The sequence below is a fragment of the Citrobacter europaeus genome (genome assembly GCF_037482245.1).
Classification (GTDB): Bacteria; Pseudomonadota; Gammaproteobacteria; order Enterobacterales; family Enterobacteriaceae; genus Citrobacter; species Citrobacter europaeus.
This window is the reverse complement of sequence record NZ_CP148084.1, coordinates 4431071-4546413: the sequence shown is the minus strand read 5'-3', so window position 1 is coordinate 4546413 and position 115343 is coordinate 4431071. Positions and strand designations below refer to the sequence as shown.

The window sequence follows — 115343 nt, the reverse complement described above, 5'->3', positions numbered from 1 at the left end:
AAACTTATGAGCGGAAGCAATCATCGGCAGCAGCAGACACGACAGCGCCAGCAGTTTTTGTAAGGTCATAGGTTTTCCTTCTTTCTTTATTTTGCAGGTGATCCGACCACTTGGGTCTGGAGTTTAATCATATGTGCGATTGCTGCTTTTTCCCGCAAGCGCGATGCCAGTTTGCGGACGGGCGCACAAATCCTGCGAAAATTGAAGGCTTATACTGAAGACAGCGAAGCGTTGAAAAGATAATTCTGAATAATTGTAACCTGAAGGTAAATAAACTTATACACGCTGGAAACATCAACGAGATAGTCTATAGTCATAGGGCATTAAAATTTGCGCCTGAGGATTGTCGGACCGATTGTGGTACCGCAAAGGCGTAATACTCAGCAGGAGACAACAATGAAAATTTTCCAACGATACAACCCGCTGCAGGTGGCGAAGTACGTGAAGATCCTGTTTCGTGGACGGTTATATATCAAGGATGTAGGCGCTTTTGAATTTGATAAGGGTAAGATTCTTATCCCAAAAGTGAAGGACAAGCTGCATTTTTCTGTGATGTCCGAAGTTAACCGTCAGGTCTTGCGTCTGCAAACTGAGATGGCTTGATCAAGTGCTATGCGGTAGTTAAAAAAACGGCTCCTGGACAGGAGCCGTTGATGTTTCTGTAAGGCGTTACGACGCCTTTGCCTCTTCTTTTGCATCTGGCAGCTTTGGTACCAGAACGGTAGGTTTACTGTCCAGACGCGTCACCAGCAGCTGATCGATCTTGTAGTTATCGATATCCACTACTTCAAATTTATAGCCTGAATACTTCACCGAGTCGGTGCGTTTCGGGATTTTACGCAGCATGAACATCATAAAGCCGCCGATGGTTTCATAGTTGCCGGACTGTGGGAACTCGTCGATATCCAGGACGCGCATTACGTCATCAATCGGTGTACCGCCGTCGACCAACCATGAGTTTTCATCGCGCGCCACAATCTGCTCTTCCAGACCCTGGCCTACCAGATCGCCCATCAGCGTCGTCATAACGTCGTTGAGCGTGATAATCCCCACCACCAGCGCGTACTCGTTCATGATGACGGCAAAGTCTTCGCCTGCGGTTTTGAAGCTTTCCAGCGCTTCAGAGAGCGTCAGCGTGTCCGGGACGATCAGCGTATTGCGGATCTGTACACCGCTGTTCAACGCCATACTTTGGTTTGCCAGTACGCGGTTGAGGAGATCCTTTGAATCGACATAGCCAATGATGTGGTCGATATCTTCGTTACACACCAGGAATTTGGAGTGCGGATGTTCCGCCACCTTATTCTTCAGGCTTTGTTCATCTTCGTGGAGATCGAACCAGATAATATTCTCGCGCGAGGTCATTGAAGACGGTACGGTCCGCGATTCCAGTTCGAACACATTTTCAATCAGCTCATGCTCCTGCTTACGCAGAACCCCCGCCAGCGCACCGGCTTCGACCACGGCGTAAATGTCGTCCGAGGTGATGTCGTCTTTACGTACCATTGGGATCTTAAACAGACGGAAAATGTTGTTTGCCAGACCGTTAAAGAACCACACCAGCGGGCGGAAGACCAGCAGGCAGAAGCGCATCGGGTTGATGATACGCAAAGCGACAGCTTCTGGCGCAATCATACCGATGCGTTTCGGGGTTAAATCCGCGAACAGGATGAACAGGCCAGTAACCAGTGAGAACGACAAAATAAAGCTTAACTGTTCAGAGAGCTCTGGAGCGAAGTACTTCGAGAAAAGGCTGTAAAACGCCGGGGAGAATGCTGCATCACCGACGATACCGCCGAGAATGGCGACCGCGTTAAGGCCGATTTGCACGACGGTAAAAAACATGCCGGGGTTTTCCTGCATCTTCAAAACTCGTTGTGCGTTTACGTTGCCTTCATCGGCAAGCAGTTTAAGTTTTATTTTGCGTGATGCAGCAAGCGAGATCTCGGATATCGAGAAAAACGCACTCACGGCGATCAGGCAGAGAATGACTAAAATACTGTTTAACATATCTTATCCGGCGCTGTGCCAGATCCTCGGAAGGGAGAAATTGATAAATCCATGCGAAAACCGGCTCGTGGAGTTGAGCCGGTAAATTCAGAAGCTAGTATAGCGTAAGGTACTGTAAAGTCGCCAGAGGAGCTTTTTTGGCCTTATTCTGTGGGATTCAGCCTGCGCACCATCTGCATCTCTTTTTCGCTATAGGGCGAACCATCTGGCTTTAGCACATCATGAAACCATAGTTGCGCCGTCGTTTCGTCAAGCGGGATATCCGGCCACGGCAGCCAGGTTTGCGTTTTCCCCTGCACCAATCCCCAGTGAAAGCTGGAAACGCGCTGGGCGCTAAACAGCGGCAGTTGTTCTTCTATTCGGCTATCGACATGGCGTGCCAGCCACTCGGTACAAAAGAGCGGCCTGCCAAATTCAGCCAACTGCGACAGAAGAGACAACTGGCCAGGGGTATCGACATACGCATGGTAGCTAATCACGTCGGAAAGCCGCAGCGCGGCTATATCAACAGGATGCGTAAACGCATTCTCGCATGCCGCGCGATCGTCAATATGCCAGGCCGCTACGGTTAATGGTTGAGATGGTGACTCCTGTCGCGCCCAGCTAAACAGGTGGGTCATCAGGGTTAAGGCGTAAATTTCCAGTCTGTCGTCATAGCGGGCAAATTCGCCGGTATGACAAAAAATCCCGCCGTTGCCTGGCTCATTATATAAATCCCAGACGCTGATACGCGAGTCATGGCGAAAGTAACGGATGATATCTCTGACGTAGGCTTCAATTTGCGGCCAACAGCGTCGGTCCAGCACGCAGGCACGGCCTGGGCTACCCGCAGCCTGGCTGTTGTGAATCCCTGGAACCGGGGATTTTTGCTGACCGATAACGGGTTCATCACCGGAAAACGCGCAGTCGTCGAGCAGCGTCAGCATCACTTTTATGCCGTGGCTATGGGCAATGCTCAGGAAGAGGTCGATGCGCTCGAGCAGCCCATCGCGATCATGCTGCCAGACGGTAAACGGTAAATTTGTTCGCAACTGGTTATAGCCATACTGGCTGGCCCAGCCGAGTTCCTGATCGATAGTGCTGCTATCGAAACTCTCTGCTTGCCACATTTCGAGCCAGTTAACCGCGGTGCGCGGCAAGTAGTTAAAACCGCAGCCCCAGGCTTGCTGTTGATACCAGCTTTGCGCCCGTGCTTTGCTCCATGGGTTATACATGATGCGCTCCTTATTCTGTATCTGAGAGACTGACGCGTCCCGTTGCACGCTGCGTGGCGCTGCCACCCCAAACCTCATCGTACTCGTAGCCGGTGAGCTGTTTGATCACCACCCGGGTTTCTTCATCGCAGTCGCGATAGTTGCCACCCAGTTTGCGGCGGGCGATCTCTTTGAGCAGGATTTTGTGGGTTTCGCGAGTCAGTTTGAATTTGTAGGTGGCGTAGAAACTCACCGCCAGCAGCGCCGCGGTAGCAAAGATCATCAATCCGATAATAGCGTGGAGCGCGCTTTCCGGTTGCGCGCCGCTGCCTTTTACAAAGCCTGATTCTTCCAGCACCATGCCGATAAGCAAAATAGCGATTGCCACCGTACTTTTACGCGTGAGTACCATAACGCCGGCAAAAATCCCTTCGCGGCGCTGCTGGGTCACCATTTCATCGATATCAGGAATAAAGCTGTAGATATTCCATGGGATATAGTAAAGGCCAGAACGCGCCATGCCGAGCAGAATAAAGATCGCAGAGAACAGAATATTGGATACCTGAGTTTCGGTATAATAAATAACAAATAAAAATACCAATACGCTAAATATACAAGTGTAAGAGAGGCGTAGTGCTGCTGATGGGGTTATATTGAGTTTATTCAGTAATAGCATAAATCCATAGGTGCCAAAAACTGAAGCAAAAGCGGCAATGCTTAACCAGCCAGAAACGGAGGCGGCATCCTGGCTCAAACAATAAACCACGTAATAGGTAAATACTGAACCGAATACATCCATAGCGGTAAAAGAGAAAATATAAATAATGATATGCAGGCGAAATGCCCGGATCCTGAAAGACGAGAACAGATCGAGTATCAAATATTTAAGGTGATTCAGTATCCCGCTATTGCGTTGCAGGTCAGCCTGGAATGTCTCTTCCTGAACGTCTTTAGCCTCCCACGTGCAGCGCCAGGTTATGAACACCGCGATGCAAAACACGACGGAAAAGATAAGCCCGGTTAGCGTATAGGTAAACGGATTATCTTTGCCGGTAAACTGCATCAGGATGCCGGGTACCGATACGGCCAGAAATCCGCCCAGCTGCGAGCAGATCATGCGCACGCCGGAGAGGCGGCTGCGCTCTTCGTAGCGGTTGGTCATTTCTGCGGCCAGGGTTTCCCACGGCACCAGCACCATCGCTGAAAGCAGCTCAATCGACAAATAGGTTCCCAGGTAATACCAGTAACCCATGTCGGTCAGCCACAGCAGGGCATAGAGAAACATTAAAGGAGAACTGAGTAATAAAAAGAAGCGGCGACGGCCAAATCTGCGGCCCAGCCACGTGTCGCCAAAGTTATCGGTGATATAACCCATAATTGGGCTAAGTACAGCATCAATCACGCGGGCAATGGCAAATATTGAGCCTGCTTCCAGCACGCTTAAACCGCAGTAGGTGGTGTAAAAAAATAAAAGCCATGTTCCGATAATGGCGAAAGCACCGCCGCCAAATAAATCAGTAATGCCATAGCCGATCGCTACACCATAACTGACTCTGCGTTCAGTTGGTTTGACCATAATATTTTTCCAGTATGTAGGGTATGCGTATTCCGGTATTATCCGGCTGGTGTTATTTAATTCTGCAGCGTTAAATTAATTTTAATTATTAATGGTTATCCATTGTCGGGTTTTAGATGAGTGATAAATAGCCTCAACCATCGCCAATGATTTGCGGGCTTCATTAATGTTGATATATTCTGTCTGACCTCCATGAGTAATTGCATGATAAAACTGACGAATAGCCTGCTGGTGGCCCAGACCCCAGTAACTTTTGGCGTGACCGTCCGGTGAACCATCGCAGTCCAGTTTCAGGCGTCGGTCCGCTGTAACGCGCCACAGGGTATTGTCCGTGAGCTGGAGCATGCCTTGCTCACAATGGATCTCCAGCAGCAGCGGTGAATCGAGGGTGTTGCAGTTGCTGGCGTAAAACAGACCGCGAGCGCCGTTGGCAAAGTGCAGGGTCGCCATCGCGCTGTCTTCGGCTTCGGTGACATCTGCCAGTTCACCGCTGTCCACCACGCCTTTCAAACGCGTCACGCCGCCGGCGAACCACTGCATCAGATCGAGAGTATGAATAGCCTGGTTGATCAGTAAACTGCCGCCTTCGCTGGCGAAACGCCCGCGCCACGGGCTTTCGCTGTAATAAGCCCTGGAGCGTGACCAGGTCAAAACAGCTTTAACGCTTAGCATTTTGCCAAGCGTATTTTTCGCCAGTTCATCGCGGATACGTAAACTGGTTGGATTAAGCCGGTTTTGATAGCACACGCCCAGAAGGCCCTGGGCGGATGCCGCTGCGTTAGCGATGTCTGCCACCTCTGTACAATTCAAGCCCACCGGTTTTTCGCAAAACACATGTTTCCCTGCGGCAAGCGCGGCGGTAATCATGTTTTTGTGTTCGAAATGAGGCGTGCAGATATGGACGACGTCGATGTCATTATCCAGCAGCATCTCACGGTAATTCTGGTAATAGCGGCAGTTATAAGCCATGGCCTGTTGCAAACCGGTGGCACTATCAATATCGACCAGCGCACGCAGCGTGACCCCCGGCAAAAGCCGGAGGGCGTTAACGTGACTGCGGTGAATAGCGCCCGCGCCGATGATGGCGGCATTTAGCGTTGTCATGTCACCTCCGGTTATGCGCGGGCATTCGCCAGCATTTGCGCCTTCACGCACAGTTCTGCGGCTTTAAAGGCGTGGGCCTGAGTCATGGCGTTTTCCGTGCGATTCAGACAATCGAGAATGAATTCGCCGAAGAAAGGAAAGCCGACTTTGCCCGCAACCGGGTAGCGGAATTCCCCGTCTTTATTCACCAGATACACCACGTCCTGTTCACCCCGGGTGATATCCACATACTTGCGGATCTCAATGTAACCTTCGGTACCCAGCAACGTCAGGCGTCCATCCCCCCAGCTACTGAGCCCCTGCGGCGTGAACCAGTCGCAGCGGAAATAGCCGGTCGCCCCGTTATCGCCCGCCAGCATGGCATCGCCAAAGTCTTCGAACTGCGGGTACTGTGGATGATTGACGTTACGCACCTGGCTGGCGACGATATGCGCCTCGCTGTTGCCGGTATAAAACAGAAATTGTTCGATTTGATGGCTGCCGATGTCGCACAGAATGCCGCCAAAATAGCGTTTGTCATAAAACCAGTCCGGGCGCCCGTGACCTTCGCGGTGCGGACCGGTGCCGAGGGTTTGCATCACGCGCCCAATTGCCCCCTGGTGGACAAGCTGACCGGCAAAAACAGCGCTTTCAACGTGCAGACGCTCGCTGTAATAGACTGCGTATTTGCGCCCGGTTTTCGCCACCATCGCTTTGGCGTCTTCAAGCTGTGCGAGGGTGGTTAACGGAGCCTTGTCGGTGAAGTAGTCTTTTCCGGCCGCCATGACCTTTAGTCCCAGCGGATAGCGCTCGGAAGGAATTGCCGCTCCGGCAACCAGTTGGACCTCGCGATCGTTGAGGATTGTCTCGAGCGAATCGGCCACCTGCGCCTGCGGATACTGCTGCAGAAATTGATCGATTTTGTGCGGGTCGGGATCGTAAACCCATTTCAGCGTGGCGCCTGCTTCAATCAACCCGTTACACATGCCGTAGATATGACCATGATCGAGTGAGGCCGCGGCAATGACAAACTCGCCAGGTTTCACGACCGGCTGAGGCTTCCCGGTAGGGGCGTAGTGCATTCCATCTTGCTTGTTCATTCTTTAACTCCTGAATCTAAGTCTTTACCCAGAGGGATGGCGCCCACTTCCGTGAAATTGCTTACGGAGGCGGATTTCTCATAGAAATGCGGGGCGATGTCAATCAGGCCGCCGGTGCGATAAAACGCATCGGTGTGGTGAATGGGCAGCGTCACCACCGTGCGGGTGATGGCGGATTTATAGATAGCGGTAATCAACTCCAGCGAGCGCTTGCCCTGTTCGCCATCGACCAGGGGACGGAGCTGTTGTTCGATGGCATTAAGCAGGTTATCGATTTGCCCAGTATGTAGCGTCCATTGCAGCGGTGGCGTAGTGCGAAAAAGTGTCTCCAGATGCTGTTCCAGCTCGCCGTTATTGTCAGTTTGCGGGAAGCCGTTATCCGCCGACTGGCTGGCATGAACCTGCCACGGCGCGGAAATACGCGCTTTTTCACCCTGAATGACAATCTTTTGATCTTCACCGTGATGCACCACGGAGGCGGTCAACTGCGTCAGTGCCCCGTTCGGGTATTTGAAGATAGCCGCGCTAAGATCCTCGACTTCGGCGTTGTCATGGGCGACGTTGGTCATCATCGCCACCACTTCAGTTGGGAAACCCAGCATCCATTGAATGGCGTCAATGTGGTGTACCGCGTGATTCAGCGTGCAGCCGCCGCCTTCTTTCTGCCACGTGCCGCGCCACCATAGATCGTAATAGCAGTGTCCGCGCCACCAGAATGAATCCACCTGTGCATGGCAAATCTTGCCCGCCAGCCCGGAATCAACAACGGTTTTCAGCCGCCAGAAGGCATCGGTAAAGCGGTTTTGCGCGATGATCGATAAGGTTTTCCCGCTGGCCTTTTGCGCGGCGATCATCGCATCGCACTCTTCGAGCGAAGAGGCCATTGGTTTTTCGCACAACACATGTTTTCCGGCCTGCAGCGCATCAATGCTGATGGCTGCGTGCACGTACGGCGGGGTGCAGACATCTACCACATCGATCTCAATGTCCGCGTCCAGCATCGCCTGATGACTGCGGTAGACTCGCGCTTCGCTCAGGCCGTAGCGTGATTTCTTTTCTTCCGCTTTCTCCGGGTAGATATCAACCAACGCGACAATCCGGCAACGATCGGCAAACTGTAAATACCCCTGAATGTGGTTGTGGGAGATATTCCCGGTTCCGACAATGGCAATGTTGAGCATGATTTTCTCCTGCGCGTTACCAGCTACCGGAAGCGTCCAGCGTGCGGCTGGTCGCGGTTTTTTCAACTGAGGAGGCGATACGTTGCTGGAGCAACTGGAAGTAGCGCTGCTCATCGATTGGTAGCTCAACCCAGTCATCGGTCCAGGTAGAAAGGTGCATCGCATTGGAAAGCGTCAGGCCGCGAATGCCTTCCAGACCGGGGGCGATCAGCGGTTCGCCGTGCAGAATTGCGGCGGTGAAATTGCGGGTAATGACATAGTGCTCGCTGCATTCTGGTTCGGTAGGGATTATCACCTCCCAGCATTCAGGCTCACCAAAACCGTTTTGCCAGCGCGCATTAAAGTCGGTTTCGGATTCCCGTAGTCTCCAGAAGCGCAATCGGCCTTCTTCCACCACGACTTTTCCCCGACTGCCGACAATTTCCAGGCGGTTTGTGCCGGGCGTTTCGGCGACGGTGGTGATAAACACGCCGGTCGCACCGTTGGCGTATTCCGCGTAGGCCGTGACGTCATCTTCAACTTCAATCTGGCGGTGCTTGCCAAACTGGCAAAAAGCGCGCAAGCGTACCGGCATGCCGACCAGCCATTGCCATAAATCGAGCTGGTGCGGATCCTGATTAAGCAGTACGCCGCCGCCTTCACCTTTCCAGGTCGCGCGCCAGCCGCCGGAGTTGTAATAGCTCTGCGAACGATACCAGTTGGTAATGATCCAGTTAGAGCGACGCAGTTCGCCGAGTTCGCCGCTGTCGATCAGATCTTTAACTTTCTGATACAGCGGATTGGGGCGCTGGTTGTACATCATGCTGAACACCACATCGCATTCGCGCGCGCAGGCATTCATCTCTTGTACCTGCGCGGTATAGACCCCGGCAGGCTTCTCGCACAGCGTATGGATGCCAAGTCGCATGGCCATCATCGATAAACCCGGATGGTCATAGTGCGGAGTGGCGACGATAACGGCGTCAATAAGCCCACTTTCCAGCATCTCACGCGCGTCGCTGAATAACGTCACCTCTTCACCGACCAGCCGTTGGATAGCCGCATGTTTATCAGGATTGTTATCACACACTGCGGTAAGCACTGCTTCGTGTACCGTTCCGGCCAGCAGGTAGCGCGCATGGACGGTACCAATGTTGCCAACCCCAATAATGCCAAAGCGTATTTTTTTCATGTCGTGCCTTTTTCATGAGAAATAAGGGATATGCGGAACATAAGAAACGCCTGGAATATCGACAATGTGATTTTGTGAGAACGGTTGCAGGATGAAAAAGAAGTTCATCCGGTCATTGAAAAAGTGTTTTAGAGTCAATGAACTACGTTTGCAAAAAATTGCAAAGATTGATTGCGAGTGAGGTCACAGAATGTCTGGCAAGCTAAAAATGGATGAAATTGCTGCCCTGACGGGGTACTCGGTGAGTACAGTGTCGAGGGTGCTTAGCGGGAAGTCATATACCAGCGATAAAGCGCGTGAGGCGATCGTCAGCTGCGCGCGCAGGCTGGGTGTTCTGGACTCGCTGTCCAGTGGACTACTGTTGATCAACGGCATTGCCGTTTTCGCTCCGTTGCGCACTTTCACCGCCCGTGGCGATGCGTTTTATCTTGAAGTCACGCGCGGAATTGCGGAGGCGATAGCGCCGCATGATGTCTATCTGAGTTACTGCGGGCTGGATGAGCAACGCGCGGACATCAAGGTCTTTCAGGAAAAGGCCAACAATAAGAATATCAATGCCATTATTCTTATCGGCATTGATGACCCGACCGTGCATAAACTGGCGCAACTGCTGGATAAACCCTGCGTGTTGATTAACTCGCAGGACAAAGAAGGGTTACTGGATGCGGTATCTCCCGATCATCGGGCGATTGGCAACCGTGCTGTGCAATACCTTTTTGATCAGGGGCATCGGCGTATTCTCCATGTCACCAGCCTGCGCCGGGAAACGATGTACTGGCGTCTGGAGGGCATTAAGGAGGTCTACAGACAGTATCAGATACCGTTTGATACCGGGCGCGATCTGCTGGTGACGGAAGGGTTTTCTGAGGATGAATCAGAGCGGGCTATAGGCAACTGGCTACGTGAAACGCCGCGTGAAGCATGGCCAGAGGTGATTTTCTGCGCCGGGGCGTCAATGTCGACGGGCATTCGGCGGATCCTGGAAAACGTTGGCGTGGAGATACCCGGTGAGCTGTCGCTGATGACGACGGATGTTCAGGAACTGGACGCGCATATCGTTGCCGCGGTAACCAGTATCACTATCCCCTGTCGGGCGCTGGGTGTGGAAGCGGTGCATTTGCTGCAGAACCGTCTTAATCGCCCCTCTGCGCCGGTATTTAACCTGTTGCTGAAGGGAAAGGTGACGGATCGGGGAACCGTCACCCACGCAACGCGCCATGCCGCGCGGGTGACGGTCGCTCGTTAATTGCGGATTAACGTTCTGGCGGCAGGCAAACGCCGATGCCACCAATTCCACAGTAGCCATATGGATTTTTGTGCAGGTACTGCTGGTGATCGTCCTCGGCATAGTAGAACGGGGTTGCCGTAGTGATTTCCGTTGTAATGGCGCGCTCGTCGCCTGCGGCGGTCATTGCTGCCTGAAAACGCGCAAGGCTCGCCTGTGCCGCGGCGGTTTGCTCTGGCGTTAACGGGTAAATGGCGGAGCGATACTGCGTACCCTGGTCGTTCCCCTGACGCATGCCCTGCGCCGGGTCGTGATTTTCCCAGAACACCTGCAGCAGTTGTTCGTAGCTGATAACATGCGGGTCATAGACAACGCGTACCGCTTCGGCGTGCCCGGTATCGCCGGAACAGACTTCGCGGTAGGTTGGATTAGGGGTGTAGCCGCCGGTGTATCCGGCTGCCGTGCTGTATACCCCGGGTAATGACCAGAATAAACGTTCAACGCCCCAGAAGCATCCCATGGCGAAATACGCTATTTCCATACCGTCGGGCACGTTGGTCATCGAATGTTGGTTAACCGCATGCAGCGTTGCCACTGGCATCGGGGTGTTGCGTCCAGGTAGGGCATCTGCTTGAGTAACAAGATGCTTTCTATCAAATAAACTCATGGCCGTTCTCCCGAAATCAGTCATTTGGGTTAAGGTTGTAACGAGACGCGTCTTTGCCCACAATAAACGGCGTGAATACGTCTAGAGTTAAACATAAGAAATATTTGGGTTGTCGTCTGTTTTTCAACTCTTATTGTTGATTTTTTGTTAAGCCGAGGAACGGCATAGTATTTTTTTCCAGGGGTGGGAAAAAAGGATATTCAGGAGAAAATGTGCCACATATCCGTCAGTTATGTTGGGTGGGATTACTGTGCTTAAGTGGCTCCGCCGCCGCCGCGAATGTTCGCTTACAGGTCGAAGGATTATCAGGACCGCTGGAGAAAAACGTCCGTGCGCAGCTGTCCACGATTCAAAGTGATGAAGTCACTCCGGACCGACGCTTTCGTGCGCGCGTTGATGATGCCATCCGCGAAGGGCTAAAGGCGCTGGGCTACTTTGAGCCAACCATTGATTTCGAACTGCGTCCGCCGCCGGCGAAAGGACGTCAGGTGCTGATTGCCAAAGTGAATGCTGGCGAGCCGGTGCTGATTGGCGGCACCGAGGTGATTCTGCGCGGTGGCGCGCGTACGGACAAAGATTATCTCGATCTGCTGAAAACGCGGCCGGCAATCGGCACCGTGCTGAATCAGGGGGACTATGACAACTTCAAAAAGTCACTCACCAGCGTGGCGCTGCGCAAAGGCTATTTCGACAGTGAATTTAATAAAAGCCAGCTTGGCATAGCGCTTGAGCGCCGCCAGGCGTTCTGGGATATCGATTACAACAGCGGCGAACGCTATCGCTTTGGACATGTCACCTTTGAAGGTTCGCAAATTCGCGACGAGTACCTGCAAAATCTGGTGCCTTTTAAAGAAGGTGAAGAGTACGAGTCGAAAGATCTGGGCGAACTGAACCGTCGTCTGTCGGCGACCGGCTGGTTTAATTCTGTGGTCGTCGCGCCGGAATTTGATAAAGCCCGCAAAACCAAAGTACTGCCGCTAAAAGGCGTGGTCTCGCCACGAACCGAAAACACCATCGAAACCGGGGTCGGTTATTCAACTGACGTCGGGCCACGGGTAAAAACCTCGTGGAAAAAGCCGTGGATGAACTCCTACGGCCACAGCCTGACCACCAGCGCCAGTATCTCGGCGCCAGAGCAGGTTCTTGATTTCAGCTATAAAATGCCGCTGTTAAAGAACCCGCTGGAGCAGTATTACCTGGTGCAAGGGGGCTTTAAGCGTACCGATTTAAACGATACCGAGCAGGACTCCACGACGCTTGCGGTTTCCCGCTACTGGGATCTCTCCAGCGGCTGGCAGCGAGCGATTAACCTGCGCTGGAGCCTTGACCACTTTACCCAGGGTAACGTCACCAATACCACCATGCTGCTCTATCCAGGCGTGATGATTAGCCGGACGCGCTCGCGCGGTGGCCTGATGCCTGTGTGGGGCGATTCTCAGCGTTATTCTATTGATTACTCCAACACGGCCTGGGGTTCAGACGTTGATTTCTCCGTCTTCCAGGCGCAAAACGTCTGGATCCGCACGCTGTACGACAGGCACCGCTTTGTGATGCGCGGCAACCTCGGCTGGATCGAAACCGGCGACTTCGACAAAGTGCCGCCGGATCTGCGTTTCTTCGCCGGGGGCGATCGCAGCATTCGTGGTTACAAATACAAATCTATTTCGCCTGAAGGCAGCGACGGCAAGCTGAAAGGGGCCTCGAAGCTGGCGACCGGCTCGCTGGAATATCAGTACAACGTGACCGGAAAATGGTGGGGCGCAATGTTTGTCGATAGCGGTGAAGCGGTCAGCGATATCCGCAAAAGCGATTTCAAAACCGGCGCCGGGGTCGGCGTACGCTGGCAATCGCCGGTCGGTCCCATCAAGCTCGACTTTGCCGTTCCTGTCGGCGACAAAGATGAACATGGTTTACAGTTTTACATCGGTCTGGGGCCTGAATTATGAGTTTATGGAAGAAGATAAGCCTCGGCGTGCTGATTTTTATCCTGCTGCTGTTAGGCACGGTGGCGTTCCTCGTTGGCACCACCTCGGGCCTGCATCTGATCTTCAAAGCGGCTAATCGTTGGGTTCCGGGTCTGGAAATTGGTCAGGTCACCGGCGGCTGGCGAGATCTATCGCTTAAAAATATTCGTTACGACCAGCCTGGCGTGGCGGTGAATGCTGGTGAAGTGCATCTGGCCGTGGGGCTTAACTGCCTGTGGAACAGCAGCCTGTGCGTCAACGATCTGGCGCTGAAAAACATCAACGTGGCGATCGACAGCAAAAAGATGCCGCCCTCAGAGCCGGTTGAAGAAGAAGAGAGTGGTCCGCTCAACCTTTCCACGCCTTACCCAATCACGCTTTCGCGCGTGGCGCTTAACAACATCAACATCAAAATCGATGACACCACGGTTTCGGTGCTGGATTTTACCTCCGGCCTGAACTGGCAGGAAAAAACGCTGACGCTGAAGCCAACGTCATTACAGGGGCTGCTGATTGCCCTGCCTAAAGTGGCCGAAGTGGCGCAGGAAGAGGTCGTCGAACCGAAGATTCAAAACCCGCAGCCGGATGAAAAACCGCTCGGCGAAACGCTAAAAGATCTGTTCTCAAAACCGGTGCTGCCGGAAATGACCGATGTCCATCTGCCGCTCAATCTCAACATTGAAGAGTTTCGTGGCGAGCAGTTGCGCGTGACCGGGGATACAGATTTAACGGTACATAACATGCTGCTGAAAGTGAGCAGCATTGACGGCAACATGAAGCTTGATGCGCTGGATATCGACTCGAATCAGGGAACGGTAAAAGCCAGCGGCACGGCGCAACTCACCGACACATGGCCGGTTGATATTACGTTAAACAGCACACTCAACATCGACCCGTTAAAAGGTGAAAAGGTGAAGCTGAAGGTCGGCGGCGCGCTGCGTGAACAGCTGGAAGTCGGCGTCAATTTGTCTGGTCCGGTGGATATGGACCTGCGGGCGCAGACGCGTCTGGCAGAAGCCGGATTGCCGCTCAACATTGAGGTGGTGAGTAAGCAGATTTACTGGCCGTTTACCGGCGACAAACAGTTCCAGGCCGATGACATCAAGCTCAAACTAACCGGCAAGATGACAGACTATACGCTGTCGATGCGTACCGCCGTGAAAGGGCAGGATATTCCTCCGGCTACCATCACGCTGGACGCCAAAGGCAACGAACAGCAGATCAATCTCGACAAACTCAGCATTGCGGCGCTGGAAGGAAAAACCGAGCTGAAAGCGCTGGTGGACTGGCAGCAGGCGATCAGCTGGCGCGGCGAGTTAACGCTGGATGGGATCAATACCGCGAAAGCGATCCCGGACTGGCCGTCAAAACTGAATGGCCTGGTGAAAACGCGCGGCAGTCTGTACGGCGGAAGCTGGCAGATGGAGGTTCCGGAGCTGAAGCTGACCGGCAACGTGAAGCAGAACAAGGTCAATGTGAACGGTTCGCTGAAGGGGAACAGCTACCTGCAGTGGACGATCCCTGGCCTGCATCTGGAACTGGGACGCAACAGTGCGGACGTGAAAGGGGAACTGGGGGTCAAAGACCTCAATCTCGACGCGACGATTGATGCACCGAGCCTGGATAACGCGCTACCGGGATTAGGCGGGACGGCGAAAGGGCTGGTAAAAGTTCGCGGTACGGTTGAAGCGCCACAGCTGCTGGCGGATATCACCGCCCGCGGTCTGCGCTGGCAGGCGCTTTCCGTCGCTCAGGTACGTGTCGAAGGCGACGTGAAATCGGCCGAGCAAATCGCGGGTAATCTCAACGTTCGCGTAGAGCGGATTGTACAACCTGACGTGAATATTGGTCTGGTGACGCTCAACGCCAAAGGCAGTGAAAAGCAGCATGAGCTGCAGTTGCGCATTCAGGGTGAGCCGGTTTCCGGTCAACTGGACCTTGCCGGGAGCTTTGATCGCAAAGAACAGCGCTGGAAAGGGGCGTTAAGCAATACTCGCTTCCAGACGCCGGTCGGTCCGTGGTCGCTCAACCGTTCTGTCGCGTTGGATTATCGCAACCAGGAACAGAAAATCAGCATTGGGCCGCACTGCTGGAACAACCCGAATGCGGAACTGTGCGTACCGCAAACCATTGATGCCGGCGCATCGGGACGCGCGGTGGTGAACCTTAACCGCTTCGACCTGGCGATGTTAAAACCGTTCATGCCGGATACAACCCAGGCCAGCGGCGTGTTCACCGGCAAAGCTGATGTGAGCTGGGACACCACTAAAGAAGGGCTGCCACAGGGGCAGGTCACGCTGAGCGGACGTAACGTGAAGGTCACGCAAAGCGTAAACGATGCGCCGCTCCCTGTGGCGTTTGAAACGCTGAATCTGACCGCCGACCTGCACAATAACCGTGCCGAGCTGGGCTGGCTGATTCGCCTGACCAACAACGGGCAGTTTGACGGTCAGGTGCAGGTAACGGATCCGCAAGGACGTCGTAGCCTGGGCGGTAACGTCAATATCCGCAACTTCAATCTGGCGATGGTGAACCCCATTTTCTCGCGCGGCGAAAAAGCGGCTGGGACGATCAACGCCAACCTGCGTCTGGGCGGCGATGTGCAAAGCCCGCAACTGCTCGGACAGCTGCAACTGAGCGGTCTGGATATCGACGGTAACTTTATGCCGTTTGACATGCAGCCAAGCCAGTTAGCCGTTAACTTCACCGGAACACGCTCCACGCTGGCGGGCGTGGTGCGCACGCAGCAGGGAGAAATCAATCTGAGCGGTGACGCCGACTGGAGTCAAATAGACAACTGGCGGGCGCGCGTCGCGGCTAAAGGCAGCAGGGTACGTATTACCGTACCGCCGATGGTCCGCCTGGACGTATCGCCGGACGTGGTCTTTGAAGCCACGCCAAGCCTGTTTACCCTCGATGGCAACGTGGATGTGCCGTGGGCGCGTATCGTCGTACACGACCTGCCGGAGAGCGCGGTTGGGGTTTCCAGCGATATGGTCATGCTTAACAACAATCTGCAGCCGGAGAAACCGCAGACAGCCGGCATTCCGATCAACAGTAACCTGAACATCCACGTTGGCAACAACGTGCGTATTGACGCCTTTGGTCTGAAAGCGCGTCTGACGGGCGATCTGAAAGTGGTGCAGGATAAGCAAGGGCTGGGGCTGAACGGACAGATAAATATTCCGAGCGGGCGCTTCCATGCCTATGGTCAGGATCTGATTGTGCGTAAGGGCGAGCTGTTGTTCTCCGGTCCGCCGGATCAGCCGTTACTCAATATCGAGGCAATTCGTAACCCGGATGCCACCGAAGACGACGTGATCGCTGGCGTTCGCGTCACCGGTACAGCCGATGAACCGAAGGCGGAGATCTTCTCTGACCCGGCAATGTCGCAGCAAATGGCGCTTTCCTACCTGTTACGCGGACAAGGACTTGATAGCGAACAGAGCGACAGCGCGGCGATGACCTCAATGCTTATTGGTCTGGGGGTTGCACAAAGTGGTCAGGTTGTGGGTAAAATCGGGGAGACATTTGGCGTAAGCAATCTGGCACTGGACACGCAAGGGGTGGGCGACTCATCTCAGGTGGTTGTCAGCGGATACGTACTGCCAGGTCTGCAGGTGAAATATGGTGTGGGTATATTTGACTCCTTAGCGACACTCACGCTACGTTATCGCCTGATGCCTAAGCTATATCTGGAAGCAGTGTCTGGCGTAGATCAGGCACTTGATTTGCTCTATCAGTTCGAGTTTTAGCAATGCGAATATTTGTTTACGGCAGTTTACGAACCAAACAAGGCAACAGCCACTGGATGACCAATGCCCTGTTGCTGGGAAATTTCAGTATCGACAACTACCAGTTGTACAGCCTGGGCCACTATCCAGGCGCCGTTCCGGGAAATGGGACAGTACACGGGGAAGTTTATCGTATTGATAACGCCACGCTGGCAGAGCTTGACGCTCTGCGTACCCGCGGCGGTGAATACGCACGCCAGTTAATTCAAACGCCGTACGGAAGTGCATGGATGTACGTGTACCAACGTCCGGTTGATGGCTTAACGCTGATTGAAAGCGGTAACTGGTTAGACAGAGACCAGTACTGATATATCGCCTACGAGAATAAACAACGCCGCCTTCGGGTGGCGTTGTTTATTAAAGGCTTAAAACTCCACGCGCGCGCCGAGGTTATAGCGGCGTCCTTCTACCTGCGCGGATTCATTCCACGCGGTTGTCAGTTTCGGATCCTCATCCAGCACGTTGTAGACCCCTGCCATCAGTTGCGTGTGCTTATTGAGCTTATAACGTACGCCTACGTCGACCATCGTGTAGTCATCGTACTTATAGTTATTGCCGCTGTTGCGGTTACTGCTGCGATAATTCACCGTACTCCATACGTCCAGGCTCTGCGTTGCCGCCCAGTTCAGCGACAGGTTCGCCATATGGCGCGGATAATCATTGAGCGCGTAGCCTTTGTTCACGCCGCTTTTCTGTTCGCTGTGGTTCCAGGTGTAGTTAGCGTTGGCTTTCACATCGGCGCTAATCTGCCAGTCGGCATTAAGTTCTATGCCGTAAACGTCCGCCTTGCTAACGTTGAAGTATTTACTGACGGAATCGGCTTTGTAGCCATTCACGGAGCACTGATTCGTCGACGTGGTTTCGCAAATAGTTTGTTCGGCAATTTTGTCTTTGAACTGGGTGTAGAAGACGGTGCTATCCAGCGACAGCGCATCCCCCGTCCAGTAGAGGCCCAGCTCAGAGTTAACGCTTTGTTCAGGTTTCAGGTCGTCGTTACCGACTGTCAGGAAGGGATAAGGTACGGTCGAGCCATATGGGGTGACGAAGTTACTGGATGTCGCACGCAGCTCTGGTTTTTTATAGCCTGCGGAAACGCCGCCCTTCAGCGCCCAGTCATTGCTGAAGGCCCAGTTACCGTACATTTTTGGCGTGATATGCGTGCCAAAGTTATCATCCTGATCCATACGGGCTGAAGTGGTCAGGATAAAATCGTCAATGCTCCAGCCGTCTTCAGCAAACAATGCCCAACCGTTACGGCTGATTTTGGTCACGGGCTCAGATCCGGGCAGCGTTTTGTTGGCCACATCAAATCTGTCATTCAGCTCTTCACGGGTAAAATTCGCCCCAACGGTCAGTTTATGGTTGTCGAGTGTGAAGGTGGTTTGCGAATTGGCGACGTAGTTCTCCATCTGCACATACTGCGGCGACTGTCCGTCATAAACGTACTTCGAACGGCCTTTTTCATAATTTATGTAGTTGGTCGTCGCGATGGTATCGTCTGCATACCAGCCGGTATGCGTCAGAGTGGCGGCATTACGATCGAACAGCCATGACCACGGTGCGCCGCGTTTCTGAGTACGGTTTTTCTCCTGCTCACCGGTGACCACGTTGAGATCAAACAGGTTATTTTCGCTGGCGGCCAGGCCCAGCGTCATATCAACGGATTTACGGTTGTGTTTGCCGAAATAGTTATTGCGATCGTCATCGCGACGGTCGAGCCAGTCGGCCGCCACGCTAAGGCCCAGAACATCGGGCACAATCGGCCCCATGGTGAACAGATTCATCTGGCTGGTATTACCCAAATACTGGTGTTCCTGAAGCCAGGTATTGGCGGCGATTGCCGTTGTCCACTCTTTTGCGCCGTACGGTTTTTTGGTAATAACGTTGACCACACCGCCGATGGCATCTGAGCCGTACAGCGAGGACATTGGCCCGCGGATAACTTCGATACGCTCAATGGCCTCCATTGGCGGTAAGAAGTTGGCTTCAGTACCGATATCATGTCCGTAAGGACGAGATTCACCGGTATTTTGTTTGACGCTGTTGACCATAAAAGCGGTATAAGAAGGGTCCATGCCGCGGATCATAATGCTGCCAGCGTTCATGCCGCTGCTGTTGGTAACCGAGACGCCGGGAAGATTTTTAATCGCTTCACCAATGCTACGGTCCGGCTGAATATCCAGCGTTTTACGATCGATAACTGAAATGGTGGCCGGCGCTTCGCGCTTTTGCTGCGAGAACCCGGATGCGGTGATCACCATTTCATCTTCATTATTGCGTGAGGTTTCGGTGAGTTCTTCTGCCTGAGTGGGGAAAATAACACCACCTGAGAATGCAACGATCCCTGTCAGCGTAATAAGTTGACGCGTTTTCATAATATAAGACACCTGAAAAGTAAAAAAAAAGCATCACCTTGCAACCCGGAAAAGCTGCAAGGTGTAAGAAGCGTTTTTAATTATTAATATTTAGAGAGATCGATTTTCAGTACGTAGTCGGGCTTCACACCGGTCATTTTTTCCGGCTGTTTGACGCTGACATACAGGGTGTTGGCATCAGCCGAGAGCGCCAGGCTGTTAGGTAGGGCATTAGTTTCAATGCTTTGTTTTACCTGATAAGTCTTGCTGTCCACAATGCTGATGCGCTTTGCATTACGGTGGGTGATATAAACTTCCTGGCGTTTTTCGTTATATATCACCGCCAGCGAATTGATAACTTTAATGGGTGCAATAACCTTACCGTTATTAATATCAACAACCAGTACATCCGCTAAATCAGGATCGGTCAGGAATGCGCGATTATTTTTTGCATCCAAAGCAATATTCAGGAAAAAATGTTTTTTGCCTGGCTCAATGCTGAAGCGACTAATAATTTGATGGTTGGTGGTATCCAGTGTAATAAGTTCGTTACGGCCATTTACGACATACAGGCGGTTCTTATTTGCATCGACGGCCATGCCTGTCGGGTACTGGCCCATGTTTTCAAGGGTGGCGATTTTCTCACGCTTTTGCGTATCCACTACCCAGACAATCCCCTTTTCAGCCACGCCGGAAACGTAAAGGCGGTGATGCTGTTTATCGAGCACCATTTCACGGGTATGGATAATATCTTTCGGATTTTTGGCTTCGCTCAGTTGCAGTATCGCCAGCTCTTTACCGCTGCGGGTGTCGATTAGCGTGACTGAACCTTCCAGCGTGTTGCCCACGTACAGCACCTGGCTTTCTTCATCCAGGGCAGTGGCAAAGGCACGACGGCTGGTTTCGATGACTTCAGTCGTCGTGAGCTTCTCCAGGTCAAGTTTGTAGATAAGCCCGCGGGTTTTATCTTTATCGAACGACGGCGAGGAGGCGGCAAAAAGCGCATTCTGCTGACTATCAACCGCCAGTTCATACACGCCGTTACCGACGTCGCGGGTCAGAAAATCTTTCTCAGGTAGCGTCTCCGCCACACTGGACAGGCTGGTAAATAACAGTGCTGTGGCGAGCGCCACACAGGAATAGCGTTTCAGGGACTTCACATTGTGGAGGTTCATTGACTTTTATTCACATTTATTTACATGCTGAAGATGATAATGAGATCTAATCTCATTCGCAATTAAGATAAATGAAATGTGACTACCCAATCTGGTAGGTCAAAAAGAAAACAGCGAAGGGGAGGTGAAAAGAAAGTAGGAATTAAAAAACCCTTACTAACCAGAGGCTGGCGTTCAGGGCTATACGCTAACGCGAACTTACTTCTTCGCGCGCTCGAAGGAAGCAACGATTTCAGCTTTAGCAGCTTCAGCGTTGTCCCAACCGTCAACTTTTACCCATTTGCCCGCTTCGAGATCTTTGTAGTGCTCAAAGAAGTGGGTGATCTGCGCTTTCAGCAGGTCCGGCAGGTCGTTCACATCTTTGATGTGATCGTATTCTTTGCTCAGCTTGGTGTGCGGTACCGCAACCAGTTTCGCATCTTCACCGGATTCGTCAGTCATTTTCAGTACGCCAACCGGACGGCAGCGGATCACTGAACCTGGCTCCAGCGGGTACGGAGTCGGGACCAGAACGTCAACCGGGTCACCGTCCAGAGACAGGGTGTGGTTGATGTAACCGTAGTTGCACGGATAGAACATCGCGGTGGACATGAAGCGGTCAACGAACAGGGCGCCGCTCTCTTTGTCAACTTCGTATTTGATCGGATCTGCGTTGGCAGGGATCTCGATAACAACGTAGATATCTTCCGGCAGGTCTTTACCGGCAGGGACGTTGAGTAAGCTCATGTCTGTTTCCTTTAAATAAGCTATGGCAAACAAGTGGCGGGTATTATAGCCAACTCGCGCTGAATGTCTCCGCTTGTTTTCGCTTTCTCTGCGCGCATTTTCTTCTTTTTACTTCTCTGTAGTGACAGAAAAATCCATATCTTCAGCCGCATTTTTCATAGCTAGATGAAAGCGATTACAAAGTTGTGATTAACGTTTTATTTACTTTTTTGAAGTGTGATGTAACGCAATCCGTTACATGCTCAATTGTCTATAGTTTTTTCGCAACGGTTAATTAACCAACAATAATCACCCTACGAGGATGCACTTATGTGGAAGCGCTTACTTTTAGTCACAGCAGTTTCGGCAGCCATGTCGTCTATGGCAATGGCAGCCCCTTTAACCGTAGGATTTTCGCAGGTTGGCTCTGAATCCGGCTGGCGCGCCGCAGAAACCAACGTCGCGAAAAGCGAGGCCGAAAAGCGTGGTATTACGCTGAAAATCGCTGACGGCCAGCAAAAGCAGGAAAACCAGATTAAAGCAGTCCGCTCATTTGTTGCGCAGGGCGTCGACGCCATCTTTATTGCGCCGGTCGTGGCAACGGGTTGGGAGCCGGTTTTAAAAGAAGCTAAAGATGCCGACATTCCGGTCTTTTTGCTCGATCGTTCCATCGATGTAAAAGACAAATCTCTCTATATGACCACCGTCACCGCCGACAACGTGCTGGAAGGTAAATTGATCGGTGACTGGCTGATTAAACAAGTGGACGGCAAGCCGTGTAACGTCGTTGAGCTGCAAGGGACCGTCGGGGCCAGCGTGGCTATCGATCGTAAAAAAGGGTTTGCTGAAGCTATCGCTAATGCGCCAAACATCAAAATTATCCGCTCTCAGTCCGGCGACTTTACCCGCAGTAAAGGGAAAGAAGTGATGGAGAGCTTTATCAAAGCGGAAAACAACGGCAAGAACATCTGCATGGTTTACGCCCACAATGATGACATGGTGATCGGTGCGATTCAGGCGATCAAAGAAGCGGGCCTGAAACCTGGCAAAGATATTCTCACCGGTTCCATCGATGGCGTACCGGATATCTACAAAGCGATGATTGACGGCGAAGCCAACGCCAGCGTCGAGCTGACGCCGAATATGGCTGGTCCGGCATTCGACGCGCTGGAGAAATTCAAAAAAGACGGCACGATGCCTGAGAAGCTGACCATTACCAAGTCGATCCTCTATTTGCCGGATACGGCGAAAGAAGAGTTAGAGAAGAAGAAAAACATGGGCTACTAAGCCTTCATGAAAATGCCGGGTGCGCTGCGCTTGCCCGGCCTACATTACGCTCTTTTGTAGGCCGGATAAGCGTAGCGCCATCCGGCGTGATGCAGGGGGAACCATGACCACCGACCAATATCAGGAAATCCTCCGCACCGAAGGATTAAGCAAATTCTTTCCCGGCGTCAAAGCGTTGGATAACGTGGATTTCAGCTTGCGTCGTGGCGAGATTATGGCGCTGCTGGGAGAAAACGGAGCCGGCAAATCGACGCTCATCAAAGCGCTGACCGGTGTTTACCATGCCGATCGCGGTACTATCTGGCTCGAAGGCCAACCGATCTCCCCCAAAAACACCGCCCATGCCCAGCAACTGGGGATTGGCACCGTGTACCAGGAAGTGAACCTGCTGCCCAATATGTCGGTAGCGGATAACTTATTTATTGGCCGTGAGCCGCGGCGTTTTGGCCTGCTTCAGCGCAAGCAGATGGAAAAACGCGCGACGGAGCTGATGGCGTCATACGGTTTTTCCCTCGACGTACGCGAACCGCTGAACCGTTTTTCCGTGGCGATGCAACAGATCGTCGCCATCTGCCGGGCGATCGATCTCTCCGCGAAAGTGCTGATCCTCGATGAACCTACCGCCAGCCTCGATACCCAGGAAGTTGAAATGCTGTTCGGCCTGATGCGACATCTGCGCGATCGGGGCGTCAGTCTGATCTTCGTCACCCACTTCCTCGATCAGGTTTATCAGGTCAGCGATCGCATTACCGTTCTGCGTAACGGCGGCTTCGTTGGCTGCCGTGAAACCCGGGAATTACCGCAAATCGAACTGGTCAAAATGATGCTGGGCCGCGAACTGGACACCCATGCGCTACAGCGTGCGGGACGCACCTTGCTGAGTGATAAACCGGTGGCGGCATTTAGCGGCTTTGGCAAGAAAGGCACCATCGCGCCGTTTGATTTGCAGGTGCGTCCCGGTGAGATCGTCGGTCTCGCCGGACTACTGGGATCCGGGCGAACGGAAACGGCGGAGGTGATCTTCGGTATTAAACCCGCCGACAGCGGCACTGCGCTGATCAAAGGCAAACCTCAGACCTTACGATCGCCGCATCAGGCTTCGTGTCTGGGGATCGGTTTCTGTCCGGAGGATCGTAAAACGGATGGCATTATCGCCGCCGCTTCGGTGCGGGAAAACATTATTCTGGCGTTGCAGGCGCAGCGCGGCTGGCTGCGACCTGTATCACGGAAAGAACAAAACGAGATTGCAGAGCGTTTTATTCGCCAGCTTGGTATTCGCACCCCCAACGCTGAACAGCCGATCGAATTTCTCTCCGGCGGCAATCAGCAAAAAGTATTGCTCTCGCGCTGGTTATTGACCAAACCGCAGTTCCTGATCCTCGATGAACCCACGCGCGGGATCGACGTTGGCGCGCATGCGGAGATCATCCGCCTGATCGAAACGCTGTGCGCGGATGGTCTGGCGCTGCTGGTGATTTCATCCGAACTGGAAGAGTTAGTGGGCTATGCCGATCGGGTCATTATTATGCGCGACCGCAAACAGGTGGCTGAGATCCCACTGGCTGAACTGTCCGTACCGGCGATCATGAATGCCATTGCGGCCTAAGGAGACTATGGTGATGCCTCAATCTCTCCCTCAATCCAATCCACCTAAACGGCGGTTCCGTTGGCCAAAGGGGATGCCGCAACTGGTGGCGTTGCTGCTGGTGCTGCTGGTGGATAGCCTGGTCGCGCCGCACTTCTACCAGGTGATTTTGCAGGATGGTCGGCTGTTCGGCAGCCCGATTGATATTCTCAACCGCGCCGCGCCCGTGGCGCTGTTGGCGATTGGTATGACGCTGGTGATTGCCACCGGCGGTATCGACCTTTCCGTGGGCGCCGTCATGGCTATTGCCGGCGCGACGACTGCGGCGATGACGGTGGCCGGGCACAGTCTACCTGTGGTGCTGCTTGCCGCCTTAGGCTCCGGCATTCTGGCGGGATTGTGGAACGGAATTCTGGTGGCCATCCTCAAGATCCAACCCTTCGTCGCTACGCTTATTCTGATGGTGGCCGGGCGTGGAGTGGCGCAGCTCATCACTTCCGGGCAGATCGTCACCTTCAACTCGCCAGAACTTTCATGGTTTGGCAGCGGCTCGCTGTTACTGTTCCCCACGCCGGTAATTATTGCACTGCTCACGCTGGTGGTGTTCTGGCTGCTGACGCGGAAAACGGCGCTGGGTATGTTTATAGAAGCGGTGGGCATCAACATTCGTGCGGCAAAAAATGCCGGGGTGAACACTCGCATTATCGTGATGCTCACCTATGTGCTGAGCGGCCTGTGCGCGGCTATCGCTGGCATTATCGTCACGGCGGATATCCGCGGGGCAGACGCCAATAACGCCGGATTGTGGCTGGAGCTGGATGCCATTCTCGCGGTGGTTATCGGCGGCGGCTCGCTGATGGGCGGGCGCTTTAACCTGCTGCTGTCGGTGATCGGCGCGTTGATTATTCAGGGCATGAACACCGGGATTTTACTGTCGGGCTTCCAGCCGGAACTGAATCAGGTGGTCAAAGCCGTGGTGGTGTTGTGTGTGCTGGTCGTGCAATCACAACGCTTTATCAGCCTGATAAAAGGAGTGCGTGGTCATGATAAAACGTAATTTACCGCTGATGATCACCCTCGGCGTGTTTGTGTTGGGCTACCTTTACTGCCTGACGCAGTTTCCCGCTTTTGCTTCCACCCGGGTAATCTGCAATATTCTGACCGATAACGCTTTTTTAGGCATTATCGCCGTCGGCATGACCTTCGTGATTCTCTCTGGCGGGATCGACCTTTCCGTTGGCTCGGTGATCGCGTTTACCGGCGTATTTCTGGCGAAAGCCATCGGCTACTGGGGCATTTCCCCGCTGCTGGCGTTCCCTTTGGTTTTGCTGATGGGCTGCGCGTTTGGCGCGTTTATGGGGTTACTGATTGATGCGCTGAAGATCCCAGCATTCATCATTACTCTGGCGGGAATGTTCTTCCTGCGCGGCGTCAGTTATCTGGTCTCAGAAGAATCCATCCCGATTAACCATCCGGTTTATGACACGCTCTCAAGCCTGGCATGGAAAATTCCCGGCGGTGGTCGCCTGAGCGCGATGGGATTGCTGATGCTGGCGGTTGTCGTCATTGGCATATTCCTGGCGCACCGTACGCGCTTTGGTAATCAGGTTTACGCGATTGGCGGCAACGCCACCTCTGCCAACCTGATGGGCATCTCAACCCGCAGCACCACCATTCGTATCTATATGCTGTCTACCGGGCTTGCCACACTTGCCGGCATTGTTTTTTCCATTTATACCCAGGCGGGCTATGCGCTGGCGGGCGTTGGCGTCGAGCTGGATGCGATTGCCTCGGTGGTGATTGGCGGAACGCTGCTGAGTGGCGGGGTCGGGACGGTATTAGGCACGTTGTTTGGCGTCGCCATTCAAGGACTGATTCAGACCTACATTAATTTTGACGGCACATTAAGTTCCTGGTGGACGAAGATCGCGATTGGTATTTTGTTGTTTATTTTTATTGCCTTACAGCGCGGCCTGACGGTGCTTTGGGAAAACCGTCAAAGCTCGCCAGTTACCCGAATAGGTACGGCGGCAACACCAAAGTAACATCCTGATTTTTCACAAAACATTTAAATATCTAAACTTTTTCCGGTTGTAGTCGATAGGTTCTGTACAGGTCTGTTTTAACCCTACAACCGGAAATATAACAATGCCAAAATCCCTTTCAATTCGATCAAGTTTGTTGGTGTTATTGTCTCTGCTGACGTTCCTTCTGTTACTGACCGGCGGAATGGGGCTATATGCCTCTACTCGTATCATTACTTCATTGATTTACCACGGTATTATGAGCGCAGCGATGCTGGCGGCTATCGCATTGCTGGCGGTTATTTGGTTTATGCTGCGAAATAAGTTCCTCAAACCGCTGGATAACATAGTTGAGCAACTGGAACGTCTGGCGACGGGAGATTTATCGTCGGTTGCTGCGCTGTCGGCCAGCGCCGAATTCAACCGCCTGAACGCAGCGATGGATGAAATGCGCCATGCGCTGGGCGACTCGGTACAACGCGTACGTGATGCCAGCTCGCAAATTGATATTGGCAGTCGTGAACTGACGGCCGGGAACCAGCATCTGGCACAACGCACTGAATCGACAGCCACTTCGCTGGAGCAAACCGCCGCCAGTATGGAAGAACTCACGGCGACCGTGAAACAGAATGCGCAGAACGCGGAACAGGCGCATCAGCTGGCAAAATCGGTGTCGGATACCGCCGATCGCGGTAGCGAAATGGTGTGTTATGTGATCGAGAAAATGCGCGATATTTCCGGTAGTTCCAGCCGAATCGCCGACATCCTCAGCGTAATCGACGGTATTGCTTTCCAGACCAATATCCTGGCGCTCAATGCTTCCGTTGAAGCGGCGCGCGCCGGTGAGCAGGGGCGGGGCTTTGCGGTCGTCGCTGGTGAAGTGCGTAATCTGGCCAGCCGCAGCGCCGAGGCGGCCAAAGAGATCCGCACGTTAATCAGCGATTCGCACACCCACGTGGGGGAAGGCAGCGAGCTGGCGCAGCAGGCGGGGGAAACCATGGATGAGATCGCCAATGAAGTGATGCGCATGACCAAACTGATGCGTGAAATTGCCAGCGCCTCCCAGGAACAGAGTCGCGGTATTGAGCAGGTAAATATTGCGGTAATTCAGATGGATGAAACGGCGCAGCAAAATGCGGCGCTGGTACAGCAGTCTTCTGCGGCTACCCGTTCGCTGGAAGAACAGTCTTCAGCGCTAATCGAAGCCATGGCCGTATTTAAACTACAAACAGCCTAACCGAACGATGGATTTTGTAGGCCGGATAAAGGCGTTTACGCCGCCATCCGGCAATATCACCGCATCGTGCCGGATGGCGCTTCGCTTATCCGGCCTACAACGTGCAGTAGACCGGGATATGGCGTTTACGCGTCCGGGAACTCGCGGATAAAGCGTTCTACATCTTCAACCATGTGGTCGTTACCCACGAAGAAGGAGCGGCGCTGGTGCAGGCTTTCCGGGGTGATATCCAGAATGCGTTCTTTACCATCGCTGGCTTTGCCGCCCGCCTGCTCGGCCAGGAAGGCCATCGGGTTGCATTCGTACAGCAGACGCAGCTTGCCTTGCGGGTGGCTGGCGGTGCTTGGGTACAGGTAGATCCCGCCTTTGAGCAGATTGCGATGGAAATCCGCAACCAGAGAGCCAATGTAGCGCGAGGTGTACGGGCGCTGGGTTGACTTATCTTCTTCCTGACAGAATTTAATGTACTTCTTCACACCGTTCGGGAATTTGATGTAGTTGCCTTCGTTAATGGAGTACGTGCTGCCTTTCGCCGGGAAGCGCATACGTTCCTGGCTGAGGCAGAATACGCCCAGAGAAGGATCGTAGGTGAAGGCGTGTACACCACAGCCGGTGGTATACACCAGCATGGTGGAAGAACCATAAACAACGTAGCCCGCAGCAACCTGCTTGTTGCCCGGCTGCAGGAAATCCTCTTCCGTGACCGGCGTGCCGACTGGGGTTACGCGGCGATAAATAGAGAAAATCGTACCCACAGAGACGTTAACATCGATGTTGGATGAGCCATCCAGCGGATCCATCAGCACAACATATTTTGCGTGTTCACAGCCTTCGAAGACGACGATTTCATCTTCTTCTTCCGAGGCAATGCCCGCCACAATGTCGCGCGCCTTCAGTGCAGCTTTCAGTTTTTCGTTCGCGAACAGATCGAGTTTTTGCTGAACCTCTCCCTGCACGTTCTCAGCACCGCTGGCACCCAGGATATCGACCAGACCGGCCTTGTTGATATCGCGGTGGATGATCTTGGCGCCCAGCTTTATTGCCGACAACAAAGCAGTGAGTTCACCGGTAGCATGAGAAAACTCGTGCTGCTTTTCGACAATAAATTCACCTAACGTTTTCATAACACTTTCCCTGCAATTTATGTGGAGTAAAGCGACCGCAACAATATTAACAAATATTTCCATTGTTGCGCTTAGGTGAATCGCGCCAGCAAACTACGGAATATCCTGAAATGCGTTTCTCACTTGCCGGACATGTGCGTAAAATGGCCCCCAGATTAAAAAAGGATAGTGACGTATGCGCATTCATATTTTGGGAATTTGTGGCACTTTCATGGGCGGTCTGGCGATGCTGGCGCGCTCGCTCGGTCATGAAGTAACCGGTTCGGACGCCAATGTGTATCCGCCGATGAGTACCTTACTTGAGAAGCAAGGCATTGATTTAATTCAGGGTTATGACGCCAGTCAGCTCGACCCGCAGCCGGACCTGGTGATCATCGGTAATGCCATGACCCGTGGTAATCCGTGCGTGGAAGCGGTGCTGGAAAAGAACATTCCGTACATGTCTGGCCCGCAGTGGCTGCATGACTTTGTATTGCGCGATCGCTGGGTTCTGGCGGTTGCGGGGACGCACGGCAAAACCACCACCGCAGGAATGGCGACCTGGATCCTCGAAGCGTGCGGCTATAAGCCTGGCTTTGTGATCGGCGGCGTTCCGGGCAACTTTGAGGTTTCCGCGCGCCTGGGCGAAAGCGACTTCTTCGTGATTGAAGCGGATGAGTACGACTGCGCGTTCTTCGATAAGCGTTCTAAATTCGTGCATTACTGCCCGCGCACGCTGATCCTCAACAATCTTGAGTTCGATCACGCGGACATCTTTGACGATCTGAAAGCTATTCAGAAACAGTTCCATCACCTGGTGCGCATCGTGCCGGGCCAGGGACGCATCATCTACCCGGAAAACGACATCAATCTGAAACAGACGATGGCGATGGGCTGCTGGAGCGAACAAGAGCTGGTGGGCGAACAAGGTCACTGGCAGGCGAAAAAGCTCACTACCGATGCCTCCGAGTGGGAAGTGTGGCTGGACGGTGAAAAAGTCGGCGAAGTGAAGTGGGGCCTGGTGGGCGAGCACAACATGCACAACGGTTTGATGGCGATTGCAGCCGCGCGTCATGTTGGCGTTGTGCCTGCGGATGCGGCCAATGCGCTGGGCTCGTTCATCAACGCCCGTCGTCGTCTTGAGCTTCGCGGCGAAGCCAATGGCGTGACGGTGTATGACGATTTTGCCCATCACCCGACGGCCATTCTGGCAACGCTTGCGGCGCTGCGCGGTAAAGTGGGTGGCACGGCGCGCATCATCGCGGTGCTGGAACCTCGCTCGAACACCATGAAAATGGGGCTGTGCAAAGATGATCTCGCGCCGTCGTTAGGGCGTGCGGACGAAGTGTTCCTGCTGCAACCGCCGCACATTCCCTGGCAGGTAGCAGAAGTCGCTGAAGCCTGCGTTCAGCCGGCACACTGGAGTGGCGATGTGGATGCACTGGCAGATATGGTGGTGAAAACCGCACAGCCTGGCGACCACATTCTGGTGATGAGCAACGGCGGATTTGGCGGCATCCATCAAAAACTGCTGGATGGTCTGGCGAAGAAAGCTCAGGCAGAAGAAGAGTAAAAAAATGCCCGGTGGCGCTACGCTTACCGGGCCTACAAAGGATCGTAGGCCGGATAAGGTATTTGCACCGCCATCCGGCACTTTCGGCAGACGAAGAGGTTAGGCTTCGTTTTCCGCCAGTTCGCGCAGATACTGGAAGATCTGGCGGGAAGATTTTGGCGGCTTGTTGCCCGCTTTTTCTTTCCTGGCGTTACGCACCAGCGAACGCAGTTGCTGACGGTCGGCGTCAGGCCACAGGTTCATCACTTCTTCGATAGCTTCATCGTTACCGTCAACCATACGGTCACGCAGTTGCTCCAGCTTATGGAAGACAACGACCTGTTGGTTGTGGCGGTTTTTCAGCTTATCCAGCGCCTGACGGATAGGATCAACATCGCGCTGGCGCAACATTTTGCCAATCAGCTGCAGCTGACGGCGGCGACCTTCCATCTTAATACGCTGGGCCAGCTCAATCGCGGCACGTAAATCCGCATCAAGCGGGATTTTATCCAGCGCGTTTTTCCCCAGTTTTACCAGTTCCACACCCAGGTGTTTTAACTCCTCGGCGTCACGTTTTATTTCACTTTTACTGACCCAGATAATTTCATCGTCTTCGTCTTCGATGTCATCACCGGGAACGTCGTCGAGCCAGTCTTCGGGCTGCTTAGTCATGTCAGGCTCCTTAAAAAAAGAGGCTAATGTTACCAGTTAAGATGCGCACTGAAAAACGGTTCTCTGTTAGACTTCAGAGAAACTCTCTCTACATTATGGCATTTGCGATGAAAGTAATCTCACAAGTTGAAGCGCAGCGTAAGATTCTGGAAGAAGCGGTCTCGACGGCACTGGAATTAGCGTCAGGTAAGTCGGATGGCGCGGAAGTCGCTGTAAGCAAGACCACGGGTATTAGCGTCAGCACCCGTTATGGTGAAGTGGAGAACGTAGAATTCAATAGCGATGGCGCGTTGGGGATTACGGTTTATCACCAGAACCGTAAGGGCAGCGCATCGTCCACCGATTTAAGTCCGCAGGCGATTGCCCGTACCGTGCAGGCCGCGCTGGACATTGCACGTTACACTTCGCCGGACCCGTGCGCGGGCGTGGCAGATAAAGACCTGCTGGCCTTTGATGCGCCTGATCTAGACCTGTTCCACCCGGCGGAAGTGTCCCCTGACGAAGCTATCGAACTGGCTGCCCGCGCTGAACAGGCGGCGCTGCAGGCCGATAAGCGTATCACTAACACCGAAGGCGGCAGCTTTAACAGCCACTATGGCATCAAAGTGTTTGGCAACAGCCACGGCATGTTGCAGGGCTACTGCTCCACGCGCCATTCTCTCTCCAGCTGTGTGATCGCGGAAGAAAATGGCGATATGGAGCGTGATTACGCCTACACCATTGGCCGGGCGATGGGCGATCTGCAAACGCCGGAATGGGTGGGGGCAGATTGTGCTCGCCGTACCTTATCTCGCCTGTCTCCGCGTAAGCTGTCCACCATGAAAGCGCCGGTGATTTTCGCCAATGAAGTGGCGACTGGACTGTTCGGACACCTGGTTGGCGCGATCGCCGGTGGTTCGGTGTACCGTAAATCCACCTTCTTGCTGGACTCGCTGGGCAAACAAATTCTGCCGGAATGGCTGACCATTGAAGAACATCCGCACCTGCGCAAAGGGCTGGCGTCTTCACCATTCGACAGCGAAGGCGTACGGACCGAACGCCGCGACATTATTAAAGACGGCGTGTTGACCCAATGGCTGCTGACCAACTATTCCGCACGTAAGCTGGGGCTGAAGAGCACCGGTCATGCAGGTGGGATCCACAACTGGCGAATTCCGGGACAGGGTCTAAGCTTCGAGCAGTTGCTCAAAGAGATGGGCACAGGCCTGGTGGTTACCGAGCTGATGGGACAGGGCGTAAGCGGCATTACCGGCGATTACTCGCGCGGCGCGGCGGGCTTCTGGGTCGAAAACGGCGAAATTCAGTACCCGGTGAGTGAAATTACCATCGCCGGTAACTTAAAAGAGATGTGGCGTAATATTGTGACCGTGGGGAACGATATTGAAACGCGCAGTAATATCCAGTGTGGTTCGGTCTTGTTACCGGAGATGAAAATCGCCGGGCAGTGATACTCGTCATACTTCAAGCTGTGTGAATTATTGAGGGTATCTGGCGTTTGTTTATTTTTTAATAATAAAAAAGGAAGTGAGCAATGCGTAAACACCTGTTAGCGATCGTCGCGGCTTCAACGCTGGTTTTTGGCTCTTCAGCGTTTGCAGCCGATCTCGAAGATGACATGGGGATCCTCAACGATAACCTGAAGATCGTCGAAAAAACGGATAATGCGACTGAACTGAAAGACGCGTTAACCAAAATGCGCGCAGCCGCGCTGGACGCGCAAAAAGGCACGCCGCCGAAGCTGGAAAACAAATCCCCGGACAGCCCGGAGATGAAGGATTTCCGTCACGGTTTTGACACGCTGATCGGCCAGATTGACGGCGCGCTGAAGCTGGCTAACGAAGGTAAAGTCAAAGAGGCGAAAGCCGTTGCGGAAGAGCTGAAAACCACGCGCAACGAAAACCACAAGAAGTTCCGCTAATCTGCGCTTTCCGGCCTGCATAACCGTAGGCCGGACAAGCCATCACGCTACTGCCTCCCATAAGTAAACGCTATCCCCATCACATTTTTTCATTTTTATCGTCCATTCATTGTTCGCATTTCCTTCCATTTTTCTGCTCACTCTTGCGATCTCAATCACATTCTTCCAGTGATAAATCGTGGTCACGGCCCTTTTTGCGGCACGGATCACTATCGCTGCGCGCCTTTCCACTTCGAAGTGGAAAACAACTCGCTACAAACTTTTAACCCCCACCGCTAATTTACCCTCAGAGCCATTAGTGGGGTAAGACGAGTGAATAACGGAGCTGTAATGAATGACATGGGGGAATCGGTGGAACTGGCCGACCGCATGCTGGCGCAGGTGTATGCCTTGCTGCGTGAACGCCACATTATTCCCAACGCCGTGCAGGAACAGATGCTGACATCGCATGTTCGCGCCATGGCGCACCGCTCGGTAACGGGTGAACCCTTACCAGAAGTCGATGCCAGCTTGTTTGATGAAATTTCTGCCGAATCAATGGCGCTTGCCCGCGACGTGGTCGCCGAGTTTGGCAATCTTCCTGAGGAAGAGGCCTGGCTGCTGTCGGTGCATTTCGAAGTCGCGAAAGACAACCTTTAAGGAGCAAAAGATGGAACAGATTACCGTAGTGATTGGCGATCGTCTGGGTAAAGGCCAGAAAGTGGCGGCAGGCGTTGAGAAAGCGGGCGGTCGTGCGGTTGTGGTGCCGGGCGTGGCGGCGGATATGAAGCTGGGTGACGTGATGAAAGCGGAAAACGCCACCTTTGGTATCTCGTTTTGCGGCAGCGGCGGCGCGGGTGCGATTACCGCACAGACCAAATATGGCTACAAGGCGAAATACGGCATGCGTTCGGTCGATGAAGGGGTAACCGCCATTAACGAAGGCTGCAATGTGCTGGGGTTTGGCTTTATGGACAAAGAAGAGCTCGGTGAGCGCCTGGTGCAGGCGTGGCAAAAGAAACACGGCGCTTAAGTATGAAAGAACAATTCACCACCACGGTGAGAGTCACTGGCAAGGGCGAGGCCAAAGCGCGCGCCTTTGCCGATGCCCTGAACCACGTTCAGGCGGCGGTGATGAAAGCGTCGCCGCATATCTTACTGCGTATTGAGCCACAGGATGTGCAGGTTGTTCAAGCGCGTGAATCGGTGCGCAAAGAGGCGTTTCTGTTCCTCTTTTTACGCCGGGAAAGACGCACCTTCAGCGTGGAGCTGGACGTGACCGTCAACGTGACTGCCATCAATCTCGACAAGGTGGATTTCGTTACGCAACGCTGATTCTTTATTAAAAGGCATAATTATGTTCCTGATAATATTAATAAAATCGCTCATCATCGGCGGCCTGGTTGGCGTCGGTGTCGGCGCTGGGGCTGCACGCATGTTTCATGCGCCTACCACTCAAGGGATGGGCGCGTTTCGTACTCTGGGAGAACTGAATTCCTGCGAAGGGGATCCGGCTTCTCACTTCTCGTTCGGCCTGGGCTTCTTCTTTAACGCCTGGGCTTCCTCCGTTGCGGCAGGGGCGTTCACGCAGGACGTCGACCATCGCATCATCCCCAACTGGGGCGCCGCCGCGCTGATGATTAAAAATCGCAACGTCGGTGAAACGCTGCACGATCCTAAGCGCATGGCGATTGCCTGTGGCGTTATCGGGATGATTGTCGTGACCTTCCTGAACCTCACGGCGTCATCGGTACCGGAAGCGTTGCAAGTTACCGCCGTCAAGGTGCTGGTGCCTGCGGCTAACCTGCTGGTTAACACCGTGATGCCGGTGATTTTCTGGCTGGCGGCGATTGATGCCGGTAAGAAATCCGGTTTCTGGGCCACCGTCTTTGGCGGTGCGGCGCAGCTGATCATGGGCAACGCCGTCCCGGGGCTGGTCCTCGGTATTCTGATCGGTAAAGGCGTTGAAGAGAGCGGCTGGAACCACGTCACAAAAGTGATGATGGTGGCTATCGTCGCGCTGTTTGTCCTGAGCGGCTTCTTCCGCGGCTTCGACATGAAGATGATCGAATCCTTCCATCTGACCGTGCCTAACTGGCTCGAACTTATCCACAACTCGCTCAGCGGCAAATAACGGAGGCCATCATGGAACAGAATAAAGGTTTTTGGTTCGCTGACTGGTCGTTCCCGATCTTCGTTGGCCTGCTCTCATCCGGCGTGTTTGCCGGAACGCACATGTACTACCTGTACGGTATTGGCGCATTTAACGAAGTGGCTTTTGTGGCGATGCTGAAGGCGGGAATGGACACCGGCTCCTACGGGGCGGTGGCGGCATTTGGCGCAAGTTTCCTGTTTGCCCGCATCATTGAAGGTTCGCTGGTGGGGATTTTGGACATTGGCGGGGCGATTCAGACCGGGGTCGGGTTAGGTGTTCCGGCGCTGTTACTGGGCGCGGGCATTATCTTCCCGGTCGCCAATTTCGCAGCTTCGCTGGTTACCGGTCTGGTGATTGGCCTGGCGATTGGCTACATCATCATTCTGGCGCGTAAGTTCACCATCAACCAGAGCGACTCAACCTACGGTGCGGACGTCATGATGGGGGCTGGTAACGCCTCCGGCCGCTTCCTCGGACCGTTGATTATCCTCAGCGCGATGACGGCTTCTATTCCTATCGGAATCGGTTCTCTGGTGGGTGCGCTGCTGTTTTACCTGTGGCAAAAACCGATTACCGGCGGGGCGATCCTCGGGGCAATGATCCTCGGTTCCCTCTTCCCGATTGCCATAAGCTAACTGTTGATTTGTAGGCCGGATAAGGCGGTTGCGCCGCCATCCGGCAAAGGAGAGAGCGATGTTTGATTTACTCCTGCGCCGTGCGCGCCTCGTTGACGATACGCTGAGCGATATTGCGCTCAAAGACGGCAAAATCGCGGCGTTGGGCGACGTTGATGGCCCGGCGCTGAAAACTATCGAGCTGGGCGGTGAGTGCTACGTCAGCGCAGGCTGGATTGATTCTCACGTTCATTGCTACCCGAAATCCCCGATTTACCACGACCAGCCGGACAGCGTCGGTATTGCTACCGGCGTGACCACGGTGGTGGATGCGGGCAGTACCGGGGCGGATGACATCGACGATTTTTACACCCTGACCCGGGAAGCGGCCACCGAAGTGTATGCGCTGCTGAACATCTCCCGCGTTGGGCTTATCGCCCAGAACGAGCTGGCTAACATGGCCAATATTGACGCCGATGCGGTGCGCCAGGCGGTGAAGCGCTACCCTGATTTTATCGTCGGCCTGAAGGCGCGCATGAGCAGCAGCGTAGTCGGTGAAAACGGCATCACGCCGCTGGAGCGTGCCAAAGCGATGCAAGCGCAGAACGGCAACCTGCCGCTGATGGTGCATATCGGCAACAACCCGCCGAATCTCGATGATATCGCTGAACGCCTGAGCGCAGGCGATATCATTACCCACTGCTACAACGGTAAGCCGAATCGCATTCTGACGCCGCAAGGCGAGCTGCGGGCGTCAGTGACCCGGGCGATTTCACGTGGCGTGCGTCTGGACGTTGGGCATGGCACTGCCAGCCTGAGCTTTGCGGTGGCAAAACGCGCGATCGGCCTGGGCATTTTGCCGCACACCATCAGCTCCGATATTTATTGCCGTAACCGTATCAGCGGCCCGGTACATTCCCTGGCGAATGTGATGTCGAAATTTCTCGCTATTGGGATGTCGCTTCCGCAGGTCATTGAGTGCGTTACCGCCAATGCCGCCGATGGTCTGCGCCTGAAACACAAGGGGCGACTGCAGGTCGGTCTGGATGCCGATTTAACCCTCTTTACGCTTAAGCGCCAGCCAACCGTGCTGGTAGATGCAGAAAACGACAGCCTGCAGGCTGAGCAACTGCTGGTGCCGCTTGCCGCAATACGTGCGGGCAAGGGCTATATGACCGAACAAGGGAGCGCGGAACATGCCTTCGATTTTTGAGAAATACAACCTAAAACAGGTGATTAACACATCAGGCCGCATGACGGCGCTCGGCGTTTCCACGCCGCGACCAGAGGTGGTTGAGGCTGCAATGGCCGGGATGAATCAATACTTTGAGATGAAAGACCTGGTGAATAAAACCGGTGACTACATCGCGAAATTGCTGGAAGTGGAAGGGGCAACCGTCGTCTCCTGCGCCTCGGCCGGAATCGCCCTGTCGGTGGCTGGCGTGCTGGTTAAAGACAGCGACTGGCTGCTGGAGAATCTGCACGTTGCGCCCATCGAGAACAACGAAATTGTGTTGCCCAGAGGTCACAACGTCAACTTTGGCGCGCCGGTGGGCACCATGGTGGCGCTTGGCGGCGGCAAGTTAGTGGAGGCAGGTTATGCCAACGAATGTTCCGCGGCGCAGCTGGCAGCAGCTATTACGCCCCGTACGGCGGCCATTCTATATATCAAATCTCATCACTGCGTTCAGAAAAGTATGCTTAGCGTGGAGCAGGCTGCGGTGGTTGCGCGTACGCATAATCTGCCGCTGATCGTGGATGCGGCGGCGGAAGAGGATTTGCAGTGCTACTACCGGGTTGGTGCGGATCTGGTGATTTATAGCGGCGCGAAGGCGATTGAAGGACCCACCAGCGGTCTGGTGATAGGTAAAACCCAGTACGTTGAGTGGGTGAAACGCCAGACGGCGGGAATTGGCCGGGCGATGAAGGTGGGCAAAGAGGGGATTCTTGGCCTGACCTGCGCCATTGAACTGTATCTGAACGCGCAGAAAGAAAGCGGTGCGGAGATGGTCGAGAAAATGACGCCGTTCATTAACGCGTTAAACCAGCTTCACGGCGTGAGCGCCCGCGTGGTGTGGGACAGCGCAGGGCGTGACATAGCGCGCACGGAAATTAAATTTGACGAAGCGGTAACCGGGATCGCCACCGGCGAACTGGTTGATGCGCTGAAGCAGGGGGAATACGCGATTTACTTCCGTGGTTACAAAGCCAATGAAGGCATTATCGAAGCCGACGTGCGCAGCGTCGATCGCGCGCAGCTGGAGATTGTGGCCCGTCGAATTGGCGAAGTGATTTCGCAGGAGAAAAACGCATGAAACTGACCCCTAACTTTTATCGCGACCGCGTCTGCCTGAACGTGCTGGCCGGCTCCAAAGAAAATGCCCGGGATATTTACGCGGCGGCGGAAGGACACGTGCTGGTTGGCGTGTTGTCAAAAAATTACCCTGATGTCGCAAGTGCGGTAGCGGATATGCGTGAATACGCGGCCCTTATCGACAATGCGCTCTCCGTGGGGCTGGGGGCGGGCGATCCAAACCAGTCGGCGATGGTCAGTGAAATCTCCCGTCAGGTGCAGCCCCAGCATGTTAATCAGGTTTTTACCGGCGTGGCGACCAGTCGCGCGCTGCTGGGCCAGCAGGAGACAGTGGTCAACGGTCTGGTCTCGCCAACCGGCACCCCGGGCAGGGTGAAAATCTCCACCGGTCCGCTAAGCAGCCAGACGCCAGACGGCATTGTACCGATAGAAACCGCGATTGCGTTGCTCAAAGACATGGGCGGTAGCTCAATTAAATACTTCCCGATGGGCGGCCTGAAATGCCGTGACGAGTACATCGCGGTTGCGCAGGCCTGTGCCCGTCATGACTTCTGGCTGGAGCCAACCGGCGGGATCGATTTGGATAATTTCTCTGAAATCCTGCAGATCGCCCTCGATGCCGGAGTGAGCAAAATCATTCCTCACATCTATAGTTCGATTATTGATAAGGTGAGTGGTAACACCCGCCCGGACGACGTACGCCAACTGATGGCGATGACCCGGGCCTGCGTAGGCTAACTGAAAGATGAGGAAACTGACGTGCGATTCCCCAACCAACGTTTAGCGCAGCTGTTTGGCATGCTGCAAAACGAAGCGCTTCCACAGGACGAGCTGGCGCAGCGGTTGTCGGTTTCCACACGCACCGTACGGGCGGATATCACCGCGCTTAACGCGCTGCTCACCCAGTACGGCGCGCAGTTTGTCCTCAGCCGTGGGAACGGTTATCAACTCAAGATTGACGATCCGGCAAGCTATCACACCCTGCAAACGCAGCGGCCCGACGCGTTGCTGCGCATCCCACGCACCAGCCAGGAACGGGTATACTGGCTGGTGGTTCGTTTTCTGACGTCGGCCTTTTCGCTGAAGCTTGAAGATTTGGCTGATGAATGGTTTATCAGCCGTGCGACGTTGCAAAACGATATGGCTGAGGTGCGCGAGCATCTGCAACGTTATCATCTGACGCTGGAAACGCGTCCCCGTCACGGCATGAAGCTGTTCGGCAGCGAGATGGCGATTCGCGCCTGTTTGACCGATCTGCTATGGACGCTGGCGCAGCAGGATCCGCAGCATCCGTTAGTGACGCAAGAGGCGCTGAATGCCGGGATCCCTGAACAGCTTCAACCCGTTCTGCAGGACATTTTTGCCCGTTTTCATATTCGCCTGACCGATGAGGGCGAGCTGTTTTTACGCTTGTATTGCGCGGTGGCAGTCCGGCGGATTAGCGAAGGTTATCCCCTCCCGGAGTTTGCCGCAGAAGAAGCCGAGCAATCGGTGTGCCTGGCCACGCGAGAAATCACAACGGTACTGCACCGGCTGGCGGACAAACCGCTTTCCGTTTCTGAAGAAAACTGGCTGCAGGTGCATATCGCCGCCCGCCAGGTACAAGAGATCGCCCCCAGCGCCATCAATGCGGATGATGACGAAGCGCTGGTCAATTACATCCTGCGGTTTATCAACAGCCAGTACAACTACAACCTGTTGAATGACAAACAGTTGCATGCTGACCTGCTGACGCATATTAAGACGATGATCACCCGGGTGCGTTACCAGATAATGATCCCCAATCCGCTGCTGGAAAATATTAAACAGCACTACCCCATGGCGTGGGACATGACGCTGGCCGCCGTCTCGGGATGGGGAAAATATACGCCGTACACCATCAGTGAAAATGAGATTGGCTTCCTCGTGCTGCATATTGGCGTTGGGCTTGAACGTAGTTACAACATTGGTTACCAGAGGCAGCCGAAGGTTCTGCTGGTATGCGATGCCGGAAATGCGATGGCGCGGATGATTGAAGCGGTGCTGGCGCGTAAGTATCCGCAGATAGAGATCGTCGATACCGTAACGCTGCGCGACTACGAACAGCGGGAAAGCATTAGCGAAGATTTTGTCATCTCTACCGCGCGGGTGGGTGAAAAAGATAAGCCTGTGGTCATGATTGCGCCGTTCCCTACCGATTATCAACTGGAACAAATTGGCAAACTGGTGCTGGTCGACAGAACCCGTCCATGGATGCTGAACAAATTCTTCGATGCCGCCCATTTTCGTGTGATCGATGAGCCAATGGATCAACAAACATTGTTCAACGTCTTATGTCGCCAGTTGCAGGATGAAGGCTTTGTCGATGTGGAGTTTCTTGATTCGGTGGTTGAGCGTGAGGCTATCGTCAGCACCATGCTGGGTGACAGCATTGCCCTGCCGCACGCCCTCGGCCTGCTGGCAAAGAAAACGGTGGTCTACACCATCCTCGCCCCGCAGGGTATTGCCTGGGGCGATGAAACTGCGTACGTGATCTTCTTGCTCGCCATCAGTAAAAGCGAATACGAAGAGGCGATGGCCATTTACGATATTTTCGTCACTTTCCTGCGCGAACGCGCGATGACGCGGCTCTGCGCATGCCGGAATTTCACCGAGTTCAAAACGGTCGCCATGGAGTGCGTGAGCCGTTTTTAAAGACGCTGCAATTACCTTGCAGCGTAGTCTCCTGCAGTCGTTACCCTTAATTTCAAGGGCATAACATCACGCCACAACAGTCGTTAGCTGCCCAGGAAAGCTAATCTGGATCACGCCGCCCCACATGCAGATCAACTGCGACTGAGCGGTGAGAGCGGGCATATTTCCCACCAATACTGTGGGTGATCCCGGCATCCAGGGGGCTGGTGTGGCGGGGATGCACGGCATTGGCGTCAGCACGCCGAGCGCTGCGGCGGTTGCGGCTGCAACGGTCGGGTTGGCGAGGCTGTTGCACATGCCGAACGGCATAATGTTCACCAACGGTTTGTTATCCATAATATTCGCCATCGGCATGTTTCCGACGATTGTTCGGCTGGTGGGCAGCACGTTCAACGTACCTGGCGCGATGCCAAAGGAACACTGAAGCAATGCGCCGGTACAAACTCCGGGACAGCTCATGGTAGTACCCCCAATTGTCTCCACAGTCGGCGAGCGGATTCGTCGCTGGTGATCAGTTCATTGAGTAGTTCCGGCAGTGGCGTGTGCCCCCAGGCATAGGCGCGATACAGTAAATAGGGTACCGGGCTATGCGGTTCGGTGCGCGCCAGGTAATCTGCGACCTGTTTAATCATCAGATATGCCTCCTCCCGATGGGCAAATGTGGCGTTATAGCTGAGTGTTGGGGAGCTTTCCTCGCTGACAGATTGCGGCTGCACCGGCAATACGCTGCCTCCTAACGCCTGCAGGCCGGTTTTGATCTTTTGTTCCAGTGCATTAAATGAAGGCGCAGATGCTGCAGGCCAGTTCTGACAGACGGCATTGAGACGTGTGAGCCACTCGATGCTGGATGACAGGGGTTTTATGGTGGACTCGTCTGCGCCTGGCAGCGGAACATCAGAAAATTTTCCCTGCTGCCACTGGGTCAGTGAGACGGTTTCCCCATGAGCGATAAACAGCGGGGCTTCAGCGACCAGAGTGGCGTAGTGTTGCGCCATCCAACTGAGCGGCGCGGCGCGATAGTCATAGTCACCTTCTTTAATTTGGGGATGCAATTCCTCGGGATAATGCTCCAGCGCCAGGGTCACTAATGCCAGCGCATCGGGCAGGGCCGCTAAGCCGCGAGCTCTAATCCATGCTTCGCCCAACCAGCTCATAATGACCAGGTCTTTGCTGAGCGTTTTCGTCAGCATGGTGGCGATTTTGGCGACTTCATCCCAGTCGGCACGGCGCGGCGTACTTTGCCAGACGCCGGTGGGCAGCGTTTCGTCATCCTGCTGGCGGGCGGCAACCAACTGGTCGAATTCTGGTGAATAACGGATAGAGTCCCCGCACGGACTATTCGCCTGAATGGGGGCCAGTAATGCCTGAATATGTTCCATCATTTTCCTCCTGATAATCCCTGCTCGGTGAGCGGTATCCATGGTAGCGGCGCTTTGTTTTGGGCATCTAACAATGTGACCTGCCAAAATACCGTCGACTGCAATGGCTTCTGACCATCGCCTACGGGGAGCGAAAAACGCAGCGGCAGCGGTTGCGTCAACGCGCCACCGACGCCCTGTTGTTCAATCATCCTGAGCAGCGACCACGCTCCCTGCCAGCGCCAACGCCCAGTATCACCGCTTACCGTTACGCCTGTCTGTGACAGGCCTGGCATTGGACGCCAGGCGGAATTGGCTGCCCAGCGCAGGCTAAAGTTCAGGTTATCGCCGCTGCGCCAGTGCAGGTCAGTTGAGCCGTCGGGGTAGCTGATCGATTGTTGATTGCCGACGAGTCGCCAGTCGGCAATCTGATCCGCGCCAGCCTCATGGTTGCGTGAGGTGCGCCAGATAACCCGTAACGTCACGCCTTCAGGGCTGACCAACGCCGAAAGTAGCGGTTGTGCTGCTGCCAGTTGCTGAATCAGTGGCGGCTGTTCGGATAACGTTTCGGCGGGGAGTTGCGTGAGCAAAACGGTCAGTTCGCGCACCCGATCGACATCAGCATCCGGCGCGTTTGGCACGGCGGTAAAGGGGAAGCGCCCTGCAAGCCAGGTGTTGTACAGATTGAAGATCTTCTGTACCGCGCCGATGCTGGCCTGTTGGCGTAATTGCTGACATTTTTGCAATGATGCGTTTACCAGCGCGTTGAGCGATTGACCGTAAAAATCGTTACTGCCCGCGCTGCGAAACTGCGCCAATTCACTCTGGCAGTTCTGTGCGGAGAGCGTCGGCAGCGCGGCGGCAAGGGTCGCCATCTGCATCGGCGGACTGCCAGGATCCTGTTGTTGCAGTCGTTGCATGGCTGCCAGTGAACTACTCCAGCGAACGATAAGCTGGTTATCCATTGCCGTTAGCCATGGGCGCTGCTTGTCGAGCCAGTCAATATCCTGCTGATAGCGGACCAGGACGCCAGAGATTTGCTCTGCTTGTGCGCTAGCCCACCCGGCAATTTTCTGCCCGCTAGCCTGAGCCTGTTCTGTGGTAGCGTAATTGACCGCCGGAGGGTTAATCGACGGAAGTAACGCGCCGCCGTCCTGACGTACCCGGCTAATCACCTGGGCTGCGGTTTGTTGGCGCAATGCTATAGCAAGCTGAGGACGATTGAGCTGGTTGAAAGCCTCAATGATCTGATCCGCGCTGGCGGTGCTGACATTGCTGTTGTCTGGGGTTCCGGCTGTCCCTGCGTATAGCGCCTGACGGATGGCGTTTTCCACCGCCTGTCGCGCCAGCATGGTGATTTTGGGTCGCCAGATGCTGTCTGGAAGCTGCTGTGTAAAGCGCTCAAATCCGCCATACAGCGCCTGCGCCTGCTGGAGTTGCAGATTGCCGGGATAACCGACAGGATCCCCGGTGGGCTGACTTGCTCCCTGCTGCCAGAAGGGTTGGTTAAGTAAATCACGCAAGCTTTTTTGTAATGCCAGAAGATCCGGCGATACGCTGAATTGCCCTTCCGCGGATTGCTCGGTTAGTGAGGAGAAGTGCAGCCTGGAGCCATCAACCTGTGCCAGAAAGCGTTGGCGAAGTAGGGTTTCGTGGCGAAGCAGTTCCTGAACCACGCCGTTGTCGATAAGCCTAAGGGTCCGTGCCTGCGTGAGCAGCTCATCCAGTGGCAGTCTGATTGGCGAATTTGTTGCGTCACGACTCAGGTTATTGATGGTTGTCAGCGTTGCCTGTAAGCGGCTGACCTGGCGGATAAGCGAGCGGACGAACAACGGGGTAACCCCGGAGCCGTTGCCAAATAGCGCCAGCAGTTGTTCGAGTTGCTCTTCGTTGTTATCCAGGCTGGTATTGCCATAGTTTTGCTCCAGCCAGCGCATGGTTTCGTGAGAAAAAAGTACGCTGTTGCGCTGAGTCAACTCGCTGGCGTCGGGTAATTTCAGTCGCGAGAGATTGAGCGTGGCAAACATTTCGTTGAGCTTTTCCTGCGAGGGCAAAGAGTCGGTGTCAACGGTCACGCCCCAAACGCTGGCGCTGACGTTTGCCAACGTCTGCACAGTGGGTTGCTTCATCTGCATCAATTGCAGCAACGGCAAATAGCGCGACTCCATTTGTTTTGCCTGAGTGAGCAAGTGCTGAATTTGCCGGTAACGCTCTTCGGGTAGCAGATCGTCTTGCTCAAAGCCCCTTTCATGTTGATTTTGCAGGCAGATACTGTTGGTGGCGGGCACCAGCAGGCTAACCAGGGTGACGTTGCTAAACGTCTCGCGCAATTTTGTATCGGTACGGCTGAACAGCGAGCCGGGCCAGACGATGGAACGAAACTGCCACTGTGGAATGCCGTTGAGAACCCGCCAGTACAGCGTGGTGGAACGCTCACCCGTGATATCGGCTCGGGCGGCTGTGGCGAGGACCTGCAGACGATCGTGCAATAGTACGGCGTTGGTGTGCTGGTATCGCCAGCTCCAGGTCATGGCGGCAAGCCAGAGAACGCAAAGGCAGCTATAGCAGGCGAGGGTTATGAAATGGCGGCGCAGGTTCAGGCGCAGCAGGCGGCGGACCGGAAGCGCGAGACCGCGCTCGGCGGTAATTTTCCCGCTCAGCAGCGACTGACAAAACTGCATCTGCGGTTTGCCCTCCGCCATCGTTCGTGCAACAAACCAGATCCCGCGAAGCTGCGGCGGCTCATCGCGGGCATGACTGTTTAACAGGCCGTCAAAAGCGTCATGCAACGGTGCGGCAAGCGGCGGGAAGTTTTCTGGCAGGCGGAATAATTGCTCCGGCGTGTTGCCTCGCAGCGCGCCAAGCTCGGTTATGAACATCCGCAGCGAAGTACGGGTATTGTCCAGGGCATTGTCGATCCACTGCGGTTTCCAGATGGCTTCTCTGGCGACCGGAATCGTGCTGCCAATAGGACTGCGGCGAGCATCCACTGGCAATAGCTCCAGTAAAGAGGTGGTGCCTTCCAGTGATTCCATGCCGCTGATGATCAGGTAAATTGGCAGACTCAGTCCGCACACCTGCTGCAACTGCTGACAGTTATGCAACAAGCTGGCGCGGACGGTATCATCGTCGTATAGCGTCTCTAATGAAAGGGTGATAATCAGTGCGTCCAGCGGTCGCTGTGGGCGGCTTTTCACCAGTGCAGACAGCGTCTTCTGCCAGTCGTTCTGGCGAATTAGCCGCTTTTTGCCAACGGTTTGTAGCGTTTGCGGCAGGCACAGAAGGCTGCACTGAGGATTAAACCACCATTGCCCGAACCAGTATTCCTGGCCGTCGGTGAGTGACCAACTGCGGCAAAGCAGACGATTATTCTCTTCATCGCCAAGCATCAGGATTCGCATACTGTCGTAAGGATCCTGACCTGTGCAGGCTCGCTGGATCTCCTTTTGCGCACGGTTGAACGTATCGTTTCGGTATTCCCACTGCCACCAGACGCACCAGAGAGTAATCGCCAATAGCACCAGCATAATAATCAGTAGTGTAAGCCAGGGTTGCGTCACTTATCATCTCCCTGGCAAGACTGGGTTACCGGAAAATCTGGCAGCGTATTTACGCCAATGGCATCTTCAATACTCAGCCACAATCGCTGACTCAGCAGCAATAGTGCCAACAGTATGACGAGGGCGATAAGATGCAGGCGCGAATTGTCTGGCAGGCGGCGATGTGCCGGAAGCTGTAAAGGGGTGCCCAGCGCGGTCGATTCCATACGTTCGGCTATATCGCTGAGCTGAGCGTCACGCTGAAAGGCAAAATGCCACAGCAGGCGGCAGGTTTCCTGATGATTCTGCAGATTAAAATCGCTACGTCGGGAACCAAACCCCAGCGTCAGGCAGCGCAAATACAGCGCGGCTAAATCTCGTTTACCTGGGCTACGTTCATTGAGCAGGGCGGTGATCTTGCGGGGGATCTGATCCCCTGCGCTATGGGTTTGCCACAGATGATACTCCAGTGGGCAGGACTGCCACAGGGAGAGCGCGGGCCAGTCGCCGTAGAGTACGGACTCATCAATCAGCGCGACCAGGGCATAAACGGCAGCGTCAATCTGCTGCTGAAAGGGCGAACCCAGTTCGCGGGTCAGACGTCGGTTGTACTCTTCTACCACCTGACTGGCATATACAACGGCCTGATTATGCAGCTCATCTGGCGGTAGCGGAGTGCTTTTCCAGCGTTCGAACTGCGCCAGCCAGCGGGTGTAAATCTCATCAAACAGACGGCTGGCAGGCATATCAGGATGCGCGGGCGTCATGGCTTACCTCCTGACGGTAGAGCATGATCTGCTGCGGCATATCCTCTGTTTCATGCAATGGGGCAATAACCAGCGGCGTCCCTTTTTCGAACCACTGGAGGGTAAGGGTTAGGGTAAACAGGGCCACATTGCCGTCGATTTCCCAGTCACTGCGCTGCTCTGCAGCCAGCGGAGAGAACGTCATTCCATGCATCCGCTGACGACGCAGGACGGGTACAAAGGGATGGCTGGTGATAAGGCTCATTTGTAACCATTTTTCTGCTTTGGCGGCGTTGCCTCCGGGCATCAGCAGACCTATCACCACCTGCTCTCCGGCGTGGAGATCCGGCGGAAGTTGCAGTGAAAAAGCGTTATCCAGTTTGCTGAAATTTAGCCGCTGATAGCGGCGATGAATATGTGCCAACTGGTTTTTCAGTACGGTGAAAAGAGATGCAAATGCGGGCATCATGTTCTGATAATCAAAAGCTGGCAGCAGGGGCAGCGTTTTATCCTGAGTCAGTATTGCCGTTTGCCCGATAAAGAGACTCAGCGCGCGGTAAAGATCCTGTGGGTGCGGCCGCCCGCTGCTAATCAAGCTTTCCACCAGCGGCAATGCGCCCTGGATACTCTGCAGCGACAGCGTAAGCCATAGCCAGTCGTTGGTACGCTGCCCGTGTTGCGCCAACTGCATTTCCCGGCTCAGAAACAGAATTTTTTCTCTTGCCTGTAGACAGAGTTGTCGGGTGTGGCGCGCCAGGTAACTCTCTTCGTTGACGGTAGGAGAGGGGGGAAACCACTCGCTCTGACGAAATCCGCCTTCGCTATACACAACCTGCAGCAGCGGCAGACAGACGAAATCGGCGCGATCGTGCTGGCAAACCAGACGCGGTTCGGGCTGCCATTGCGAAATGCTCTCGGGAAATTCACCGCTACTCAGGTCAGGCAGCGGGGGGCTGTTGACTGATCGACAGCGGCTATTCATCAACTGCCACTGTCCGGCACGGTTTAGCGGCGGCAGCGCCAGCCAGAGGATATGCTCACTGTCCGGCGCGGCAGGCAGCAAACGGGCGCAGTCAAACTCCAGTGATAAATCGTCGCTAATGTCATAATTGACCGGCGTGCCGTCGGGCATAATTGCTTCCAGGCGCAAAATACGTAGCGTTCCTGCACACAGCGCCGCTTCGTCAATCTGTAGCCGGTTGACGCCCCAAAACCACGGATTAGCGCACCCGGTGAGCGCTGCGCAAAGCGTTTCATTGCGCAATGCCTGCAACTGGAAATGTTGAGGTAGCATTGCCATCCCTTCATACCAGCAAACCATTGCCGGAATTGTGCTCATAGTACTTTCCTTGTTCAGGGGGCCAGGACTGCTTCATCCGTCATTAGCAGCAGATGCAATGAATCTGCTTTATCCAGTCTTAAGCGGTGTTCTCCTGCGCTGCTGTAGCGGGCAAACAGCAGAATTGCTTCTGCCTTAACGCCCTGCAGAGGGGAGCTTTTGGTCACAAAACGCGAATTCGGCACCAGCTCCAGCGACCAAACGTGCAGCCCGTCAGGGCTATCGCGCAGCAGTTGTGATTTGGCGTTAAACCATTGTGTTGCACTAAGCGTTTGTACGGTTGGCAGCAACGCGTTATCGGCAACCGCGACAATATCCACTGCGACTGGCGTGTTATCGTTTGCATCTGCTACGGTTTCAATGACCACATCATTAAATGCCACACGGTTTTGCCACAATGAACAGCCGCTACTCAGTAAAATTAAAATACTGAATAATATTATGCTGGCTGGATGGCGTAGGACGTTTGTCATATAAAATCCTTTTATATCTTCCTTAAGAAGGTAATTAATAGCAACGGTTCTGTTTTTGACTTAAATCATTATTGGACGAATCTGAAGTAATAAAATTCGTTAACATTTAAATGTTCATGTGATTTATATTTCAAGTGTAAAGTATTATTTTTAATTAACTTTTGGTGTAACTTGTTGATTTTTATTGGTTGATTTTTGGTTAATTGATTTTTATCAAATGTTTTATTTTTGTGTAAAAAACAAAAAATTAAGTTGATATTTATTTTTTGTTGTGTTTTTTATATTGCAGGTAGTTATTCATGAATATCACTTTTCGAATAATGGTGCGGCAAATATCGTACCAGGGATACTATTGCAATAAAAAAGGATTAAATATGGCCGAGAGCATACAGCATAAACTCAACCGTATTAGGCCGCCGCGCGTACAAATAACGTATGATGTGGAAACGGGTGGGGCGATTGAGAAAAAAGAACTTCCCTTAGTTGTTGGTATTCTGGCTGATTTATCCGGGCATCCAGCATCCCCACCCGCTAAATTACGTGAGCGGCGATTCGTCGAAATCGATCGTGACAATTTCGATGATGTGCTTTCCTCCATCTCACCTCGTCTGGCGGTTCAGGTAGAAAATCGTCTGGCTAATGATGGCAGCAAATTGAACGTTGAGCTGCGCTTTAACGAGTTCGACGACTTTTCGCCGCTCAATATTATCAATCAGGTTAAACCCCTCCAGCGTCTTTTCCTCGCCCGCCAACGCTTGCGCGACCTCCTCACCAAACTGGATGGTAACGACGATTTGGATGCGTTGTTACAGCAGGTGGTAAACGATAACGCAGAACTTCAGGCGTTAAGACCTGCTGCTGAAGAAAAACCAGCTGAAAACGCGTGACGGAAAAGGAGAAGAGCAATGGAGAATGTGCAAGAACAAACTGAAACGGGTGGACAGACCGTTACGCTGAGCGTACTGGACCGCATTATTCAGGAAGGACGGATGGCTCGTGATGAGCTGCAACAAACCTATGCGCGGGACATGCTGGAAGAGCTGGCGACGCAAATCCTCGATGAAGGAATGGCGATCGGAAGCGACACTGTGGCGATGATCAACCACCGTATTGCGCAGATCGATGAGCTTATCAGCGCCCAGTTGAATGAGGTGTTGCATCATCCGGATACCCAGAAGCTGGAGTCTTCCTGGCGCGGGTTGCATCAGTTTGTAATGAACACTGAAACCAGTACGCGATTGAAGTTACGACTGCTGAATGTCTCGCGCAAAGAGTTGCAGGACGATCTGGAAAAAGCGGTTGAGTTCGATCAGAGCACGCTGTTCAAAAAGCTGTACGAAGATGAGTACGGCACCTTTGGTGGCAATCCCTATAGTGTACTGGTGGGGGATTTTGAGTTTGGCCGTCATCCGCAGGACGTAGCGCTGCTGGAGAAAATATCTCAGGTTGCGGCCGCCGCTCATGCGCCGTTTATTGCCGCTGCCAGCCCGCGCTTGTTTGATATGGGATCGTTCGCTGAGCTGAGCGTGCCACGCGATCTGGCGAAGATCTTCGAAAGCACCGAGATGATCAAATGGCGAGCATTCCGTGAAAGCGACGACTCGCGCTATGTCTCGCTGGCGCTGCCGCACGTTTTACAGCGTCTGCCCTACGGGCCGGATACGGTGCCGGTAGACGGGGTAAACTTTATCGAGGACGTTAACGGCCTGGATGCCAGCAAATACCTGTGGGGGAATGCCGCCTGGGTACTGGCCAACCGCATTACCGAGGCGTTTGCTTTATATGGCTGGTGCGCGGCGATTCGTGGCGCAGAAGGTGGCGGACTGGTGGAAGGCCTCCCGGCGCATACTTTCTCCACGCCATCCGGTGATATCAGTCTGCGCTGTCCGACGGAGGTAGCCATTACCGATCGCCGTGAAAAAGAGTTGAACGATCTTGGGTTCATCGCGCTGTGTCATAAAAAGAATACGAATACCGCCGCGTTTTTTGGCGGGCAAACCACCAACCAGGCAAAAATCTACAACACGCCTGAAGCCAACGCGAATGCGCGGATCTCGGCGATGCTGCCGTACGTCCTTGCCGCCTCCCGCTTTGCGCACTACCTGAAAGTCATTATGCGCGACAAAGTCGGCAGTTTTTTGAGTCGCGAAGATGTTGAGCGATTCCTCAATAACTGGATTGCCAGTTACGTGCTACTCAGCGACACAGCACCGCAGGAAATCAAGGCGCAATATCCGTTGCGCGAAGCACGGATAGACGTACTGGATGTTCCCGGCAAACCTGGTGTCTATCGCGCGGTGGTATTCCTGCGCCCTCATTTCCAACTGGAAGAATTGACCACATCTATCCGCCTGGTGGCGGAATTGCCACCGCCTGTATCGGCTTAATTACATAAGGGAAGATTCTATGGATGCTATTTTTTTAAAGATTGATCCGATCAAAGGTGACAGCAACGTTGATGGATATGTAGACCAAATTGAAATTATGTCCTTCAGCCATAATGTTGCGATGCAGGTTACTAATGATGTGAGTAACACCAACCGTACGTCTGGTCGGGCGCATGTGGGGGAGATGTCACTGACCAAATTTGTCGATATTTCCACTCCTGAACTTAATCTTTACTGTTGTTCCGGGAAAATGATTACGCAGGCTGTTTTAACGCTATGTCGCAATGATGGCGATTCGGTGCTGCCGTTTATTGTCTATACCCTCGACAACGTATTGATTTCACATATCAGCGTCAGCGGCGGCTCGGGCGGTAAACCTGTTGAAACGCTATCCCTAAACTTCAGCAAAATTAAATGGGAATTGAAGGCCCAAAAATTAGAAGGGGCGGAGAAAGGTGCGGCGGCGTCGACCTGGGATATGGCGATGAATAAAAATGGTGGTTGATGATGAAATCATCCATCCCGGTTGCATTGTTCGACAGACTGATGGATGAAGGTGTTACGCCGCGCGAGTCGGTGTGCCGGGAGCTGAGGCGATTGTTCAACTCCCGCGCTCCTGCGGATGATGACGCGTTGCCGCTGCTGCTTGCCTGGGGCGTCCCGGAATGGCATGGACTGAACGCGGGCGATGAACGAGTGCTTAGCTGGTATTGTCGCCGGCTACGCGCAGCCATTTTACGCAACGAGCCGCGGATCCAGGCGCTAACTATCAGCGTGAAGGATGCGCATCATCAGACGCTGGCGCTACGCATTGAAGCGATGCTGTGGAACGATGACGACCCGTTGACGCTGAGTCTGGCGTATCAAAACGGCAGTTGGCAATAACCCGCGAAAGGGGGAGATCAATGGACGATCGATTGCTGGAAAATTATCTGCAGGAATTACGATGGTTGCGAAAAGCCAGCGGGGAGTTCGCCCATCGGCACCCGCACGTAGCCTCTCGTCTGCGGCTGAGCGAATTTGATTGCCCGGATCCGCATGTTGAACGGCTTTTAGAAGGCTTCGCTCTGCAAAGCGCCAGACTGCATCATCGCCTTGACGACGGCTTCGGCGAGCTGTGCGAATCGCTACTGGAGCAGCTTTCTCCCCATGCCATACGACCGTTTCCTTCCTCTGCTACCGCCAGTTTTACTGCGGATCCGCTCGCAGGCGATTTGAGTCGGGGTTACGCCCTTCCAGCCGGAACGCCGCTTTACGCGCTAACGGAAAGCGGTAAGACGGTCTGGTGGCGTACCGCGCTGGCGCAAACGCTGTGGCCTATTGAGATTGAAGATGTTAGCTGGTGTGATGCGGCCCAGGCCCGGCAGTTAACCGGGCTGATGCGGGCGCGCGGCGCGTTGCGGATTCAGCTACGTTGCCTGCCGCCACATCAGTTTTCAACGTTGGCGGTAACACAGTTGCGCATTCATCTCAGCGGCTCGCCGCAAATCAACGCCACGCTGTTTGATTTGTTGTACGCCCATGTCATCGGGCCGCTGCGCCCATATCCCATTGGCCTGCTGAATGCCGAAAAGATTTTGCCCTGCGAACCGGGCGTAGAGTCCAGCGTGCTGGCGCTCAGTGCCTGGATGAACTGTCCGCAGGCGCTGATGTATTTTGATTTGCCGCTGCCGCCGACGAAGGATGGCGATGGCATGACCTTGTGCATTCCTTTCGATCGCGCTCCGCCGGGGGCACAGCATATTCACTCGGGTGATATTCGTCTGGGCTGTGTGCCAATCGTTAACCTTTTCACCCGGACCTCTGAGCCGCTGATCGCCGGGCATACCCGCAGCGAGCATCGGCTGGTGGCCGATCATCACGATCAACATGTACAGGTCTACCGTGTACAGACGCTGTGGATGAGCCGCCGTGAGGAGGCCTGGTGCGTGCCTGCATATTACTCGGCCCGCGGGCATAGCGAGTCCCGCTGGTTCTGGCATGCGCGGCGCAACCCCCAGCAGGGCAATGCGCTGTGGTTAACCCTGGTGGACAGCCGCTTCGACCCGTTTGCTCCGGACGAAGAGACAAGCCTGACGGCGACGCTCTGGTGCAGTAACGGTGAGAAGGCTGCACAGCTTTGTGCGGGAACGCCTCTGACCTTTGAAGTCCCTGGTCCGGTCGCGCAGGTGCATTTATTGGGAACGCCGACCACGCCTTCTGCGCCCGCCTTGCAGCGAGATGCGCGTTGGAAACTGCTTTCTTCGCTGGCGCTCAATCACCTTTCATTGACCGAGGGAGAGAGGGCTCTGGACTCGCTCAAAGAGCTGTTGGCGCTGTATGCCCCTTCCTCTGCGTCACCCGCCGTCTGGCAACAGATAAATGGCATCCGCGAGATGTGTTGCCAGCGGGTTAGCGAGCACCGCGGAGGCGATGCCTGGCGCGGCTGGCATAACGGTATTCGGCTGACGCTGACCCTCGACCCACAGGCATTTACGGGCAACAGTCGGCTGTTGTTTGCGGGGATTGTCGCCCGTTTTCTGGCGCGTAACGCGACCGCTAACTGCTTTGTACGTACGGTATTGCTGGATGAAGGGGAGGAGCTGTCGCTATGGACAGACGTCGAACAGACCGCGCTGATAGCGTAATGGCGCAACTTAAGGGCGAGCCGTGGCGCTTTTCGCTGGAGCAGTGCCTCAGGATTTTACAGGCGAGCGGTGACACGCCCGAGCTGTGGGGTGAGCTGGGGCTGGCGTTTGCGCCTGCGGAACTTGGCGCGCTGAACAACGACGTTCTCCAGGTGCGTAGCCTCGGGCCGGGAGGTGCGGATGGCGTACTGCCCTACGGCTGGCTGGAATGGCTGCAGCAGGCGACGCAGGATAAAAACAGCGCACCGCAGGATTTTATCTTTATGTTTCAACAGCGTTTTATTCAGCATCACTCCCGAAGCCTGAGCCTGTATCGGCTGGCTACGCCCTACGCGCGCCAGGATAACGCGCCGGGGCAGTCGGTGATGCGGGCACTGTGTGGTTTCAGGCTTGATGCCATGGAAAAGCATGAGTCTGCACAGGTGCAGAGCCTGCTGATGCAATGCGGCAGCCTGACGAATCGCAGGCGTTCTGTGGCTGGATTTGTGGCGCTGGTCGAGGCCGTACTGAACGTCACCGTGCATGTCGAAGAGTTTGTCGGCCGCTGGCAGCCTTTGCCGCAGGCATCCATAAGCCGGACGGGATGTCGGCTGGGGCGCAACAGCGTCGCCGGGCGACGGATCTGGAATCAGCATGCGGCGCTGCGGGTGCACCTGCATGCTGAAAGCCCCACCCGGTGGCGGGCGTTTTTATCCGATGGGCAAGCCTTTCTTCAGCTCAGCAAACTGGGGCAAATCTGGTTTGGCCCAGGGATAACGCTGCAACTGATGATGCGCGGGACGCTAAATCTTGACCACTGCCTGAGCCGCGATACGCCGCCGCGTTTGGGCTATACCGCTCAACTGGCAGGGCGTAAACCCGCCGTGTTTCACTGCCAACAGCAACTTGAGGAGAACAACGCATGGACTTAAAAGCGCTGGTACAACGACTGAATCCGGTTTGCTTTCGTGCGCTGGAGCAGGCCGCCGAACGCAGCCGGGCGCAGGGACACTGGTTTGTTGAGCCGGAGCATCTGCTGCTGGCATTACTCGATGATGAACACTGTGATCTCGCGTATTGCCTGAGCGGCGCGGCGATTTCCGTCGACACGCTGCGCGAAGAGATCCATAGCGCCCAGGCGCAGTTTAAATCCGGCTGCACGCGGATGCCGGTGTTTTCCGTGCAACTGGTGGAATTACTGGAAGGAGCGGTTTTGTTGGCGGCTTTCCAGCGTTTGTTGAAGGTCCGTTCAGCGTTGTTGCTGCAAGCCTTACTCACCCGAGAACGTCTGCGCGCCCAGTTGGCGCAGGGAATGCCGCTGCTGTTGCAGCTTCCGGCGGGGGTGATGGAAAGCCAGTGGCAGAGCTGGTGTCGTGGCTCTGTTGAAGAATTAAGCGATACGCATACGGGAGAACACCCGGAGCGTGAAGGCGGCGTGCTGGATCAATACACCCACGATCTGACCCGTGATGCGCGGGAAGGGCTGATCGATCCGATCATCGGGCGCGACGCGGAGATCCGCCAGTGTATCGACATCCTGCTGCGGCGCAGGCAAAACAACCCGATTCTGGTTGGCGCGCCGGGGGTGGGCAAAACCGCCGTCGCTGAAGGGCTGGCGCGACGCATTGCCGAAGGAAGTGTGCCGCCGCCGTTGCGCGATGTCGCTCTACTGTCGCTGGATCTCGGCCTGTTGCAGGCGGGCGCGGGCGTGAAAGGTGAATTTGAACAGCGGCTGAAAGGGGTGATCGACGCGGTAAAAAAATCCCCGCAACCGATCATTTTATTTATCGACGAAGCCCACACGCTGATTGGCGCGGGCGGCGCCGAGGGCGGCAGCGACGCCGCCAACCTGCTGAAACCGGCGCTGGCGCGTGGGGAACTGCGCACCATCGCCGCGACCACCTGGCAGGAGTACAAAAAATATTTCGAAAAGGATCCGGCGCTGGATCGGCGTTTTCAGCGTATCCAGATTGAAGAGCCGGACGAGAACAGCGCGGTGGTGATGCTGCGGGCGGTGGCCGACAAGCTCGAGGCACACCACGGCGTGCAGATCCTCGATACCGCCATCCGCGAGGCGGTGCGTCTGTCGCAGCGCTATATCTCCGGGCGCCAACTGCCGGACAAAGCCATCAGCGTGCTCGACACTGCCTGCGCCAGAGTGGCGCTGGCTCAGCATGATGTGCCGCCCCAGCTTGAGGAGATCCGTCAGCAGCAGGCGGCCATCGAAGAAGAGAGTGAACGCCTCAACCGCGAGTTGCTGGTGGGCGTCGATCATCACGACAGGCTTTGTGAACTGGAGGCGCAGGCGGAGAAATTGCAGCTTCAGGCGCGGGAAGTGGAAGGGCGCTGGCAGGATGAGCGTCAGCGGGTCGGTGAACTGCTCGCTGCCCGCCAGCGGATGCTGGATCTCAGTGCGCGGCTGGACGATGACGAGGAACTGGAGCAAGAGTTGGTGGAGTGCGCGGCGCTGATTGGCAAACTGGAAACCGCCGCCGCCCAGCTGCGCGACGAGGTGCCGCTGGTGCCGGATTGTGTCGATCCCGCCACGGTGGCGGCGGTGATTGGCGGCTGGACGGGCATTCCGCTTGGGCAGATGCTCACCGACGAAGCCCACGCTCTGCGTACGCTGGTTGAACGGATGAGTGCTCGGGTAATGGGTCAACAGGCAGCGCTGGAGACCATCGCCCAACGCCTGCGTGCCTATCGCAGCGGTCTGACTGACCCGCAAAAGCCGGTTGGCGTGTTCCTGCTGGTGGGGCCAACCGGCGTGGGCAAAACCGAAACCGCGTATGCGCTGGCCGACGCCCTGTACGGCGGCGAGCGCAATCTGATCACTATCAACCTGTCTGAATACCAGGAAGCGCACACCGTCAGCCAGTTGAAAGGCGCGCCGCCGGGCTACGTCGGTTATGGCAGCGGCGGGGCGTTAACCGAAGCGGTGCGCCGTCGCCCCTATTCGGTGGTGCTGCTCGATGAAATCGAAAAGGCGCACCCGGACGTGCTGGAGGCGTTCTATAACGTCTTCGACAAAGGCGTAATGGAGGACGGCACCGGGTTGATTGTCGATTTCAAAAACACGGTGATGCTGGCGACCAGCAACGTGGGGGCGGAATTAATTCTGGATACGCCTGCGGCTGAATTAAACAGCGAGCGGTTTAATGAGGCATTGCGTGAGGAGCTGTTGCGTCATTTCCGTCCGGCGTTTTTGGCAAGAATGACCACGGTGGCCTATCGGGCATTGGATGAAAAAATATTAAAAGGCATTGTGCTGGCGAAACTGGAGAAATTATCACAGCGATATTTCGTGGCGACGGGGGAGAAATTAAATATGGAGGATGGATTAGTCGAGAGGGTGATGGAGAAGTGTAAGGGGGTTGGTGCCAGGGATGTGGAGAACCTGGTGATTGGGGATTTTTTTCTAAGGTTTAAATAGAGGTTGATATGGTGGAAATAATATTTAATTCAGACTGTTCTAATTCTTCACTCAAAGATTTGCTGACAGAACAACTTGATGAATTTTTGAAATGTGTTAAAAGTGATGATGATTTAACAAGAGTCTTAAGTGGACCATGGTCTGTTAAAATTTCCAATTCTGGAAGTACCTCGACTGTTGGTACCAGGGTGAATATAAATTTAAAAGATATTTCCAAAGGTTCTATTGCTTCTGATGATAATAAAAAAGAGTTTGTTGAGAGTGTGATTTTTGAATTAACCAATGCAAAGAACTCAGATAAATTTGCAGAATTAGAATCTAATCTTTTGAATACAGGATTATCAATAAAAGAATATGGCGAGAAAAAATCCTTTCTTGAATCCGAAGCCAGTTTGAATTTAGTGGCATTGATTAAGCTCCGTACAGGATATGAACCATCGAGTTTTGGTAAAGCTCAACTTGCTCAAGTTGGAAGCCATGATAAAACAGCTTTTATGTCTTTTTTTTCAAACGGTGCTCATAATAGTTCTGGTTTAGGAATAGAGCGATTACCCTCAAAACTAATGTATGCGTACAAAGGGGCGTGCGCTATAATTAATGACGACAATGCTTTCGAAAAAAAATTTAAAAATGTAAAAATAAGAAACAAAAGCTTTTCATTTAAAGAGTTAAAAAGCAAAATGGAGAAAGCGATCAGAGGAACGCCAGCCTATTCTTTTACAAAATTTGAGCCTATTAGATGTGCTAAGTTATATGTTGTATTAACAACATATGAAGGAGACAACTATTCATTAAATAGCTCACCTGTAGGTGAAGAACACAAATTTGATACGGTAATGATGGATGGTTGGGTTGACATAGATATGATGAAACAAAAATTAAGTTATATAATAGATGCTTCTTATGCATCTGGAATTAAAATAATGTTTAAATAATACTAATGAGAACTCACCATGCTCGACACTATTATAAAAATCACCACCCCAACCCTGACCGGCCTAACCGCCGCAACCGCGCAAACCGAATCAACGCTCAACGGCCTGACCACCTCCACCGTCGCCGCCACCACTTCCGCGCCGCTAACCCTCGACGCCGCGCTGGCGATTCATCTAACCACCACCATCAATGACGCCAACTACGACGGTCTGATTGCCGAAGCGCACCAGCTTCCGGCGACCGGCAATGCCGATCGCTACCAGTTTGTGCTGCGCCCGTGGCTGTGGTGGCTGACGCTCTCCAGCAACAACCGTGTATTTCAGAATCTCAGCGCGCAGGAAATTGTCGAGAAGGTGTTTAAGGACGCCGGGTTTAGCGACTACAAATTCCAGCTCAAAACCAAACCAATAAAACGCGAATACTGCCTGCAATACAACGAAAGCGATTTTAATTTTGTCTCGCGGCTGCTAGAGCAGGAGGGAATTTTCTGGTTCTTTACCCACGCAGCAGGCAAGCACACGCTGGTGCTGGCGGATGACAACAGCGCCTTCCCGCCGATTACTGGCGATAAAAAGGTCAAGTATTTGGCCGCACAGAGCGGCGCGCGGGAAACAGGGATGATTCGTTCGGCGCAGCTGCGTTTGCAGGCCACCGCGCAGGGCTTCCAGAGCAGCGACTATAACTACGAACAGCCAAAAGCCACGCTGTTTGTCCAGGCCGGGGAGAAGAAGGGCGGCATGCAGTATCAGCATCCGGGGCGTTTTAGCGTTAAAGCCGAAGGCGACGCGCTGGCGGCGTGGAAGGTTAACGCCCTGAAGGCGCAGGCCAAACAGCTGGTCGGTGAAAGCGACTGTGCGGCGCTGATGGCCGGGCACTGGTTCACCTTAACCGAGCACGACGACAAGGCGCTAAACATCGACTGGCTAATCACCGCCGTCAGCCACGAGTACGACGGTGAACATTATCGCAACCGCTTTACCGCCATTCCAAAAGCCACGCTATACCGCCCGCAGAGCAGCACGCCAGTACCGTTTATGCATACCCAGACGGCGACGGTGGTTGGCAAGTCGGGAGAAGAGATCTGGACCGATAAGCTTGGTCGGGTGAAGGTGCAGTTCCCGTGGGACAGAGAGGGTAAAAACGACGAAACCAGCTCCTGCTGGCTGCGGGTCGCCACCGCCTGGAGCGGCAACGGTTTTGGCGCGCAGTTTATCCCGCGCATCGGTCAGGAAGTGGTGGTGAGCTTTATCGACGGCGACCCGGATAAACCGCTCATTACCGGCTGTGTGTATAACGGCGCGAATGCGTTGCCGTACGCGCTGCCAGCGAATCAAACCCAGTCCGGGATAAAAACCCACAGTGAAAAAGGTTTTAACGAACTGCGCTTCGACGACAAAAAAGACGCCGAACTGCTGGCGATGCAGGCGCAGAAAGACTTCCAGCTCACCGTGCTCAACGACAGCAAAACCACCATTAGCCACGATGAAATCCACAGCGTCAAAAATGACTGCACGCGTACCGTTGAAGAGGGCAGCGAAACCGTCAACCTGAAAAAGGGCAACCGGACGGTGAAAATTGAAAAAGGCAGCGACACGCTGGAGGTAAAAGAGAAGCGCAGCGTCACGGTGAAGGGCGATCAGGAACACGCCATCGACGGCAACCAGACGCATAAGGTAAAGGGCAACTACACGCTGAACGTCGACGGCAACCTGACGATTAAGGTCAGCGGTACGCTAACCCTGGAGAGCGGCAAAACGTTGGACATCAAGAGCGGGGCGGGTCTTAACGCCAGCGCATCGGGCAGTATGAAGCTGGATGCCACCAACATCGCCAGTGAAGCGAAAGCCTCGCTGACTCAAAAGGCCGCGACGATAACCCACGAAGCGAAGGCCACGCTCACCAGCAAAGCCAGCGCCACTCAGACTGTGGATGGCGGCGGGATGCTGATGATTAAGGGCGGGATGGTGAAGATCAACTGATGAGCGATACGCAGGAGTATCAACAGGATAGCACCCTGCTACGAGCGAATTTCGCAAACGACCAGCTTAACGGTGAAACGCGAATTGAAGAAAACGGACGCCTGCTGGCGGTTCTGCGTTACCAGCAGGGGATGCTGAACGGGATGATGGAGCGCTGGCATCCTAACGGCCAGCTTGCCATGCAGCAGGCGTATCGTGAGGGCAAGCCGGACGGTATTGCTCGTTACTTCTCGGAAAACGGTGAGCTACTGCGAGAAGAGCAGTGGCTTAACGGTCAACTGCACGGCGAATGCCACAGCTTTTATCCTTCCGGGCAGGTACAGCTACGTGAACAGTGGCAGCAAGGGCTGCGCCACTCTCTCAGCGAACAGTTTTACCCGGACGGGACGCTTGCCCAGCGTTTATCTTATGAAAAGGGGATAATGAAAGGTGAGGCGCAACGCTGGTTGCCGGATGGGCGCGCCATTGATGCCACAGGTAAAGCGCAGTCGCGAATGAGCAAATGGACGGAGAGGCTGTGAAAAAGCCTCTCCAGATCGCGTGTTAACGCAAATGATGTACCACCTGGTTGCTGCTGCCGCGCCAGATCAGCGCCGGGTCTTTCAGATCCTGCACAAATTTGCCGTCGACCAGCACGTTGATGAGATCCACCACCTGCATTTGCGCAGCGTTGAGTTCCTCAAGCTTGTAGCCGGTCCACACCCAGATATCTTTTCCCGGACACTCAGCGCGAATACGCTGTACCAGTTGCAGAATATCCGGCACGTTTTGCGGATGTAGCGGATCGCCGCCGGACAGCGAAATCCCCTGACGGTGAATGCGCGTGTCGTTCAGATCGGCAATGATCTTATCTTCCATCTCTTTGGTAAACGGTTCGCCGGAATTGAGCCGCCAGGTGCTTTTGTTATAGCAACCGGGGCATTCGTGCACGCACCCGGAGACAAACAGGGTGCAGCGGGTTCCGGGGCCATTGACGATATCGACGGGGTAATATTGGTGGTATTGCATAGAGGATGTCCAGAAAGCATGTAGGCCGGATAAGGTGCTTGCACCGCATCCGGCAACATTGTGATGCCTGATGGCGACGCTATTGCGTCTTATCAGGCCTACGGCCTTTGCAAACGGAAATTAACCTATCTGCCCATTGCCTAAATGCTTAACGCGGCGCTTCACTTCTTCCTGCTTACCAGCGTTAAACGGACGCGCGTCCGGGCTGCCTAAATAACCGCATACGCGGCGGGTGACCGACACGCGGGCCGCGTCGTGGTTACCACATTTCGGGCAGGTGAAGCCTTTGCTGGTGCATTCGAACTCGCCGGTAAAGCCGCACTCGTAGCATTCATCGATTGGCGTGTTGGTCCCGTAATACGGCACGTGCTGATAGCTGTAATCCCAGACGTCTTCCAGCGCTTTCAGGTTGTGCTGAATATTTGGGTATTCGCCGTAGCAAATGAAGCCTCCGCTTGCCAGCGGCGGGTACGGCGCTTCGAAATCGATCTTGTCGTACGGGTTTACCTTCTTCTCCACGTCGAGGTGGAAGCTGTTGGTGTAGTAACCTTTGTCGGTGACACCCGGCACTACGCCAAACTCGGCGGTATCCAGACGGCAGAAACGATCGCACAGGTTTTCACTTGGCGTGCTGTACAGGCTAAAGCCGTAACCGGTCTCGTCTTTCCACTGATCGACCGCCTGACGCAGGCGTTCCACAATGGCGATACCTTTGGCGCGAAGCTGCTCACTGTCGTACAGGTGCTTGTCGCCAAACAGCGCGTTGATGGTCTCGTGAATGCCGATGTAGCCCAGAGAGATGGACGCGCGACCGTTTTTAAAGATTTCTGACACGTCATCGTCCGCTTTCAGACGCACGCCGCAGGCACCTTCCATATACAGAATCGGCGCAACGCGAGCTTTCACGCCTTCCAGACGCGCAATACGGGTCATCAGCGCTTTACGCGCCAGCACCAGACGATCGTCGAGCAGTTTCCAGAAGGTGGCTTCATCGCCATGGGCTTCCAGCGCGATACGCGGCAGGTTGAGGCTGATAACGCCGAGGTTGTTACGGCCATCGTGAACCTGTTCGCCGTTCTCGTTTTCCCACACGCCGAGGAAGCTGCGACAGCCCATTGGCGTTTTGAACGAACCGGTGACTTTGACTACCTGATCGTAGTTCAGGATGTCTGGATACATACGCTTGCTCGCGCACTCCAGCGCCAGCTGTTTGATGTCGTAGTTCGGATCGCCAAACTTGTGGTTCAGGCCGTCACGAATCGCGAACACCAGTTTCGGGAAGACCGCAGTTTTACGGTTTTTACCCAGGCCAGCAATGCGGTTACGCAGAATGGACTGCTGGATCAAACGCGATTCCCAACTGGTTCCCAGACCAAAACCGAAGGTAACAAACGGCGTCTGACCGTTGGCGGTATGCAGGGTATTCACTTCATACTCGAGCGACTGGAAGGCGTCGTAGCACTCTTTCTCGGTACGGGAATGCGCATAGCCGTCGGCGTCCGGGATCTGCCACTCTTCAGCGGTTTTGCGATGCTTGTTAAAGCTCTCGGTCACGAACGGTGCGAGAACTTCGTCAATACGGTTAATGGTGGTGCCGCCATAAATATGGCTGGCAACCTGCGCGATGATTTGCGCGGTGACGGCGGTCGCGGTAGAGATGGATTTTGGCGGTTCAATCTCCGCGTTACCCATCTTAAAGCCCTGCGTCAGCATGCCTTTCAGGTCGATCAGCATGCAGTTAAACATTGGGAAGAACGGAGAGTAGTCGAGGTCGTGATAGTGAATATCACCACGCTCGTGCGCCTGGACGACATCACGCGGCAGCAGGTGCTGACGTGCGTAGTGTTTGGCAACGATACCGGCCAGCAGGTCGCGCTGGGTCGGGATCACTTTGCTGTCTTTGTTGGCGTTTTCATTCAGCAGAGCAGAGTTGGTTTGCTCAACCAGACCACGAATTTCCTGGTTCAGACGGCCACGTTTTTCACGCTGTATATCACGGTCGTGGCGATATTCGATGTACGCACGGGCGAGTTGTTTATACGGGCCAGACATCAGCTGGTTTTCTACCGCTGTCTGGATCTCGTTGATATCGACCTTGCTGCGCTCATTCATCTGGCTACTAACGACTTCTGCGACGGTGGCACAGTAATCTGCGTCATCGACTCCCGCTGCTTTAGCTGCACGCAGAATGGCTTCTTTGATGCGCTCTGATTTAAACGGCACTTTACAGCCATCTCGTTTCATCACATGCGGTGTCATGATCACTCCATATTTATAAGAACAGGTTATCCACAGAGGTTGGGGAAGCGGCCATGGCTTTATTCATCTCTATTGCCAATGACTTCCCGCAATCCTGACCCACTTTATCCACAATTCCACCGTCAAGCGGTGCACTGTAGTTGTAGCAATTGTAGTCGATTAATACAACATATTGGGTCGGCGTGCATTTTAAGTTCTATATGTAGTGATTTGCATCAAGGATGTTTACGATTTTTTTGATGTAGCGCAAAGTAAAAATCGGAGCGTACAGATGACGGGCAGTACAGCCGATTGTAAATTGTAGGTAGAAAATTCTGATTATTTATTCAGCAAAAACAGAAGGGTAAGCTAAGCGTATGTAACAAAGCCCGGCAGCGCTATGCGTACCGGGCCAGAACATAATTGCAAGCTATTTTTGCACCCACCAGACGGCTTCAAAAGGACGTAGCGTCATGTCTGCAGGTTGGCTGGCGACTTCGGCATAGTTGTGCATTAGCACCTGCCAGTTTCCGTCGGTTTGGGTCGGCTGCCAGTTCTGGACGGTATCGCTCAAATTAGCAATCACCAGCAGCCGTTGGCCTTGCCACTCTCGTTGATAGCACCACAGATGCGGGCTGTCCGGCAGCAGATCCTGGTAGTCGCCCCAGGTGATAACTGGCTCCGCTTTGCGTAAGGCGATCAGCTTCTGATAGGTATAGAACACCGAGTCGGTATCACTCAGCGCTGCCGCTACGTTGATATCCGCCGCGTTGTCACACAGATCGATCCACGGCTGACCCGCGGTGAAGCCCGCGTGTTTGCTGGCATCCCATTGCATCGGCGTGCGGCTGTTATCGCGGGATTTGCTGGCGAGGATCGCCAGCAGCTCTTGCGCATCGCGTCCCTGGCCGTTCAGGGTGGCAAACATGTTATGGCTTTCCACATCGCGATAATCGGTAATCTGGCGGAAATGCGGGTTGGTCATGCCAATCTCTTCCCCCTGGTAGATGTAGGGGGTGCCCTGCATGCCATGCAGCACCATCGCCAGCATTTTGGCCGACGGAACGCGGTATTTCCCTTCATCGCCAAAACGCGACACGATGCGCGGCTGATCGTGGTTACACCAGAACAGCGCATTCCAGGCCTGATTGTGCATGCCCTGCTGCCAGTGGCGGAACAGGGTTTTGAGCGCCACATAGTCGGGTTTTGCTAACGACCACTTTTCGCCGTTGGGGTAATCCACTTTCAGGTGGTGGAAGTTAAAGGTCATCGACAGTTCGCTGCCATCGAGTGCTGCGTACTGCTGGCAGTTTTCCAGCGTGGTGGACGACATTTCCCCGACCGTCATCAGGTTGCGGGGTGTGAAGACGTCGCGGTTCATCTCGCGTAAAAATTCATGCGCGCGCGGACCATCGGTATAAAAACGGCGGCCATCGCCGTCAGGATCGTTCGGGAAGTCCTGATCTTTGGAGATAAGATTGACCACGTCGAGACGCAGCCCGTCCACGCCGCGATCGGCCCAGAACTCGCACACTTTCTTAAGCTCGGCACGGACTACCGGGTTCTCCCAATTCAGGTCGGCCTGCTCCGGAGCAAAGAGGTGCAGATAGTACTGCTCGCTTTCGGCGTGCCAACCCCAGGCGTTGCCGCCAAATTTGGAACGCCAGTTATTCGGCGGGCTGTCTGGCGTGCCGTCGCGCCAGAGATAAAACTGACGATACGGGCTGTCTTTATCCAGCGCTTCACGAAACCAGGCGTGCTGAGTTGAGGTGTGGTTAAACACCATATCAAGAATAATACGGATACCGCGCGCTTTTGCCTGCGCTACCAGTTCGTCAAAGTCTGCAAGCGTACCGTAGGACGGATCGACAGACATGTAATCTGCGACGTCGTAGCCGTTATCAACCTGCGGCGAAATATAGAACGGCGTCAGCCAGATGGCATCGACCCCCAGCTTTTGCAGATAGTCGAGACGCTGCGTTACGCCGCGTAAATCGCCGGTGCCGCTGCCGGTGGTGTCCTGAAAACTCTTGGGGTAAACCTGATAGATAACGCCGTTTTGCCACCAGTGGGGAATATTCATGGTTGTTTCCTGGAAATACGTTGGGGCGCAACTGCGCCCCGAAGAAAAGTTAGACAATTTGTAATGTACCCAGACGGTATTTACGCTGGTAAACGAATGAGGTCAGTACCATTGGAATAACAATCGCAATGACCATCGCCATACCAAAGACCTGCCAGTAGGTCGGCTGAATGGAGAGGATGCCCGGCAAGCCGCCGACGCCAATTCCGTTCGCCAACACGCCGTTCAGGCCGCAAAGCAGTCCGGCGAGACCGGAGCCGATCATCGCGCATAGCATCGGGAAGCGGTATTTCAGGTTGATCCCGTACATTGCCGGTTCAGTTACCCCGAGATAAGCGGAGATTGCGGCAGGAACGGAGATTTCACGTTCGTTGTGTTTACGACTGGAGATAATGATCCCGACCACCGCAGAGGCCTGGGCGATATTCGACAGTGCGATCAGCGGCCATACCGGCGTACCGCCCATGCTCTGAATCATCTGCATGTCGATAGCCAGCGTGGTCTGATGCACGCCGGTGATCACCAGCGGTGCGTACAGGAAGCCGAACAGCGCCGCGCCGATCGGGGCAAAGCTTCCGGTCAGCAGATGCCGGACCGCAAACGCGACACCGTCGCCGATCATGCGGCCAAACGGACCGATAAAGGCGTGCGCAAGGAATACCGCAAGGATCAGCGAGCACACCGGGACGATCACCAGATACAGATAATCCGGCACGATGCGTTTCATGCGCGTTTCAATAAATCCGAGCGCCAGTCCGGCCAGCAGTGCCGGAATAACCTGCGCCTGATAGCCGACTTTCTCAATGCTGAACAGGCCGAAGTTCCACACTTCAGGCACCTGCTGGCCGAGCAGATAGGCGTTCATTAACTGCGGAGAAACCAGGGTCACGCCCAGTACAATTCCGAGGATCGGCGTACCGCCCATTTTTTTCACCGCCGACCAGCAGATCCCGACCGGCAGATAGAAGAAGATCGCTTCGCCAATCAGCCACAGGAAGTCATAAAGGGTTTTCAGCGAAGGATGCATCTGCGCCAGCGTCTGCCCGTTGCTCATGGGCAGATCGCCGATCACGTTACGGAAACCTAAGATCAGGCCGCCGCTAATCAGCGCAGGCAGCAGCGGGAAGAAGATCTCCGCAAAATGAGAAATGAGCTGTTCGTGCCATTTCATATTCTGTCGCGCGGCCTTTTTCGCCTGCTCTTTGTCGGCGCTGGCCTGCCCGGTTGTCGCCAACAGCGCCTGGTAGTAGTCGCCCACCTCGGTGCCAATCACCACCTGAAACTGTCCGGCGTTGGTGAAGCAGCCTTTGACCATCGGCAATTGTTCGATCTCTTTCGGCCTGGCATTCGCAGGCTGATTCAGCACAAAACGCAGGCGAGTAATGCAGTGACTCACCGTGGCGATATTGTCGCGCCCGCCTACCAGCTCAATCAGCCGGTCGATGTCTGCTTGTTTTATTTTGCTCATGATGATGTGTGTTCCCCGTAGACCGGAAAAGACGCTGTAGCGTCGTCATTCGGCAACTCTCTCGTTGTTGGCGCCAGAGTATATCGTCGATGAAATTTTAAAAATGGGAACGTTCCCGAAACGCAGCGAAGATCACAAATTAACGCTCAGAAAGCGATCAGGAGAGGGCGGAAGGTATAACGATTTGTCGTGGTTCGCTACGGCCGTTGATCTGCTCGATCAGCTGTGAGGCAGCTTGCCGTCCGGCTTCAGCGTATCCTGGATCGACGGTGATAATTTCCGGATGGAGGAATTTCATCAGCGGCGTGCTGCCCACGCTCGCCAGCTGCAGGTTCTCTATTCGCTGCTCCTGCAAATATTTACTGACCCCAAGGGCGAGGGTATCCGTCGCGCAGACTAAAGCGGTGGTTTCTGGGGTGATGACGTTGGCGGCCTGCTCATAGCCCTGCTTCATGGCCAGACCCGGCAGCGCGGCGACGGGATGCAGTTTGTGTTTCTTACAGAACGCCAGGTAGGCTTCATGGCGGCGCTTACCGGTGGTTACGTCGCTATGAGGAACGCCAAGAAAGCTGATCTGGCGATGCTCGCGATCGTATAAACGCTGCATCAGGGTGCGAATGGCGCCCTCATCGTCATAGCAGACCGAAGCAAAGCCTTTCGCATCTCTTGCCAGCAGCACCAGCGAATCCTGCCAGGAGGCGAGCATGGATTCCGTAATGCCGGTAAAACCAAACAGCACCACGCCGTCAATATTGCGGCGTCTGAGCATGCCGAGGTGCTCCTCAACCAGCTCGGGCGAGAACTGGCTTTCCATCATGATCGGGTCGTAGCCCTGCTCATAAAAGACGGGTAGCATGGTTTGCACCGCGAGATTTTCTGAAAGCGAGTCCAGACGCGTGACGATAATCGCCACCACCTTATCACTTTGACCGCGCATGGCGCGTGCGGAGCGGGAAGGGGAAAAACCGTGCTGGTTCATCACCGCTTCAACGCGTTCGCGCGTGCGTTCGCTCACGCCGCTTTCATTGTTAAGCACACGGGAAACGGTCGATTTTCCCACGCCGCTTAAGCGGGCGATGTCTTTAATTGTCAGCCGGTTTTGCATCCTGTTTTCCCGTGTTGCGTGTGAAGTTATGCCAAATAGAGAATAACTTTACTCAAGCGCGGTGCAATGGGCAAAGTCTGGTATACGTTTGGTTTAGTTTCCATGGTTTATCATATCGCCATAATTGCCACAAACCTTATGGTTTTCTGCGTATAATCCGCAGCGCAAATCATTCACTTACCGGAGGCTATATGGATCCCGATCCCACCCCTCTCCCGAGACGGAGAAACAACCCTTTCCGGTAAGCCTGTCTTTCACTGTCTTACCGGAACAGTAAGACAGTGACGTTCTGACGTCCCTGTTGTGATTTAATAATTGCCATCAGGCAAGGCCTTGCCACGCCTGAAGGATTTACTGCGCCTGTTTATACTGGTGCAGAGGGACTGCCTATGTTCAAAAATATGACTCGCCAGTTGTTTGCCCGACTAAACCGCCATTTACCGCATCGTCTGGTGCATCGCGATCCGTTGCCTAATGCCCAGACCGTTGCCAGCACGCCGATCCCGCCATCGCTGAGCGAACATTGCCTGAAAATGGCCCTGATGGACGAAGAAGCGCTGTGGAAAACGTTCGGCACGCACCCGGAAGGGTTGAACGCCGCGGAAGTGGAAAACGCTCGCGAATTACATGGCGAGAACCAGTTGCCGGCGCAGAAGCCGTCGCCATGGTGGGTGCATCTGTGGGTCTGCTACCGTAACCCGTTTAACATTCTGCTGACCATCCTCGGTGCGATTTCCTATGCCACCGAAGATCTGTTTGCCGCTGGCGTCATCGCGCTGATGGTCGTCATCTCTACGCTGCTGAATTTTGTGCAGGAGGCGCGTTCCACCAAAGCGGCAGATGCGCTGAAAGCGATGGTCAGCAACACCGCCACGGTACTGCGCGTTATTAACGAGAAAGGGGAGAATGGCTGGGTTGAACTGCCGATCGACCAGTTGGTTCCCGGCGATATTATCAAGCTGGCGGCAGGAGATATGATCCCGGCCGATCTGCGCGTGGTGCAGGCGCGTGACCTGTTCGTGGCCCAGGCTTCGCTGACCGGTGAATCGCTGCCGGTGGAGAAAGTTGCAACCAGCCGCGACCCGCAGCAAAGCAACCCGCTGGAATGCGATACCCTGTGCTTTATGGGCACCAACGTGGTGAGCGGCACGGCACAGGCCATCGTGATTTCAACCGGAGCTAATACCTGGTTTGGGCAACTGGCGGGCCGCGTCAGCGAGCAGGAAAGCGAGCAAAATGCATTCCAGAAAGGGATCAGCCGCGTCAGCATGCTGCTGATCCGCTTTATGCTGGTGATGGCGCCCATTGTGCTCATCATCAACGGCTATACCAAAGGCGACTGGTGGGAAGCGGCGCTGTTTGCCCTGTCTGTGGCAGTGGGACTGACCCCGGAAATGCTGCCAATGATCGTCACCTCGACGCTGGCGCGCGGGGCGGTGAAGCTGTCAAAACAAAAGGTCATCGTCAAACACCTCGACGCCATCCAAAACTTTGGCGCAATGGATATCCTGTGCACTGATAAAACCGGTACCCTGACTCAGGATAAAATTGTGCTGGAGAATCATACGGATATCTCAGGAAAGCCCAGCGAACACGTCCTGCATTCTGCGTGGCTGAACAGCCATTATCAGACCGGGCTGAAGAATCTGCTGGATACGGCGGTGCTGGAGGGGGTGGACGAAGAATCAGCCCGCCAGCTCTCAACCCGCTGGCAGAAAATCGATGAGATCCCGTTTGATTTCGAACGCCGCCGCATGTCGGTGGTGGTCGCAGAAGAAACCGATGTGCATCAACTGGTATGTAAAGGCGCGTTGCAGGAGATCCTCAGCGTCTGCACCCAGGTGCGCCACAACGGCGAGATTGTCCCCCTGGATGAGGGCATGCTGCGTCGGGTGAAACGCGTCACCGATACGCTGAATCGTCAGGGGCTGCGCGTAGTGGCGGTGGCCACCAAGTACCTGCCCGCGCGTGAAGGTGATTACCAGCGTATTGATGAGTCGGATCTGATCCTCGAAGGCTATATCGCGTTCCTCGATCCGCCGAAAGAGACCACTGCGCCGGCGCTGAAAGCGCTGAAAGCCAGCGGTATTACGGTGAAAATCCTCACTGGCGATAGCGAGCTGGTGGCGGCGAAAGTGTGTCATGAAGTGGGGCTGGATGCGGGCGATGTGGTTATCGGCAGCAGCATTGAGGGGTTAAGTGACGATGAGCTGGCCCGACTTGCCCAGCGTACCACGCTGTTTGCTCGTCTGACGCCGATGCATAAAGAGCGCATTGTCACGCTGCTCAAGCGCGAAGGTCATGTGGTCGGCTTTATGGGCGATGGCATTAACGACGCCCCGGCGCTGCGCGCTGCGGACATCGGTATCTCCGTTGACGGCGCGGTTGATATTGCGCGTGAAGCTGCTGATATCATCCTGCTGGAAAAGAGTCTGATGGTGCTGGAAGAAGGGGTGATCGAAGGACGCCGTACTTTTTCTAACATGCTGAAGTACATTAAAATGACGGCCAGTTCTAACTTCGGTAACGTGTTTAGCGTGCTGGTGGCGAGCGCCTTCTTACCGTTCCTGCCGATGTTGCCGCTGCACTTACTGATCCAGAACCTGCTGTACGATGTATCCCAGGTGGCGATTCCGTTTGATAATGTCGACGAAGAGCAGATCAAAAAGCCGCAGCGCTGGAATCCCGCTGAATTAGGCCGCTTTATGATCTTCTTTGGACCGATCAGCTCGATCTTCGACATTCTGACATTTTGCCTGATGTGGTTCGTGTTCCATGCTAATACGCCAGAGCATCAGACATTGTTCCAGTCTGGCTGGTTCGTGGTGGGCTTGCTGTCACAAACGCTGATTGTGCATATGATCCGTACCCGTCGCGTGCCGTTCATCCAAAGCCGCGCCGCATGGCCGTTGATGCTAATGACGCTGGTGGTAATGGTGGTGGGCATTGCATTACCGTTCTCGCCGCTGGCCAGCTATCTGCAGTTGCAGGCGCTGCCGCTGAGCTACTTCCCGTGGCTGGTTGCGATTCTGGCGGGTTACATGACATTAACCCAGCTTGTGAAAGGTTTTTATAGCCGCCGCTACGGCTGGCAGTAATCCTCAACTTCTCTTCTGCAGGATGGTGTTAATACCATCCTGCATTTCTCTTTTTCATTCGAAAGATATTCTCCGGAAATATTGGTGTTTTATTTTTATTGAAATACCAACGCGGGCAATTAGTATCAAATCCCCTTCTTTGCGTTGCTTTTTTATCAATAAAACGATCTGCGTTGCAAAAATGAAACAGCGTGCTAAAAATTATAAGCATCTGCGATTTTTTGTGAACACAGTCATCGAAATAAATTGTTACACCAGTTAGTCTGCGCAGGTAACGTCGTTAAGAAAGTTTCTCGCTGCCCGTTTTTAATTCCGGCAGTCATTTGCTCTGCAAGCTATTCCTGTTAATGGATATTATGAACTTCTGGAGAAGGACAAATGAAACTGACAAAAAACCTGTTAAGTCTGTGTATTGGCGCGTCTGTATTACTGGCGAGTCATGCCACGCTGGCACAAACCTTTCGCGCCGCAGATGTGCATCCGGCTGATTACCCGAACGTAGTTGCCGTCAAACATATGGGGGAGAAACTTAGCGCCGCGACCGACGGTCGTCTGGAGATTAAAACATTTCCCGGTGGCGTGTTAGGTGATGAAAAACAGATGATTGAACAGGCGCAATTGGGCGCTATCGATATTATTCGCGTTTCAATGACGCCGGTTGCCGCCATTCTCCCTGAAATTAACGTCTTTACCCTGCCGTATATTTTTCGCGATGAAGACCACCTGCATAAGGTTCTCGACGGCATGATCGGTCAGGAGATTGGCGACCGTCTGACGGCCAACACCAAATCGCGGCTGGTGTTCCTCGGCTGGATGGATGCCGGAACGCGCAATCTAATCACCAAAAATCCGGTGGTGAAACCGGAAGATTTACACGGTATGAAAATCCGCGTTCAAGGAAGTCCGATAGCGCTGGATACCCTGAAAGCGATGGGCGCTAACGCCGTTGTGATGGGCGTCAGTGAAGTATTTAGCGGCATGCAGACCGGCGTTATTGATGGCACGGAAAATAATCCGCCAACGTTTGTTGCGCATAACTATTTGCCGGTCGTGAAAAACTATACCTGGAGCAAACACTTTATTATTCCTGAGCTTTTTCTGTTCTCGAAAGCTAAATGGGATAAGTTGAAAAAAGAAGACCAGGATCTCATTATTAAACTCGCTAAAGAAGCCCAGGTAGAGCAACGCAAACTTTGGCAGGATTATAATGCGAAATCGCTGGAGACCATGAAAGCCAATGGCGTTCAGTTCCACGATATTGATACGGACTATTTCTATAAAGCCACGCAGTCAGTGCGGGATAATTACGGTAAAGACCACCAGGATTTGATCAAACGTATTCAGGATGTGAAGTAATTCATCAGGTGGAGGATATCAACCCTCCGCCTGAATCTTTTGATTAATTCGAGGTGATGATTATGGGTGAATGCTATTCATCGGTAATGGATTTTCTTTATCGAGTGTCAATGTGGATTGCCGGTATCGCATTATTGGTCATGGTCGCCATTATCCCTATTGGCATATTCGCGCGTTATGTTCTGAATAACGCCCTGTCATGGCCAGAACCCGTCGCCATTCTTTGTATGGTGACATTCACCTTTATTGGCGCTGCGGTAAGCTATCGTGCAGGCTCGCATATTGCGGTGAGCATGGTGACTGACCGTTTGGGTGATGCTTCCCGCCGTTATTGTTCGGTAATCGCAGACGTTATGCTGGCGGCGATAAGCCTGTTTATCCTCTGGTACGGAACCAATCTCTGTCTTGAACTGTGGGACCAGCCCGTGGCGGAATTCCCGCTTTTAAGCGCCGGGCAAAACTATCTTCCGTTGCCGATTGGCTCTGCCATAACGCTGCTGTTTATCGCAGAAAAGATTTTCCGTGGTCCGCAGTACCAACGTCCCGTTGTCATGCTGGGATCGACCAGCTAGTTACCGCCCCCATTTCAGAAAGGAAAGCAGATGGATGCATTTATTCTCGTCTTTACGCTCGGCATTATGCTGGCGATTGGGGTACCGGTAGCGTACGCGGTTGGCATTAGCGCCATCATTGGGGCCTGGTATATAGATATTCCGCTGGAAGCGGTAATGATCCAACTGACCAGCGGGGTGAATAAGTTTTCGCTGCTGGCGATCCCATTCTTTATTCTGGCCGGGGCTATTATGGCCGAAGGAGGAATTGCGCGGCGACTGGTGAACTTTGCCTATATTTTCGTTGGCTTTATTCGCGGTGGGCTGTCGCTAGTAAACATTGTGGCATCGACCTTTTTTGGCGCCATTTCCGGATCGTCCGTGGCCGATACCGCGTCCATCGGTTCGGTAATGATCCCGGAGATGGATAAAAAAGGCTATCCGCGCGACTTTGCCGCGGCGGTCACTGCCAGCGGCTCGGTACAGGCGATCCTCACACCGCCCAGTCATAACTCAGTTATCTACTCGCTGGCAACGGGGGGGACGGTGTCGATTGCCGCGCTGTTCATCGCCGGGATCCTGCCGGGCCTGCTGTTAAGCTTCAGCCTGATGGTCATGTGCGTGGCTTTCGCGCACAAACGCGGTTATCCAAAAGGGGAACGCGTACCGTTTCGCCAGGCGCTGAAGATTTTCGTCGATACGCTGTGGGGATTGATGACGGTTGTGATCATCATGGGCGGCATCCTGTCAGGTATCTTTACCGCGACGGAGTCTGCGGCGATTGCCTGCCTGTGGGCCTTCTTTGTCACCATGTTTATCTATCGTGACTATAAATGGTCTGAGCTGCCGAAGCTGATGTTCCGCACGGTGAAAACGGTCACGATCGTCATGATCCTGATAGGCTTTGCCGCTGCGTTCGGTGCCGTCATGACCTATATGCAGTTGCCGATGCGTATCACTGAAGCCTTCACCAGCATCTCGGACAACAAATACGTCATTCTGATGTGCATTAACATCATGCTGCTGCTGATCGGTACGCTGATGGATATGGCGCCGCTGATTCTGATTTTGACGCCGGTTCTGCTGCCGGTGACCAACGCGCTCGGTATTGATCCGGTCCATTTTGGCATGATCATGCTGGTGAACTTAGGGATCGGCCTGATTACGCCGCCGGTAGGGTCGGTGCTGTTTGTGGCCAGTGCGGTGAGTAAGCAGAAAATAGAGCAGGTGGTAAAGGCGATGTTGCCATTCTACCTTGTGCTATTCCTGGTGCTGATGCTCGTGACGTACATTCCGGCGATTTCGCTGTTTCTGCCGAAACTGTTTGGTGTGATGTGATAAATGCCCGGTGGCGCTCGCGCTTACCGGGCCTGTAAACTACCCGTGCGTTGGCCGGACGAGGCGAAACCGCCATCCGGCGCAAGGAGGCTTAGCGACGAACGGCGATCGCTTCAATCTCGATTTTCACGTCTTTCGGCAGACGGGCAACTTCTACGCAAGAACGCGCAGGGAAAGTCGCGTTGTGCTCGGTGAAGAATGCTTCGTAGGTCGCGTTTACGGTTGCGAAATCGTTCAGGTCTTTAACGAAAACGGTCGTTTTTACGATGTCGCCCACTTTCAGGCCTGCTGCTTCAACGATAGCTTTTACGTTTTCCAGCGACTGACGTGCCTGAGCGGACACGTCTTCCGCTACGGCACCGGTTTTCGGATCGACCGGGATCTGACCGGAAGTGATTACCATGCTACCCAGGTCAACGCCCTGAACGTATGGGCCGATTGCTGCTGGTGCATTTTCCGTCGCGATAGTCTTGCTCATGATTTCTCCTGAATTACAGCGGTAGTAGAATGTTCCCGGCCATTATAGAGAGGCCACATTTCATAACCAACCCCAATTAGTTGGCCAGTACCACATAATGCGAAAACTCTTTTTCACAGTATTTGCATTTGAGTGCGATGTCATCAGCGCGCTTTTTCACTGCAAAACTGGAAGATACTGGTTCAGCATGGCTGATGCAGTTGCTGTTCGGGCAAACCAGCACGTTGTCGATACGATCAGGCAGGCTCGGGCGTGATTTACCCACGACATCATAATCGTCAATGCGGTTTACCGTTGCCTGCGGGGCATACAGGGAGAGCTGGTTTACCTGCTCGTCGGTCAGGAACGTATTTTCAATCTTTATCAGATCTTTACGGCCCATCTCGCCAGACGGCAGGTTCAGGCCGATGGTGATGCGTTGGTCGGTTTCCGTCAGTTTGAACAGCGTCAGCAGCTTAAAACCAACCTGCGCGGGAATATGGTCAATCACGGTGCCACGTTTGATGGCTTCAACCTGCAGTTTGTTATCGTGTGTCATCTCTTTTTCTCCCTTACAGTGCCAGTTCGCTATTCAGTACCAGTGCCAGTAACGCCTGGCGGGCGAAGATGCCGTTGCCAGCCTGCTGGAAATACCAGGCGTGCGGCGTCTTATCGACGTCGGTGGTGATTTCATCGATGCGCGGCAGTGGATGCAGCACCTTCATGTTCGCTCTGGCGCCGTTCAAATCGCTGGCGCGCAGGACAAACTGTGCTTTCACGTTGGCGTATTCGGACGGGTCCAGACGCTCTTTCTGTACGCGGGTCATGTAGAGGATATCGACCTCCGCCATCACCTCTTCGATAGTGCCGTGCAGGCTCCAGGCGATACCTTTTTCGTTCAGCATATCCAGAATGTATTGCGGCATGGCCAGCGCGTCCGGGGCGATGAAGTAGAAGCGGTTACCTTCGAACTTCGCCAGCGCCTGGGTCAGGGAGTGGACGGTACGGCCATATTTCAGGTCACCCACCATGGCGATTTGCAGATTGTCCAGGCGACCCTGAGTTTCCTGAATGGTAAACAGGTCCAGCAGCGTTTGGGTGGGATGCTGGTTGGAGCCGTCGCCAGCGTTCAGTACCGGAACGTTGCCGGAGAACTCCGTTGCCAGACGCGCGGCGCCTTCCTGCGGATGACGCATGACGATGGCGTCGACATAGGTGCTGATGACGGAAATGGTATCGGCCAGGGTTTCGCCTTTTTTGCCCAGCGACGTGTTGCTGCTGTCAGAAAAACCCACCACGCTGGCGCCCAGGCGGTGCATGGAGGTTTCAAAGGATAAACGGGTACGGGTTGACGCCTCAAAGAAGCAGCTGGCGATCACCTTATGCTTTAACAGCTCCGGCTGCGGGTTAGCTTTTAATTTCGCCGCCGTCGCGAGGACCAGACTGAGGTCGTCGCGGCTGAGGTCGTTTATGGAAATGATGTGTTTTTGATAGAGCGGGTTAGCCATGTTTATCTCCTGACGCCTGGGCAAAAAAAAAGCCCCTCAATTGAGGGGCTCGGAATGGGTGATCAACGGAAAGAAAAACGGCAGGCCAGCGTCCTTTTTCAGACGCGGTAAGACAAAATGTCGTACACACTGAACCATACATCCTCCCGGCAAATTGTCCGCGATTATACTCAGCTCCGTTATGGGATCAAGCGGAAAATGCACAATTTATTCACCGCAAACGGTTCTTATGAATTTTAATTCATTTTAAATAGATAGTTAATCTGTTTGTGCACCAGCCCCGTTCGCTGCACTACTCGCGGCGCAACCCAGACAATACTGCTGCCAGCGATGACCCCCAGAATCTCTGGTAACGCGTGGTAATCGAGGATTCTGGCAACGGCACGGCCATAACCTGCTGCCGTGTGAATGAGGATAAACTCGCTATTATGTTCCACGCTGACCACCATTTCAGCAATCGATCGGGCAGCATCGGGAGCGGGTCGTGATTGCGGATTTACAGAATAAATTTTTTGCCCTTTTGTATTTCTTATTTTTATAGCCCCGAGCAGTTTCAGCAGACGGGATACCGTTGACTGGCTAATTCCGGTAAAACCATGCTGTTGGAGATCGCGGCGAAGCGCTTCCTGGGACAGGTAGCTTTTTTCAGTAATCAGGCGCTGACAAATCGCCAGTTGTTTCTGCTCTTTGGTCGAGTAATCATCGAATTCCTTCATAAATACACCCTAAATTTATCATTTGTATCAATGTGATGGCGAAATTCACCACATTTGCAGTATCAATAACGGCTCAAACGGGCGGTTGTGCAGAAAAACGAGAGTGCGCTCAAAAAAGCCGTCGGGATCCGACGGCTAAAAGGGCTACAACATCGCGCCGATACTCAGAACGGCCATGTTCAGTAACGTCAAAATGAGCAGGAGCGGGGCGACCCATTTCAGGTATCGCACGTAAGGAACGCGGGCGATGGCCAGCCCGCCCATCACAACTGCTGAGGTGGGCGTAATCAGATTCACAATGCCGGAAGCGGATTGATACGCGGTGACGACCAGATCCCTGGGGACATGCGCGAAGTCGGCCAGCGGGGCCATAATGGGCATGGTGAGGACAGCCAAACCCGAAGAGGAAGGGACCAGGAAGGAGAGCAAAACTTCCAGCCAGTAGGTCACATTGATGAAAATGGTGGTGGAAAGTCCGGAGACGACATTTTCCGCACTGTGCAGGATAGTATGGGTGATCATGCCGTTATCCATCACCACTACGATGCCGCGTGCAATACCGATAATTAGCGCGACGCCAAGCAGGTCACGTGCCCCGTCAATGAATGTGCCAGTAAATTCCTCCTCACTCATGCGGGCGATGACGCCGACGATAATCGCAGATGCCAGAAAAACCCCGGAAATTTCTGCCATCCACCAACCGAGCACCGCCACCCCATAGATCATAACCGCAAAGGCAGCGGCGAAAATCAGCAGGATCCATTTACGCGTTGTTGTGAATTCAAGATTGGTATTGGCGCGACTACCGAGAAAATGGACGCGGTTTTCCTCCATTTTATCTGCCACGATGGAGAGTTCAGGATGGCTGCGAACTTTCCGTGCATAGCGCATGACCCACACCACGCAGATAACATACCCGACGACCAGCAGCAGAATGCGCATCAGCATTCCCTGGGTGAAGGGGATCCCGGCGGCGTTAGCCGCGATAACCGTTGCGAAAGGGTTGATTGTCGAGCCGAGTGTGCCAATGCCTGCGCCGAGCAGAACGGTGGCGGCGGCAACCAACGGATCAAAGCGTGCGGCCATCATTACCGGAACCAGCAATGTGTAGAATGGGAGTGATTCCTCCGCCATCCCGTAAATCGTACCTCCGGCGGCGAAAAGTCCCATCAGAATGGGGATCATCCACTCCTCTTTACCGTTCAACCTGACCGTCACGCGCTCGATACCTGCGTCGATGGCACCTGTTTTATTTACTACGCCGAGAAACCCACCAATAATCAGGACAAACAACGCCACATCAATTGCGCCTGCGGTATAGGTTTCGTGGTTGTAAAGACCGTCAATCGGGGCCAGCAGTACAGCGGTAAAACCTTGCGGGTGCGCTTCTGTGGGGGCATAAGTCCCGGCAACCGGCACTTCTTTACCCAGGGTCGCATTCATCGCCATCTGGTATTTCCCTGCCGGGACTATCCAGGTCATAACCGCGACGAGCGCAATGAGAATAAACAGGATGGTATATGCACTGGGAAATTTGAATTTGCCCATGATGTTCTCCGGATAGCTTGGGCATATGCCGTCAGGCGACATATGCCCGCTGGGGTTAGTCGCCGAGGGTCGCTACCATTACCGCTTTAATGGTATGCATCCGGTTCTCTGCTTCGTCGAAGACGATTGAATGCGCTGATTCAAAAACCTCTTCCGTGACTTCAAGCCCTTTCAGGCCGTAGGCCATTTCAATTTCACGTCCAACTTTTGTGTGCTCGTTATGGAAGGCGGGCAGACAGTGCATAAATTTCACATTGGGGTTACCGGTTGCGTTGATGACCCGTTGGTTAATCTGATAGGGCGTCATCAGACTTACGCGTTCTGCCCAGGCTTCTTTGGGTTCGCCCATAGAGACCCAGACATCGGTGTAGAGGAAATCGACGTCGTATACGCCTTCCTCGACATCCTCTGTGAGCGTAATGCGCGCGCCCGTCACGCCGGCGATTTCACGGCATTCGGCAACCAGTTTTTCATCCGGCCAGAAGGATTTAGGGGCGACGAGGCGGATGTCCATCCCCATTTTCGCCGCGCCTACCATCAGCGAATTACCCATGTTATTGCGGGCGTCACCGAGGTAGGCGAAGCTCAGTTCAGGTAAGGTTTTGCCCGGCGCGTGTTCCAGCATGGTCATCAGATCCGCGAGGATCTGCGTAGGGTGAAATTCATTGGTCAGTCCATTCCATACCGGAACCCCGGCAAATTGCCCCAGTTCCTCGACAATGTCCTGACCGTATCCGCGGTACTCAATGCCGTCGTACATGCGGCCTAGCACGCGGGCGGTATCTTTCATCGATTCTTTGTGACCGATCTGCGATCCGCTTGGGCCGAGATAGGTCACCTGTGCGCCCTGATCGAAAGCGCCGACTTCAAAGGCGCAGCGGGTGCGGGTTGAGGTTTTTTCGAAGATCAGCGCGATATTTTTACCCACCAGCGTCTGTCTTTCGCGCCCGGCCTTTTTTGCCGTTTTTAACTCGATAGCCAGATCGATCAGGTACTGGATTTCCGTCGGAGTGTAATCCAGCAGTTTGAGAAAATTGCGATTCTTCAGGTTAACAGTCATGAAAATGTCCTTATGTAGGCCGGATATGGCGCAGGCGCCGTCCGGCAAAAAAGCCCTAAGCGTTAGCGTCGGTGGTTTCGAGCCGAATGAGCGTGCCTTTGTCTCCGGCGAGGATGGCCGAACCGTCGGCCAATGAGCCGATGCCTGCTATTCCGTGACAGCGAGAGACAAATTCCGCGCAGGCGGTAACTTTGGGGCCCATTGAACCGGCGTCGAATTGCATTTCACCGAGCAGTTCCGGAGTAACCTGGGTCAGCGGGCGCTGAGTAGGTTTGCCCCAGTCGAGGTACACGGCATCAGCGTCAGTCAAGATCAGCAGCGCATCGGCGTTGATTTGGCTGGCGAGCAGGGCAGCGGAGAGATCTTTGTCGATCACCGCTTCAATACCGTGGTAGCCATCGGCTTTTTCCACCACCGGTACACCGCCGCCGCCGTTGCAGATAACCAAATGATCGCGGGCGATCAATGTGCGAATAGCGTCACTTTCAACGATACGTTTGGGTTGTGGAGAGGGCACAACGCGGCGGAACGCTTGACCATCAGCTTTGAAAACCCAGCCTTTTTCCGCCTGCAATGCGTTGGCCTGGGGGGCATCGTAAATCGGCCCGATATATTTAGTGGGATTGCTGAAAGCCGGATCGTGAGCATCGACTTCAACCTGAGTCAGCAGCACACTAATTTCACGCTGTGGAAGCTGGTTTTTCAGCGCCTGTTGCAGCATATAGCCAATCATTCCCTGACTTTCCGCGCCGAGAATGTCGAGCGGATAGGGGGTGACGCTGGCATACGCGCTGTTTTGCAACGCCAAAAGTCCAACCTGGGGGCCATTGCCGTGTACCAGGATCACGCGCCATTGCTGCGTGAGTTGAGCGATAGTTTTTGCTGCCAGCTCAATATTCTTGCGTTGGATGTCAGCTTCCAGCGGCTCGCCGCGTTTAAGTAATGCATTGCCGCCCAGAGCCACAACCAGGGTAGGTTTGTTTTCCATGACTTTTCCTTAAATACCGTCGCGTTCCAGTGGGCAGCTCATGCAGCGTGCGCCGCCGCGTCCGCGTCCAAGTTCGTCGCCAGGAATGGGTAAAACGGTGATGCCGGCTTTGTCGTATTTCTCGTTGGTCCAGATGTTGCGCTCGTAGCCCACGACCACACCGGGGCGAAGCGTCAGGACGTTGTTGGCGTCATTCCACTGTTCACGTTCGGCTTCGAAGGCGTCACCTCCGGTGGTGATCAGCCGAATTTGGTCGAGGCCCAGCGCTTTCTCGAGAGCATGGAGCAGCGTATTTTCCGGCGTCCTTTTCAGGCCGCCGCGCCCGTCTGGTGTCAGGGTCCAGCACTGCACATCAGGACGCACGACTTCCGGGTAGACGGAGAAGGTATCGATATCGATGTGGGTCATTACGGTATCGAGATGCATGCAGGAGCGATGTTTAGGCAGTTCGACCGCAATGACGCGTTCTGCCTGGCGATGGCTGAATAGCGACTGGGCAAGGAACTCGATTCCTTGCGGCGTTGTGCGTTCCGACATACCGATGAGAACCGCGCCGCGACCAATGACCAGCACATCTCCACCTTCTAATGTGGCGTGGTCGTAATTAATATTTTCATCGCCGAAATATTTAATAAATTCACCATCGGCAAATTGGGGGTGCCAACGGTAGATCGCCCTTAGGTTATTGGTTTCTCTTTGTCGCGCGGTTTTAGCCATTGGGTTAATGGACACACCGTTATATATCCAGCATGAGGTGTCGCGGGTAAATAAGTGGTTTGGTAATGGCTTCATAATGAAATCATTAATATCGTGAGTATCGACCACCATATTTTTGATTGAGGCAGGAATTTCTCCGTAGGTTAGCCCACCGCTTAAATGCCGGGCGAGTTCCCGATGCTGCATATCTGCAAGCCAGGCGCGAATATCCGTGGCGAAAGCGGGGCCAAGGCGATAATCAGAAATTTGTGTATCCAACAGCCAGTTTTTGGCATCAGGGATATCCAGGGTTTGTGTCAATAAATCAGTCAGTAACAGAACCTCAATTCCCTGTTCACGCAACGTGTTGGCGAATATGTCATGCTCTTCTCCTGCACGTTCTACCGAAAGAACATCATCAAAAAGCAGTTCCTGACAATTTGACGGCGTCAGCCTTTTTAGGCTGAGGTTAGGGCGGTGTAGCATCACGCTACGTAATTGACCGATTTCCGACCCGACATAATGCTTTTCCATCATTATTCCTTTAATACTATTTTAAAAAATAAAGAGGAGATGCCTGCAAATAATATTTATCGCAGTCATGATTTTTCAGCTGATTTCAGAATCTATATTTAGATCTTATTTGATGAGGAAACGTGATTTATTTCACAGTCAGGTCGATATTTGACTTTTGATGTTTAATTTATGATATAGCTCGGAGAATTAATAAAATAAAAATGCGAATAATTGAATTACTACGCGGGAATATGTCTTGTTATTTATTGGTGTTAATTTTATGTACACTTTTAGAGTGTTGCAATATAAGTAATATATTGATTTATTTGTACTTTTTTATGCGTGGTGAATTATTATGCGAATATATGATTTTATTATTTTCGCGGTAAAGTTTATTTCAAAATAAATATGACGATGAAGAAGGATAACGAAGGAGAGATGAACTGTGACCGGTAGCTGGTTTTTCTAATAAAACTTTCAATAACAGTAGGTTACTGATGGGGTTGAAAAAGGGTAGCCGAAAGTTATGCAAAGTTTATGCATAACCTGTTGCTGAGAGTTAGCAATTATTTAACATCATCAGCGATAAACATGCGTTGACGCAAAATATCGGTAAATAGCAGTGGTATGGCAGAGCGTTTTTTCGTATAACAACTAAAATGAAACGATGTTTTAATTAAGGGGTTTGAGATGATTGTCGGCAATATTCACAACCTGGATGCCTGGCTGCCGGAAGAGCTGCGTCAGGCGATTGAACACATTAAAGCGCATGTGACGGATGCGACGGAAAAAGGTAAGCACGACATCGACGGCGATCGTCTGTTTTATCTGATTGCTGAAGATATGACGGAGCCGTTTGCGCAGCGCCGCGCCGAATATCACGCCCGCTATCTGGATATTCAGATCCTGCTCAAAGGCCAGGAAGGAATGACTTTCAGCACCCAGCCTGCAGGCGCGCCGGAAACTGACTGGCTGGCTGACAAAGATATCGCCTTCGTGGCGGAAGGGGTACAGGAGAAAACGGTCGTGCTGAATGAAGGTGATTTCGTGGTGTTCTATCCGGGCGAAGTGCATAAACCGCTGTGCGCGGTCGGTGCCCCAGCGATGGTACGCAAAGCCGTAGTGAAAATGCGGGTGGAATAAGCGTATTTGCCGGGGGCGGCTTCGCCTTGCCCGGCCTACGGGAGCGCGGTTGTAGGCCGGATAAGATGCTTAGCATCGCCATCCGGCATTCTTTTCATCCATGCTCTCACTTCACTAATGTCGCCACCATCACCGCTTTGATGGTGTGCATCCGGTTTTCCGCCTGATCAAATACGATGCTGGCGGGTGATTCAAAGACCTCATCGGTCACTTCCATACCGCCGTGCAGACCATATTCCTGCGCCATTTGTTTGCCAAGCGTGGTTTGATCGTCATGAAACGCGGGCAGGCAGTGCAGGAACTTCACCTGCGGATTGCCGCTCAACGCCATCATCGCGCTATTAACCTGATACTTACGCAGTAGCGCAATACGTTCGGCCCACTTCTCTTTCGCTTCACCCATTGATACCCAGACGTCGGTATAGATAAAGTCCGCGTCTTTCACGCCCGTGGCGACATCTTCGGTCAGCGTAATATTGCCGCCGTTTTTCAGCGCTTGCGCTTTGCACTCCGCGACCAGGCTTTCTTGCGGCCAGCAGGCCTGCGGCGCGACCAGACGCAGATCCAGCCCGGTTAACGCGGCGGCTTCCAGCATGGAATTGCCCATGTTGTTGCGGGCATCGCCGGTGTAGACCAGCGTCATCTCATTAAACGCTTTCCCCGGCAGGTGTTCCTGCATTGTGAGCAAGTCGGCCAGCAGCTGGGTAGGGTGAAACTCGTTGGTTAATCCGTTCCATACCGGAACGCCGGCATATTCCGCCAGCGTCTCGACAATCTCCTGACCGTGTCCCCGATACTGAATACCGTCGTACATACGACCGAGCACGCGGGCGGTGTCTTTGATCGACTCTTTATGACCAATCTGACTGCCGCTCGATCCGAGATACGTTACGCGCGCGCCCTGATCGTATGCGGCAACTTCGAAAGAGCAACGGGTACGGGTTGAGTCTTTTTCGAAGATGAGCGCGATGTTCTTACCGGTGAGTTTAGCGACCTCAGTACCGTTTTTCTTCTCCGCCTTCAGCTGTGCGGCGAGCTTGAGCAGTGACGTGAGTTCAGAAGACGTGAAATCAAGCAGTTTCAAAAAATGTTTCTGATAAAACGTAGACATGGTTCCCTCACATGGCTTAGGCCATTTATTGAATTAAAATTCAATTTATATGGATGTTTATTCATTTGCAACCTTGTTTAACAAATCTTTCCTGGAAAGGTGGAGGCAATGTCAGCGGTATGTGACAATAAGAGTATCGGCAGGACATTATGAGGAACGAGCCATGGCAAACCCGGAACTACTGGAAGAACAGCGTGAAGAAACGCGCTTGATTATTGAAGAGCTACTCGAAGATGGCAGCGATCCAGACGCGCTGTACACCATTGAGCATCACCTTTCCGCAGATGACTTTGAAACCCTGGAAAAAGCGGCTGTAGAAGCCTTCAAGCTGGGTTATGAAGTGACCGAGCCGGAAGAGCTGGAAGTGGAAGAAGGCGACACGGTTATTTGCTGTGACATCCTGAGCGAATGTGCTCTGAATGCCGAGTTGATTGACGCTCAGGTTGAGCAACTGATGAACCTGGCTGAAAAATATGATGTGGAATACGACGGTTGGGGCACCTATTTTGAAGACCCGAACGGCGAAGAAGGTGAAGACGGCGACGATGAAGATCTCGTCGACGAAGATGATGACGGCGTGCGTCACTAAGTCATCTGCTGACCTACGGTGGCATTTGCTGCCGTAGGCCAAGGACTACGTATGGATTACCTGCAAATACTCTCCCCCATCCACAACTTCCTGCACTGTAAAACGCCTCAGGCCTGGCTTGATAAAGCGCGAGATCCGGCGAATCTTCCACTGTTACTGACCGATCATCTCGTCTGTGAGCTGAAAGCGGCGCAAACGGCCATGCTGCTGGTGCGTAAGTATGTCGCAGATAAACAGGGATCGCAGGCGCTGCTGGACTGGCTGAAACCCTATGAGGCGTATGTTTTCAGAGAAGGGGATGAACCGGATTTTATTGCGCTGAATAAACAGATAAGCAAAAGCGTGATGCCACAAACCGACGACCCGTGGGGACGCAAGCTTATCGACAGTATGGTTTTGCTGATCAAAGAAGAGCTGCACCACTTCTGGCAGGTGCGTGAGGCGATGATGAGCCGCAACATTCCCTACGTCAAAATTACCGCCAGCCGTTATGCCAAAGGGATGCTCAAAGAGGTGCGCACCCACGAGCCACTAACGCTAATCGATAAACTGATTTGTGGGGCTTACATTGAGGCGCGTTCCTGTGAACGGTTCGCCGCGCTGGCGCCGTACCTGGATGAGGATTTACAGGCGTTTTACCTGTCGCTACTGCGATCCGAGGCGCGGCACTATCAGGACTATCTGGTGCTGGCGCAGCAGGTTTCGGCTGATGATATCAGTAGCCGGGTGCGGTTCTTTGGCGAAGTCGAAGCCGCGCTGATTACCTCTCCCGACGATGAATTCCGTTTTCACAGCGGCGTTCCGGCTTAGCACCCTTCTGAGACGCGCGGTGCCTATCGCCGCGCGGTTTAATCCTTCCTGTTTCTGTTAGCAAAATCTGGTGGCTGGAAATCACTCGCTGCTGCCATGATAATCAAAAGACGCGAAGGGGAAATATATCCCCATAACCGAGACGATTTGGCAAAAGGATGGTTAATGAACTGGGCACACGTATTGTTGGCAGGTTATATCGGGGCGGTGATTGCTATCGTCGTCGGCATGTTTCGCAAAAAAGGCTGGCTGGGCAAGATTTCCGGCGCGGTAATTTTTGTGGTGGCGATTATCGCGTGGAATCTGTTTGATGTGCACTACCTGATCCCCCGTGAAAGCCCGGATTATGGTCTGACTGAAGAGCAGCAGTTTGAAAAGGCGATGCTCTCTAATCCGGCGTTTCAGGTCATTAAGGAGCAGGAACCTGCGCTGACACAAAAAATTATCAGCCAGGCAGCGCAGATGAAGAAAGCAGGGAGCAGTGAACAGCAGGTCATCGACGCGATACAGCCGCAAATTCTTCAGCTACAAATGGCAAGATTGCAGCAGGCGCCAGATGCCAACGTCATTGAATATATGAAAATTAACCTTGAGCAGATCGCTGCTGTGGCCAAAATAGGTGATGACGAATGCTTCCGCTTTCTGTTTCCGGCGGTAAAAGGTGGGATTAACCCGGCGCGTCTTGTTCCGCGTGAGATCATGGATCGTCGTATGGCGAGTGATATGAGCATGATGTATGCCTCACACGGCCCAAAAAAACATACGGTCACGGCAGAAGAGAAGCAGCTGGCGTTGCAGGATCTGCAAGCAATAAGCCCTGGGCTGGTACAGCGCTACGGGGATGATATTCAGATCATGGCCGATCCGACGAAAGCGATCGGCAAAGAGAAGATTGCTTGTGAGATAGTACAGGATCTCTGGTCACAGGTGCTGAAGCTGCCAACCGCTCGCGCGGCTGGCGTAATTCGCCTGATGCTTTCAGCTGAGATGCAGTAAGGCCGACATGGCCCCTCGGCGTGAAGTCAGAGGGGCTTTAACATCCGCACTTCGCAATCCACGTGCCCGGTACAGCCAAGCGCTTCGCTGATATGCTCAAAGCCTAAATGTTCATACAGGCGGATAGCCTCGGTCAGAAACGCCGTGGTCTCCAGATAGCACTGCTTAAACCCCTGCTCGCGGGCGTGATCCAGCGCCATTAGCGCCAGCTTTTTCGCCAGCCCCTGACCGCGTGCGCTCGACAGAAAGTACATCTTTTGCAGCTCGCAGATATCCGGTTCGCTACAGCCTAACGGCGCAACGCCGCCGCCGCCCACAACTTCGCCGTTTTGCTCAACCACCCAGTAGGCCGCGCCCGGCTGGCTGTACACCTGGAACAGCTCATCCAGATTCGGATCGGCCACCGTGTAACCTTTATCGGCGGTCAGGCCGTGTTCGGCAGAGACCTCGCGGATGACGTGGGCGATAGCGGCGTTATCGTCGGCGGTAATGCGGCGTAGCGTCGCAGAAACAGGGGTAATGACACTCATAGCGAACTCATGACATAAACGTGGGACATATGCAGTTAATACCACTGCGGTGAGGGGAAGCGCAAGCGAGGATAATTCAATAAAAAGCCTCTGAGCGAGGACGCCAGAGGCTTTTTAATCGTCAGTAGTGTCGGATGCGCTACGCTTATCCGACCTACGTTGACGGTGCTGTAGGCCGGATAAGCGCAGCGCCATCCGGCAAACGTACAGGCACGATGATTACAGCGCGGCGATGACCGCCTGCTGCTCAATCAGCTTCGCTTTTGCTTCTGCGTAACCGTCCAGCTTCTCACGCTCTTTGGCGATGACCGCTTCCGGTGCGCGAGCGACAAACCCTTCGTTGGAAAGCTTGCCTTCGATACGGGCAATCTCACCTTCGATTTTCGTCACTTCTTTCGCCAGACGCGCCAGTTCATCTTCTTTGTTGATGAGGCCCGCCATCGGGATCAGCAGCTCGGCGCCGTCGATGATTTTGGTCACCGAAACCGGACCTTTGTCATCGGCTGGCAGCACGGTGATGCTTTCCAGACGTGCCAGGTTCAGCAGGAAGCTGCGGTTGTCGTTCACACGACGCTCCGCATCGGAGCTCGCACCGCGCAGCAACAGCTCCAGCGGTTTGCCCGGTGCGATGTTCATTTCCGCACGGATGTTACGTACGGCAACGATCGCCTGTTTCAGCCATTCGGTATCGGCCAGCGCGGCTTCATCAACCTGTGCAGCGTTATATTCCGGGAACGGCTGCAGCATGATGGTATCTGCGGTGTTGCCGCAAATCACTTTCACGCGCTGCCAGATGGTCTCGGTGATGAACGGAATAATCGGGTGCGCCAGGCGCAGCAGACCTTCCAGCACGGTAACCAGCGTATTGCGGGTGCCGCGCAGTTCAGACTCAGAACCACCAGTCATTACCGGCTTGGTCAGTTCCAGATACCAGTCGCAGAACTGGTTCCAGGTGAACTCGTACAGGATGCCCGCGGCGATGTCGAAGCGGAAGTTATCCAGCGCTTCGCGGTACGCTTTAACGGTCTGGTTGAATTCAGCGAGGATCCAGCGGTCCGCCAGCGACAGGGTCATTTCGCCGCCGTTGAAGCCGCAATCATTTCCTTCGGTGTTCATCAGCACGAAGCGGCTGGCGTTCCACAGCTTGTTACAGAAGTTACGGTAACCTTCCAGACGCTTCATATCCCAGTTGATGTCGCGACCGGTAGAGGCCAGCGCCGCCAGGGTGAAACGCAGGGCGTCGGTACCGTGTGGCTCAATGCCGTCCGGGAACTGCTTCTCGGTACGTTTGGCAATCTTCTCTGCCAGCTGCGGCTGCATCATGTTGCCGGTACGCTTAGCAAGCAGGTCCGCCAGCGAGATACCGTCGACCATATCCAGCGGGTCAATCACGTTACCCTTGGATTTGGACATCTTCTGGCCTTCGTCGTCGCGGATAAGACCGGTCATGTAGACGGTCTTAAACGGCACCTGCGGCTTGCCGTTTGCATCTTTGATGAAGTGCATGGTCATCATGATCATGCGGGCAATCCAGAAGAAGATGATGTCGAAGCCGGAAACCATCACGCTGGTTGGGTGGAACTGACGCAGCGCGTCGGTGTTTTCCGGCCAGCCGAGGGTAGAGAAGGTCCACAGCGCGGAGGAGAACCAGGTATCGAGAACGTCTTCGTCCTGACGAAGCTGAACGTCGGCGCCGAGGTTGTTTTCCTGACGCACTTCGTCTTCGGTACGGCCAACGTAGACGTTGCCGTCGTTGTCATACCATGCCGGGATACGGTGACCCCACCACAGCTGACGAGAGATGCACCAGTCCTGAATGTCGCGCATCCAGGAGAAGTACATGTTTTCGTACTGCTTCGGTACGAACTGGATGTCGCCGTTCTCAACCGCTTCTACCGCCGGTTTCGCCAGCACGTCGGCACGGACGTACCACTGGTCGGTCAGCATCGGTTCGATAACTACGCCGCCACGGTCACCGTAAGGTACGGTCAGATCGTGTGGTTTAATTTCTTCCAGCAGGCCCAGCGCGTCAACGGCTGCGACGATCGCTTTACGCGCGGCAAAGCGTTCCAGCTTCTGGAATTCAGCCGGGATAGCGTTGGAGTAAACCTCAGACTCTTCGCCTTTGGTGTCGTACACTTCTGCGGTTTCGCGGATGTCGCCATCAAAGGTCAGAATGTTGATCATCGGCAGGCCGTGACGTTTCCCGACTTCGTAGTCGTTAAAGTCGTGCGCAGGCGTGATCTTCACGCAGCCGGTGCCTTTTTCCATATCGGCATGTTCATCGCCCACGATCGGAATACGGCGGTCAACCAGCGGCAGAATAACGAACTTGCCGATCAGATCTTTATAACGCGGATCTTCCGGGTTCACGGCCACGCCGGTATCGCCCAGAATAGTTTCCGGACGGGTGGTGGCGACGACCAGGTAATCTTTACCGTCTGCGGTTTTCGCGCCGTCGGCCAGCGGATAGCGGATGTGCCACATGGAGCCTTTAGACTCGCGGTTTTCCACTTCCAGGTCAGAGATGGCGGTGCGCAGTTTCGGGTCCCAGTTCACCAGGCGCTTGCCACGGTAAATCAGGTCTTCTTTGTACAGGCGAACGAAAACTTCTTTCACGGCATTGGAAAGGCCTTCGTCCATGGTGAAGCGCTCGCGCTCCCAGTCAACGGAGTTGCCGAGACGGCGCATCTGACGGGTAATGGTGCCGCCGGATTCCGCTTTCCACTGCCAGATTTTGTCGATAAACGCTTCGCGACCGTAGTCGTGACGGGTTTTACCTTCTTCAGCGGCAATCTTACGCTCAACCACCATCTGGGTGGCGATACCCGCGTGATCGGTACCGGCCTGCCACAGAGTGTTTTTACCCTGCATGCGCTGGTAGCGGATCATGGTATCCATGATGGTTTGCTGGAAAGCATGACCCATATGCAAACTGCCGGTGACGTTCGGCGGCGGGATCATGATGCAGAAGGACTCTTTGCTTTCATCGCCGTTAGGTTTGAAATAGCCCTGCTTTTCCCAGTGCTCGTAAAGCGGCTGTTCGATATCTTGTGGGTTGTATGTCTTTTCCATTATTTCCAGGTTGCCGTATTCAGGTTAAAACCAGCCACGCGGTAAGCTTTGTAGCGATCGCGTGCCGATTGTTTCAAAGAATCTTCGTAAGGAACGAAGTCTATCACTTCTGTGAAAGCGGTGGCAAAATCTGCAAAGCCAACGCGCAAACTGATCAGCAGGTCGCGCGGGCTGCTGTTGCGTTTCTCCGGCCAGGCTATTTCTACCGGCGCGCCGCCTCTGGGGCCTTCACCCGCCAGATTATGTGGAACAAAGCTTTCTGCCGGTCTTGCCCACAGGGCTTCATCCAGTCGAAGAGCCTGCTTTTCGTTTTCACAGGCGATCAGCACGCGCTTGCCAGCCCGCCAACGTTCTGCGGCAATTTCACACACCAGTTGCTCAACGGCGCTTAAGCCATCTTGTTGTGTGTCGTTGTCCAGAAGATAGAACGTCGCATTCTTCATATATGGGGCTTCTTGTGGTGGATTTAAATACGTTGCCATGATGCACACCGTAGGCCTGATAAGGCGCAATAGCGCCGCCATCAGGCGTTTTGCCGGATGGCGCTGCGCTTATCCGGCCTACGGGGCAATCTCAAACTTACTCTTCGCCGTTAAAACCGGCGCGATTGAGCAGGAATTGCGACAACAGCGCCACCGGACGACCGGTTGCGCCTTTGGCTTTCCCTGAACGCCATGCGGTACCGGCGATGTCCAGGTGCGCCCAGTTGTACTTACGGGTAAAGCGTGACAGGAAGCAGCCTGCGGTAATGGCTCCGCCAGGACGTCCGCCGATGTTCGCCATATCCGCAAAGTTGGACTCTAACTGCTCCTGGTATTCATCACCCAGCGGCAAACGCCATGCGCGGTCGCCAGCCTGCTCGGATGCGCCGATCAGCTCATGCGCCAGCGGATTGTGGTTCGACATCAGGCCGGTGATGTGATGGCCCAGCGCAATTACGCACGCGCCGGTCAGGGTTGCAACGTCAATCACCGCCTCTGGCTCAAAGCGCTCGACGTAAGTTAACACGTCGCACAGCACCAGACGGCCTTCGGCGTCGGTGTTGAGCACTTCAACGGTCTGCCCGGACATCGTGGTCAGTACATCGCCTGGGCGATACGCGCGGCCACCCGGCATGTTTTCGCAACCCGCCAGCACGCCGACGACGTTGATTGGCAACTGAAGCTCAGCGACCATGCGCATCACGCCGTATACCGCTGCAGCACCGCACATGTCGTACTTCATCTCATCCATGCCTTCGGCAGGTTTGATGGAGATACCACCGGAGTCGAAGGTTAACCCTTTACCGACCAGCACAATCGGACGCGCGTCTTCGGACGGATTACCTTTGTACTCGATGACCGACATCAGCGACTCGTTCTGCGAGCCGTGACCGACGGCCAGATAAGAGTGCATGCCCAGCTCTTTCATCTGCTGTTCGCCGATCACGCGGGTCACAACATTTTTGCTGTAGCTGTCTGCCAGCTGGCGCGCCTGAGAGGCCAGGTAGGCGGCGTTACAGATGTTCGGCGGCATGTTGCCGAGATCTTTTGCCGCTTTAATACCGGCGGCGATCGCCAGACCGTGCTGGATAGCACGCTCACCGCTGGTCAATTCGCGGCGGGTCGGTACGTTGAAGACCATTTTACGCAGCGGGCGACGCGGCTCGCTTTTGTTGGTCTTCAGTTGATCAAAGCTGTATAGCGTTTCCTGTGCCGTCTCAACGGCCTGGCGCACTTTCCAGTAGTTGTTGCGCCCTTTGACGTGCAGCTCAGTCAGGAAGCAGACGGCTTCCATTGAGCCAGTATCATTCAGCGTATTGATGGTTTTCTGAATGACCTGCTTGTACTGGCGCTCATCAAGTTCGCGCTCTTTGCCACACCCAATGAGGAGAATTCGCTCAGACAGAACGTTAGGAACATGGTGCAGCAACAGGGTTTGACCCGGTTTGCCTTCCAGTTCACCACGACGCAGCAGTGCGCTGATGTACCCGTCGCTGATCTTGTCGAGCTGCTCTGCAATCGGAGAGAGGCGGCGTGGTTCAAAGACACCCACGACGATGCACGCACTCCGCTGTTTCTCCGGGCTACCGCTTTTTACACTGAACTCCATGCACTACGCTCCTGAATCTTAAAGACAACGGCGGTGGCTACGGATAGAATTGCAAGCTTTCGTAACTCATACCCGCTGTTGCGGTGACTTCGTGTTAATCTTAACGTTATTACGGCATTGGCACGTCAGAACAATTTCTGAGAGGTGGATCCGTTGAGTATAATGATCTTAGCGACGATTTCGACGACTCAAGAGAATAAATGACGTTTAAGCCATGAAACAAGCTAAATTCCGGCAAAAGACGGGTTTTTACGGGCGTATTTAAAGTGATAATCATAAGATATCTGGTTCGGGAAACGCTCAAAAGCCAACTTGCGATCCTATTCATCCTGCTTTTGATCTTCTTTTGTCAAAAGCTGGTCAGGATCCTTGGTGCGGCGGTTGACGGTGATATCCCGGCGAATCTGGTGCTCTCGCTGCTGGGGCTGGGCGTGCCAGAAATGGCGCAACTTATCTTGCCCTTAAGCCTGTTCCTCGGGCTGCTGATGACGCTGGGCAAACTGTATACCGAAAGTGAAATTACGGTCATGCACGCCTGTGGGCTGAGCAAGGCTGTATTAGTGAAAGCGGCGATGGTGCTGGCGCTGTTTACCAGTATTATTGCGGCGGTCAACGTGATGTGGGCTGGACCGTGGTCCTCCAGACATCAGGACGAAGTGCTGGCGGAGGCGAAAGCGAACCCCGGTATGGCGGCGCTCGCTCAGGGCCAGTTCCAACAGGCGACTAACGGCGGTTCGGTGCTGTTTATCGAAAGCGTTGACGGCAGCAACTTCAACGATGTGTTCCTCGCGCAAATCCGCCCGAAAGGTAACGCCCGTCCTTCGGTGGTGGTAGCGGATTCCGGACACCTTACCCAGACGCGCGATGGTTCTCAGGTCGTGACGCTTAACCAGGGTACGCGCTTTGAAGGGACCGCGCTGCTGCGCGATTTCCGCATTACTGACTTCCAGGATTATCAGGCGATTATCGGTCATCAGGCCGTGGCGCTGGATCCAAACGATACCGACCAGATGAACATGCGTACCCTGTGGACGACCGATACCGATCGCGCCCGCGCGGAGCTGACCTGGCGTATCACGTTAGTATTCACTGTATTTATGATGGCGCTGATGGTCGTACCGCTGAGCGTGGTGAACCCGCGTCAGGGTCGCGTACTGTCGATGCTGCCAGCCATGCTGCTCTATTTGCTGTTCTTCCTGGTGCAGACATCGCTGAAGTCGAATGGCGGTAAAGGTAAGCTGGATCCGGTATTCTGGATGTGGACGGTTAACCTGGCGTATCTGGCGCTGGCGATTGTGCTTAACCTCTGGGATACGGTGCCGATGCGCCGCTTGCGTGCCCGTTTTATGCGTAAAGGAGCGGTATAATGCAGCCTTTTGGTGTACTTGACCGCTATATCGGTAAAACCATTTTCACCACCATCATGATGACGTTGTTCATGCTGGTGTCGCTCTCCGGGATCATCAAGTTTGTCGACCAGCTGAAAAAAGCCGGGCAGGGGAGTTACGATGCGATGGGCGCCGGGCTGTATACCCTGCTCAGCGCGCCGAAAGATATCCAGATCTTCTTCCCGATGGCGGCGCTGCTGGGTGCTTTGTTGGGTCTGGGCATGCTGGCCCAGCGCAGCGAACTGGTGGTGATGCAGGCTTCCGGTTTTACCCGTATGCAGGTGGCGTTGTCGGTGATGAAAACCGCGATTCCGCTGGTGCTGCTGACGATGGCCATCGGTGAATGGGTGGCGCCGCAGGGTGAACAGATGGCGCGTAACTACCGTGCGCAGCAGATGTACGGCGGCTCGTTGCTCTCCACCCAGCAGGGATTGTGGGCGAAAGATGGCGACAGCTTTGTCTACATCGAGCGGGTGAAAGGCGACGCCGAGTTAGGCGGGATTAGCATCTACTCCTTTAACGACAAACGCCGTCTGCAGTCCGTTCGCTATGCCGCAAGCGCGACGTTTGACCCGGAACAAAAGGTCTGGCGTCTGGCGCAGGTGGATGAATCCAACCTGACCGATCCGAAGCAAATCACCGGATCGCAAACGGTGAGCGGTACCTGGAAAACCAACCTTACGCCCGACAAGCTCGGCGTCGTGGCGTTGGATCCTGATGCGCTGTCGATTAGCGGTCTGCATAACTACGTGAAGTACCTGAAGTCGAGCGGCCAGGACGCCGGACGCTATCAGCTCAATATGTGGAGCAAAGTCTTCCAGCCGCTGTCTGTGGCGGTCATGATGCTGATGGCGCTGTCGTTTATCTTTGGTCCGCTGCGTAGCGTGCCGATGGGCGTGCGCGTGGTGACAGGGATTAGCTTTGGCTTTGTGTTCTATGTGCTGGACCAAATCTTTGGCCCGCTGACGCTGGTGTACGGCATTCCGCCGATTATCGGTGCGCTGTTGCCAAGCGCCAGCTTCTTCCTGATTAGCCTGTGGCTGATGCTGCGTAAGTCGTAATATCTACCCCTCCCGCTGTGCGGGAGGGGGCTTCCTGTTAACGTTTTCTCCCGCCCATCAAACTTCCCAACATACCGCGGATTATCTGATTGGTGACCTGGCGCGCCGCGCTTTTCGCCACGCTCTGTACTACGCCATCGCGCTTGCCGCCACGTGGTCCGGTGCTGCCAAACAGAATATCCTTCAACCCGCCGAGAATACCGCTGTCCACCTCAACCGCTTTACCGTTGGCGGGAGGCGTATTTTGCTGCTCGGTGCTGGCCTGCACGCCTTGCTGCAAACGTTCATAGGCGGATTCACGGTCGACCTCTTCCTCATATTTGCCGTACAGCGAAGAGTGATTAATCAGCCCGTTGCGCTCGTCATCCGTCACCGGTCCCATCCGTGAACACGGTGCAATGACCATCGCTCGCTCAACCACTGACGGGCTGCCTTTGGCGTCCAGAAACGACACCAGCGCCTCGCCGGTTCCCAGTTCCTGAATGGCTTTTTCGGTATCAAATGCCGGGTTGGCGCGCATGGTTTGCGCCGCGGTTTTCACCGCTTTCTGGTCTTTCGGCGTGAACGCGCGCAGGGCGTGCTGCACACGGTTGCCCAACTGGCCGAGCACGTTGTCCGGAATATCCGACGGGTTTTGCGAGACGAACCACACGCCGACCCCTTTCGAGCGAATCAGACGGATCACCTGCTCGATTTTATCCAGCAGCACCTGCGGGGCATCGTTGAACAGCAGGTGCGCTTCATCGAAGAAGAACACCAGTTTTGGCTTCTCCAGATCGCCCGCTTCCGGCAATTGTTCGTACAGTTCGGAGAGCATCCACAGCAGGCTGGCAGCGTACAGTTTGGGCATCTGGTAGAGCTTCTCGGCGCTGAGGATGTTGATCATCCCTTTGCCGCTGGCGTCGGTACGCATCCAGTCTTTGATGTCCAGCATCGGTTCGCCAAAAAAGTGCGCCGCACCCTGTTGCTCCAGCGACAGCAGTCCGCGCTGGATAGCCCCGACCGAGGCGCTACTGATATTGCCGTACTGATTCTGGAAGGATTTGGCGTTATCGCCAATATACTGAGTGATGGCCCGCAGGTCTTTGAAATCGAGCAGCAGCAGACCCTGGTCATCGGCAATGCGGAAGATAATATCCAGTACGCCGGACTGCACATCGTTAAGGTTCAGCAAACGGGCCAGCAGCAGCGGACCGAGGTCAGATACCGTGGCCCGCACGGGGTGACCTTTTTCGCCGAAGATATCCCACACCGTGACCGGATTAGCATGCGGTTGCCAGTCGGTAATGCCGATGTTTTTCAGGCGGGCGAGCAGCTTTTCAGAGGCTTGTCCTTCCTCGGCTACGCCGGTTAAGTCACCTTTCACATCGGCCATAAATACCGGCACGCCAATCTCGGACAACGATTCGGCCAGCTTCTGTAGCGTGACGGTTTTACCGGTCCCGGTCGCGCCGGTAATCAGCCCGTGACGGTTGGCCATTCCTGGCAGTAAAAACAGTTCGGTGTCCGGCGTGCGGGCAATTAGCAGGGGTGCGCTCATTGAGATTTCCTCCATTTATCCTGCCTGGAGTATAGGCAATGTCCATCAAAGAGAATATGCGATGGCGAGAGAAAATGAGTTAAAGCGTATTGCCGTGGTAAATCTGATACCCCAAATCCACGGTGTTGTGATTATGGTCGTTGTTCTTGATTTTGCTCAGCAGCATCTGTGCCGCCATACGGCCAATGTCGAAACGCGGAGTGATCACGCTGGCGAGGCTGGGGATCATCTGCCGGCCCATTTCCAGCCCGTGAAAACCAGCAATTGAGATCTGCTCCGGAACGGCCAGCTCGCGTTCGCGGCACAGCAGCAGCGCGCCCATCGCGATGTCGTCGTTGGTACAAAACACGCCGTCTAAATCCGGATGCGCGGTGAGCGCGTCCCGCATCATCTGGGTGCCAAGATGAATGGAGGAAATAGATCGCGGATTGACGCGCAGCGGCGTCAGACCCCGACGCGTCATGGCATCGCAATAGCCGCGATAGCGCTGTTCATCGCGGACATCATCTTTCGAACCAAGGTAGAGGATTTTGCGGCGCTGGCGTTTGTCCAGCATGGTGCTGACCATATCAAACGCCGCCTGACGGTTATCGAACCCAACTTCCATGTCCAGACGATCGCCCTGAATATCCATCAGTTCTACCACCGGTATGTTGGCTGAACGCAGAAATTTAACCGTGCGCAGAGTGTGATATTTCTCGGACAGGATAATGCCGTCGATATTATACGACAGCAGATTGATCACCGACTCTTCCTCGGATTCCCGGTCATAATTGTAGTTGGCGATCAGCGTCTGATAATTATGGTCGGAGGTGACCGATTCAATACCGGCCAGAATGTCGGCGAACAGTTGGTTTTGAAACGAGGGGATCAGCACGCCGAGCGTATAGCTTTGCGCGTTCAGTAGCATCGCGGGCGCGCGGTTAGGGATGTAATTAATCTCCTCCATAATCTGCGCAATGCGTTCACCGGTTTCCTTTGCGACCTTTTTCGGCGAGCGAATGTAGCGGCTCACCGTCATTTTGGTCACGCCCGCCAGCGTGGCGATGTCTTGCAAAGAAATTCTGTGGTTCCTCATCTTCTCTCCAGTACCGGGGAGCGCTGACCTGTGCTCCCCGGTGATGACCGTTTTAATGCAGGATGGCGTTCAGCGCCAGAACGCCCAGCAGACCCATAATGGAAATCAGCGTTTCCATCACCGTCCAGGTGCGCAACGTTTCCCCCACGCTGAGATTAAAATAGCCTTTAAACAGCCAGAATCCCGGATCGTTAACGTGGGAGGCAATTACGCTGCCCGCGCCGGTAGCCAGCACCATCAGCGCCGGGTCGGCGTGGGTGACGTTAATAATCGGCAGCACCACGCCTGCGGTAGTGATCGCCGCCACGGTGGCTGAACCGAGCGCGATGCGCAGCAACGCGGCTACCGTCCAGCACATCAGCAGCGGAGAAAGCGACGTGCCGGTCATCAGGTGCGAGATGTATTGCCCCACGCCGCTGTCGACCAGAACCTGCTTAAACGCGCCGCCCCCGGCGATGATGAACACAATCATCGCGATCGCGCCGATAGAGTCGCCAATGATATCCATAATTTGCTCGATCGTCCGTCCGTTACGTCGACCAAGGGTAAAAATGGCGAGCACGATAGCGATAAACAACGCGACCGCAGGGTTGCCGATAAACTCAAAGAACACCCGCACGCTGTTGGTTTTCGGCAGCGTAATTTCGCACACTGCGGCGACCGCCATCAGTATGACCGGGATTACCGCCGCAAAGATACTATTCCAGAACGACGGCATCTCTTCTTCAGTGAACAGATGCGGGTTGAATAACCCTTCCGGCGGCGCTTTCTCAAAGCGGGTCAGCAGCTTAGAAAACAGCGGCCCGGCGACAATCACCGTCGGGATAGTAATAATAAATCCGTACAGCAGGGTGGTGCCGAGATTGGCCTCGAAAATGGTGGCAATCGCGGTAGGCCCCGGATGCGGCGGCAGAAAACAGTGGGTCACGGACAATGCTGCCACCATTGGCACGCCAACATACAGCAGCGGCAGACCGGAAGAGGCCACCACCGTAAATACCAGCGGCAGCAGCAGAACAAAGCCGACTTCGAAGAACATCGCCAGACCGACCACCAGACCGGTGATCACCAGCGCCCACTGCACGCGTTTTTTACCGAACGTGCCAATCAGCGTGGTGGCGATGCGCTGAGCCGCGCCGGTATCGGAAATCAGCTTACCGAGCATCGCGCCGAACCCGAGGATCATCGCCAGCCCGCCGAGCGTCCCGCCGATCCCATTTTGTATTGAGTGCAGAACGGCCTGGGCATCCATCCCTTCGGCAAAACCGACGACCGCCGCCACCAGGACCAGAGCAATAAAGCCGTTAACTTTAAAGCCAATCATCAGGACCAGGAGCAGCGCGACGCCTGCCGCAATTATTATTAATGGCATAATCGTTTCTCTTATATCCCCGTCATACTTCAAGTTGCAGGTGTGTTGGCTACAGCTCGAATTATTTAGGGGGGAGCCAAAAATGCAGCGCCTGGGCGCTGCGTGATGTTGCGTTGTGTGGTATCAGACGGCGACCAGCATGCCGCCATCGACAAACAACAGGTGCCCGTTTACAAAATCGGATGCTTTAGAAGAGAGGAATACCGCCGCGCCGATCAGCTCCTGCGGATCGCCCCAGCGCGCGGCTGGCGTACGTTTGCACAGCCAGGAGGTGAAAGCTTCATCCTCGACCAGCGCTTTGGTCATTTCGGTTTTGAAGTAGCCCGGCGCAATACCGTTAACCTGGATATTATGGCGTGCCAGCTCAACGCACATCCCGCGGGTGAGCATTTTTACCGCGCCTTTGGAGGCGGCGTACGGCGTGATGGTGTCGCGGCCCAGTTCGCTCTGCATGGAACAGATGTTGATGACCTTCCCGGCCTGACGTTCAACCATGCGACGCGTTACCACCTGCGAGACCAGGAATACCGCCGTCTGGTTAACGGCAATCACATCGTTCCAGTCCTGCTCCGGGAACTCGGTAAACGGATGGCGACGCTGGATACCGGCGTTATTCACCAGCACATCAATTTGGCCAATGTCTTTTTCGATATGCTCGATGGCGGCATCAATATCCTGTTTATGCGTAACATTGAACGGCGCGGCAACGGCGCGGATCCCTTCCTGCTGCAGTTTGGCGACGGCGGCCTCCGCGCGCTCTGGCGTAATATCATTGACGATAATCTGCGCGCCATATTTACCCAGCCCGGTCGCCAGTAAATAACCAATACCCTGAGCCGAACCGGTGATCAGAATGTTTTTGCCGTCCAGTGAAAAAAGATCGTTCATCATGTTATTCCTTATTTTGTTTCTGCAAAAACGAGCTGGACTTTCGCCGCCTGGGTTTTATCCCCGGCGAAGATCAGCGCCTGTTCAAGCTCGGTAAACGGATATTCGGCGCTGAGTAACGGCAGCGGATCGATAACGTTATTCGCCAGCCACGACACCGCTGTGTTGAACTCGGTGGTAAAGCGGAACGAGCCTTTGAGCGCGATCTCTTTGCCGATCAGCATCATCATCGGGAAGTCCGGCACCGCGCCGCCCATGCCGACCTGCACCATCACGCCTTTTGCGCGGGTGACTTCCAGACAGGTGGTGATTGAGGATGGATGGCCGGAGACTTCGAAGCTGACGTCGAAGTAGCCTTTCTCTTTTTTCCACTCGTCGAGCGAGTCCTGTTGCGGGTTAATCAGCGTGTCAGCCCCCATCTGCTGGGCAAGCGACAGCGAGCGCGGGCTGATATCAGCACAGACAATCTCTGCTGCGCCGAGCGTTTTCACCGCGCTGACGATCAGACAGCCGATAGGACCGACGCCGGAGATAAACACGCGCTTGCCCTGCAGGTCGCCCGCTTCATGCGCGGCGTGGATCGCTACCGCCAGCGGTTCGGCAAAGGCCATGACTTTTTCATCGGCCTCTTGCGGGTAAGGGATGCACTGCGCAGTATCGACGGTTTTAAACCGGGTAAAACCGCCGTCGACGTGGGGAAAATACATGGCGCTGCCAAAAAAGCGCATTTCCGTGCACTGGTTTTCTTCGTGCTGCAAACAGTATTTACAGTGGCCACACGGCTTCGACGGATTAATAGCCACCGACTGACCTTCATGTAATTCTTTTGAATCGCTGTGCACCACTTTACCAATAACTTCATGGCCTAAAATCATCGGCGCTTTAACGGTAAAATTACCGACTTTCCCTTCCTGGTAATAATGTAAATCGGAACCACAAATACCGCCGCGGGTAATTTGTACTAATGTTCCTTTATTATCCCATTCAATATTTTGGTCGGTTATGGCAACAGTTTTCTTACCCGCAACAACGCAGGATTGGGTTTTGACTTGCATAAATGCCTCACTGGTCAGGTAGTAACCTCGGCAGCATTTAAACGGTTTTGATTGTTATTATTTGTGACGCAGGTCACGCTGGAAAATTGTTACACTACAATGTTACGCATAACGTGATGCGCCTTGTAAATCTACGCAGTCGCGGCGAAAAAAGGTGAATTCTGCAATGTGGAAGGCGTAGTATCGCGCCATGGAATATGAATCTGGAGTTTTTCGATGGCCGGGGAAAGTTATATTTTGATGGGCGTTTCGGGTAGCGGTAAATCTTTAATTGGCAGTAAAGTTGCCGCAGTGTTATCGGCTAAATTTATTGATGGCGACGATCTCCATCCGGCCAAAAATATTGATAAAATGTCTGAAGGTATTCCATTAACCGATGAAGACCGACTGCCGTGGTTAGCACGATTAAATGACGCCTCATACAGTTTATATAAAAAGAATGAGACCGGGTTTATTGTTTGCTCGTCATTAAAAAAACAGTATCGCGATATATTGCGTCAGGGCAGCCCGAATGTACATTTCCTGTGGCTGGACGGCGACTACGAGACTATTCTGGCGCGCATGCAGCGTCGGGCAGGGCATTTTATGCCGGTGGGATTACTCAAAAGCCAGTTCGATGCGCTGGAGTGCCCGCAGGAGGATGAACGCGATATTGCCCGCATCGACGTGAACCATGACATCGAGCATGTGACGGAACAGTGCCGCCAGGCGGTGCTCGCGTTTCGTAACGGGCAATAGGTCCAGCCCCTTGCGGGACTGAGCCCGGCATCAGAAGTCGGCTTTCAGCACCACGCGGTAGCGGGCCTTGCCATCACGCACGTGCTGGATAGCGTCGTTAATTTGCGACATCGGGTACAGCTCGGTGGTAGGCGACACCTTGCTGCGACCGGCAAACTTCATCAGCTTGCGCAGTTCGAACGGCGTACCGGTCGCCGAACCGGAGATGCTGCGATCGCCAGCTATCAAAGTGAACGCCGGCACCGGCAGCGGCTTCAGCACCGCGCCGACGGTGTGGAAGTTACCGCCGTAGGCCAGTGCTTCAAAATAGGGCTGCCAGTCGAGATCGACGTTAACCGTGTTAATAATGAGATCGAACTGGCCCGCCAGCGCGTTTAGCGCATCCGGATCGCGGCTGTTGATCACCTTATCCGCTCCCATCGCCAGCACTTCCTGCTCTTTCGCTGGATTGGAGCTGAACGCGGTGACTTCGCAACCCATCGCGTGTAACAACTTAATGGCGATATGCCCCAGGCCGCCGATGCCGATCACCCCAACGCGGCTGGTGGCGGTGATATGGTGCATCAGCAGCGGTTTGAACACCGTGATGCCGCCGCACAGCAAGGGACCGGCCGCCGCCAAGTCGATGCTCTCCGGCAAGGGGATCACCCACTGCCAGTCGGCCCGCAGCTTCTCGGCAAAGCCGCCGCGATTAAGAATGGTGGGCACGGAGCCTTCCAGGCAGTTGATCTGATTGCCGCTGATACAGGCGTCGCAATGCCCGCAGCTGCGCGCCGTCCAGCCAATCCCAACGCGCTGACCAACCTTCAGACCCTTATCTTGCGCCGCGCTGCCGAGCGCCGCCACGCGACCAATCACCTCATGCCCGGCAACCAGCGGATACTGAGAGAATCCCCATTCGTTGTCGATCATCGACAAATCAGAATGGCAGATACCACAGTAATCGACCTGCACTTCGACATCTTCCGGCTTAAGCTCGCCCGCATCATATTCATAGAGTTCGAGTTCGCTGCCCGCCGCTTTTGCAGCGTAGCTTTTTATCATCGACATCGTGTTCCCCTCAGTGTGGTGTTGAACTGGAAGTGTAGAGCATGAGGAAACGGGACGCTTCGCAGAAGGGGGGATTAAGGGGGTTCTTGCGTGGGCGAAACCGTGATGTTGATTGCAGCTAAGAAAGGTAATGCTGAAATTTTCAACACTTAGCGAGCCGGACACACGCTGGCACTTGCATGGTGGCGCACGACAGGTATAATCCACAACGTTTTCCGCATCCCTTCCGTGCCGGAGTGGCGAAATCGGTAGACGCAGTTGATTCAAAATCAACCGTAGAAATACGTGCCGGTTCGAGTCCGGCCTTCGGCACCATCGGAACATCAATAGACGTCAACGGACGTCTTTTTTTGTGCCTGAAATCCAGTATTTACCTATCTTTCCCGCTATATTAACTCTCTCAAGGTCAACCGACATCAATCTACATCTACCAACACATGTTGGTACAGATGATGGTATTTCCGGTTCGATAACGCTTGTACCAACAGGAAGGGGATAAGCATGGCGTTAACAGATATCAAAGTCAGAACAGCTAAGCCAACAGATAAGCAATACAAACTGACTGATGGCAGTGGTATGCATCTTCTTGTCCACCCTAATGGTTCTAAGTACTGGCGTTTGCAGTACCGTTTTGACGGCAAGCAAAAGATGCTGGCTTTAGGTGTTTATCCTGACGTGTCGCTTGCCGATGCACGGACTCGCCGTGACGACGCTCGTAAGTTGTTGGCAAACAACATCGACCCGGGAGACAAAAAGAAAAGTGATAAAATTGAGCAAGAAGAAGCCCGCACTTTTGAGCAGCTTGCTATTGAGTGGCATGCCACAAATAAAAAGTGGTCAGAAGAACATAGTCGACGAGTGCTTAAAAGCTTGGAGGACAATCTCTTCCCTGCCATAGGTAAGCGGAATATCGCTGATCTTAAAACTAGAGACCTGCTGGCCCCAATCAAAGCGGTAGAGTTGTCGGGGCGACTTGAGGTGGCATCCCGTCTACAGCAGCGCACTACTGCAATTATGAGATATGCCGTTCAGAGTGGTTTACTTGATTACAATCCCGCGCAAGAGATGGTTGGTGCTGTCGCTTCGAGTAACCGTCAGCATAGACCTGCGTTAGAGTTGAAATGTATTACCGAACTTCTTCAACGGATTGATAACTATACCGGCAGGCCTCTAACTCGTCTTGCTGTTGAGCTAACCCTTCTTGTTTTCATTCGTTCCAGCGAATTGCGTTTTGCTCGATGGTCTGAGATCGATTTTGAAACATCAATGTGGACGATTCCAGCCGAGCGAGAAGCTATCGAAGGGGTAAAACACTCACAGCGTGGCTCAAAAATGCGCACACCTCATTTGGTGCCATTATCCCGTCAGGCGTTAGAGATACTTAAACAGGTTCACAAATTGAGTGGTGAACGTGAGTTTGTTTTCATAGGTGATCATGATCCTCGTAAGCCGATGAGTGAGAATACAGTGAACAAGGCTCTACGAGTGATGGGCTATGACACTAAAAAAGAGGTTTGTGGACATGGTTTCAGGGCTATGGCGTGTAGTTCACTGATGGAGTCACGATTGTGGTCAAAAGATGCAGTAGAGAAGCAAATGAGTCACCAGGAGCGTAACTCAGTCCGTGCAGCGTATATACATAAGGCTGAGTATCTTGATGAACGGCGACTGATGCTGCAGTGGTGGGCTGATTTTTTGGATGCGAATAGGGAAAGTGAAGTTAGTCCTTATGACTTTGGCAAGTAGTCTATTTTCTGATGCTTTCTATGTTCGAATTTGAAAAGCCAGCTTGAACTATAACCCATACTTTTTTATAACTGTATTATTCTGGCGACTCAGAGGTGCACTATGAAAACTTTCGATACCCAACTTGCGATGAGCATTGTATCGCACTCAACGGGAGGTTTTAGTTATGACACCCTCGCTAGGGCTCTGATTTCTAAGAATAAAAATGAAAGCCCTGACATCCTTCTTGAATCATGTCGAGACTTTTGTTTATCCCTTGAGGAAAAAGGCATTTTGAGACGGTGCCAAAGATGTTCTCATTCTCAAGATGAGTATTTCGAGTACATTTCTCACTAACATAAAGCCCTAGGAAAAATTTCTAGGGTCTTTTAACTCCGTTCTTGTCATCCCCCTTTTTCTACTGTAGCTTGTGTAACACGATTCGGGGGGGCGATTGTGAGCAACATCAACTTAATAACTACATGTACAAATGGAAAGCACTGCGGTAGCGGAGATATATTGAGTCTGAGTCAATTTTCATCAGGTCTAATCTCTTCAAGTGTGCTGGTGAATTCTTGGTGTAATGCTCTGAATGAAGCTATATCTACATCTGCAACTGTATGTGCAGAGGATCTTTATAAAGGTGGGCACTGGGCGACAGCTAAAGCGATCTTAAATGATTATCCTATTGATTTATGGGTGCTTTCTGCTGGGTTGGGCCTCCTTCACCACAAAGACAATGTAGTACCTTATAAAGCGACATTTGCTGTTGGATATGACGAATCAATACCATTGTATTCTCAAGAATATGTAGGGAAAAGTTTTCATAGAACATGGTGGAAAGAAATAACTAATAGATCAATTTTTAGATCTAAGCATCCTACATCTATTTTAGAATTAATGAAAAAAAATAAAAAAGAATATTATATTATTTGCGGCTCCCCAGATTATATTAATGCAATTGAATTGGATATTATTAATGGTATTGAGTATTTGGTTGATGCAAAAAAACAACTGCTTATTATAACTTCCAAAAAAATCAATGACAGGTTGACTGCATATCTTTTCAAAACCAACCAAAATATGGCTCTGTGGCTAGGATGCAATATGCTCATGCTTAATATCAGTGTGGCAAAATACATTGTTAAGGAATTTACGTCAAAACAACTCAATGATTTAAATGAGTTATCTCAAAAGTTAATTGAAGAACTTAAGGAGTTACCTGAGCGCGAAGTGAAAAAAGGAATTCGTCGTAGCCCGGAGGAAGTTAAGTCTTTCATTTTAAAGCTTATGGAAAAAAATCCTAGTATCAGTGCAACACATGCGTTGCGGGAGTTTCGTGACTCGGGAAATTCATTCGAGGAAAAACGTTTTCGGGCTGAGTTTAAGGCCTTGAGAGAGGCTAAACCCTAATGCTACTTGCCTGGGTTTCATGGTAGAATCCCCCGTTTTTTGAGGCTTTGCAGTGGCGTCACAGGAGAGTAAGTTGTCGAAGCTAAAGTATTTTTTCCCGGATAGTCAGGATTTTATCGATCCCAGTTTCGACTTCTTCCGCGAAACACGTAACGAACATCGCGTGCGTCAACGTGACGATCATTATCCGCATGAGGTTTTTCCTCATCCTTACGATGGTATGCTGGTTTCTAAAGCCGTGGTTGATGGTTTAGGCGGCGGTGAGAGCAAATATACCCGAGCCCAGCGTTTGCGTTACTTCCGTAATGGAATGAAGCACTTTTTCCGTTTGCCGGAAAATATGGAAACTATGGGTGATTGCGGAGCCTTCACTTATGTTAACCAGGACGTCCCGCCATACCGTGTGGAAGAGGTGATTGAATTCTACGAAACCTCCCGCTTTAACCATGGCGTTTCTCTCGATCATATCGTTTTTGGCTATGAGAAATCTGGTGAGGTATTCAGTGGCGAAGTGTTGGCTGAATGTCGCCGACGCCAGGATATTACGCTGACCTTGGCGCAAGAGTTTTTGAACAAGTCTCAAAAGTCCTGTTTCGCTGCCTTTGGCGTTGCACATGGATGGAGCAAAACCTCCTACCGTCAATCTGTAGAGGCCCTGCTGGCCATGGGATACAAAAATATCACCATGGGGGGGATGGTGCCGTTGAAAACGGCGCAGATCCTTGAGACTCTCGAAGAGATTAAACCTCTGCTGAAAAGTGATACACGTGTTCACTTGCTTGGTATTGCCCGTCCAGAGAGTTTCGCCGACTTTATCAAGTTTGGTGTGACCAGTATTGACTCGACCACACCGCTGCAGCAGGCCTTCAAAGATCGGAAAAATAACTACCACACGCCTGATGGCCCAGCCTATACCGCTGTGCGTGTCCCTCAGTTTGATGCGAATCCAAGTTTGAGTCGCAAAATTAAATCTGGCGTGATTGATCAGGATATTGCGCGGCATCTTGAAAAGGATGCCATGAATGCCCTGTTCGAATACGATAAAGGGGCTTTGTCCCTTGAGAAGACGCTGGAAACAGTACTGGCATATGAACGTCTTCATTCGGGCGAGAAAGAAGCCGAAAAAATTCGTGCTGACTACGAACGTACGCTGGGTGATCGTCCATGGAAGCAATGCAAGTGCAATATCTGCAAGGCCATTGGTATCAACGTCATCATTTTCCGCGGCGCAGAACGCAATCGTCGCCGCGGTTTCCATAATATTCAGGTGTTGTACAACCGTTTACAGCACACATTGTCATTACGCTCAGAGGAACTGTCATGAGTGAGTATCGTGTTCCCGCCCTGCGAATCCGACAGGGTGAGGAGAGGCAACTCTATAGCCTTGCGATAGAAGGTAAACAAATCAGCAAGATTGCAGCGATTTCACGTATCCGTCGCGGCGAAGAGAATTTGGTTGGTTATCAGCGTCCAGAAGTACGTAACCATATTCGCGAAATTCAGCGCTACATTGAGAGCGCAAATCCGATGATACCAAACCCGGTGATTATCGCTTTTGATAAGCGTGTGCGTTTTGAACCGCTTACAGATAATGGCGATATGGGACATCTGATAATACCTTTCTCCGAAGACAAGGATTTTGAGAAGCCAGGTTTTATTGTGGATGGTCAACAACGTACCGCTGCTTTGCGGGATGCAGAAATCGACTCGTTTATGATGCCGGTCTCTGCTTTTATCGCTAATGACGCGGAAGAACAGCGTGAGCAGTTCATGCTGGTTAACTCCACAAAACCGTTGCCCAAAACGTTGTTATACGAACTGGCACCGCATACCCACGGTCGTTTACCATCCGATCTGCAAATGCGTAAGTTTCCTTCACTGCTAACTCAACGACTGAACTTCGGCGAAGGTCCACTTGCAGGGCGCATCAAAACGGCGACCAATCCTGATGGGGTTATTGCTGACAACTCGATGATCAAAATGATCGATGCCAGTCTTCGTGAGGGAGCATTGTATCGCTTCCGTGACCCAGCGACAGGGTTGGGGGATGAAGGGAAGATGGTGAAACTTCTGAATAACTTCTGGTTGGCTGTGGAAACAGTGTTTACTGATGATTGGGATAAAAAGCCTCGCTATTCTCGCTTGTTACATGGTGTTGGTATTCTTGCGCTTGGCAGCTTGATGGATGAAATTGATCAGGTACATCAGGACTATAAAGGTGAACCAGGTTGGACGGAAGTCCCTTCCTACACCCGTTTTGTCGAAGAGTTAAACCGCATTAAGCCGCTTTGCGCTTGGAGCAGTGGAGTGTGGAACTTCGGCACGGATATTGATGGTCAGCCTATTGTCCGTAAATGGAATGAACTGCAGAATCTTTCCAAAGATATATCTTTGGTTACTGATTATTTGGTAGCCAGCTATATGAAAACCGTCAATGCAGATATTAAATAAGGGTGACAATCCAATTGGCATTAGAAGTATCGAGTGCTAATTGTCGACGTGGGGGTTGCCGATATAGTGCAGAAGTTCAAATTCTGTGCAAACGCCAGGCAGCTCCCATGCTTTCATTCTTACCTTCAAACGCTGAGCTTGTCATGGTATAGGTTCTAACCTAATGAAAATAAAGATTTTTATTGTTAAAGTTTAGTCGTTTTACGAGTTTTGAAAGCCGGTAAAAAAGTCACAGGCCGCACTGGAATACCCACCTATCCCCCTAAAAGTCATAGTAGACTAGTAACCGTGATCTCCCTCCTTGACAATCATCTGCACGGGTTGCAGTGTATGACATTGTCCTTGTATTCAGTGATATTATACGTATAAAAAATCCCAATTAACCAAAGGGTTGTGAAATCTCTGTTACGCACAGCAAATTTATGGATGGATATATGCCCCTTGAAGCAGGCGACCTCGTTGACTCGCCTTATGGAATCGGCAAACTTATTCGCATTAACAATAATGATGCTCTTATTAAGTATTTCGATTCTCCCGTAAATTATGAAGGTATAGAGCAAACTGTCGAAGTAAAACACCTAAAAAAAGCCGAACTCTACGCGGAAAGTCTGGTATATCGCTACGACTACGAGCTTGCACACTGGCAGATTGCACGTGTTGTTGGTGCCGTGCCTGGAGGGGTGCGTTTGCATTTTCCTAACAAGCAGCAGGAAGACGTCAGCTTAAATGATATCTTTGTACGCTGGGATCGCCCTATCAGCGATGCTGCGGCCCTTCTGGCCGAGCGCATTACCTATACTCCCTTCTGGCAAGATGCTCGTCTAGCTTATCAGCATCAGATGCTGAAACAACGCAACGCTTGTGCTGGGATTACTTCTTCGCTGTCGTCCAGTATTGAACTCGAACCTTACCAGTTGGCCGTCGCTCGTCGGGTGTTATCTGACCCCATTCAGCGCTATCTACTTGCAGATGAAGTCGGCCTTGGGAAAACCATTGAAGCTGGGCTGATCGTGCGGCAACACGTCACGGAAAATCAGTTCTCTCACTGCGTGGTGATCTTGGCACCCAAGGTTCTTCACCGCCAGTGGCAGCAGGAACTTTCCGCACGTTTCCACCTAGGGGAATTGCTGAACGAGTCGATCCATATCATTGATATAAAATGCTTTAACGAGGAGAGTCCGCTGCCATTCTGCCCTGATATGCTGGTAATTGACGAGGCTCATCAGGTCGGTGCTTGGGCATGGGACGCAGAGCATGAGCAGCAGTACGCCAGCGTTAGCCAACTGGCACAACAAAGCGCAAAATTGCTGCTGCTGTCGGCAACGCCCGTGACCGGTAACGAAAAGAACTTCCTAGCCATGCTGCATCTGCTGGATGCCAATAATTATCAGCTGACTGAAACTGGCCTGCTGAAATTTCAGCAGCGTATCCAGAAACGCGAAGAGATAGGTTCACTGTTCTACGCGTTTAACTGTGATAACGACAACATGACGCTGGAAGAGAACCTACATGCCTTGATCGAATTATTTCCGGAGGATGAAGTTCTTCACGGACAAGTTGCGCAGTTGCTCCCCCATTTAGATGTGCTGCAGCCTGAGCGGAGTGAAACGCGCGATCACCTGATCAATACAATCCGACACTACATAGGTAACCGTTACCGTCTTCACCATCGCCTACTGCGCAACCGCCGTAGCAGTCCTGGTATCAGCATCCTCATGCCCGGTTTGTCGGGCTTGTCACTGAAAAAATACACCGCCACGGACACCAACAACGACATGATGATCGCCTGGCGAGAATCGGCAGTTATGCTGCATCCACAGGACTCGACGTTTGCCTCAATTTACCAGTTACTGTTTGAAGCCGCCATCGCCACGCCGGAACTGCTGGCACGACTCGCCACCAGCCGTTTACAGCAGCAGTCGCTAAGTGCTACACAAGGTTTCCTCTACAGTGAATCACAACTCGCGTTGTTGCAGCACCCGTTGTTTGACGGTGAGAAGATTATCCTGCAGGAGTTGGTAGACCGTTGCATCATGGAGCGTGATAGCAAGCGTAAGCGCTTAACTGAAGTACTGGAATTACTTTTGGACAGCAACGCTAAAGAACTCCCTTACATTGTGGTGTTCTGCGATCAGCCTTGGGTGGCAGATCAAGTCTTTACTGACTTGATGATGCCGTTCATTGGTAAAATCCAGCGCCATAACCCTGATAAAGAAATTCGCTTTGGCAAGGGAAGCAAATGCCAGATCCTGGTGTGCGATCGTCGGGCTGAAGAAGGTGTCAATTTGCATGGTGGTCGTAAAATTGCGCTGCATTATGATCTATTGCTTTCACCTAATCGCATGGAACAGCGCCTTGGTCGTTTGAATCGGTATTGTGCGAATGAGAATGCGACCTCCATCCTCAGTATCGCGTTGGTGAGTGAAGCAGAAGACCTACAAAATCAGTGGCTGGCTATTCTAAATAATGTTTTCAACGTATTCGAAGATTCAATTGCCAGTTTGCAATACTTGGTTGATGAAGAGTTACAATGGCTTAGCGCCAATCTCTATCCGTTAGGAGAAGAGAGCATGATACAGCTTAGCGCACGTTTGGCGGGTGAGGATGGTCGCTTGGCAGAAGAAAAACAGCGAATCGAAATGCAGGAAGTCCTTTTGCAAATCGACGACGATATCATCGAAGCCAGGGAGTATGCTGATGCGCTGGCGGAGATCGATGAGAATGAAGACGAATTCCGCCAATGCGCGAGTAATCTGTTGGGTAAGGTCTTGAAATTTGATGCTATCCGGGATGAGGATACTCCGGCAGCACTCCGGTATCGTTTCAATCCGGGGGATTGGAATGCTGGTACCTTAGTCAGCCCCCAGCGCTTACAAAAACACTGCCTGCTCGGCTTCGATCTCAACAAGTCAGGCGGAAATTCTCCTGTGACTTGGCCATTGAGCTATAGGCGCTCAGATTCTACTCAAGGTAACATCCGCCCTGCACGGCTAGGCGAACCTTTCCACGATGCCATCCTGCGACTGCTTGATTATGAAGAGCGTGGTATAGCTAGCGCGGTTCTACGCATCACACCCGGGATGGGTGAAGAGCAAAAAATTTTTTTCCGCTACGATTTCCTGATTGAGGCCGATGTTAACACTCCAGCGCAACAGCGCCTGGCTGACTATTTGATGCCACCTCAAACCATGACCCTATGGCTGAACCAGGCGGGTGAGCACATCACCGATGCGGACGTAATGACTATATTGGATGAGCCTTATTCTCCGCAGAAGCGTGGCGGGCGTCACCTTAACCTGAATGAACAGCGTTGGACGCAGATTGCCCATTGTTTCAGTGCCAAAGAGTGGCGAACTTGGTGTAATGATAGCTACAGTATTGCCCAGCAATTGGCGGTGGGCCAGTTCGCCGCACAACAGGCTCTCGGCTTAAGCCGCCTAGAAAATTATTTGAGTAGCGCCTTGCTACACCACGCTGACCAGCAGGAGACCGGGCAGACGCTGCGCCATGGTATTACGTGGCCGAAGATCACCACCTTGGCAACACGTGCGTTAATCATTGCGTCAGAAGCCCTACTGCACAAGGATTCACAGCTCTGATGAAACTGGCGCAACTGATTGAGCAATCTAGTATTACATCAGCATTGAAGGAGTGCCTGCTTCCGGATGCGACCGCCGGGCATCTCGATCGCCGGGCGCTAATTCGTGACTGGCTATACTTGGAAAAATATTCCCACCACAGCGATAACGAGTTGACGGTCCCTGATGATAGCTACCCTGGTTGGCCAAGTCTGGGAGAGTGGGAAGCCAGCGGTATTCACTGTCAACGACTAGGTCACACCTTTTTGCTCAGTGCTGGTCCTGCCTGGTGCCCGCAGTGGCTGGAACAGGGAGATATCACACCTTTTCTTGATAACGATCTGCACCAATTACGTCGCCAGGACACACGAGTGCCGATGGACCATATCCTGCGCCCAGTTTTGAAGTTTGATTACTACCAAGCTCCAGGCCAGCGAGATGCGGTACGCCGGGCGCTGTTCGCCCCGCCGGGCAGTACGCTGCTGGTTAATTTGCCCACCGGCACTGGTAAGACGTTGGTGGCTCAGGTACTGACATTAATGGCTCCGCCGCAGGGGGCTTTGTGCCTATTGATAGCGCCAACAACTGCGCTGGTGATGGAGCTAACAAGTAGATTCCGCGAACTGTTAAGCGAAGCCGGTGCTCGAGCTGAATCGGTCTCTGCTTGGTACAGCGACTTGCCGGCGCAGGATAAAAGTGATACGCGTCAGCGTATTAGAGTCGGGGAACAGAGACTGATCGTCACATCTCCCGAAGCTGCCTGTGGCTCACTGCAGTTTGCCCTTTTTGAAGCGGCCAAACAAGGCGGCCTACGCCATGTTATCGTCGATGAGGCGCATATTGTCGCCAGTTGGGGCAATGGCTTTCGTCCGCATTTCCAGCAGTTAGGTGGATTAATCCGCGGGCTTAAACGCATCAGTCGTGAAGCGAAGTTAACACCATGTTCTACGTTGCTTATGAGCGCGACCATCACCGAAGCTAGCCGTAAAACTCTGCGTGATACTTTCGATCAGCAGATGATCGAGGTCCACGCTAGCCATTTGCGCCCTGAGCCGGCTTACTGGTGCTATCGGGCGACAGACCATAGTGATAAACAGGATAAGGTGTTGCAGTCGTTGGCACATGCACCGCGGCCTCTAATCCTCTACGTGACGCGACCGGAAGAAGCTGAAGAGTGGGCGCAGATTCTGCGGGATCAGGGGTATCAGCGGCTTGCTACATTTACCGGTAATACGCCGGAGCCTGCACGTCAGAGTCTGCTGGAGCAATGGAATAAAAATCAGCTGGATATCATGATTGCCACCTCGGCGTTCGGCGTTGGTATGGATAAAAATGACGTGCGTACGGTAATTCACGCCACCGTGCCAGAAAATATGGACCGTTTCTATCAGGAAGTAGGGCGAGGTGGGCGCGATGGTTTTGCTTGCACATCACTTCTGATTTATGAACATCAGGATGTCAGCCTAGCAAAACGGCTCTCTTCTCAGAAACTCATTGGTCGTGAATTGGGCCTGGAACGCTGGAAAACGCTGTGGGAAAGGAGAGAACACATAGGGGATAACTTATATCGTATTGATATTGGAAGGATTCATGTCAATCTTAGTTTCCATAGCGATGAAAACCAACTGTGGAATCTGCGTACTGTACTGATGATGGTGCGCGCAGGCGTGTTAGAACTGGATACTGACCTGCAAAGCCCGCCGGATAAAAGCACGTTTGCCGATGTCAGTCACTATGAAGCGGCACTGGAATGCCTCTTGCAAAAGAATCAAAACTCTCTGGTGGTGCGCATCCTGATCGGTAACCATACAGGGGAAGCGTTATGGAACACGCACATTATTCCTTCACGTGAAGAGACTCGGGAAGCGGCAAGAGCTAACCATAATGCGTTAATCAACTGGCTGCACACCCCCCAGCTTATCCCTCTGTGTGAGACTCTGGTGGACCTCTATTCCTTGATGGAATTTTCACCGGGCCACGCCTGCGGCGGTTGCCCCGCGTGCCGTAAGAGTAAGATGTTGAACAGCGGTTATGTGATCCCTCCACCGCTTCAACTCAACCCGTTAGTATCTTCGCCTTCAGAGCATGTGTTAAGTCGTTGGCAGGAGTTGAGCGGGCTGTCCTTTTCCAGTTGCTTTATTACCTACCCTGAGGTGACTGATGATGAATGGGAACGTGAGGGCTGGTATCACCGTATCGCGACGTTGCTAGTACAGTTGCATCGCGCAGGGGTTGTCCAGCGCATATGGTCGGAACCTGCCTTGCTACATAACGTATTCCGTGTCATCCCGCGTGGTGAGCGCCTGACCCTGCTGAGCGACGAATTGCCTGTAGGCGGCGAACCGGTGGCGGATAACGATGTGATGAGTGAACTGGCTGAATTGGTACTTCCTACGCCAGAGTATTGCACCAGTGGCTACCTACCTCCATTCACACATGCACCATTGCAGTTGACATTGATCCCGCATGATATGCCCGATCCCCACCACCCCAGAGGGGCGCATTACGTTCACCTCGATAATCACAATTGGATCACTATCGAACAACTTCAAAGGAAACTAGACCGTGTCGATTATCAATAATGCCCACGGAGGCAGTCAGTATGCCGTGCTGGCCGCATTTTATCAGGTGCTGAAAGCCAGCACAAAAAACACGCTGCCGCGTGAAAAACTGATGGCGCTCTGTGCACCGGAAACGTTGCAAACGGGTGACGCACCGGATGCAAGAGGTAAAGCGCCCCAGGAATTAAGAGCGTGGCTGGAACTAGGTATACTGTCGGAAGAATCGGTAGACGATACAACTGAAATCAGCCTTAACTCGAACTATTTCAGCACAAAAAATATGCCGCTGCGGCAGGCTGCACGCCGCTGCTTACAGTCTCCGGAAAATAACAGTGACCTAAGTTCACGCGATCAACGTGCCGTTGACCTCACCCTGCTCGCAGCGCTGCTGTTGGCACTGGATGTGTATAACAACGCCGATATCAGCACGCGTAACCTGGAAGCGTTGGTAAATCAGTTTCTGCCCGATTTCCGTATCAATAAAACTAACGAAGTTCCGATTGTTCCTGGCTATCTAAACTGGCTGGGCTACGCCCAGAAAATTACCCGCGACAGTTACGCCATCGACCCCACCGATGCCATCCGGGAAGAGTTACCGTTCCTGATGCGGCCAGGCGAACAACTGACCATCGGCGAAGCGTTGCAACGTCTGAAACAGGCACTCCCGGTGCTTGACGGTGGCACCTACCGACAGCAGGTAGAGGACCGTATCAGCCTGCATGGCTGGCAACCACTCAGCGCTAACCGAATTTCGACCTCGCTGTCGCGCGCGCTGCTGCGGCTTCAACTCTCCGGGATAATCAACATGAAGGCGGAGTCTGACGCCAGCGGCGCAATGCAGTTAACCGGCAGAAAAGGGAGTGTGTTGCGTACCGTGACCCATCTTACATTGACTAGCTCAGGAACCAACTGATGCCACAATTACAGAGCTACTGGCCCGGCGAGGAGAACGTTGCCGCCTGCATCCTGACTGAAGCCGAGTCACTAGCCGACAGCCAATTGCTGGCGGTTCATGAATCTATGCATCTCGACCGCGTCGAGTTTCACAGTGGTAAGGTCATTCAGGTGGGGGAAGGGGCGCTGCTAGACTTTCTGCTTGAACATAATCGTCCATTGCCGCTGATTGGGGCTTCTGGTGTGGGGAAATCCCATCTAGTGCGCTGGGTTCATGCTCAGCTCAAACGTCGAGAAGATCACGCGAAATATCATATTATTCGTATTCCAAAAAATGCGTCATTACCACGCGTGCTTACTACCATCTTAGAAGACCTCAACGGTGAGCAGTATCAGAGTATTCGCGAGAAGGTAAACGGGGTTGGGCAGCAGTTGATCCCCGAAAATGTGGCTGAACATATAGCTCTCAAGCTGCGTCAGGCACTGAACGCAGCTTGGAAGTCTGCCGTAGAAGAGCTGCAACAGGAGCAAATGGGGAAAATTCAGCTGGACGAAAGCAGAAAAAAAAAGCTGAAAGAAATCCAACAACACGCAGCATCAACTCGGCTCCCCGCGCTTTTTTTTGACAGTGTGATGACGCAGTATTTTACCGATCCTGGAGCCTGCTTGCACAATATTGCGCTGCGCTTCTGTAAGGGGGCTGACGACGACAGTATTGCCAACCTGCGTTATGAAATGTCTTCGGAAGACTTTACCTTCAGTGGCCTGAATCTCAGGCAAGTTTCATCGGCAGTGTTCCCCTACTTGGTCAACCAGCAGTTGCTTACCAGCGATGAAAAAAAGCAAGCAGCGGCTCGCGTTGTCAACGAAGTGATCCCTCAGGCGCTGGGGGATACCTTTGGAGAATTGTTCAGCTTTAACCGGGCCAGTTTCCAGGACCTGATGCGCATGATTCGCCGCCAGTTGCTGGCAGAAGACCGCAGCCTTATCTTACTGGTGGAAGATTTAGCTGCCACCTCAGCGATTGAGGACGTGCTGATCGACTGTCTGTTGGAAGAGGAGGAGTACGAAGGCAAAAAGGTGCTGTGTACTCTGAACTCTATTATTGCAGTGACCGAGGGCCACGACAGCTTTAAGCGTCACCGTAATACTTTGGGCACCCGTGCCCGCTATGAATGGGTGATTCAGCAACAGCATGCCAGCGAAAGTGATACATCACTGAAAAAACGTGTTGTTGACTTCTGCGGTCGCTATCTTAACGCGGCCCGCCATGGTGCTGTTGCGCTGGAAAAATATCACCACCAGCAGGATGGGCAGCGCTATCGGGAAACTCCGGTATGGCAGGATCAGGAGGTACTGGAAAAC

Annotated in this window: 100 protein-coding genes and 1 tRNA gene (2 of these 101 running past the window's edge); 55 read left to right on the top strand and 46 right to left on the bottom strand. The window is 53.5% G+C overall.

Annotated elements, in window-relative coordinates; genetic code table 11:
• Positions 1-69, bottom strand: partial view of a YtfJ family protein gene (locus tag WHR59_RS21265; protein WP_043018197.1) — the 5' portion only. 489 nt of this gene lie to the left of the window's left edge; the window shows 69 of its 558 coding nt (coding positions 1-69); it begins with the start codon at positions 67-69; its stop codon lies beyond the left edge, outside the window.
• A 327-nt stretch (positions 70-396) separates the two neighbouring features.
• Between WHR59_RS21265 and WHR59_RS21260 the strand changes: the two genes are divergently transcribed.
• A complete protein-coding gene (locus tag WHR59_RS21260; RefSeq protein WP_003025710.1) occupies positions 397-603 on the top strand; it encodes a DUF1107 domain-containing protein in 207 nt (68 codons plus the stop codon).
• A gap of 66 nt (positions 604-669) precedes the next feature.
• Here WHR59_RS21260 and WHR59_RS21255 read toward each other — a convergent pair whose 3' ends face one another.
• The 7 genes from WHR59_RS21255 to WHR59_RS21225 all read right to left on the bottom strand — a co-directional run bounded on the left by WHR59_RS21255 (position 670) and on the right by WHR59_RS21225 (position 9314).
• The gene (locus tag WHR59_RS21255; RefSeq protein WP_003025713.1) at positions 670-2010 is read right to left on the bottom strand and encodes a hemolysin family protein; all 1341 of its coding nucleotides are present in this window, start codon (positions 2008-2010) and stop codon (positions 670-672) included.
• Positions 2011-2153: 143 nt separating this feature from the next.
• Positions 2154-3224 carry a 1,4-beta-xylanase gene (locus WHR59_RS21250; protein ID WP_181230859.1) on the bottom strand — a complete coding sequence of 357 codons (1071 nt, stop codon included), beginning with the start codon at positions 3222-3224 and terminating at the stop codon, positions 2154-2156.
• 10 nt (positions 3225-3234) lie between these two features.
• Positions 3235-4779, bottom strand: a complete 1545-nt coding sequence (locus WHR59_RS21245; RefSeq protein WP_075145308.1) for an MFS transporter — start codon at positions 4777-4779, stop codon at positions 3235-3237.
• An 81-nt stretch (positions 4780-4860) separates the two neighbouring features.
• Positions 4861-5883, bottom strand: a complete 1023-nt coding sequence (locus WHR59_RS21240; protein ID WP_043018200.1) for a Gfo/Idh/MocA family protein — start codon at positions 5881-5883, stop codon at positions 4861-4863.
• An 11-nt stretch (positions 5884-5894) separates the two neighbouring features.
• Positions 5895-6962 carry a Gfo/Idh/MocA family protein gene (locus WHR59_RS21235; protein WP_100193871.1) on the bottom strand — a complete coding sequence of 356 codons (1068 nt, stop codon included), beginning with the start codon at positions 6960-6962 and terminating at the stop codon, positions 5895-5897.
• On the bottom strand, positions 6959-8143 hold the full coding sequence (locus WHR59_RS21230) for a Gfo/Idh/MocA family protein (protein WP_087051755.1): 1185 nt from the start codon (positions 8141-8143) through the stop codon (positions 6959-6961). Before WHR59_RS21230 ends, WHR59_RS21235 begins: the two co-directional genes overlap by 4 nt.
• A gap of 16 nt (positions 8144-8159) precedes the next feature.
• Positions 8160-9314 carry a Gfo/Idh/MocA family protein gene (locus WHR59_RS21225; protein ID WP_075145305.1) on the bottom strand — a complete coding sequence of 385 codons (1155 nt, stop codon included), beginning with the start codon at positions 9312-9314 and terminating at the stop codon, positions 8160-8162.
• A gap of 190 nt (positions 9315-9504) precedes the next feature.
• Here WHR59_RS21225 and WHR59_RS21220 point away from each other — a divergent pair, with 190 nt between their 5' ends.
• Positions 9505-10560 carry a LacI family DNA-binding transcriptional regulator gene (locus WHR59_RS21220; protein ID WP_338843442.1) on the top strand — a complete coding sequence of 352 codons (1056 nt, stop codon included), beginning with the start codon at positions 9505-9507 and terminating at the stop codon, positions 10558-10560.
• Between the two features lie 7 nt (positions 10561-10567).
• On the opposite strand, the gene msrA is transcribed toward WHR59_RS21220, so the two are convergent.
• Entirely contained in the window at positions 10568-11206 is a 639-nt protein-coding gene (gene msrA, locus WHR59_RS21215) for a peptide-methionine (S)-S-oxide reductase MsrA (protein WP_043018205.1), read from the bottom strand.
• 212 nt (positions 11207-11418) lie between these two features.
• On the opposite strand from msrA, the gene tamA reads away from it, so the two are divergent.
• From tamA to WHR59_RS21200, 3 genes are read left to right on the top strand one after another with little or no spacing between them, the layout of a single operon-like run.
• Positions 11419-13152 (top strand): autotransporter assembly complex protein TamA, encoded by a 1734-nt coding sequence (tamA, locus tag WHR59_RS21210; protein ID WP_043018206.1) that lies wholly within the window; start codon positions 11419-11421, stop codon positions 13150-13152.
• Complete coding sequence (gene tamB / locus WHR59_RS21205) at positions 13149-16925, top strand: autotransporter assembly complex protein TamB (RefSeq protein ID WP_043018207.1); 3777 nt, start codon at positions 13149-13151, stop codon at positions 16923-16925. Before tamA ends, tamB begins: the two co-directional genes overlap by 4 nt.
• A gap of 2 nt (positions 16926-16927) precedes the next feature.
• A complete protein-coding gene (locus WHR59_RS21200; RefSeq protein WP_003025723.1) occupies positions 16928-17272 on the top strand; it encodes a gamma-glutamylcyclotransferase family protein in 345 nt (114 codons plus the stop codon).
• A gap of 57 nt (positions 17273-17329) precedes the next feature.
• On the opposite strand, the gene WHR59_RS21195 is transcribed toward WHR59_RS21200, so the two are convergent.
• From WHR59_RS21195 to ppa, 3 genes are all read right to left on the bottom strand, one after another.
• Positions 17330-19339, bottom strand: coding sequence for a TonB-dependent receptor domain-containing protein (locus tag WHR59_RS21195; RefSeq protein WP_043018208.1), 2010 nt, complete (start codon positions 19337-19339; stop codon positions 17330-17332).
• A gap of 83 nt (positions 19340-19422) precedes the next feature.
• A complete protein-coding gene (locus WHR59_RS21190) occupies positions 19423-20493 on the bottom strand; it encodes a YncE family protein (RefSeq protein ID WP_172862606.1) in 1071 nt (356 codons plus the stop codon).
• A 198-nt stretch (positions 20494-20691) separates the two neighbouring features.
• Positions 20692-21219 (bottom strand): inorganic diphosphatase, encoded by a 528-nt coding sequence (gene ppa, locus WHR59_RS21185; RefSeq protein WP_005134479.1) that lies wholly within the window; start codon positions 21217-21219, stop codon positions 20692-20694.
• A gap of 309 nt (positions 21220-21528) precedes the next feature.
• On the opposite strand from ppa, the gene ytfQ reads away from it, so the two are divergent.
• From ytfQ to WHR59_RS21160, 5 genes are all read left to right on the top strand, one after another.
• Entirely contained in the window at positions 21529-22485 is a 957-nt protein-coding gene (ytfQ, locus tag WHR59_RS21180; RefSeq protein WP_008786033.1) for a galactofuranose ABC transporter substrate-binding protein YtfQ, read from the top strand.
• A 103-nt stretch (positions 22486-22588) separates the two neighbouring features.
• Positions 22589-24091 (top strand): galactofuranose ABC transporter, ATP-binding protein YtfR, encoded by a 1503-nt coding sequence (gene ytfR / locus WHR59_RS21175; RefSeq protein WP_043018210.1) that lies wholly within the window; start codon positions 22589-22591, stop codon positions 24089-24091.
• A gap of 13 nt (positions 24092-24104) precedes the next feature.
• Positions 24105-25127: a galactofuranose ABC transporter, ATP-binding protein YtfT gene (gene ytfT, locus WHR59_RS21170; protein ID WP_043018517.1), complete on the top strand. Its 1023-nt coding sequence runs from the start codon at positions 24105-24107 to the stop codon at positions 25125-25127.
• A complete protein-coding gene (gene yjfF / locus WHR59_RS21165) occupies positions 25114-26115 on the top strand; it encodes a galactofuranose ABC transporter, permease protein YjfF (RefSeq protein ID WP_087051759.1) in 1002 nt (333 codons plus the stop codon). Before ytfT ends, yjfF begins: the two co-directional genes overlap by 14 nt.
• Positions 26116-26218: 103 nt before the next feature.
• Entirely contained in the window at positions 26219-27331 is a 1113-nt protein-coding gene (locus tag WHR59_RS21160; RefSeq protein WP_080754149.1) for a methyl-accepting chemotaxis protein, read from the top strand.
• A 125-nt stretch (positions 27332-27456) separates the two neighbouring features.
• On the opposite strand, the gene fbp is transcribed toward WHR59_RS21160, so the two are convergent.
• Positions 27457-28455 carry a class 1 fructose-bisphosphatase gene (gene fbp, locus WHR59_RS21155; protein ID WP_016155536.1) on the bottom strand — a complete coding sequence of 333 codons (999 nt, stop codon included), beginning with the start codon at positions 28453-28455 and terminating at the stop codon, positions 27457-27459.
• A gap of 175 nt (positions 28456-28630) precedes the next feature.
• Here fbp and mpl point away from each other — a divergent pair, with 175 nt between their 5' ends.
• Entirely contained in the window at positions 28631-30007 is a 1377-nt protein-coding gene (gene mpl, locus WHR59_RS21150) for a UDP-N-acetylmuramate:L-alanyl-gamma-D-glutamyl-meso-diaminopimelate ligase (protein ID WP_003830388.1), read from the top strand.
• Positions 30008-30106: 99 nt separating this feature from the next.
• On the opposite strand, the gene yjgA is transcribed toward mpl, so the two are convergent.
• Positions 30107-30658, bottom strand: a complete 552-nt coding sequence (gene yjgA, locus WHR59_RS21145; RefSeq protein WP_087051760.1) for a ribosome biogenesis factor YjgA — start codon at positions 30656-30658, stop codon at positions 30107-30109.
• A gap of 95 nt (positions 30659-30753) precedes the next feature.
• On the opposite strand from yjgA, the gene pmbA reads away from it, so the two are divergent.
• The 11 genes from pmbA (at position 30754) to WHR59_RS21090 (ending at position 40311) form a co-directional block, all read left to right on the top strand.
• Entirely contained in the window at positions 30754-32106 is a 1353-nt protein-coding gene (pmbA, locus tag WHR59_RS21140; protein ID WP_043018213.1) for a metalloprotease PmbA, read from the top strand.
• An 83-nt stretch (positions 32107-32189) separates the two neighbouring features.
• On the top strand, positions 32190-32576 hold the full coding sequence (gene cybC, locus WHR59_RS21135) for a cytochrome b562 (protein ID WP_043018214.1): 387 nt from the start codon (positions 32190-32192) through the stop codon (positions 32574-32576).
• Between the two features lie 330 nt (positions 32577-32906).
• Positions 32907-33215, top strand: coding sequence for a PRD domain-containing protein (locus WHR59_RS21130; protein ID WP_016151467.1), 309 nt, complete (start codon positions 32907-32909; stop codon positions 33213-33215).
• A gap of 10 nt (positions 33216-33225) precedes the next feature.
• A complete protein-coding gene (locus tag WHR59_RS21125) occupies positions 33226-33588 on the top strand; it encodes an SFCGS family glycine-rich protein (protein ID WP_003830384.1) in 363 nt (120 codons plus the stop codon).
• 2 nt (positions 33589-33590) lie between these two features.
• On the top strand, positions 33591-33890 hold the full coding sequence (locus WHR59_RS21120; RefSeq protein WP_016151468.1) for a DUF4312 family protein: 300 nt from the start codon (positions 33591-33593) through the stop codon (positions 33888-33890).
• Between the two features lie 22 nt (positions 33891-33912).
• Entirely contained in the window at positions 33913-34689 is a 777-nt protein-coding gene (locus tag WHR59_RS21115; RefSeq protein ID WP_043018215.1) for a DUF4311 domain-containing protein, read from the top strand.
• Between the two features lie 11 nt (positions 34690-34700).
• Positions 34701-35345, top strand: coding sequence for a DUF4310 family protein (locus tag WHR59_RS21110; RefSeq protein WP_043018216.1), 645 nt, complete (start codon positions 34701-34703; stop codon positions 35343-35345).
• Positions 35346-35403: 58 nt separating this feature from the next.
• Entirely contained in the window at positions 35404-36537 is a 1134-nt protein-coding gene (locus tag WHR59_RS21105) for an amidohydrolase/deacetylase family metallohydrolase (protein WP_043018217.1), read from the top strand.
• Positions 36521-37639 carry a DgaE family pyridoxal phosphate-dependent ammonia lyase gene (locus WHR59_RS21100; protein WP_080625806.1) on the top strand — a complete coding sequence of 373 codons (1119 nt, stop codon included), beginning with the start codon at positions 36521-36523 and terminating at the stop codon, positions 37637-37639. The genes WHR59_RS21105 and WHR59_RS21100 overlap by 17 nt, the downstream gene beginning before the upstream one ends.
• Positions 37636-38376: a 2-dehydro-3-deoxy-phosphogluconate aldolase gene (dagF, locus tag WHR59_RS21095; RefSeq protein WP_043018219.1), complete on the top strand. Its 741-nt coding sequence runs from the start codon at positions 37636-37638 to the stop codon at positions 38374-38376. The genes WHR59_RS21100 and dagF overlap by 4 nt, the downstream gene beginning before the upstream one ends.
• A 21-nt stretch (positions 38377-38397) precedes the next feature.
• The gene (locus tag WHR59_RS21090; RefSeq protein ID WP_338843441.1) at positions 38398-40311 is read left to right on the top strand and encodes a BglG family transcription antiterminator; all 1914 of its coding nucleotides are present in this window, start codon (positions 38398-38400) and stop codon (positions 40309-40311) included.
• 66 nt (positions 40312-40377) lie between these two features.
• Here WHR59_RS21090 and WHR59_RS21085 read toward each other — a convergent pair whose 3' ends face one another.
• The 6 genes from WHR59_RS21085 to WHR59_RS21060 are packed head-to-tail and all read right to left on the bottom strand — an operon-like array spanning position 40378 to position 47766.
• A complete protein-coding gene (locus WHR59_RS21085; protein ID WP_047406640.1) occupies positions 40378-40770 on the bottom strand; it encodes a DUF4280 domain-containing protein in 393 nt (130 codons plus the stop codon).
• The gene (locus tag WHR59_RS21080) at positions 40767-41693 is read right to left on the bottom strand and encodes an ImpA family type VI secretion system protein (protein ID WP_227093443.1); all 927 of its coding nucleotides are present in this window, start codon (positions 41691-41693) and stop codon (positions 40767-40769) included. Before WHR59_RS21080 ends, WHR59_RS21085 begins: the two co-directional genes overlap by 4 nt.
• Positions 41690-45229 carry a type VI secretion system protein gene (locus WHR59_RS21075; protein ID WP_172862612.1) on the bottom strand — a complete coding sequence of 1180 codons (3540 nt, stop codon included), beginning with the start codon at positions 45227-45229 and terminating at the stop codon, positions 41690-41692. Before WHR59_RS21075 ends, WHR59_RS21080 begins: the two co-directional genes overlap by 4 nt.
• Positions 45226-45975 carry a DotU family type IV/VI secretion system protein gene (locus WHR59_RS21070; protein WP_172862613.1) on the bottom strand — a complete coding sequence of 250 codons (750 nt, stop codon included), beginning with the start codon at positions 45973-45975 and terminating at the stop codon, positions 45226-45228. The genes WHR59_RS21075 and WHR59_RS21070 overlap by 4 nt, the downstream gene beginning before the upstream one ends.
• Positions 45956-47293 carry a type VI secretion system baseplate subunit TssK gene (gene tssK / locus WHR59_RS21065; protein WP_087051769.1) on the bottom strand — a complete coding sequence of 446 codons (1338 nt, stop codon included), beginning with the start codon at positions 47291-47293 and terminating at the stop codon, positions 45956-45958. Before tssK ends, WHR59_RS21070 begins: the two co-directional genes overlap by 20 nt.
• A 14-nt stretch (positions 47294-47307) precedes the next feature.
• Positions 47308-47766 (bottom strand): T6SS protein Cts2N, encoded by a 459-nt coding sequence (locus WHR59_RS21060; RefSeq protein WP_172862614.1) that lies wholly within the window; start codon positions 47764-47766, stop codon positions 47308-47310.
• 374 nt (positions 47767-48140) lie between these two features.
• On the opposite strand from WHR59_RS21060, the gene tssB reads away from it, so the two are divergent.
• Genes tssB through WHR59_RS21010 form a run of 10 tightly spaced genes read left to right on the top strand, consistent with a single transcriptional unit; the run spans position 48141 to position 59628 of the window.
• Positions 48141-48653: a type VI secretion system contractile sheath small subunit gene (gene tssB, locus WHR59_RS21055; RefSeq protein WP_043018227.1), complete on the top strand. Its 513-nt coding sequence runs from the start codon at positions 48141-48143 to the stop codon at positions 48651-48653.
• A gap of 18 nt (positions 48654-48671) precedes the next feature.
• Complete coding sequence (gene tssC / locus WHR59_RS21050; protein WP_172862615.1) at positions 48672-50153, top strand: type VI secretion system contractile sheath large subunit; 1482 nt, start codon at positions 48672-48674, stop codon at positions 50151-50153.
• A 19-nt stretch (positions 50154-50172) separates the two neighbouring features.
• Positions 50173-50658, top strand: coding sequence for an Hcp family type VI secretion system effector (locus tag WHR59_RS21045; RefSeq protein WP_043018228.1), 486 nt, complete (start codon positions 50173-50175; stop codon positions 50656-50658).
• A complete protein-coding gene (gene tssE, locus WHR59_RS21040; protein WP_045447450.1) occupies positions 50658-51038 on the top strand; it encodes a type VI secretion system baseplate subunit TssE in 381 nt (126 codons plus the stop codon). Before WHR59_RS21045 ends, tssE begins: the two co-directional genes overlap by 1 nt.
• Positions 51039-51058: 20 nt before the next feature.
• On the top strand, positions 51059-52780 hold the full coding sequence (gene tssF, locus WHR59_RS21035; RefSeq protein WP_172862616.1) for a type VI secretion system baseplate subunit TssF: 1722 nt from the start codon (positions 51059-51061) through the stop codon (positions 52778-52780).
• The gene (locus tag WHR59_RS21030) at positions 52744-53691 is read left to right on the top strand and encodes a type VI secretion system baseplate subunit TssG (protein WP_172862617.1); all 948 of its coding nucleotides are present in this window, start codon (positions 52744-52746) and stop codon (positions 53689-53691) included. The genes tssF and WHR59_RS21030 overlap by 37 nt, the downstream gene beginning before the upstream one ends.
• A complete protein-coding gene (gene tssH, locus WHR59_RS21025) occupies positions 53682-56192 on the top strand; it encodes a type VI secretion system ATPase TssH (protein WP_338843440.1) in 2511 nt (836 codons plus the stop codon). The genes WHR59_RS21030 and tssH overlap by 10 nt, the downstream gene beginning before the upstream one ends.
• An 8-nt stretch (positions 56193-56200) precedes the next feature.
• Entirely contained in the window at positions 56201-57127 is a 927-nt protein-coding gene (locus WHR59_RS21020; protein ID WP_157787646.1) for a hypothetical protein, read from the top strand.
• A gap of 18 nt (positions 57128-57145) precedes the next feature.
• Entirely contained in the window at positions 57146-59107 is a 1962-nt protein-coding gene (tssI, locus tag WHR59_RS21015) for a type VI secretion system tip protein TssI/VgrG (protein WP_172862619.1), read from the top strand.
• Positions 59107-59628 (top strand): toxin-antitoxin system YwqK family antitoxin, encoded by a 522-nt coding sequence (locus WHR59_RS21010; protein WP_087051774.1) that lies wholly within the window; start codon positions 59107-59109, stop codon positions 59626-59628. The genes tssI and WHR59_RS21010 overlap by 1 nt, the downstream gene beginning before the upstream one ends.
• 22 nt (positions 59629-59650) lie before the next feature.
• Here the strand turns inward: WHR59_RS21010 and nrdG are convergent, their stop codons facing one another.
• From nrdG to treR, 5 genes are all read right to left on the bottom strand, one after another.
• The gene (gene nrdG, locus WHR59_RS21005) at positions 59651-60115 is read right to left on the bottom strand and encodes an anaerobic ribonucleoside-triphosphate reductase-activating protein (protein ID WP_047406606.1); all 465 of its coding nucleotides are present in this window, start codon (positions 60113-60115) and stop codon (positions 59651-59653) included.
• Between the two features lie 120 nt (positions 60116-60235).
• Positions 60236-62374 (bottom strand): anaerobic ribonucleoside-triphosphate reductase, encoded by a 2139-nt coding sequence (gene nrdD, locus WHR59_RS21000; protein ID WP_043018234.1) that lies wholly within the window; start codon positions 62372-62374, stop codon positions 60236-60238.
• Between the two features lie 409 nt (positions 62375-62783).
• Positions 62784-64436, bottom strand: a complete 1653-nt coding sequence (treC, locus tag WHR59_RS20995; protein ID WP_338843439.1) for an alpha,alpha-phosphotrehalase — start codon at positions 64434-64436, stop codon at positions 62784-62786.
• A 49-nt stretch (positions 64437-64485) separates the two neighbouring features.
• Entirely contained in the window at positions 64486-65904 is a 1419-nt protein-coding gene (treB, locus tag WHR59_RS20990; protein WP_043018236.1) for a PTS trehalose transporter subunit IIBC, read from the bottom strand.
• 157 nt (positions 65905-66061) lie between these two features.
• Positions 66062-67009, bottom strand: coding sequence for a trehalose operon repressor TreR (treR, locus tag WHR59_RS20985; protein ID WP_043018237.1), 948 nt, complete (start codon positions 67007-67009; stop codon positions 66062-66064).
• A 191-nt stretch (positions 67010-67200) separates the two neighbouring features.
• On the opposite strand from treR, the gene mgtL reads away from it, so the two are divergent.
• The 5 genes from mgtL (at position 67201) to WHR59_RS20965 (ending at position 73352) form a co-directional block, all read left to right on the top strand.
• Positions 67201-67254 carry a mgtA regulatory leader peptide MgtL gene (mgtL, locus tag WHR59_RS24530; protein ID WP_191229402.1) on the top strand — a complete coding sequence of 18 codons (54 nt, stop codon included), beginning with the start codon at positions 67201-67203 and terminating at the stop codon, positions 67252-67254.
• Positions 67255-67398: 144 nt separating this feature from the next.
• Positions 67399-70107 carry a magnesium-translocating P-type ATPase gene (gene mgtA / locus WHR59_RS20980; protein ID WP_075145280.1) on the top strand — a complete coding sequence of 903 codons (2709 nt, stop codon included), beginning with the start codon at positions 67399-67401 and terminating at the stop codon, positions 70105-70107.
• Positions 70108-70485: 378 nt separating this feature from the next.
• Positions 70486-71463, top strand: coding sequence for a TRAP transporter substrate-binding protein (locus WHR59_RS20975; RefSeq protein ID WP_043018239.1), 978 nt, complete (start codon positions 70486-70488; stop codon positions 71461-71463).
• A gap of 62 nt (positions 71464-71525) precedes the next feature.
• The gene (locus WHR59_RS20970) at positions 71526-72035 is read left to right on the top strand and encodes a TRAP transporter small permease (protein WP_172862623.1); all 510 of its coding nucleotides are present in this window, start codon (positions 71526-71528) and stop codon (positions 72033-72035) included.
• A gap of 30 nt (positions 72036-72065) precedes the next feature.
• Positions 72066-73352, top strand: coding sequence for a TRAP transporter large permease (locus tag WHR59_RS20965; protein ID WP_003839607.1), 1287 nt, complete (start codon positions 72066-72068; stop codon positions 73350-73352).
• 91 nt (positions 73353-73443) lie between these two features.
• On the opposite strand, the gene ridA is transcribed toward WHR59_RS20965, so the two are convergent.
• The 4 genes from ridA to pyrL form a co-directional block, all read right to left on the bottom strand.
• Entirely contained in the window at positions 73444-73830 is a 387-nt protein-coding gene (ridA, locus tag WHR59_RS20960; protein WP_000047544.1) for a 2-iminobutanoate/2-iminopropanoate deaminase, read from the bottom strand.
• A gap of 76 nt (positions 73831-73906) precedes the next feature.
• On the bottom strand, positions 73907-74368 hold the full coding sequence (pyrI, locus tag WHR59_RS20955; protein WP_043018241.1) for an aspartate carbamoyltransferase regulatory subunit: 462 nt from the start codon (positions 74366-74368) through the stop codon (positions 73907-73909).
• Between the two features lie 13 nt (positions 74369-74381).
• The gene (gene pyrB / locus WHR59_RS20950; RefSeq protein WP_172862624.1) at positions 74382-75317 is read right to left on the bottom strand and encodes an aspartate carbamoyltransferase; all 936 of its coding nucleotides are present in this window, start codon (positions 75315-75317) and stop codon (positions 74382-74384) included.
• Between the two features lie 36 nt (positions 75318-75353).
• Positions 75354-75455, bottom strand: a complete 102-nt coding sequence (gene pyrL / locus WHR59_RS20945; protein WP_003025819.1) for a pyr operon leader peptide — start codon at positions 75453-75455, stop codon at positions 75354-75356.
• Here pyrL and WHR59_RS20940 point away from each other — a divergent pair.
• On the top strand, positions 75435-75557 hold the full coding sequence (locus tag WHR59_RS20940; protein ID WP_085951582.1) for a hypothetical protein: 123 nt from the start codon (positions 75435-75437) through the stop codon (positions 75555-75557). The genes pyrL and WHR59_RS20940 overlap by 21 nt on opposite strands.
• On the opposite strand, the gene WHR59_RS20935 is transcribed toward WHR59_RS20940, so the two are convergent.
• From WHR59_RS20935 to arcA, 5 genes are all read right to left on the bottom strand, one after another.
• Entirely contained in the window at positions 75554-76033 is a 480-nt protein-coding gene (locus tag WHR59_RS20935; RefSeq protein WP_043018242.1) for an arginine repressor, read from the bottom strand. The two genes, WHR59_RS20940 and WHR59_RS20935, sit on opposite strands and share 4 nt — an antisense overlap.
• A gap of 144 nt (positions 76034-76177) precedes the next feature.
• Positions 76178-77581, bottom strand: coding sequence for a YfcC family protein (locus WHR59_RS20930; protein ID WP_043018243.1), 1404 nt, complete (start codon positions 77579-77581; stop codon positions 76178-76180).
• Positions 77582-77636: 55 nt separating this feature from the next.
• Positions 77637-78641 (bottom strand): ornithine carbamoyltransferase, encoded by a 1005-nt coding sequence (gene argF, locus WHR59_RS20925; RefSeq protein WP_047406573.1) that lies wholly within the window; start codon positions 78639-78641, stop codon positions 77637-77639.
• A gap of 55 nt (positions 78642-78696) precedes the next feature.
• The gene (gene arcC / locus WHR59_RS20920) at positions 78697-79629 is read right to left on the bottom strand and encodes a carbamate kinase (RefSeq protein ID WP_172862625.1); all 933 of its coding nucleotides are present in this window, start codon (positions 79627-79629) and stop codon (positions 78697-78699) included.
• A gap of 9 nt (positions 79630-79638) precedes the next feature.
• Entirely contained in the window at positions 79639-80859 is a 1221-nt protein-coding gene (gene arcA, locus WHR59_RS20915) for an arginine deiminase (RefSeq protein WP_087052243.1), read from the bottom strand.
• A gap of 672 nt (positions 80860-81531) precedes the next feature.
• On the opposite strand from arcA, the gene WHR59_RS20910 reads away from it, so the two are divergent.
• Complete coding sequence (locus tag WHR59_RS20910) at positions 81532-81984, top strand: YhcH/YjgK/YiaL family protein (RefSeq protein ID WP_043018247.1); 453 nt, start codon at positions 81532-81534, stop codon at positions 81982-81984.
• Positions 81985-82090: 106 nt separating this feature from the next.
• On the opposite strand, the gene argF (WHR59_RS20905) is transcribed toward WHR59_RS20910, so the two are convergent.
• Both argF (WHR59_RS20905) and argL read right to left on the bottom strand, forming a co-directional pair.
• On the bottom strand, positions 82091-83095 hold the full coding sequence (argF, locus tag WHR59_RS20905; protein ID WP_043018248.1) for an ornithine carbamoyltransferase: 1005 nt from the start codon (positions 83093-83095) through the stop codon (positions 82091-82093).
• Positions 83065-83160, bottom strand: a complete 96-nt coding sequence (argL, locus tag WHR59_RS24525; protein ID WP_370867251.1) for a putative translational regulatory protein ArgL — start codon at positions 83158-83160, stop codon at positions 83065-83067. The genes argF (WHR59_RS20905) and argL overlap by 31 nt, the downstream gene beginning before the upstream one ends.
• Positions 83161-83258: 98 nt before the next feature.
• Here argL and rraB point away from each other — a divergent pair, with 98 nt between their 5' ends.
• The 3 genes from rraB to WHR59_RS20890 all read left to right on the top strand — a co-directional run bounded on the left by rraB (position 83259) and on the right by WHR59_RS20890 (position 85490).
• The gene (gene rraB, locus WHR59_RS20900) at positions 83259-83684 is read left to right on the top strand and encodes a ribonuclease E inhibitor RraB (RefSeq protein ID WP_003025845.1); all 426 of its coding nucleotides are present in this window, start codon (positions 83259-83261) and stop codon (positions 83682-83684) included.
• A 51-nt stretch (positions 83685-83735) separates the two neighbouring features.
• Positions 83736-84494, top strand: coding sequence for a tRNA isopentenyl-2-thiomethyl-A-37 hydroxylase MiaE (miaE, locus tag WHR59_RS20895; RefSeq protein ID WP_172862626.1), 759 nt, complete (start codon positions 83736-83738; stop codon positions 84492-84494).
• Positions 84495-84659: 165 nt separating this feature from the next.
• Positions 84660-85490 (top strand): hypothetical protein, encoded by an 831-nt coding sequence (locus WHR59_RS20890; protein WP_043018250.1) that lies wholly within the window; start codon positions 84660-84662, stop codon positions 85488-85490.
• Positions 85491-85516: 26 nt separating this feature from the next.
• On the opposite strand, the gene WHR59_RS20885 is transcribed toward WHR59_RS20890, so the two are convergent.
• The 4 genes from WHR59_RS20885 to pepA all read right to left on the bottom strand — a co-directional run bounded on the left by WHR59_RS20885 (position 85517) and on the right by pepA (position 91186).
• Entirely contained in the window at positions 85517-86020 is a 504-nt protein-coding gene (locus tag WHR59_RS20885; RefSeq protein WP_043018251.1) for a GNAT family N-acetyltransferase, read from the bottom strand.
• A 219-nt stretch (positions 86021-86239) separates the two neighbouring features.
• Positions 86240-89095: a valine--tRNA ligase gene (locus WHR59_RS20880; RefSeq protein WP_338843438.1), complete on the bottom strand. Its 2856-nt coding sequence runs from the start codon at positions 89093-89095 to the stop codon at positions 86240-86242.
• Positions 89095-89538 (bottom strand): DNA polymerase III subunit chi, encoded by a 444-nt coding sequence (gene holC, locus WHR59_RS20875; protein WP_003025862.1) that lies wholly within the window; start codon positions 89536-89538, stop codon positions 89095-89097. Before holC ends, WHR59_RS20880 begins: the two co-directional genes overlap by 1 nt.
• A 136-nt stretch (positions 89539-89674) precedes the next feature.
• Positions 89675-91186 (bottom strand): leucyl aminopeptidase, encoded by a 1512-nt coding sequence (pepA, locus tag WHR59_RS20870; RefSeq protein WP_003025870.1) that lies wholly within the window; start codon positions 91184-91186, stop codon positions 89675-89677.
• Positions 91187-91339: 153 nt separating this feature from the next.
• Between pepA and WHR59_RS20865 the strand changes: the two genes are divergently transcribed.
• From WHR59_RS20865 to lptG, 3 genes are all read left to right on the top strand, one after another.
• Positions 91340-91390, top strand: coding sequence for a hypothetical protein (locus WHR59_RS20865; protein ID WP_212723231.1), 51 nt, complete (start codon positions 91340-91342; stop codon positions 91388-91390).
• A gap of 62 nt (positions 91391-91452) precedes the next feature.
• Positions 91453-92553 (top strand): LPS export ABC transporter permease LptF, encoded by a 1101-nt coding sequence (gene lptF / locus WHR59_RS20860; RefSeq protein ID WP_286517972.1) that lies wholly within the window; start codon positions 91453-91455, stop codon positions 92551-92553.
• Complete coding sequence (lptG, locus tag WHR59_RS20855; protein ID WP_043018254.1) at positions 92553-93635, top strand: LPS export ABC transporter permease LptG; 1083 nt, start codon at positions 92553-92555, stop codon at positions 93633-93635. The genes lptF and lptG overlap by 1 nt, the downstream gene beginning before the upstream one ends.
• Positions 93636-93672: 37 nt before the next feature.
• Here the strand turns inward: lptG and WHR59_RS20850 are convergent, their stop codons facing one another.
• The 5 genes from WHR59_RS20850 to idnD form a co-directional block, all read right to left on the bottom strand.
• A complete protein-coding gene (locus WHR59_RS20850; protein ID WP_075146345.1) occupies positions 93673-95175 on the bottom strand; it encodes a helicase HerA-like C-terminal domain-containing protein in 1503 nt (500 codons plus the stop codon).
• 79 nt (positions 95176-95254) lie between these two features.
• On the bottom strand, positions 95255-96253 hold the full coding sequence (gene idnR / locus WHR59_RS20845) for a DNA-binding transcriptional regulator IdnR (RefSeq protein ID WP_043018255.1): 999 nt from the start codon (positions 96251-96253) through the stop codon (positions 95255-95257).
• Positions 96254-96305: 52 nt separating this feature from the next.
• Positions 96306-97625, bottom strand: a complete 1320-nt coding sequence (gene idnT / locus WHR59_RS20840; protein WP_016155581.1) for a gnt-II system L-idonate transporter — start codon at positions 97623-97625, stop codon at positions 96306-96308.
• Between the two features lie 123 nt (positions 97626-97748).
• Entirely contained in the window at positions 97749-98513 is a 765-nt protein-coding gene (gene idnO / locus WHR59_RS20835) for a gluconate 5-dehydrogenase (RefSeq protein WP_338844088.1), read from the bottom strand.
• Positions 98514-98524: 11 nt separating this feature from the next.
• Positions 98525-99568 carry an L-idonate 5-dehydrogenase gene (idnD, locus tag WHR59_RS20830; RefSeq protein WP_043018257.1) on the bottom strand — a complete coding sequence of 348 codons (1044 nt, stop codon included), beginning with the start codon at positions 99566-99568 and terminating at the stop codon, positions 98525-98527.
• 216 nt (positions 99569-99784) lie between these two features.
• Between idnD and idnK the strand changes: the two genes are divergently transcribed.
• Positions 99785-100306, top strand: a complete 522-nt coding sequence (gene idnK / locus WHR59_RS20825; RefSeq protein WP_043018258.1) for a gluconokinase — start codon at positions 99785-99787, stop codon at positions 100304-100306.
• A gap of 30 nt (positions 100307-100336) precedes the next feature.
• Here idnK and ahr read toward each other — a convergent pair whose 3' ends face one another.
• On the bottom strand, positions 100337-101356 hold the full coding sequence (ahr, locus tag WHR59_RS20820; RefSeq protein WP_220771600.1) for an NADPH-dependent aldehyde reductase Ahr: 1020 nt from the start codon (positions 101354-101356) through the stop codon (positions 100337-100339).
• Between the two features lie 230 nt (positions 101357-101586).
• Between ahr and WHR59_RS20815 the strand changes: the two genes are divergently transcribed.
• The 9 genes from WHR59_RS20815 to dpdH form a co-directional block, all read left to right on the top strand.
• A tRNA-Leu gene (locus WHR59_RS20815) sits at positions 101587-101671 on the top strand.
• A 186-nt stretch (positions 101672-101857) separates the two neighbouring features.
• Entirely contained in the window at positions 101858-103102 is a 1245-nt protein-coding gene (locus WHR59_RS20810; RefSeq protein WP_338843437.1) for a tyrosine-type recombinase/integrase, read from the top strand.
• Between the two features lie 540 nt (positions 103103-103642).
• Complete coding sequence (locus tag WHR59_RS20805; RefSeq protein ID WP_338844087.1) at positions 103643-104494, top strand: hypothetical protein; 852 nt, start codon at positions 103643-103645, stop codon at positions 104492-104494.
• 73 nt (positions 104495-104567) lie between these two features.
• Positions 104568-105818, top strand: a complete 1251-nt coding sequence (gene dpdA / locus WHR59_RS20800; RefSeq protein WP_338843436.1) for a tRNA-guanine transglycosylase DpdA — start codon at positions 104568-104570, stop codon at positions 105816-105818.
• Positions 105815-106945: a DGQHR domain-containing protein DpdB gene (dbpB, locus tag WHR59_RS20795; protein ID WP_338843435.1), complete on the top strand. Its 1131-nt coding sequence runs from the start codon at positions 105815-105817 to the stop codon at positions 106943-106945. The genes dpdA and dbpB overlap by 4 nt, the downstream gene beginning before the upstream one ends.
• Before the next feature lie 434 nt (positions 106946-107379).
• On the top strand, positions 107380-110544 hold the full coding sequence (dpdE, locus tag WHR59_RS20790; protein ID WP_338843434.1) for a protein DpdE: 3165 nt from the start codon (positions 107380-107382) through the stop codon (positions 110542-110544).
• Positions 110544-113105, top strand: coding sequence for a protein DpdF (dpdF, locus tag WHR59_RS20785; protein WP_338843432.1), 2562 nt, complete (start codon positions 110544-110546; stop codon positions 113103-113105). Before dpdE ends, dpdF begins: the two co-directional genes overlap by 1 nt.
• The gene (gene dpdG, locus WHR59_RS20780) at positions 113089-113997 is read left to right on the top strand and encodes a protein DpdG (protein ID WP_338843431.1); all 909 of its coding nucleotides are present in this window, start codon (positions 113089-113091) and stop codon (positions 113995-113997) included. The genes dpdF and dpdG overlap by 17 nt, the downstream gene beginning before the upstream one ends.
• Positions 113997-115343 carry the beginning of a protein DpdH gene (gene dpdH, locus WHR59_RS20775; protein WP_338843430.1) on the top strand. Its footprint extends 1734 nt past the window's final position, so the window shows 1347 of its 3081 coding nt (coding positions 1-1347); its start codon is at positions 113997-113999; its stop codon lies beyond the right edge, outside the window. The genes dpdG and dpdH overlap by 1 nt, the downstream gene beginning before the upstream one ends.

Excerpts from the sequence above, each read along its gene's own strand:
- WHR59_RS21260 (WP_003025710.1), top strand. The coding sequence starts at position 397 with ATGAAAATTTTCCAACGATACAACCCGCTGCAGGTGGCGAAGTACGTG.
- WHR59_RS21255 (WP_003025713.1), bottom strand. The coding sequence starts at position 2,010 with ATGTTAAACAGTATTTTAGTCATTCTCTGCCTGATCGCCGTGAGTGCG.
- WHR59_RS21250 (WP_181230859.1), bottom strand. The coding sequence starts at position 3,224 with ATGTATAACCCATGGAGCAAAGCACGGGCGCAAAGCTGGTATCAACAG.
- WHR59_RS21245 (WP_075145308.1), bottom strand. The coding sequence starts at position 4,779 with ATGGTCAAACCAACTGAACGCAGAGTCAGTTATGGTGTAGCGATCGGC.
- WHR59_RS21240 (WP_043018200.1), bottom strand. The coding sequence starts at position 5,883 with ATGACAACGCTAAATGCCGCCATCATCGGCGCGGGCGCTATTCACCGC.
- WHR59_RS21235 (WP_100193871.1), bottom strand. The coding sequence starts at position 6,962 with ATGAACAAGCAAGATGGAATGCACTACGCCCCTACCGGGAAGCCTCAG.
- WHR59_RS21230 (WP_087051755.1), bottom strand. The coding sequence starts at position 8,143 with ATGCTCAACATTGCCATTGTCGGAACCGGGAATATCTCCCACAACCAC.
- WHR59_RS21225 (WP_075145305.1), bottom strand. The coding sequence starts at position 9,314 with ATGAAAAAAATACGCTTTGGCATTATTGGGGTTGGCAACATTGGTACC.
- WHR59_RS21220 (WP_338843442.1), top strand. The coding sequence starts at position 9,505 with ATGTCTGGCAAGCTAAAAATGGATGAAATTGCTGCCCTGACGGGGTAC.
- msrA (WP_043018205.1), bottom strand. The coding sequence starts at position 11,206 with ATGAGTTTATTTGATAGAAAGCATCTTGTTACTCAAGCAGATGCCCTA.
- tamB (WP_043018207.1), top strand. The coding sequence starts at position 13,149 with ATGAGTTTATGGAAGAAGATAAGCCTCGGCGTGCTGATTTTTATCCTG.
- WHR59_RS21200 (WP_003025723.1), top strand. The coding sequence starts at position 16,928 with ATGCGAATATTTGTTTACGGCAGTTTACGAACCAAACAAGGCAACAGC.
- WHR59_RS21195 (WP_043018208.1), bottom strand. The coding sequence starts at position 19,339 with ATGAAAACGCGTCAACTTATTACGCTGACAGGGATCGTTGCATTCTCA.
- WHR59_RS21190 (WP_172862606.1), bottom strand. The coding sequence starts at position 20,493 with ATGAACCTCCACAATGTGAAGTCCCTGAAACGCTATTCCTGTGTGGCG.
- ppa (WP_005134479.1), bottom strand. The coding sequence starts at position 21,219 with ATGAGCTTACTCAACGTCCCTGCCGGTAAAGACCTGCCGGAAGATATC.
- ytfQ (WP_008786033.1), top strand. The coding sequence starts at position 21,529 with ATGTGGAAGCGCTTACTTTTAGTCACAGCAGTTTCGGCAGCCATGTCG.
- ytfR (WP_043018210.1), top strand. The coding sequence starts at position 22,589 with ATGACCACCGACCAATATCAGGAAATCCTCCGCACCGAAGGATTAAGC.
- ytfT (WP_043018517.1), top strand. The coding sequence starts at position 24,105 with ATGCCTCAATCTCTCCCTCAATCCAATCCACCTAAACGGCGGTTCCGT.
- yjfF (WP_087051759.1), top strand. The coding sequence starts at position 25,114 with ATGATAAAACGTAATTTACCGCTGATGATCACCCTCGGCGTGTTTGTG.
- WHR59_RS21160 (WP_080754149.1), top strand. The coding sequence starts at position 26,219 with ATGCCAAAATCCCTTTCAATTCGATCAAGTTTGTTGGTGTTATTGTCT.
- fbp (WP_016155536.1), bottom strand. The coding sequence starts at position 28,455 with ATGAAAACGTTAGGTGAATTTATTGTCGAAAAGCAGCACGAGTTTTCT.
- mpl (WP_003830388.1), top strand. The coding sequence starts at position 28,631 with ATGCGCATTCATATTTTGGGAATTTGTGGCACTTTCATGGGCGGTCTG.
- yjgA (WP_087051760.1), bottom strand. The coding sequence starts at position 30,658 with ATGACTAAGCAGCCCGAAGACTGGCTCGACGACGTTCCCGGTGATGAC.
- pmbA (WP_043018213.1), top strand. The coding sequence starts at position 30,754 with ATGGCATTTGCGATGAAAGTAATCTCACAAGTTGAAGCGCAGCGTAAG.
- cybC (WP_043018214.1), top strand. The coding sequence starts at position 32,190 with ATGCGTAAACACCTGTTAGCGATCGTCGCGGCTTCAACGCTGGTTTTT.
- WHR59_RS21130 (WP_016151467.1), top strand. The coding sequence starts at position 32,907 with ATGAATGACATGGGGGAATCGGTGGAACTGGCCGACCGCATGCTGGCG.
- WHR59_RS21125 (WP_003830384.1), top strand. The coding sequence starts at position 33,226 with ATGGAACAGATTACCGTAGTGATTGGCGATCGTCTGGGTAAAGGCCAG.
- WHR59_RS21120 (WP_016151468.1), top strand. The coding sequence starts at position 33,591 with ATGAAAGAACAATTCACCACCACGGTGAGAGTCACTGGCAAGGGCGAG.
- WHR59_RS21115 (WP_043018215.1), top strand. The coding sequence starts at position 33,913 with ATGTTCCTGATAATATTAATAAAATCGCTCATCATCGGCGGCCTGGTT.
- WHR59_RS21110 (WP_043018216.1), top strand. The coding sequence starts at position 34,701 with ATGGAACAGAATAAAGGTTTTTGGTTCGCTGACTGGTCGTTCCCGATC.
- WHR59_RS21105 (WP_043018217.1), top strand. The coding sequence starts at position 35,404 with ATGTTTGATTTACTCCTGCGCCGTGCGCGCCTCGTTGACGATACGCTG.
- WHR59_RS21100 (WP_080625806.1), top strand. The coding sequence starts at position 36,521 with ATGCCTTCGATTTTTGAGAAATACAACCTAAAACAGGTGATTAACACA.
- dagF (WP_043018219.1), top strand. The coding sequence starts at position 37,636 with ATGAAACTGACCCCTAACTTTTATCGCGACCGCGTCTGCCTGAACGTG.
- WHR59_RS21085 (WP_047406640.1), bottom strand. The coding sequence starts at position 40,770 with ATGAGCTGTCCCGGAGTTTGTACCGGCGCATTGCTTCAGTGTTCCTTT.
- WHR59_RS21080 (WP_227093443.1), bottom strand. The coding sequence starts at position 41,693 with ATGATGGAACATATTCAGGCATTACTGGCCCCCATTCAGGCGAATAGT.
- WHR59_RS21070 (WP_172862613.1), bottom strand. The coding sequence starts at position 45,975 with ATGACGCCCGCGCATCCTGATATGCCTGCCAGCCGTCTGTTTGATGAG.
- tssK (WP_087051769.1), bottom strand. The coding sequence starts at position 47,293 with ATGAGCACAATTCCGGCAATGGTTTGCTGGTATGAAGGGATGGCAATG.
- WHR59_RS21060 (WP_172862614.1), bottom strand. The coding sequence starts at position 47,766 with ATGACAAACGTCCTACGCCATCCAGCCAGCATAATATTATTCAGTATT.
- tssB (WP_043018227.1), top strand. The coding sequence starts at position 48,141 with ATGGCCGAGAGCATACAGCATAAACTCAACCGTATTAGGCCGCCGCGC.
- tssC (WP_172862615.1), top strand. The coding sequence starts at position 48,672 with ATGGAGAATGTGCAAGAACAAACTGAAACGGGTGGACAGACCGTTACG.
- WHR59_RS21045 (WP_043018228.1), top strand. The coding sequence starts at position 50,173 with ATGGATGCTATTTTTTTAAAGATTGATCCGATCAAAGGTGACAGCAAC.
- tssE (WP_045447450.1), top strand. The coding sequence starts at position 50,658 with ATGATGAAATCATCCATCCCGGTTGCATTGTTCGACAGACTGATGGAT.
- tssF (WP_172862616.1), top strand. The coding sequence starts at position 51,059 with ATGGACGATCGATTGCTGGAAAATTATCTGCAGGAATTACGATGGTTG.
- WHR59_RS21030 (WP_172862617.1), top strand. The coding sequence starts at position 52,744 with ATGGACAGACGTCGAACAGACCGCGCTGATAGCGTAATGGCGCAACTT.
- tssH (WP_338843440.1), top strand. The coding sequence starts at position 53,682 with ATGGACTTAAAAGCGCTGGTACAACGACTGAATCCGGTTTGCTTTCGT.
- WHR59_RS21020 (WP_157787646.1), top strand. The coding sequence starts at position 56,201 with ATGGTGGAAATAATATTTAATTCAGACTGTTCTAATTCTTCACTCAAA.
- tssI (WP_172862619.1), top strand. The coding sequence starts at position 57,146 with ATGCTCGACACTATTATAAAAATCACCACCCCAACCCTGACCGGCCTA.
- WHR59_RS21010 (WP_087051774.1), top strand. The coding sequence starts at position 59,107 with ATGAGCGATACGCAGGAGTATCAACAGGATAGCACCCTGCTACGAGCG.
- nrdG (WP_047406606.1), bottom strand. The coding sequence starts at position 60,115 with ATGCAATACCACCAATATTACCCCGTCGATATCGTCAATGGCCCCGGA.
- nrdD (WP_043018234.1), bottom strand. The coding sequence starts at position 62,374 with ATGACACCGCATGTGATGAAACGAGATGGCTGTAAAGTGCCGTTTAAA.
- treC (WP_338843439.1), bottom strand. The coding sequence starts at position 64,436 with ATGAATATTCCCCACTGGTGGCAAAACGGCGTTATCTATCAGGTTTAC.
- treB (WP_043018236.1), bottom strand. The coding sequence starts at position 65,904 with ATGAGCAAAATAAAACAAGCAGACATCGACCGGCTGATTGAGCTGGTA.
- treR (WP_043018237.1), bottom strand. The coding sequence starts at position 67,009 with ATGCAAAACCGGCTGACAATTAAAGACATCGCCCGCTTAAGCGGCGTG.
- mgtA (WP_075145280.1), top strand. The coding sequence starts at position 67,399 with ATGTTCAAAAATATGACTCGCCAGTTGTTTGCCCGACTAAACCGCCAT.
- WHR59_RS20975 (WP_043018239.1), top strand. The coding sequence starts at position 70,486 with ATGAAACTGACAAAAAACCTGTTAAGTCTGTGTATTGGCGCGTCTGTA.
- WHR59_RS20970 (WP_172862623.1), top strand. The coding sequence starts at position 71,526 with ATGGGTGAATGCTATTCATCGGTAATGGATTTTCTTTATCGAGTGTCA.
- WHR59_RS20965 (WP_003839607.1), top strand. The coding sequence starts at position 72,066 with ATGGATGCATTTATTCTCGTCTTTACGCTCGGCATTATGCTGGCGATT.
- ridA (WP_000047544.1), bottom strand. The coding sequence starts at position 73,830 with ATGAGCAAGACTATCGCGACGGAAAATGCACCAGCAGCAATCGGCCCA.
- pyrI (WP_043018241.1), bottom strand. The coding sequence starts at position 74,368 with ATGACACACGATAACAAACTGCAGGTTGAAGCCATCAAACGTGGCACC.
- pyrB (WP_172862624.1), bottom strand. The coding sequence starts at position 75,317 with ATGGCTAACCCGCTCTATCAAAAACACATCATTTCCATAAACGACCTC.
- WHR59_RS20940 (WP_085951582.1), top strand. The coding sequence starts at position 75,435 with ATGTCGTACACACTGAACCATACATCCTCCCGGCAAATTGTCCGCGAT.
- pyrL (WP_003025819.1), bottom strand. The coding sequence starts at position 75,455 with ATGGTTCAGTGTGTACGACATTTTGTCTTACCGCGTCTGAAAAAGGAC.
- WHR59_RS20935 (WP_043018242.1), bottom strand. The coding sequence starts at position 76,033 with ATGAAGGAATTCGATGATTACTCGACCAAAGAGCAGAAACAACTGGCG.
- WHR59_RS20930 (WP_043018243.1), bottom strand. The coding sequence starts at position 77,581 with ATGGGCAAATTCAAATTTCCCAGTGCATATACCATCCTGTTTATTCTC.
- argF (WP_047406573.1), bottom strand. The coding sequence starts at position 78,641 with ATGACTGTTAACCTGAAGAATCGCAATTTTCTCAAACTGCTGGATTAC.
- arcC (WP_172862625.1), bottom strand. The coding sequence starts at position 79,629 with ATGGAAAACAAACCTACCCTGGTTGTGGCTCTGGGCGGCAATGCATTA.
- arcA (WP_087052243.1), bottom strand. The coding sequence starts at position 80,859 with ATGGAAAAGCATTATGTCGGGTCGGAAATCGGTCAATTACGTAGCGTG.
- WHR59_RS20910 (WP_043018247.1), top strand. The coding sequence starts at position 81,532 with ATGATTGTCGGCAATATTCACAACCTGGATGCCTGGCTGCCGGAAGAG.
- argF (WP_043018248.1), bottom strand. The coding sequence starts at position 83,095 with ATGTCTACGTTTTATCAGAAACATTTTTTGAAACTGCTTGATTTCACG.
- argL (WP_370867251.1), bottom strand. The coding sequence starts at position 83,160 with ATGAATAAACATCCATATAAATTGAATTTTAATTCAATAAATGGCCTA.
- rraB (WP_003025845.1), top strand. The coding sequence starts at position 83,259 with ATGGCAAACCCGGAACTACTGGAAGAACAGCGTGAAGAAACGCGCTTG.
- miaE (WP_172862626.1), top strand. The coding sequence starts at position 83,736 with ATGGATTACCTGCAAATACTCTCCCCCATCCACAACTTCCTGCACTGT.
- WHR59_RS20890 (WP_043018250.1), top strand. The coding sequence starts at position 84,660 with ATGAACTGGGCACACGTATTGTTGGCAGGTTATATCGGGGCGGTGATT.
- WHR59_RS20885 (WP_043018251.1), bottom strand. The coding sequence starts at position 86,020 with ATGAGTGTCATTACCCCTGTTTCTGCGACGCTACGCCGCATTACCGCC.
- WHR59_RS20880 (WP_338843438.1), bottom strand. The coding sequence starts at position 89,095 with ATGGAAAAGACATACAACCCACAAGATATCGAACAGCCGCTTTACGAG.
- holC (WP_003025862.1), bottom strand. The coding sequence starts at position 89,538 with ATGAAGAATGCGACGTTCTATCTTCTGGACAACGACACACAACAAGAT.
- pepA (WP_003025870.1), bottom strand. The coding sequence starts at position 91,186 with ATGGAGTTCAGTGTAAAAAGCGGTAGCCCGGAGAAACAGCGGAGTGCG.
- lptG (WP_043018254.1), top strand. The coding sequence starts at position 92,553 with ATGCAGCCTTTTGGTGTACTTGACCGCTATATCGGTAAAACCATTTTC.
- WHR59_RS20850 (WP_075146345.1), bottom strand. The coding sequence starts at position 95,175 with ATGAGCGCACCCCTGCTAATTGCCCGCACGCCGGACACCGAACTGTTT.
- idnR (WP_043018255.1), bottom strand. The coding sequence starts at position 96,253 with ATGAGGAACCACAGAATTTCTTTGCAAGACATCGCCACGCTGGCGGGC.
- idnT (WP_016155581.1), bottom strand. The coding sequence starts at position 97,625 with ATGCCATTAATAATAATTGCGGCAGGCGTCGCGCTGCTCCTGGTCCTG.
- idnO (WP_338844088.1), bottom strand. The coding sequence starts at position 98,513 with ATGAACGATCTTTTTTCACTGGACGGCAAAAACATTCTGATCACCGGT.
- idnD (WP_043018257.1), bottom strand. The coding sequence starts at position 99,568 with ATGCAAGTCAAAACCCAATCCTGCGTTGTTGCGGGTAAGAAAACTGTT.
- idnK (WP_043018258.1), top strand. The coding sequence starts at position 99,785 with ATGGCCGGGGAAAGTTATATTTTGATGGGCGTTTCGGGTAGCGGTAAA.
- ahr (WP_220771600.1), bottom strand. The coding sequence starts at position 101,356 with ATGTCGATGATAAAAAGCTACGCTGCAAAAGCGGCGGGCAGCGAACTC.
- WHR59_RS20810 (WP_338843437.1), top strand. The coding sequence starts at position 101,858 with ATGGCGTTAACAGATATCAAAGTCAGAACAGCTAAGCCAACAGATAAG.
- dbpB (WP_338843435.1), top strand. The coding sequence starts at position 105,815 with ATGAGTGAGTATCGTGTTCCCGCCCTGCGAATCCGACAGGGTGAGGAG.
- dpdE (WP_338843434.1), top strand. The coding sequence starts at position 107,380 with ATGCCCCTTGAAGCAGGCGACCTCGTTGACTCGCCTTATGGAATCGGC.
- dpdF (WP_338843432.1), top strand. The coding sequence starts at position 110,544 with ATGAAACTGGCGCAACTGATTGAGCAATCTAGTATTACATCAGCATTG.